This is a genomic window from Psychrobacter sp. CX97 (assembly GCF_057396285.1).
Genome location: NZ_JBXYJE010000009.1, coordinates 57,672 through 141,970, shown reverse-complemented (window position 1 = coordinate 141,970; position 84,299 = coordinate 57,672). Strand labels below are relative to the sequence as shown.

The window sequence follows — 84,299 nt, the reverse complement described above, 5'->3', positions numbered from 1 at the left end:
TGAACTGACCCCCAAAAGTTGGACGGTTTAAGTCTATCTCAAGGACTGAATTCTGTACTTCACAGGACTCAGTCCTTTAAGTTTAAGCTGAATACGCTCATGATTGTAATAATGAATGTACTCATGAATTTGCTTTTCTAGTTCATCAATAGTTTTAGGCTTTTCAATATAGATGGTCTCACACTTCAGTGTGCCAAAGAAGCTCTCCATTAACGCATTATCTATGCAGTTGCCTTTTCTACTCATGCTTTGTCTTATCTTATGCTTTTTAAGCGTCTTTCTAAAAGGCTTCATTTGATAATGCCAGCCTTGATCAGAGTGAAGCATTAACTTTTTATGACGACTTGTTTTCGTCTTATCTAGCGCAAAATCTAGCATTTTACTTACCACATCATAGGTTGGTCTTTTAGATAAGGTATAACTGACTATTTCATTATTATAGCAATCAAGAATCGGAGATAGATATAATTTATTGTCACCCACCTTAAACTCAGTAATGTCTGTTAACCAGCGTTTATTGGGTTTACCAGCATGGAAGCGACGCTTTAAATAGTTCTTTGCTATTTTTCCCTGTTGACCTTTATAGGATCGATACTTCTTTCTTCTGATCTTCGCATTAAGATTTAACTGCTTCATAAGCTTGGCAATAAGCTTATGGTTATGATGCATGCCTAACTGCTTTAATGCGGCTGTGATTCTACGATAGCCATACCGACCTTTATGTTGGTAATATAGCTCGATGATACGCTGCTTTAAATCAGCGTATTTGTCTTCAGCATCAAACTGACACCTATGGTAATAAAAGACACTTTTAGGCATATCAGCTATCTTAAGTAAAGCTGATATGCAATATTTATCCCTTAGTCCTTCGATGAGCCTTGCTTTGTCTCGGCTTGTTCCCTCTCCCTGAGCAAGGCATCGAGCTTTTTTAGGTAGGCATTCTCCGCACGAAGATATTCATTCTCACGTTTCAGCTCTGCTAATATCTTTTCATCATCTGGTTTGTCTGTGATAAATGGTTTGCTCATGGCCGCTCTACCTTTACGTTTAGATATGAGTCCAGACATACCCTGTAGTCGATAAGCTTTGTGCCACTGGCTGATTAAAGCTGGTGAGCTGATGTTATACCTTAGAGCAACTTCCAATTGACTTAGGCCTTGGGTAAGCATCGTTGTTAGTACGTTAAGTTTAAACTCACTACTGTATTTGGCTTTGCTTGTCTTTGGCTTAATAGCCTTTATACCACCGCTTTGATATTGCTTGACCCATTTACTTACAAATCTTGGATTCACTTTAAACTTCTTTGCTGTGGCATGACCGGTATGTCCTTGCTTATAGTATCCTATGACTTTGATCTTAAAATCTAGATTGTAACGCATAAAAATACCCCATAAGTTGTGTCCAACTTTTGGGGGTCAGTTCATACTTAGATAAGTAATGGGCTTCCTTTTATTTAGCCAACCTAATGTATTTGATATAGTCGGCGAACTTATAAATCGCTGCGGTATTAATAACCTTGTTTAGCCCATAATGGTAGAACTTTCACTCGGTTGCCTTGTATCGATTTTAAAGTTCTTTGACTACATATAAGTATTATTAAGTGAGTAAATAATTATTTAGCAGCAGCCTGTTGAGCAGCAGCAACTTCAGCAGCGAAGTCTTCTTGTTTTTTCTCGATACCTTCGCCTACCTCAAAACGTACAAAGCCTTTAACCGTTACGCCGTCAGCTTTAAGCACATCACCAACTTTTTTATCATTGTCCATGACGTATGCTTGACGAACCAATACAACTTCGTCTAAATACTTGCGTAAGCTACCTTCAATCATTTTTTCAACAATGTTGTCAGGCTTACCAGATTCACGCGCTTTAGCTTCAGCGATTTCTTTTTCACGCGCTAAAATATCAGCTGGAACATCGGTGTCGTTAACAGAAACTGGATTAAATGCCGCAATATGCATGGCAAGGTTTTTGCCTGCTTCTTCATCGCCACCTTCAGATGAAACAACCACACCAATACGCAAACCATGACGGTAAGTGGCTAGGTTATCGCCTTCAATAATTTTGGCGCGACGAACTTGAATGTTTTCACCAATTTTTTGGACTAAAGCAACCCGCGCTTCTTCAACAGTCATGCCATCTTCGTACTGGAGTTCAGCAATTTTTGCTGCATCTGTTTCATTGTTTTTAAGAGCGACTTCTGCCACTTTATTTGCAAAAATAGTAAAGTTGTCATCTTTAGCAACAAAGTCAGTTTGGCAGTTAACTTCTAATAAAAGTGCTTTGTTATCTTGTTGTGCAATAACAATTGCACCATCAGCAGCTATATTACCTGCTTTTTTAGCTGCTTTAGCTTGACCAGATTTACGAAGGTTATCAATGGCAGTCTCTACATTTCCCTCTGTTTCTTCTAGGGCTTTTTTACACTCCATCATGCCAAGACCAGTACGATCACGAAGCTCTTTTACTAATTTTGCTGAAATTTTAGACATTCTATTACCTCTTTGTGTGGTTATATTTTATTCTCACAATTTAAAAATAAGCTTGCATAGCCAAAATAGATAACTCTAAATAATTATCGAATCTGAACTCATACTTATTACTGTTTTACTTTTTGAGAATGCACGAAAAATGTGTGAAATAAGTCTTCAATGAATTACTTTTAATGCTGTTTTATACTTTGATTATTACGTATGATTATAGAATCTTAAAATGACAAGGGCATGACGAGGGATTCCACATCATGCCTTATTGCGTCATATATCAATCTAAAGTATCGGTAAAAACCTGCAATATTAACGCTCTAATTTATTAACTCATTAACCTGCAGGCTTATATTTAAGTTACTTAGGTCAATTATTCAGCAGATTCAGTTTGTGCTTCTTCTGCTACTTCTTGCTCAGGTGCTTCTTCAGCAGGAGCAGCGTCAGCCGTACCACCAGCTTGTGATTTAGCGTACTCTTTACCAGCAATGATTGCATCAGCCATGCGAGTCACATATAGTGTCACAGCACGGATAGCATCATCGTTAGCAGGAATAACATAATCAACATTATCTGGGTTAGAGTTAGTATCAACGATACCGATAACTGGGATACCTAGATTTTTAGCTTCTTTAATGGCGATAGCTTCATGGTCCACGTCTACAACAAAGATCGCGTCTGGCAAACCGCCCATATCTTTAATACCACCTAAAGAACGCTCCAGTTTTTCCATCGCACGGGTACGCTCTAATGCTTCACGCTTAGTAAGCTTAGCAAAAGTACCGTCTTCAGCCTGCTTCTCAAGCTCTTTTAAGCGGTTGATGGACTGGCGTAGCGTTTTCCAGTTAGTTAACATACCACCCAACCAACGATGGTCAACATATGGCATACCAGCACGTAGTGCTTGCTCACGGATGACTTCACTCGCAGCACGCTTAGTACCAACAAATAATACTTTATTGCGCTTAGCTGCTAAGCCGTTTACGAAAGTTAACGCTTCGTTAAATGCTTTAACGGTGTGCTCAAGGTTAATGATATGAATTTTGTTACGGGCACCAAAAATATACTGATTCATTTTTGGGTTCCAAAAACGAGTTTGGTGACCAAAATGAGCGCCTGCTTGTAGAAGGTCGCGCATTGGCATTTTAGTAGGACTATTTGACATATAAATTTCCTTTGTAAAGTTGGGTTATGCCTCCACATTACAAAAATTACCGATTTATCGACACGCATCTGCCCGTTTGTATTTTTATTACTTGTATTCTGGCTGAAAAATACCGTAAAAAACACAAAGTTTTGGCAAATTAGTCAAGCCGACAAACACCCAGTAATCTTTAAGCGCAATGTGTGTGTCATTGGTTGATGGGTGAATGAGTTAAAAAACAACTTATTTTTATTTAAGTTTTAATAAGCGAAGTGTAACCCTTATAAAAAACTGAAACAAAATAAGGCAGATATTTTACCATAAATGCAGAAATAGGTGAAGTATTATGCCGATAATTGTTTTGCAGACAATCCTCTTATAACTTATGACTTTATAATTACGTGTACTTAAGGTGTACTCTACAATTAGCGAGGTTTTTAGTCTGCTAAATTATTGAGAGGTAGTCATCTGCCGTATATAAATACGCTTGTGTTATAATGTAGACTTAAATACAAAGTGGTATACATATCTATAAATTTTAATCCCAAAATCTATGACTTTTTAGAATAAAATACGCTCTTAACTTATCCAACTATAAAATCAAATACTATGAGTAACAATAAAGACTTAATCCTTGCCCCTGAGGCAATCGAAAAAATGCGTATTGCTGGTAAACTAGCTAGTGATGTTTTAGTTATGCTAGATGAGCATGTGAAAGAAGGCATCACCACCGAAACGTTGAACACTATTGCACATGATTATATTGTTAATGTACAAGACGCTATTCCTGCGCCACTGAACTATGGTTCCCCCCCCTTCCCCAAATCAATCTGTACCTCAGTAAACCATGTGGTTTGTCATGGTATCCCAACGGATAAAAAGGTTTTAAAAGAGGGTGACATCATTAATATTGACGTCACGGTTATCAAAGATGGATATTACGGCGATACTTCGAAAATGTGGATTATTGGCGAAGGTTCAATCATGGCTAAGCGCATTTGTAGTGTGGCACAAAAAGCACTTTATGCCGGAATGAGTGTTGTAAAAAACGGCGCTTACCTTGGTGATATTGGTGCGGCAATCCAAGAAGTAGTTGAACCTGAGCGGTTTAGCATCGTGCGAGAGTTTTGTGGACATGGCATTAGCAATCAATTTCATCATGAACCTCAAGTTATGCACTATGGCAAAAAGGGTACCGGTATGCGGCTTAAAACTGGTATGACCTTTACCATTGAGCCAATGATTAACCAAGGGGTTTGGCAGACTAAAATTCTGCCAGATCAATGGACAGCCATTACTAAGGACCGTAAACTTTCTGCTCAGTGGGAACACACTCTGATGGTCACTGATAATGGCTGTGAAGTGTTTACCACTCGCCCAGAAGAAGACTTAAGTTTCTTAACAAGGTAATTTATATCAAAAAAAGACTGCCTAGGCAGTCTTTTTTTTGGCAGAATATAAACACAAACTATGATTATAATTCAGATGCGCCCTCTTTGTTTTATTCCTCACGGCACATAATGCACTACTGCTCTTTGATTGGAACTTGATATGTTTATTAAAGAACCCACTAACTCACTGCTGACGCCACTACCTAACTTACGCCAGAATACGAGTCGTAATCTTGGCATACCAGACTGGATAAAACAAATTGAAGCAGATATCTCTGAGGCGTTAAATCGCGGCGAAGACATCAGACAACTTGTTAAAGCCCGTTCAGATGCAGCAGACAACTTATTATCCGCACTTTTTGACCTACATGACCTGCACAATACCAGCTTAGCAATGTTTGCTGTTGGTGGATATGGCCGAGGTGAACTGTCTCCTCATTCAGATCTTGATCTTTTATTATTAGCCCCTCAGACATTAACAGTAGAAGAAGCAAGCAAAGTTGACGCTTTTGTTGCACGGCTTTGGGACGTCGGTATTAAACCCGGTCTTTCAGTTCGCACCACTGAGGAGTGCTTTGGTATAGCGTCTGATATTACTGTGGCAACTAGCTTATTGGAAGCAAGGCTGTTGGCGGGCAATGATGAGCTAACTGCTGTACCAATGAACATTGTCAATGAGACTTGGTCACAAGAGGCATTTTATGATGCAAAAATGGAAGAAGCACGCATACGCTACTTACGTCATAACAGCACGGAGTATAACCTAGAACCGGATATAAAAAATGCCCCTGGCGGTCTGCGTGACATCCATACTTTAAGCTGGGTAACCAAACGCTATTTTAGAATAAACAAACTATACGACTTAGTTCCACAAGACTTCTTAACTGAAAAAGAGTTTGATGAACTCACGTTCGCCGAAGGTTTTTTGTGGCAAATTCGTCACCACCTACACCATTTAACAGGACGGGATGAAAATAAGCTACTGTTTGATTATCAGCGTGATATAGCTCAGCGAATGGGTTATGAAGCCTTACCTGATGATGAGCCTAATGCTGCTGTTGAGAGCTTTATGCGGGATTATTATCGATGTGCCATGCAAATCTCATCATTATCTGAGATGCTAACCGCACATTATTATGAAGTCCTTATTGAGGCTCGTCTACCAGACGAGAAACGTCCTAAAAAAACAGTCTTAAATGCCCGTTTTAATAAAATCGGTAATCATATCGCCATCTCAAATCATCACGTTTTCGCTCAGCATCCTGAAGCCATTTTGGAAATGTTTTTACTAATGGGTCAGCATGATATAAAGCTTATTCGTACGCGCACTCTACGCGCTCTAAAAATTGCCGCGCGTGGTATTGACCAAAATTATCGAGAAAACCCTAAGCATCAAACTCTGTTTTTAGACAATTTAAAAGAACAAAACTATTTATATCATCGCCTACGTTTTATGCAGCGATATGGTGTACTAGCCAACTACCTGCCGCAATTTGCCAGCCTTATTGGACTGATGCAATACGACTTATTCCATCGTTATACCGTTGACGCTCATATTCTGCTTTTAGTACGCATGCTGCATCGTTTTACCGATCCAAAATATAAAGATGACTTTGCCTTAGTCGGTTCAATTTACAAACGAATTAAACGAAAAGAGATCATTATACTGGCAGCCATATTCCATGATATCGCTAAAGGCCGTGGCGGTGACCACAGTGAACTTGGCGAAATTGATGCTATTGAGTTTTGTCTTGCGCACGGCATGACCGAAGCCGATGCTAAATTGGTAGGTTGGTTAACTCGATATCACTTATTAATGTCATTAACCGCACAGAAAAAAGACATCTCAGACCCAGAGGTAGTAGCGGAGTTTGCAAATTTAGTAGGCAACGTCACTCATTTAAATCATTTATACGTTCTAACCGTAGCCGACATGAATGCGACTAACTTGCAACTATGGAATAGCTGGCGTGCCACACTTATGAAGCAGCTTTACACTCAAACACGCCGTATTTTAAGAGCAGATTTGGATGCACCGACCAATCGTCAAGATATGATTGCTTCAACCCGTCAACAAGCCGAACTATTGCTTGATAAAGTAGACAATCAGCATATGAAGAAAGAGGAGGTGTTGGTATTGTGGGATGAGCTTGGCGATGAGTATTTTTTACGGGAAATTCCTGAAGATATTATATGGCATACTGAAGCCATATTAAATCATCCGCCCATAGGCAAAGCATCCTCTCGAGATAGCGAGCCTCTTGTCGTATTACGAGAGCATCGTGAACTTGCGCTAGATGCTGTACAAGTATTTATTTATACACCAGATCAAGCCAACTTATTTGCCGTTACTATGGCAGTGTTCGATCAGATGAGCTTAGATGTGTTAGATGCTCGCATTATTACTGGCACACGAGACTTTGCATTGGACTCTTATGTGTTGTTTGACCAAAAAGGCATCCTAATTAACGACCCAGAGGCGCGTAAGGAGCTCACTGAAAGGCTTATTGATGCTTTCAAACATCCAGAAAAACCAAAGTTAGTGCAAAAGCGTATGCCTCGACAACTTCGTAATTTTCAAGTGCCCACCGAAATTAGCTTTCAATATAATGAAGCCAATAAGCAACATGTCATGAGCTTAACAACGCTAGATCAACCTGGGCTATTAGCGCGTATTAGTCAGGTATTTTTAAATGAATCTATTGAGGTGCATGCAGCACGTATTACAACGCTAGGTGAGCGGGCTGAAGACATGTTTTACCTAAGTGATAAAGGTGACGCTCAGCTTAGTAATGAAAGGCTTGCGAAACTTGAGCGCTCTCTTCAGGGGGTATTACAAGCTAATGATGAGACTCTGGCAACGACTCAGCAGACAACGTAAAACGCTGTATTTAATATTTACCAGTTAAATCATAGAACATTACAATAATGAATTCACACAAAGCTTAATAAATTCTATGGATTGAATTTTATTAAAGGTAAAACATGAACAATCAACTTAACTTACTACACCCCTACCCTTTCGCCAAAATGGCAGTATTGTTAGCCGACTCAACGCCAGCTAATCAATACGAAGCAATCAAACTGGGAATTGGTGAGCCGAAACATACCCCACCCCACTTTGTACTAGATATTATTCAGGATAATTTGGATAAAGTACAAAAATATCCAACCACTGGTGGGCTTCCTGAACTCAGTCAAACCATTGCACAATGGTTAAAAAATCGCTTTAACTTGAACCGTATTGATGCTGCCACAGAAGTAATTCCTGTTATGGGTACTCGTGAAGCAATTTTTAGTTTTGTGCAAGCGGCGGTAAATGTTGGGCCCATTAGTTCAGTAAATAGCAAAAACTGTATTGAAGACAAACCTATTGTTGTCATGCCAAATCCCTTTTATCAAATTTATGAAGGGGCAACTTTTCTAGCAGGTGCTACTCCGTATTATGTCGCTTGCACTGAAGAGAGTGATTTTAAGTGCGATTACAAGTCAGTGCCCAGTGAGGTTTGGGAACGCACACAGTTGCTGTTTGTTTGTAGTCCGAATAATCCAACTGGCTCTGTAATGAATGAATCAGATTGGCAGACATTGATTGACTTGTCTGATAAGCATAACTTTATCATTGCCAGTGATGAATGTTACAGCGAGTTGTATTTTGAACAGAAGCCACTTGGTCTACTTGAAGTATGTGCTAATTTAGATCGCCATGATTACAAAAACTGTGTGGTTTTTCACTCTTTGTCCAAACGCTCTAACCTACCTGGATTACGGTCAGGGTTTATTGCAGGTGATAGTGCCTTGCTAACACCTTATCTGCAATATCGAACGTATCAAGGTTGTGCAATGCCTATCCATCATCAGCTGGCCTCAATTGCAGCATGGCAAGATGAAAAACACGTTGAACACAATCGCAAGCTATATGCAGAAAAATTCGATTTATGGATAAGTGAGTTGGGCGAGCTGTTAGGCTTACGAAAACCTGATGCCGGATTTTATTTATGGGTTGAAGCCCCTAAGCCGTTTGTTGATGCACAAGGAATGCCTGATGATGAAGCTTTCGTCAAAGCCTTATATGAACAACTTAATATAAATGCATTAGCTGGGCGCTATTTATCACGAGAGGTGGATGGGGTTAATCCTGGAAAAGGCTTTGTTCGCTTAGCTTTAGTGGCCAGTGTGGAAGAAAGCCGTGAGGCCATTGCCCGTATTAAGACTTTATTAACTTAAATTTTAGCAATAACAACTTGGACAACAAACTTAAACCGCTAAGTCATTTTAGTCTTACAGCTTGTTAATCGATAAGCGTATTATAAATACCATAGCCTAATTATGTATAAGCCAAGGAGTGGCATATGACTCGTTTAGATTTCTCACAACCACCTTTTGACTGCCTGACCCCAGTTGAGCGAGAAAGTATTAAAAAACATAGTCAAGTTCGCTACTTAGGCAAAGGTAACTCGCTTAAAGATAACGAGCTTAATTACTTTTATGTGATACTCAAAGGTCATATACAGCAAACACTAGCAGAAGAGTATGTCGGCGACTTTCATGCATCCAGTGTGAGTAATGACTGGTTTGATGGTCGCAAAATTGCCGCAGAGCAAGACATACATTTCCTTGCTAAGACCCAACCCGCCAGCATTTCAAACAAAACATTCAATAACAACACATCCAGCAACCAATACACCTCTGAAGAAGAGCGACACAATGGTTACCAATACAAAGCGCTGCAAGATACCTTGTTATTGCAAATTGAACCAGACGCTATCGATCGTATCGCCGCTCAAAATCATCATATCAGGCGCTTATTAAGTGGCGACTTGACCGAGCGGGTGCTTGCGTTGGCTGGACGCAAACATTCTGGCCAAGCGTCTAACGCTTTATCAAACCCATCAAACACGATGCGTCCAGCAGAGGCTCAACAACTGATGTTGCAGCCTGTGACAGCAGTTCAATTACTTGACGTCCATAGTGTTGATGAGTCAGCAACCCTATTTGAAGCCGCTACTACCATGACACAGGCTGGGTTAAAACATGTATTGGTTAAACGGGCTTCTTCACAAAACCCAGACCCCTCTGAATCGCATAAAAACAATCTCGGTATTATTACCGATGCTGACATCTGCCGTGCCGTCAGTGAACGACGCGACTTTCAAGCTACCTTATGTCGTGACTACGCCAAGTTTAAACTACGCACCATTCAACACAACCGCGACATTAGCGACGCCCTATTAGCGATGATTCGATATCGTGTACACCGCCTACCTGTTTTAGACGATAGCGGCAAAGTGATAGGTGTTCTAGGTCAGAGTGATTTGCTCGCTTTTTTAAGTCATCACTCGCATCTAATTACCGTACAAATTGATCAAGCTACAAACGTCGAGATGATAGCAAAAGCTGTTGAGCAAATTGGACAATATATTCGTGCTCAGCATCAGGATGGTATCAAGGTGGGTGTTATAAGCCGTATGGTTCAAACCTTAAATGCTCACGTATTTACTAAGCTTTGGCAACTTATAGTACCTCAAGAAGTGTTTGATAACACCTGTGTCATCGTCATGGGATCTGAAGGACGTGGCGAGCAGATCATGCGTACCGACCAAGACAACGCCTTACTTATCCGCGACGATTATAGCCACCCCAATCTGGCGGAGTATGCGGATGAATTCAACCAAACCCTCGGGCAGTTAGGCTACCCGCTTTGCGACGGCCATATTATGATGAATAACCCAATCTGGCGTCAGCCGATTAGTCAATTTAAAGCTCAAGTGGCATCTTGGTTTGCTGGACGCGAAAAGGAACATGCTATCTGGCTATCTGCGGTATTAGATGCCGATTATGTTTGTGGCGATGAGCAGCTCTTTACAAGCCTTCGTGCCTATTTAAAAACTGCACACCAACATGCCGACCCTATGTTTATTCGAACCTTTGTCCGAGCTGCACTACAATTTGGCGATGTCAATCAGTGGTGGCAGAAGTTTGTCCCTCTTATTGGTAAACCTATCGATCAGGATATTGATCTTAAAAAAGCAGGTATTTTTCCTATTGTGCATGGCACAAGAGCCATGGCACTAGAAAACGACATTTATGAGGTCGCAAGTACCAAAGCCCGTTTAAAAGAGCTTGCTAGACGAGGTGTGATGACACAGAAGCGAGCAGAGACACTGAATGAAACGTTAGAATTTTTCTCATCACTCAGATTGGATGTTGCGCTATCAACCGATGATAAGTTTGCTCGTCAAGTAGACCCAACGACTCTGTCGGCACTCGAACGCGATCTATTGAAAGAGTGCTTAAATATTGTCAAAAGCTTTAAGAACCAACTAAGCTCACACTATCAACTTGAGCTGGCTTAGAGGCATAGAAATATGGAGAACTTAAAGCCTAGAAAGACGAACTTACAAATTAGAGAAAACGTTAATCACAATTTCAAACTTTGACTATACACAACTATCCCCTTGCAGGTCTAACATTGCAACCTGACTATTGAGCAACCGATTATGAGCATGCTGCATCGCCTAAAATCTATCTGGCATAAAAAATCTCTTACTCGACCTGAATTGAGCAGTATTTTTGAACCCGCTAAGCCCAATGAATGGGTATCAATTGATTGTGAAATGACCGGCCTAAATCATAAAAAGCACCATCTCTTGTCGATTGCTGCTATTCATATCAATGGCAATGTCATTGATACTGGTAATGGTTTACACCTTGTTTGTCGACCACCTATCATGCCAGCCGAGGACACCATCATTATTCATGGACTACGCCCTTTTGATGTTGAGCATGGATTAAGCTATGAGCAAATGCTAGATAACATGTTACCTTTTATCGGCAATCGACCTATTGTAGGATTCTGCCCGCAGCTGGATATGGGGTTTTTAAATACCTTAGCTAAAGACTATATGGGTGCACCTTTGCCAAACGAGGTTATTGACATTCGTAGTCTTTATACCAAACGAAACGGTAACCGTACTAACGGGATTGCTCATAAATCTCAACATTTAGACAGTATTATGAAAGAGCTAGATATCCCAGACTTAGGGGCACATGATGCCTACAACGATGCAGTAATGACCGCTATGACATTTCTGCATTTACGCTAAAGCAATTGCTCCTCATTGAAAAGTTGTGACACCCTATTGAAAAGTTGTGACACCCTTAACGTTGTGAATCATACCAATAAGCAATAAACTGTACTGACAGTAGACTATTAGACTCTGCTAACCGCTAGAATAACTTTGGTTATGAAACCTTTTTAAAGCTCATGTAAGTTACAAAGTTCACATTGTATGCTACTAAAATCGCCTATTAAAATAACCTGCATAATAGTAATGTTCAACTTACTTTTTTTGTAAATCATCTGTTGATTATCATGCGATTGTCAGTCATTAAATTACTCTCTCCACCATCTCATTTTTTAACGGTAGCACTACAACCTCTAAAGAAATCTTTTGTAGGTTTTCACATAGGGTTAGTTTGTAGTGTATCAGCCATGGCTACTTTGCCAGAGCCCGTTGAGGCAGCGCTTGCTAATGCTAATATTGCTTCAGATGATATCAGTATTGTCATAACGCCTGTAAAGCATCTCGCTTTTTCTACACACAAAAGTGATTCAAACTTAAATCAGCATAGTCTTGTGAGTGTACTTGAACCCATTCCTCTTTCTGAAGCCCCAACCCCAAATCCTCAAGTCATTCAAGATGAAGGAATGACGCAAGCTGAAACAGTGGTAGATTCTGAGCTTTCTGATAGTGAAGACTCTAATGAAAGTGCGGTTGATGACGACAGTAATCATAAAGCCAACAACTCTATAAAAAATAATGCCATTAAAACTACTCCAACCCAAACGAATGCTACCGAAAATTTTGTCAATCATCCTCAACCTTTATATTTACCCATAAGACATCTACCAGATATGCCTCGCACGCCTGCCAGCACTATGAAGCTAATCCCAACATTTATAGCGTTGGATATGCTTGGTGCAGATTTCGTATGGTTAACTGAGGTTTATCATACGGGGTTTATCTTTGGCAATACCTTGTACGGCGACCTAATTATTAAGGGCAGTGGCGACCCTAAGCTGACCCACCAGCGTTTGGCGGTGTTGCTTGCAAAAATTAATAGATCAGGTATTCGTCATATCAAAGGCGATATTGTCTTAGATACATCCATTTTTAGAGAGGTAGGTAAAGATCCAGCCGCTTTTGACAATGAGCCCCTTCGACCATATAACGCAAGCCCAGATGGCCTGTTGATTAATTTCAGTAGTATCAAAATGACCACAGTGCCGTTACTTGCCTCAGGCAATAGTCAGGATAAGGGTCAATTAGCCCGAATTTTTTATTCTCCTATGCTATCTGAATATCAGTTACCTTCCTTTGTGCCTATGCGAGAAGGAACATGTTCATCTGTTATTAATAGCTTATTGCCTAGCTGGACCACTCATTCATTAAAATTCCAAAACAGTATGCCAAAGTCTTGTGACGCTCGTACCTTGTATCTTGCCTATCCAAACGTCAAAGACTTTGCTAAAAAGGTAATTAAGTATCAATGGCTGCAAATGGGTAATACTTTATCTGGCGATATTATAAGCACAGAGCATCCGATAAAAACCAGATTTAATACCTATCTAGATATGAACGTTAACACTAAGTTCAATACGCCACCAAAAGCTGCTGTGATGTCCTCATCGCCATTTCCCATGCTTACATATCAATCTTTACCTCTCTCCAATCAAATATATGATATTAATCATTACTCTAATAACGTCATGACTGAACAGCTGATACTCTCTTTACCTATTTACCGTTCATTAGGTACCACTAATTATGTGCATGAGACAGCATCTTATCAAACAGCCATGAATAACTCACAACCCTCTAAGCAGATTGCCGTAACCCCTCAATATTCGGATTATTCAAAAGCTATAGCAACCATTGATGACTGGTGGCAATCAACACTCACAACGCCACCCCCATATATGACCAATGGATCTGGGTTGTGTCGAGACTGCACCGTTACGGCTGATAATCTAGCTGAGCTTCTAGAGTATGCTTATCATCATCCAAGCTTTGACGTTTATGTCAATTCACTCGGCATAGCAGGCATTAGTGGTACTATAAAACAACATGCGGATAGATTACCAAACTCTGCTGCCATTGGTCGTGCATGGGTCAAAACAGGTACGCTTGATAACGTGACTGCTATGGCAGGCTATGTTCACGGGCAATCAGGACAGGATTACGTCGTCGTTAGTATTATTAATAGCTCTGAAAAGCTAAATACCTATCAGGCTCGCTATGCATTGGACACCTTACTCGATTGGACAGCAAAGCATTAATACAAGTCTGTTCTATAGTCTTGTAAACGATCACAATTTTTCTCCCCTGCCACCATTACGTTACCCTTCAATTTAAAGGGTAAAATACGCTTGACCCAATGTTCATTAGTTAAAAATGAATGGTCAAAAATAGAACCTACTGTTTACGTCCTCTTTTAAATAGCTAAGGAAAACCTCATCATGGATATGATTTTATTTGACAGCTTAGACACCTTATTACGCATCGTTATTTCGGCCGTCGTGGTTTACTTTTGCATTGTCGTTTTTTTAAAGATCTCTGGAAAACGCTCTACCTCACAGCTTAATAACTTCGATTGGGTAGTAACTGTAATGATAGGCTCTATTGGCGCCAGCACTATTTTATTAAAAAGTGTACCCCTTGTTGAAGGCATTGCATCGATTGTAACCTTGCTCAGCTTGCAATACATAGTGACCAAATATGCCTCTATTTCTCCTGAGTTTGCGAGCGCGATTTTATCAGAGCCCTGTGTGCTGTTTTACGAAGGTCAGTTTTTACCCGATGTCATGCGTAAAGAGCGACTAACTCGTCAAGAGTTAGAGTGCGCAATTCGTAGTGAAGGGATTCATGATTTTAATGAAGTGGCTGCCATTATATTAGAAAGCGATGCCAAGCTTACTGTGCTTCCAAAACGTGAGGAAAGTAAACGATATGATGACGAGGGAAACATCAAACCTTCAGACACTTTAAAAACCATAGCTTAGTGGTGTGTGCTCATCTATGTTAACTATTGATAATTAACAACTTAAAGGATGTGACATGAAGCCTATTATCTTATTAGCACTTGGCTTAAGTTTAACCTTGCCATTGACCGGTTGTGTCTCAACTACCTCCCCTCATTATATTATCGACAGTCAAACCTATCACGCCCAAGGCAAGGACCAACGTATCTCCTCTATCATCCTGCATTACACAGCTGAAAATGCAGCAGAGTCACTGCGTCTTCTAACCACAGCCAATGTCAGCGCCCATTATTTAATCCCGTTAGCCGAGAACAATACCATTTATCAGCTGGTACCTGATAATGAACGTGCTTGGCATGCTGGTAAGGGCGCTTTTGCTGGTCGGAACGTTTTAAACGATACCTCTATCGGCATAGAAATCGTCAATGAAGGCATCAAAAAAGAATGTCGAAGCGCAAAAAATACAAATAACGATGGTTATCATCCGCCAGAGCATTTTGTAGAATTTACCGATACTCAGGTACAAAAAGTGGCCCAATTGATTCAAAAATTAAGTGACAAATACGAGATTCAGCCAACCCATATTATTGGTCATTCAGATATGGCACCGTCACGTAAGATTGACCCTGGCGCTAAATTTCCGTGGGCGCGTTTATATAAAGAGTATGGTATCGGAGCATGGTATGAGGAAGCGGATAAACAGCGGTTTATCAAAGATGGCTCTTTTGAAACTATGACTATTGTTGAGGTCAAACAGTTATTTAGAGCGTATGGTTATGCTATCAATAACACCGATGAATGGGACAAGCCCAGCCGCGACGTAATTTATGCGTTCCAGCTACATTTTAGACCGCATAAGCTTATTGGCAAAATGGACCTAGAAACTTATGCTATCTTAAGAGCCCTTAATGCTAAGTATGTGGATATAAGCTAGGGTGTGTCTTCAATTCATCTTACAATGGACGATAGTACACGCCAGATAAAGCATTGACTTATTGCGAGCTAACTTTTCATAGCGAGTGGCGATACTACGAAAGTGTTTGAGCCTTGCAAACATATTCTCTACCAAATGGTGCAGTTTGTATAAGTAGCTATAAAATTCTGGATTCGGCGCTTTAGCATTACTTCTTTTGGGAGTTATAGGAATCATGTCATGCATGCAAGCTTTATCCCTGATCGCTTGTGAATCATAGCCTTTATCAACGATAAAGTAATCTGCATGCCCAATCATGTCAATCAATTTACCTGCAACTTGGCTGTCTGGACGTTACCTCCATTTTAAAATGGAGCGGATATCTGTCAGCATCATAGGATAGATGTATCTTTGTAGTTGCGCTGCCACGGCTTCGTCCAATTGCTCGATCTTCACCACGCCTAGCTCCACTTGCATGCTGGTGACAGCGAACATAGCTTCCGTCTGTGAATACCCATTCCGTATCAACTTCTTTTCGTAAGCTAAAAAAAATTCGCCCATAAGCCAGTTTTCGACCAGCGGTTAAAACGACTATAGGCTGTTTTCCAAGAATATAATTCTTTAGGTATGTCACGCCAAGGCGCGCCTGTACGTAGCTTCCACAGTATGGCTTCCATGACCTCTCGGCTGTTTTGAGTTTGATAGCAACCATGCTTTGTCATTGTTAATTGTTAATTGCAATTGATCCCAAAGCGTATCTGTTAGTGCTGTTTTTGCCATGACTTGTACTTCTCGCATCGTCTCAATAGATGCAGTATTGTAACTATTATTTATGGCTTATCCAATTGAAGACACGACCAAGGAAATCAAATAATAATGTACATGTCGTACCTCAAACGATATTGAGAACATAATCCCGTAAAATTCAAACAATCCTAACGCAACCAAGCCCTAGCATTCCTAAACATGCGCATCCACGCACCGTCATCCGCCCATCCCTCAGGCTTCCAGCTATGATTAATTGCACGTAGATTACGCTCAGGATGTGGCATCATTAAGGTCACACGACCATCAGTGCTACAGATACCCGTTACCCCGCCGATTGAACCGTTCGGGTTTAGCGGATAAGTTTCGGTTGGGTTGCCACGACTGTCTACATAACGCATTGCAATTTGACCGTGGCTTGCCATGCCTTCGATATCTGTCTCATTCAACGTTGCCAGACCTTCACCATGTGCCACTGCAATTGGCAAGATGCTGTCTTGCATTCCCTTAAAGAATAAAGATTTGGTACGCTCAATTTTAACATTGACCGTACGCGCTTCAAATCGAGCTGACTTATTGTAGGTGAAGCGAGGGAAGTTCTCAGCGCCTGGAATTAAGTCTTTTAATTGCGCCATCATCTGACAGCCGTTACATACGCCCAAACTAAAGGTATCAGGACGGGCGAAGAAGCGCACAAATTGCATGCGTAACTCGTCATGGAATAAGATGGAGTTTGCCCAGCCAGAGCCTGCGCCCAATACGTCACCATAACTAAAGCCACCGCAAGCGACTAAGCCATTAAAGTCACGTAAGTCTATACGACCTGCCAGCAAGTCACTCATATGCACATCGACAGCATCGAAGCCTGCGCGTACAAAGCCTGCAGCCATTTCTAACTGACCGTTGACCCCTTGCTCGCGTAAAATCGCAACTTTTGGTTGTTTAGGACGGGTGGCGAGATACGGCTCTTCTACTTTTTGATTGAGGTCGAAGTTTGCTTGTGCGATTAAACCGTGATAATTGGCATCAGCAATTAAGTCAAATTCTTGTTGGGCACATTCTGGGTTATCACGACGTTTAGCAATTTGATAACTGACTTGCGACCACGTTTGTTGTAGCTCACTACGGTTAAAGATGAGTGCATCCTTACCCTGATGCAGTGGCGTAATAATGGTTAATGGGTCTTGGTTAGCACCGCCTACTGGCGTCTCAAAGATTTGCCCGATTAGACTCATCATATTGGCAACATTGTGCTCATCAGCCAATGTCATTACTGCTTCAAGGTGCTCTGGCAAGACTTGAATGACCGCACCCAATTCTTCGGCAAATAACTGTCCAAGTAAGTTATCATTGGTTATATTCAGGTTGATTGCTACACGGTTAGTAAATTGCATCTCTGCCACAGTCGCAAGTAAGCCCCCATCACCTATATCATGGTAGGCGCTGATAACGCCTTGCTCACTGCCTGCTTGAATAAAGTTAAAAAAGTTAATTAAATCTTGCGGACTAGCCAAGTCTGGACATTCGTTACCGAGCTGGCTTTGCGTTTGCGCTAATATTGACCCGCCCAAACGGAATTTTCCATGGGATAAATCTAATCTATATAGGGCGGAATCGGTATTGATTAGCTCTGGGGTTAACGTTTTATTCACATCGACAACAGGTGCGAAAGCGGTAATTACCAGACTCATTGGGCTCACAACAGATTTGTCCTGCCCGTCCTCTGTCCAATTGGCACGCATAGACAACGAGTCTTTACCCACTGGAATGGCAATGCCTAAAGCAGGACACAGCTCTTCACCAACCGCATAGACAGCATCATACAGTGCTGCATCCTCGACATCTTCGCCGCAAGCTGCCATCCAGTTTGCCGATAAGGTAATGTCTGAAATCTTGTTAATACGAGCGCCTGCAATGTTGGTAATCGCCTCAGCTACGGCTAAACGTGCTGACGCTGCTGGATTAATGAGTGCCACTGGAGGACGCTCGCCCATACTCATGGCTTCACCAGTATTGGCCAATAAGCCTGAGCTGGTTACTGCGCAGTCTGCCACGGGTACTTGGTAACGTCCAACATACTGATCTTGAGTGACCATGCCAGTGATAGAGCGGTCGCCAATACTAATTAAGAACGATTTGCTGGCAACCGTTGGATGACGTAATACATCGTATATCGCTTGTTTAATATCAAACGTTTTCCCTGCATCTGCTAAGTCTAATGGTGCAAGCTCTCTTGTTTTACGCGCAAATGAACGCTTCATTTGCGGAGTACCGCCAAGTAATACCTGCATTGGCATATCAACAGGTTGATCATCTAGCAGTTCATCATCAACTTGTAACTGACGTATTTTAGTCGCAGTCCCCAAGATAGCGTACGGGCAACGCTCACGTTTACAAATGGCATCAAACAACTCTCTGCTTTCTGGACGAATCGCCAATACATAGCGCTCTTGCGCTTCATTTGACCAGATGGCCATTGGCGACATACCCGCTTCAAGTGATGGAATATGGCGTAGGTTTAGATGCGCGCCCATGTCATGATCATCAACAAGCTCAGGCATCGCATTGGATAGACCACCTGCACCAACGTCATGAATTGACACGATTGGGTTACCATCTTTACCGGCATTACTGGCGTCAACATCATTGTTAGCTAACGCCCAGCAGCGATCGATAACTTCTTGGCAACGACGTTCCATCTCTGCATTGTCACGCTGTACAGAGGCAAAGTCTAGACCTTCATCAAGCTCTCCACTGTCTACCGACGACGCAGCACCACCGCCTAGGCCAATTTGCATTGCTGGGCCGCCCAGTACGATCAGGAGATCGCCCTCTTGAATGCTATTCTTCTCTACCAAATTACGTTTAATATTGCCATAACCACCAGCAATCATCATTGGCTTATGATAGCCACGCATCTGACTACCGTCTTTATCAGCGCTTAAATCCAACTGAAACGAACGGAAGTAACCGCATAGATTCGGACGACCAAACTCGTTAGAGAAGTTAGCAGAACCGAGCGGTGCTTCGGTCATAATCTCTAAGCTGGATGCCATACGATCTGGCTTGCCATAATCTTTACTGTTTACTTTTCCTGACTGCTCCCACTTCTCTGGTAGATCTGGCAAATGTAAGTGCGATACATTAAAGCCGGTTAGACCTGCTTTTGGCTTACCCCCACGCCCTGTGGCACCTTCATCACGAATTTCGCCACCCGCACCCGTTGAGGCACCTGCATAAGGAGCGATAGCAGTTGGATGGTTATGCGTTTCCACCTTCATTAAAATGTCGATGTTTTCCTCATGAAAGTCGTAACGGTGCATCTCTTTAGATACTGCGTCATCTCCTAAAGAACCGCCAAGTTGTACGATCGGTAACGGATAAAAACGCTGAGCTTTAAAACCTTCCATCACTGCTGCATTATCTTTATAAGCAGATAAAATACCCTCTGGATTCGTCTCATGCGTGTTTCTAATCATCTTAAACAACGATTTCGGCTTTACCTCATCATCAACGGTCCACTCTGAGTTAAAGATTTTATGACGGCAATGTTCAGAGTTGGCTTGGGCGAACATCATCAGTTCAACATCGGTAGGATTGCGCTTGAGCTCTCCTTCTGGATTGCCATACGCATTCATCAAATAATCGATGTCATCACTAGATAAAGCAAAACCAAACTTTTGGTTCGCTTGCTCCAAGGCACTGCGACCCTGCCCCATAATATCAACATAATTTAAGTGGGCTGGACTATGATCATCAAATAACAGTTGAAGTTTATTCATGTCATACACTAAGCTTTGGGTCATGCGATCATGCAAGATTTGCTCAGCATCTGAAGGCAGTTTAGTCGGTAGATTATCACCCGTTAAGGTAAATACAATGACCCGCTCGACCCGCTCTATGGCAAGCTCGCAGTTATTAAAAATATCCGTTGCCTTACTTGACCATGGAGATATTGTGCCAAAGCGTGGGCTAACGATAACTTGTACTTGGTTAGATCCTGCACGGATGAGACTCAGCTCTTCGCCTTGATTTAATAAATCTAACGCCTTTTTATGCTCTGTATCATTTAGCTCACGTGATAAAACATACACTTGTTGGGTATCTATTTTTCTCACTGCGCCAGTCTTATTTAGCGACGTTTGGCTATTCAACTGCTCAATCAATTGATTGGTTTTAAATTCGGTTAAAAAACGGTGTCCAGCGAGGGTCATCATAAGGCTATTTCCGCAGAGTAGAGTTTTAGACAGTTTTCAGACAATAATGAAAGGCATGATAACATCAGTCAAAAGCAATTAAAAAAATTCTAAAGTTATGTTGGCTCAATATTATAGCAAGAAGTTGGCGGTAGCGTTGCATTGTAGAGACAACTTATATGGTAATTCATATCTTTATAAACTTGCATGGGGCCAATTAGGCTTGGGTAACATATAAATATTATTCAACCTTATTCAGATCTATCCAGTCTACCTAAAGATGTCATTCAACACGCTTAATTAACTATGACATTGGTTTAAAACTTTCAGTCTCTCAATTTTAAATAAAACAAAAAAATAATTTTAATTAGATTTCTACTTAGAAGGTAGTTTAAATCATTTACTTAAACCAGCAGGTTCTTACAAAGCCTAACAGTAGCTTACGTTTTAATCATACTGGTAAATAAGTTGGCGTTTTACTATAAGTTTTAGTTTTTAATAACCTAATTTTTAATAATCCTAATTTTTAATAACCCTAACAGGAAGATAATTATGAACAAACAGGAAATTATTGACATCATCCATGACATGATAAAAGATGTTAAGTTTGCCATGATGACGACCGTGACTAATGAAGGTCATTTACATGCGTGTCCAATGACCACTAGTGAATCTAGTCTTACAGCCAAAGAAATATGGTTCATTGGCGATAAAACTACTGAAGCCATAAAAAATATCGAAAAAAATCCTCAAGTTAATCTATCTTATGTCAGTCAAAAAGATAAAGATTACGCCTCTATTAATGGTCAAGCTGAGCTAGTTGAAGACAAAGCCAAGTTAGACGAGTTATGGACACCGATTTATAATGCCTTTTATAAACAGGGTAAAGAAGATGAGAACATTCAACTTATTAAAGTGGTACCGCATGGGGCAGAATTCTGGAAGAATGGTAATAGCGTTGTTAATGCGGCTAAGTTAGCGGCTGCCGCTGTTCAAGATGGAATAATAGCCGATAACATTGGAAAAAATGCATCTATTGAGTTTTAACATTTAACGTTTCTTTTTATTTGTGCTGTGTTTATAAGTTTCTATTAAATTAAACAAGCCCAAATTAAAAAAGCCAGCTTCTCGCTGGCTTTTTTCAAATTAGATATTTTAAATACCTGTCTTGCTGCATAAAATATCTAGCCGTGCTTTAGATATGGCCAAGCGGCGCGCATATATATCATCATTGACCATAATGTCAGTATTACAGCAGCAACCATAAGACCATAACCTAACAATTCCAGCGACTGTACATTCAATAGCAATACAATAATCGCTATCATTTGAAAGGTGGTTTTAAGCTTGCCGACATAGGACACTGCAACACTGGTGCGGGCGCCAAGCTCTGCCATCCATTCACGTAATGCAGATACTGCAATTTCACGTGAAATTATCACAATTGCGGCAATCGACATAATAATATTAGGATGCCACTGCACTAATATAATCAAGGCCGCTGCGACCATCAGCTTATCGGCAACAGGATCTAAAAATCGCCCAAATGCAGACGTAATCTTCATTTTTCGAGCGAGGTAGCCATCTAACCAATCTGTAATAGCCGCCAAAATAAACAAGACAGTTAATAATAAGTGCCTAAGCATGCTATCGCTAAAGGCATCCATATTCATACCCAGGTTAGCAATAGCATTATCCGATATCATAGGGACACCAATACCTAAAGCAGGTGGCCAATAGGCAATCGCAATAAATAACGGAATCATCGCAATACGGGCAATAGTTAAATTATTGGGTAAATTAAAAATACTTGCAATGGCGTCAGGGGGTAAATTTGACTGTGAGTTTGATTCGATCATGGCAACATTCAGACAGTATGTGTTGGTAAGTAGCTTATCATTTTAACTTGTATTTAGTAAGACCAAACCAAGCTGTATATTTATAAACTGCTATTGATATAGTTTATGAGCTAGTGAAGCTAAATTTAGCGATATGAAACTCAAGCGTATATTATAGACTTACTATAGCGCAGGCAAATTAAAAATTTATGAACTATCAATTTTAGACCATATTCTCCTATTGATGTATGACGATACAAATGGGATAACGTGTTGCCAAACATGAACGATTGCGATGACAATATTAAAATTTTAGCTAGAAACGGGCCAAGGTTTGGCGGAAGTATAAATAACCATTATTTATTCATCATATGTATATTACTTTAACTGGGAACTGGGGCATCATCTAATACATCAAATAGACCACAGCTAAACCTCTTATCTATTTAACTAAAATAAACATTTAACTAAAATAGCCATCAAAACGTACCACATCATTTTGCCAGCTTTCGTGCGCAGCACGACTCGCCAATGGGGGTGCAGATACAGGTCGCTTGACCACAACTCGCCCGCCCTCTTCTAAGATGTCTAGTCCCAGTTGCAGTAGGTGTCTTTCTTCAGCAATATCTGGCAAGTTTGCAATGTGATGCAAGGCTTGCATATGTTTTCCTACTTTAGCGCCCTTACCCGTTTGGGTATTATCATAGCTGTTTTCTGGAAACATTGGATCTAAATATACAACATCAAACTTTTGGTTTAATTTGCTAGAAAGCTCGCTCATGTAGTAAATTGATTCACCAAATTTGATGGTCAACCTCGCCATTAGTTTCTGCCAGTTTTTATGCGTCGCCATTGTTGCACGCTCGTTTAATAACATTAAAGTCATTAAAGGGCTACGCTCGAGCAGGGTTACATGAGCTCCAGTACTTGCTAAGATCAAACTGTCATGACCAAATCCTGCTGTGGCATCTAACACTTGGCTTTTATTCGTTAATTTACAAGCTTGCAAAAGTAATTCAGATTTTCGCCCCGCACTAACTACTCGGCGCTGTAATGACTGCCAATCAGGCGCTACACTCATACCATCGACTAAAAGCGATACCCTTTCTTTTTCATCGATAATTAATACCGGCTGCCCATAATCATTACTAAGCTGCTGACGTACCTTTTGTGTCAGCTTATTAGGCGCTTTTATTAGGGTTAATGAAACCGGCAGATCAGCCACTTCAATTAATCGCTGTAATCTATAAAAACTATTTGGCGGAGTATTTTTAAAAGTACTATCAGCGTTAGTGTTATTGATATTATTGGCATTATTAACATAAATAAGCGGTACACTATTACTCTCAGTACGCATCAAACTAGCCTTTTATTTCATAGCCAAACAGCAGGGTGACAACCAACACTGCTACCCCTGTAGCAATACGTAACCATGCAAAAATCGTAAAGTCACGTCGGCTAACCCAATCAACAAGCCAGCGGATACATAAAAGCGCTACAATAAAGGAAACTATTACACCGACACCAAGCACCGTCCAATCCTCTGTGCTCGCTAGCGCCTCCTTGTGTTTTAACAAATCTAGCAAACCTGCCCCCATAATCACAGGAATCCCTAAAAAGAAGGAAAATTCGGCAGCAGCTTTGCGTGAAACCCCTAGCCACAATGCACCAATAATGGTCGAGCCTGATCGGGAAGTGCCTGGTATCAAAGCTAAGCACTGGAATAGACCAATGAGTAACGCTGTTTTCAAGCTGACATCTTCAGCCTCCTCCGCTACCACTGGTATCGGCTTACGCTCAACATAAAAGATGAGCAATCCCCCAACAATTAGCATCACAGAAACGGTATATGGATTAAATAAATATGTTTTTATTTGATCAGCGAAAGTAAACCCTACCAACATAACAGGCAAGGTTGCCACAATAAGACCAAGACCAAGTTGGCGAGGGTTGGCAAGCCCATCCGCCTTTCCAGTTATTAGTCCAATCAGTGCGTGCCATAAACGTCCCCAATACTCATAGATTACGGCTAATATTGCTCCCAGTTGGATGACAACAATAAACAGATCAGCTTTTTCTTTAGTCCAAAAATCCATGATATCTGCGGACAAAATTAAATAGCCTGTACTTGATATAGGTAAAAACTCAGTAATACCTTCAACGAGGCCCATAATTATGGCTTGTATGACAAGTAAGATATCCAAAATTAGCACTCACTTTTTATAGGGTAATAGTTAAAAGAATTCATCAGTTCATTTCAAAACAGTCAAACGTTTTTGCCCTGCTCTTTAAGCGTTTTCCAAGCGTTATTGCGTAAATAAATAGGCAAGGCTTGATCAGCAGGCACACCGCCAGACTTCATAAATTGAGCGACACCAAGTGTTGCAATAGATGTTGCATCTGGGCACAATTCGGCGACTATTTGTTGGTCTGCATGCACAGATAACAAAGCGGCTCCATTGCCAATAATAGGTAACGGCTTTAGAGTCCTCTCATTATAATCCAGCAGTACTTCTTTACTGCCATCAACCTGAGTCATAACCTCATAAGATTCAAAGTGACTTAGCTTATATTCGCCGAAATAGACCTGCTGCATTCTAGCATCCAATGCCGCATACACATGATTCAACCTATGTTTCTCAAACGCCATTTGCGCCAATGCGGCAAGGCTTGAAACTCCGACACAGGGTAAATCATGAGCAACTGCTAACGCTTGTACCACTGAGGTATTAATACGAATACCACTAAAAGCGCCTGGTCCTCTATTGAATATCAGTGCGGTTAACTGCTCAAGCTTAATATCAACTTGCTGCAAGGCCACATCTATCAACGGCAGTATTTGTTGCGTTTGCTCTCTTGCACCTGTGAGAGTTTGGCGACTTAAGATTCGCAAATCTTTGCTGATCACTACCACAGAGCATTGCTCAAAAACGGTATCTATTGCCAAAAACATAACGGCCTCTTTATGCGAATTTTAAATGTATTACCCAAGTAGACTAAAACTGGCATAGCCTATTTACCTATGACAGTTAACCTATGATAGTTAGCCTATAGTCGGAAGCAGGGAATTTAGGTAAAAGCGACCTACCTCAGATAGTACACCTAGGGATCTCAATACTGTAACTCTTTAGCTTGCCTTTGACTATATGACAGTATAGGAGTTAGTAGTCGATATAAATAAGTTGACTATCATAACACTCACATTGGTTTTGATAAATCAGTCGTTATTATTTATCCGATGATTCACTAAAAAAGCCAGATACAGTGAGGTATCTGGCTTCTACTTATAGCCTTTAAGGATAAGAGTCGCAATTATTTTGGCATGCTTGCAGAAATTTGCTGCAAGATTTGCTCAATTTCACTGTTCGCTTCTTGCTCCTTATCCAAGCCACCTGTTGGTGTCAGCTGATTGACGACTTCTGGTAATAACTCAGCCAATCCCTGACGGACCTCTGTCTCATCAGCGCCTACTTGTTGACTGACTTGCATAATTTCGTGCTCATCGAAAAGCTTATTGATTTGATTGGGATCTATATTTTCGTTTTGCTGCTGCGTACTCATCCACGACTGCGCTTGATTACCAAAACCCATCTCCTGAACTTTAGACAGTGCCCCTGATAAGCCACCGTTACGCTTAATCCAACTTAGCACTAGAGGCATTAACGCTGCAATGAGCATCGCTTTTCCGCCACCCCCTGAACGTCTAGCACTACCCCCGCCTAGAACACTACCGAGCACACTGCCTAATCCACCGGCACCAGCATTACCCCCACGCTGACCACCAAGCATACCGCCAATGATATCATCCATACCAAAGCCATTCGATGCTGTATTTGATTGTTGGCCCCCCAATACGCTCCCTAAAATATCACCAAGCCCCCCTGTTTGACGGGGTTGGATACGCTGATTAACTGGGTTGCGCTGCGCATCAGAAGGGTCTAATGCTTGACGGGCGACTTGGCTGATTAAATTTCCTAATAAACTCATAATAATTCCTTGAATGCTTATGGCTATGGTTAGCTATGGTAATACTGTCACTTTGTGTTCCAATAACATGGCTTTAGTGGTTATAAGCCATTATTACCATTTTTAAAGTTACTTTTAATACAGTTGATAATATGACAGATCTTAAATATATAACAAATAGATGTTTAACAAAATACAGATATTGTAAACCAGCGGATAAATAAATAGGATGAAAGCAGGCTTAAGGTTTTTTACTATAGCGCCATTACAAAATAGCTAAAAGGAGATGGAGGTTTGCCTCTCAGAGTGACAGATTGTCTGTTAAATATTCCGTCAAAAGTAAGTTAGCATAGGGTAACCTATTCAGAACCACAACATACCTTAAGACCACTTTATGAGGATTTTGAGTTGCCGCCATGTGTTTGCGTTTACCTGATCTTGCCAAATAAGCACTGTTTTCTTAGTAGCAATCGGATGAACTGTTTGAAAACTAAGCTGTAAGCAATGACCAAAACGTCTACCTTGACAGAGGTTAGCTTCCCAAAGCTCTTGACGGTTACGACCTTCATATAAAAGCTGCCAATGAGTATTGGCGTTATTAAGATCTGGCGCATTAATGAATAAGGGCTGATTCGCTAGTTTTTCACTAAGAAATACTACTGTAATCGCTATGCCAGTAACCACGATACTGACCCACCACGGTATATCAAGAAGAATCATTAAAATTGCTAACCCTAAAAAATAGCTGGCGACATATAGGATTTTCCAATAACTTAACTGGCGGATGTCCGATGTCAATCGTTCAATCATAGTAGACGCCCTTTCTATTTTAGTGGCTTTTCTATTTACTTACATTGAAAGCTTATATTTCAAAACCATATTGAACTTATCGGACTTACAGGTTACTGCTATCCATCATAGGTATGAGTTGATGACGATAGAGACGTGCTTGGCTACATGGTTGTCAATAAATAGTTGCTGGTCATGAGTTACTGGGCATGCTGATATCGCTTTAATTTCTCGACTAATTGCGCAACTTTTGCATCCTCTGGAGTCTCCTGATTCATAAAGTAGTTTAACAAATCAGGATCCTCATATGTCAGTAGCTTGTTAAAGGTCGCTTGTTCATCTTCATCAGCCAGCAAGTAGTGATTCTTAACATAGGGATCAATGTAAAAGTCGAGCTCTTTTAGGCCTCGACGTGCTTGATAAATAACTCGTCTTTGCTCATTAGTGGGTTCTGGTTTATGGCTCATAGTGCTCATTCCTGATCTAATAAAAAGGGCAATAGAAGGTTTAACATCATTTTATTGAAAACTATCTCCATAGCAGTTAGCGGATAACACTAATTAAGCAGGTGTAGCTACGCCCGCTTTGCGCTACTATTTTGGCTTGCACTCGGGGCTAAACCGCTCTAACCGTTATGGTTATCAATACACAATAAATTAAAAGGCACAATAAATTAAAAGCGCCTTGCATCAATTCTGCAGCTGCTGCCACAAAGCCAAACCTTGTGCCGTCAATGCAACGTTATGCGTTCGTATAATACTGGCGCCTTGTTGCACAGCCAATAATGCGGCAGCCATGCCTACCCCATCTCGCTGTATTGCAATATGATTATCAAATACCGGAATGTTGGACTTGTGCAATACTTCGCCTAAGAAGCGTTTACGAGATATACCAAATAGAATAGGCAGGTTCAGCTCATGCAGTTCCGATAATTGATTTAATAGCGCCGTATGATGATCATATTCTTTAGCAAATCCAAAACCGGGATCAATGATAATATTATCTCTTTTTACCCCTGCTTTAATCGCAGTGTCTATTCGCTCTGATAGCTCGTTAAGTACTTCAATAACCACATTCTTATACTGGGCTTGGCTATTCATTGTTGTGGGCTTACCGCGCATGTGCATCAACACAACAGGTATATTTAATTTTGCAGCCATAGCAGGAGCTGACTGTCTTTGCAAAGCACGCACATCATTCCAAATATCAGCACCCGCTTGCACAGACTCTTCAATGACCAAAGGCGCACTGGTATCAATAGACAACCACACATCATCACCAAAGTTCTTTCGTATTGCCTCAACAACCGGCACAACCCTATTACACTCTTCCTCTTCACTAACAGGCGCTGCATTAGGTCGTGTTGATTCGCCCCCAATGTCAATGATATGTACTCCTGCTTGAAGCATGTGCTCACAATGGGTTAAAGCGTCATCGATTTTATTAAATTGTCCACCATCTGAAAATGAATCCGGTGTCACGTTTAAAATACCCATTACATTTGGGTAAGATAAATCAAGCGTTTTTTGTCTATCTGATGACAGGTGGGCTGTGATAACTTTACTAGGTAAGGGGTGTAACTTCATAAAATAGAGTCTTTGTCAGAATGTCTTATTGTTAAAATGATATATGTATATCATTTTAACAGATATAGCTTAAACATAATAAGGGGCTTAATGCCCGATAAAAAACCTCTCCCTACTGAGTAGAAAGAGGTTTAATAGGGCAAGATTTATTAAACTTTAACCACGTTAATAAATTTGATCACATGGCAGGTAGAGGTGGCGGTGTAGGACCAGATTTAACTTTATCATCCTTTTTGGGCGTAACATCAATAGGTTGATAATTTTTTGGTTCACGCGGAGCATCACCGGCCAAAATATCTTGAAGTTGGTCTCGATCAATCGTTTCCCACTTCATCAAGGCTTCAACCATGGCATGCATTTTATCTTTATTCGCTTCAATAATTTCACGAGCTATATCATATTGCTCTTCAAGTATACGTCGTATTTCTTCATCAACTTTTTGTTGGGTCGCTTCAGAAATAGTACGTGTCATGCCACCAAAATAACCTTGAGACTGGTCATCTTCTTCATACACCATGACACCCAACGCATCGGACATACCATACTTAGTGACCATAGCTCGGGCCATTTTTGTGGCTCGCTCAAAATCGTTTGAAGCACCTGTGGTTTTTTGATTAACAAAAACCTCTTCAGCAATACGCCCACCAAATAAGATAGCAATATCGCTTAACATCTTCGACTTATCGTAGCTGGTCTTATCAAATTCAGGCAGTTGCCAAGTTACGCCCAATGCCCAACCACGAGGCATAATAGTTACCTTATGTACCGGATCTGTTCCCGGTAGCATCTCGGCTACTAAAGCATGACCTGCTTCATGATACGCGGTGGCACGGCGCTCTTCTTCACGTAGCACCATAGACTTGCGCTCAGGACCCATAAATAACTTATCTTTAGCATCTTCAAAGTCATTCATATCCACACTGCCTTTGTTGCGGCGTGCAGCAAATAACGCTGCCTCGTTAACAAGGTTAGCCAGTTGGGCTCCACTAAATCCTGGTGTGCCGCGCGCTAGCGAGAGTGGATCAACACCGACCGTTGAAGGTAGTTTTTTCAAATGCACCTTCAAAATAGCCTCACGCCCTTTAATGTCAGGTAGACCCACATGAACTTGACGATCAAAACGACCAGGGCGCAATAAAGCTTTATCTAGCACATCTGCACGGTTCGTTGCTGCAATAACTATCACACCGTCATTACCTTCAAAGCCATCCATTTCAACCAAAAGCTGATTCAGAGTCTGTTCACGCTCATCGTTACCACCGCCCATACCTGTACCACGGCTTCGACCGACCGCATCAATTTCATCAATGAAGATAATACACGGTGCATCTTTTTTGGCTTTCTCAAACATATCACGTACACGCGATGCACCAACTCCAACAAACATCTCAACGAAGTCAGAGCCAGAGATTGAATAAAACGGGACTTTAGCTTCACCTGCAATAGCTTTAGCCAATAGTGTCTTACCTGTTCCTGGAGGGCCTACCATCAAGATACCACGAGGGATTGTGGCACCAAGCTTGGTAAATTTATCCGGATCTTTTAAGAAATCAACCACTTCAGTGACTTCTTCTTTGGCTTCTTCAACCCCAGCAACATCATTAAAGTCAACTTTGATTTGATCTTCAGACAGTATTTTGGCTTTGGACTTACCAAAACTCATAGGGCCACCCGCTTTTCCACCAGCGCCACCTTGCATATTCCGCATGAAGAACAAAAACAAGCCAATGATTAATAACACAGGGAAACTTGCAATAAGTAACTGCATCATAATACTTTGACGCTCTGGCGCAGCACCTTGAACATCTACCTTATGCTCACGCAGAGTAGGCATAAGCTCATCATCCGCCACAGGTGGCAGCACTGTTTCAAACTCAGATCCATTGACCTTCTCGCCCGTTATTTGCTGACCATCGATCTTGATGCTTTTGACCTGATCTTCTGTGACCTGAGTTACAAACTCTGAGTAATTGAGCGTATCAGGCTCATTACCACTGTCAAAGTTGCTAAATACCAGCACTAATACGCCGATAACAACCAGCCATAATAAGGTATTTTTTACCATATCGCTCACAAGTTATACCATCCCTTACGTGTTAATTTAGTCTTAATTCTGCCAGACATACAATTATAGCATGTGCTTGTCAGAAAAATACGGATCATCACTTTGTTAATACAGCATCTTTAACTTCTGTTATCACTATATATTGAGTTGACTACTGAATTAACGTGACGAATTTTATGAACTATTAATCTATTAGTTATGTTAATTAGGTCATGCATCTCGTTTATCAAGCATAATTACATAGTTTTGAGTCGCTCGTTACATTATTAAATACATTTGTAAACTTACAGGCATAATAAACCGATATAAAACACATATATCCGCCTATTTTGTGGCTACCCAAAACATCTCTTTAGAACGCGCTCTTGATGCTGCTGGCTTGACACTACGCACTTTTGAAAATTGTGACTGCATTTGATCGCGCAGCGCAGGCGTACCTTCTCCTTGGAAGATTTTCATGATAAGCGAGCCACCTTCGGGCAATACTTTCAGCGCAAAATCGACTGCTAACTCACAGAGATAAATCATCCTAGGCTGGTCAACCGCCTTGTGCCCTGTTGTATTAGGAGCCATATCAGATAGGACAACATCAACTTCTCTATTACCGATTTCATTCATTAGCTGATCAAATACTTCTGCTTCTCTAAAATCGCCTTGTATAAAAGTGACATTCTCTAACGCGTCCATGGGCAGAATATCCAAAGCAATTAATGCACCCTCAGAACCTACCAAACGCCCTGCTACCTGAGACCAACTACCAGGGGCACTACCCAAATCTACAACCGTCATTCCTCTCTTTATGAGGGCTGTCTTCTCATTAATCTCTAATAATTTATATGCCGCACGTGCACGGTAGCCCTCTTTTTGAGCGAGCTGAACATAGTGATCATCCATGTGCTCTTTCATCCAAGCTTTACTACTTTTTGATAACGTTTTATTTGTGATACGAGTCGCCAAAATATCCTCACGAATTAAATCTTTCAAGTCTAAGTAATCTAAGTAAGATGAATAATGTAAAAGCTACTTCTATCAATAAAAAAGCTTAACCTTTAAAATCCTAAAATCACCTACGCCTCGTTTTACGCTCTATCTAGAAACAACAATATGCCAAGCTTTAGCTAAACTTTCAATTAAAAACCACTCATATCAATAATAAAATCTATTTAAGCATTATATAAGAATATTCATTATAATAAGCTTTATCGATAAAGGGATGCTCAACACAACGCTTATTTAGAAAACAACTTGTTTTTGAAAATAATTCAGCAAAACTTGTCATACCTAAAGCTCTCAGCGTTTTTATATTATGAGATACTTTTAATTCGATATAACCTTCCAAGGCTGGCTAGTTAGGCCTAATAACCAATACTGAGATACTATGACTACTGAACAAAAAAGCCCACAGTACCTAACCAATGACGAATTACGTCGATTAAAAGGCATTGGTCATGAGTTAAAGCCCATTGTTATGATTGGTAATAATGGGGTAAGTGACGCCGTAATTGAAGAGATTAACCGTGCATTAAATGACCACGAACTTATCAAAATCAAGACAGCACCCGGTACTAAAGAAGAGCGTGATGTTTTAAGCCGCGACATTGCTCAAAAAACCAACTCCCAGCTTATTCATCATATTGGTCGCATGGCTTTATTACTCCGCCGCAATCCAAATGCAAATCCAAAGCTGTCTAACTTAGCACGATATAGCTAGTTTCAGTGGTTTCGTGAAATGGTTTAAATATGAATACCAGTTTAACTTGGTTCATGTATTTATGCCACTTATAAGCGTATACCAGTTATAACCTAAAATTGAGATCTAGTACGTTAATCTAAGCCATCAGTTAACTGTTGGTTTTTTTTATTTGATGTATTTATGAATTATGATACATTTTCAAATTTAATATAAGCCGCATAAGTGGTCTATGTTAACTGGCAACAACCCCAAATATAGGATTAGGCTTGTCAATCTCGTCTAGCCAACGACAGCTATAGGTTGTGAATATAGGCTCTTACACCAGTCTAATTTCTAAAAATGAAGTAATTTAACAAAAGAGCAAATCAAATACATTACAGACTAAAAAGCCCAGCTTGCTAACGAGCTGGGCTTTTCAATTAAGACTTTTGACTGGCAACCTTCTCTTGTAACTAATCTTATAACTAAGAAATCAGTTTTTAACTGGTACACATATATAAGTACGCATAGATAAGTACGATTCTCTAAATGTTTGGCTTTCAGAACTTATCCAGTACCCATTAAATATAATTTGATAAAATCATTTATTCAATTATTTCTTATAACTGTTGCTAATGATTAATATTTACTCGCCCATGGCTAAATAAACACCTTGATTAGAAGCGTCATTGATATAACGGGCATCACGCCATGTAGTGTAAGAGTAGGTGTCACTGTAAGGGCTCTTATTGCGTTGTACAAAATCAGATACCCAGTTACTGCCATCAAAAATTTGAATATGGCCATGACGATGCTTAGCTGAACGATTATATACCACCACATCACCTACCTGTGGTGGGGCACTGTTGCTAATTTTAACAAAGCCAGCTTGAGCTAAGGTACCACGAGTCGCATATTGGTAAGCTGAAGGATTTGGTGTGAAATCATAACCAGCTGACTGTAAGGCTTTGCGAACATAACGTGCGCATAAGCCAATTGTTCTTGAATGGGCCGCACGTGCTGCACGTGCTGCAGCAATGGCAGGTGGAGCCGAACTATCTATAAAAGAGCGTGATGGTCTGTTTGAAGATGTTGCAAACGATGCTAAGCTTGACTGTCTATTTATAACTTCAGTTTCTAAAGCTTTTAGCTCTGGATTTAATTTTTGTTTTTGGGCAATGAGTAGCTCTAGGTTGCCAACTAAATCTTCAGAGGAGGATGGATTATAGGTATGTTGAACTGATGCATTAACCTGTGTGGCGCTGAACCCCATTAATGACAAAATAATAAGTAACTTTTTCATAACGCTCCCAGAATTAATCTTTTTTAATTGCAGCATCTAACTTACCGATAAACCGCAATTCGTTTTTCATCAAATATATAAAGTTGCTTCACTCAGATATCCAAGCTATCAAACAGGTATCATTTAACCATCTATCAAAACACTTACTTGCTATCAATGAGCGACAATTGACGTATAATAAGTAGATATATAATTATGATGTGAATCATCTACTTTACTTCTTTACTTCACTTGTTAAAAACCCATAGGCATTGATTTCAAACTTGAGGCTTATAATGCGCCAGTATTCGAAACCTAATTACTTAGCAACCGTTATTGATCATCAAAAATCTGCTGCTTTAGCATTGCCCCACCAGATATTCAAAAAATGTTCAGAGCTTAATGAACTCACTACCGAAATCAAAACTCTACTAAATAACTGTTTACCAGAAGATGTGCTTAAAACTCTTTGGGTAGGCAGTTATATTGATGGGAAATTAACGTTATCAGTACAGTCTCAAACTGCTGCTAATCATCTTCGCTATCAATCTAATAACTTAATCAAGATATTAACCGTACAATCTTTAACATTTGATCAACTCAAATATATAGATGTAATCGTTACCTACCCTGCATCAATTAACCAGTCTTATAGCATTGAAAACAATATGAATCAGCAGAGTAATATAACTTCAACTGACACTAATAAGGTTAAAAGCCATACTACACGTGGCTTGACCGAATCAACGAGAAGAACTATATCACACACAGCTAAGCATGTCATTAATGATTGCCAGTTGAAAAAAGCTCTTGAAAGGCTAGCAGAAGACTAAAAGGTAATGTTTACATTGTAATTTTATGTAAAAAAATAGGTATTTCAGAGGATATGAATGAGTTGATTTCGATACATATTGTAATTTTTTTATAATTAGAATTACAAAGATAATACTTGAAGTTATTGAAAGTTTGCTTAAAACATTTGAATTCCATACCTTAAGAGAAACTACCCACAAAAAAACGGAACTTTGTTCCGTTTTCTATATAGTTTCACGAATGTTTCTAGCTAATAAGTGATTTTTCAGTAGGATTTAGCATAATTGACTTGATTTTGGTAAATCGTAGTTTATAAAGGACGATTCTTTGTCATAAAATGTTACAATTTCAAAATTATCATTACTAGCGTACACTGCCTTTATCAACTTATTATTCAGCGCATGTCCAGATTTATAGGCACTAAACTTAGCTAATAATGAATACTTTGCTAAGTATAAATCTCCAACTGCATCCAATAATTTGTGACGGACAAATTCATTTTTGTGACGCAATCCTGTTTTATTCATAATACCACTTTCATCTATCACAATCGCATTATCAAGACTACCCCCTAACGCGAGATTACTTTTCTTTAAAAGCTCTATATCTTGTAAAAAACCAAAGGTTCTGGCATTACTGACACTTTTGAGATATTTTTTTGTTGAAAAATCAAAGCTATAATGCTGCGTGTCTCTAGGTATTGCAGGATGATCAAAGTCTATTTGAAACTCTAACCTAAACCCGTCAAATGGTTCCAGCTCAGCCCATTTATCACCTTCTGTAACACGTATTGTTTTTCGTATTTTTAAAAATCTCTTGGGCTCATAAAGCTCTTTAATGCCAGATTCAAGTAAAAGTTGTGCGTATGGCGCGGAACTACCATCGAGAATTGGCACTTCAATATCAGATACTTTTATCAATAAATTATCGATACCTAGCCCTGCTAGTGCACTTAATAAATGTTCAACCGTACCAACCCTGACATCCTCTATCCCCAAATTTGATGACATCACGGTATCTCTAACTAAAAAGGCATCAGCAGGAATCAGTGGCGCATTCTCAACATCTGTACGTAAAAAGTTAATACCTTTATTTGCAGCACTAGGCTCAAAGGTAATTGTGACATCTCTACCACTGTGTAGACCAATTCCTACAACTGTTACCGGTTTTGCGAGGGTTCTTTGTTTCATTAAAAAATTCTCTGCCATTAAGTTTGAATGGACAACCTTACAAGCTTATGTCGATAAAAAAAGTCTGCTCTCAATTGTAATATCTGTCAAAATTAAGTCTGTATGCTGACTAAATTTATAACCTATTCAAGGGTCACTTCAAATACAATAGATAAAGTCGATGTTCAATGAAAATATTCACTTTTAATATTGGCTTTTAATAGTTCGTACTTTAACCTCAGCTGCCATATTTAAGTCGTAAAATATTTATATTACTTATTGTAGTGATATTAGTGATTAAAAAAATTCAGTATTCTTAATAGTTGACTTTAATAAACATGAGCAAAACTGAAAAAGCTAAATGTAAGAAATTATTTCCATTGTAACATATTCTTATTTAGATCACTGAGTTTCGCTATACAAAATAAACTATAATATTGACATCTGTTGACCCTATCTATTTTTCAGACTAGAGATGGTCAACTAATTTGCTAAATAACGCTACTGGAGTAGAAAGGTATTTAATTAGAAAGGTATTTAATTAGAAAGCTACTAAATTAGAAAGCTATAGTCATAGGCAAACTAAAGAGCTACAGCGTTAACCTCACTAAGCCTACTAGAGTAGTACTTGCGCTCGGTTACCTTGTATCTTATTTAGTTGCCTATGACTATACTTGGTAGGTATAGGCTATAGGTAAATAAAAAAAGACCGAGCAAAGCTCAGTCTTTTTTTATTTTTGCTAGTGCTGCTCTTGTTACGTCATAAACGCACTGAACTAAAATACTTAACGATTCTGTTGCCGTTTTAGATAATCCTGAATGCTATTAGTCTTAGTATTTGGTTCAGATTTGCTGGAACCCACACTTGAATCATGTTTTTGATGAGTACTTAATTGTGCTTTTTTCTGACTCGTTATAGCGCTTGTGTGAGTAGCAGGGTCTACAGCTTGATTACTACGAGCAGAAGGCATTGGACGAGGATCGTCTTTCTCATCATCTAGGGTTAATCCTGTCGCTATAACTGTAACGTGCAGATCTTCACCCATGCGCTCATCAATGACTGAGCCGTAGAAGATATGGGCGTCATCAATATCTGTTATTCCTTCAACAATTTCAGTGATTTGACTTAGCTCATCAAGTGATAATGAATCTGATGAGACAACATTAACAATAAGACCTTTAGCATTTTCTAAGCGTAAATCATCTAGTAATGGAGATCGTATTGCTTTCTCAGTTGCTTGACGGGCACGTTCATCACCACTGGCACGGCCAATACCCATCATGGCATGGCCTTTTGCAGTCATTGCCGTACGAATATCATTAAAGTCAATATTAACCATACCATCAAGATCAATTGTTTCAGCGATACCTTGCACAGCATGCATCAATACATCATCAGCTTTTTTGAAAGCATCTTTCATCGAGATGTTGCCATAAACCTTAAGCAGTTTATCGTTTGGAATAGTAATAATCGAGTCTACAAAGTTTGATAACTGCTCAATACCAGCCTTAGCCGCTTTGAGACGTCTACCACCTTCAAACCTAAAAGGTGTGGTAACAACGGCAACAGTCAGGATTTCCATCTCCTTAGCGATACGAGCAACTACAGGTGCTGCCCCTGTACCTGTGCCCCCACCCATACCAGCAGTAATGAAAACCATATCCGAGTTTTCAAGAAGCTTTCTAATGGCTTCTTCATCCTGTTCAGCAGCTTCACGACCCACTTCGGGGTTCGCTCCAGCACCTAAGCCACGGTTTGTATCTGCGCCGAGTTGCAATTTATGCTCAGCCGTCAAACCTTGTAGTGCTTGGCAATCAGTGTTAGCCACTACAAAGGTAACCCCTTTGATGCCCTGTTGAACCATATGCTCTACAGCGTTACCACCGCCACCGCCAACACCAAAAACAGTAAAACGGGCTTGACCGTTATTTAGATCGCGGCTGCTATCTGCCATTGTATACTTGGACATTATCACTCCTTTTCGTAACCTTCTGAACTTATTATTTATAGTAAGTAAGTTCGATTATAAAGATTACTTGAAATATTAAAATGGTTTATATAATTCGATTAAAAAAATTGTTTAGTTTATTCTTCAAATTGCTTACTTTACTCGTTTCAAGGGCTTCAGGTGAGCTTTTCTCGCTATGTTTAAACTGTTCACTCTGGCTGTATAGCAACGCGCCAAAAGCAGTCTGAAATACACGATCTTTCACTCTTGCATTCAACAGCTTAAATGAATCTTCACTATCAAAATGATTATATGCGGTAATGGCTTCATGGGGTGTGGTCATAACGACTGGCATTTGTAACAAGCGTTTTGCAAAGGGTATCATGCCTTTAATATTACTACCACCCCCTGATAATACAACGCCACGCTGCATATAATCCATCAAACCTGCATCAGACAGCTCTTGAAAGGCAACTCTAAACAACTCAATGTAGCGTGCTTTGATAATCTCAGCAAGTTGTAATAAGTTAATAGTGACTTCATCAGCCACACCCACTCTCTTAATTGTCACAAACTGACCAGGATCGATACTTTGTATATCAACTGTACCATAACGCTTTTTCAACGATTCGGCTTCAGCCATTGAAATACCGAGTTCTGCTGATATATCCATTGTTACTTTATTGCCACCATCAGCGATACAGTGGGTAAATATAAGTTTATTTTCACGGTATAAGCAAAGGCTTGTGGTACTTGCACCAATATCAATTAAACAAACCCCCTGCTCTCGCTCTTCAGCCATTAGGCTATACTCTGCACTAGATACCGCGTCAAATAACATGTGGTCAATACTAATATCACAGGCTTGAATCAACTTTTGAATATTTTGACGGCTGGCTACTGGCATCATCATTAAATGATACATAACCGTTAATTCATTAGCATACATATTAATCGCATCATCAACCATATCTTCTTGATTATCTATAATAATGCCTTGTTGACAATGATGCATTAGATAATGAGTGGTCGGCATGATTTTTTCTTTTGCTAAACTAAGCGCCTTGACAATATGGCGTGTTTCAACCGTACCTTGATCAACATTGACCGTGCCAAAACTATTAGCACTAAAGAGCTCAGGAGTAGATAGGGTTAACCACACACTATGTACACGGCAATTAGCCATTTCTTCTGCTTCGATAATCGCTTGTCTGATAGCGCTTTTTAAACGCTCCCAGTGCTTAATTCGACCTTGCTGAAAATCTTCATTCTTAACCTCACCCACTCCCATAATCTGAATGTCTTCCATAGACTTAACGTGCCCAATAACTGCATAAACAGCAGTGGCACTGATGTGAACAACGACGAGATTTTCAGGTTTACTCATAAGGTGCAAAACGTTTTTTTATACTGCTTTTCAATCAATGTCATTACCTATCACTTTAGATATTATGCACATGGATTAAACAGCAAGGTTGATTGAAAGTATTATTAAAATATCATTTTAGTGTGCATTCAAGCGATTTATTTAAAACTGTACCCTATTGATGCGCAATATCCCTCTCCTCATTAGACTCTCTAATTTCAGATAAAGATATCAATTCAATAGGTGCTACTTGCTCATCTTTCCATGCAATAACAAAACCATTCTTATAACGCAAATCAACAGATGCTATCTCATCGCGCTTCATCTTAAGCTGGTTTTGTAATAATTGACTCAAATTCATAAGCTTTTGTGAGGTATGTTCATTATCAACAATAACTCGCATTCCATCATCAAATTTAACGACCCATGTCATTCTGGGCGTTAAAACCATATCCTCAACTTTCATATTGAGCGTTGCAAACCATTTATTAATAAGCTGCATCTGCTGCATGATCAAAGTAGACTGATCTTCGTCACCTTGCAACATGATGAGATCACTTTGAGTTAAGTCTGTCTCATCAGCGGGTTTAAAGACAACCCCTTCAGCATCGATCAAATGCTCACTACCAAAGCGGGCTATCGGGATTCGAGGTAGTGCCGATATGACGATCCCCCTACCCCACTGACGCTCAATATTAACTTGGCTTACCCAGCTCTGCGTCATGACAGTATCTTGTAACCGAGGTAAGGTTGCCATAAAGAAGTTTCCCACATGATCTTGGGAAACGGCCTTACTTAGTTTCTGGTACTCAGTTGCATTCAGCCCGTTTGGGTCAATAATAATCTCAGCAGGTTGTGCTTGATAAACTCGATGAGACACAGTAACAAAGGCTATTATAAATAGAAAAACCCCGATCAGTATCCACATTTTTGAAGATATAATCTTGCTAGAGGTAAGCGTGGGGTCATTCACTGAGTCAACCATCATATCCATTTTCTATTAACCTACAATTGTAACGCATTTAGCACAGTTACGATAGCAATATGCCCAATCAAGCCATTGCTAAAGACTAACCCACTAATAGCGTGGATTTAACGCCAATGTGAATCTAATCCGCTTTTATATTAACCAAGGAAATAGAACAAAAAAAATTCCTCAATAAAACTTTCAGATAACCGCGTTATTACTCTACATTCTTCATTCACTATATTATGGTCGTTAAAGTGTTTGTGCCAGTATATGCCAGCATAATTCGTCAAAGCGCATTCCTCTAGCTTTGGCAGCCATAGGCACCAAACTATGACTGGTCATACCGGGCACAGTATTAATCTCTAATAACCAAAAATTACCCTTCTCATCTTGCATAGCATCGACACGCCCCCAGCCTGAGGCATCAACGGCTTTAAAGGCAGCGATGCTCATCGCCTGAAGGTGTGCTTCCTCACTTTTCGATAGCCCGCAAGGAATATGATAAGCGGTATCGTTGCGATTATATTTGGCTTCAAAATCATAAAAATTTGAGATATTTGCGGGTTCTAGACGGATTACTGGATAAGCTTCATCATCAATAATGACGATGGTAAACTCTCGTCCCGTTATCCACTTTTCAGCCATGACATCATCCCCACACCCAGCTGCCATTGCATAAGCTTCAGGTAGTTCATCTAGACTTTCAACCTTGCTCATACCAATACTTGACCCTTCATGCACAGGCTTAATCATGAGAGGTAAACCTAATGTATTCACTATTTGCTGCCAATCGGTATCTTCTGTAAGGATAGAAAAAGGGGCGGTCGCTAACCCACATCCTTGCCATAATTGCTTAGTGCGCACTTTATCCATACCAATTGCAGAGGCCAGCACCCCTGACCCCGTTTGCGGAATACCAAGCCAGTCAAGCAATCCTTGTAACTGACCATCCTCACCACCGCGACCATGCAAGACATTAAATACCCGATCAAAGTGTTTAATGTCTAGAATATTACGATCTTTAGGATCAAAATGAGTCGCATCAATCCCCTGATCTTTTAGAGCTTTCAGCACAGCATTGCCACTATCGAGTGACACCTCTCGCTCATTACTATTACCGCCGAAAACCACAGCGACTTTGCCAAAGATGCTGGGATTCTTTACTTTAGTAGAGGTTTGATCTGAGATATCTGATTTGGTTGAAGTTTGCGTCATAATTTTATTCTTAACAAGTAATGATTAAATATATAGATTGTTTTTAGCGAGCTCTTGGCTAATTTGTCCAACATTACCCGCGCCTTGAGTAATCAAAATATCGCCTGACTTGAGTGTCCGTTTCATTACAGGCTCAAGGGCATCCTTATCTACTACAACTGGCTCAACTTCGCCTCTTAAACGGATGCTACGCGCTAAAGACTTAGTATCTGCCCCCATAATTGGTGCTTCACCTGCACTATAGACATCTAGAAGTAACAACGAATCAACTTGAGACAATACGGATACGAAATCATCATAGCAGTCGCGAGTTCGGCTGTAACGATGAGGCTGGAATAACATAACGATACGGCGTTCAGGATAACTCTGGCGAGCCGCTTTAATGGTGGCAAGAACTTCAACGGGATGATGACCATAATCGTCAATCAGTAACACGTTACCATCGTCTTTATCAACACACGCTTGTTGTTCAAAGCGACGGCCGACGCCAGCGAATTTTTCGAGCGCTCTTACAATGGCTTGATCATCAACACCTTCATCGGTTGCCATCGTAATAGCCGCCAATGCGTTTAGTACATTATGACTACCAGGAATATTCAAGGTTAGCTTTAATGGCTCACGGTCTTTTCTTAAAACAGTAAAGTGAGTTCTTGTACCGTCGACAATAACATCAACAGCTTGAACATCATTATAAGGATTGAAGCCAAAAGTCTGCACAGGGCGACCAATGTCATCAATCATGGCGTATAACTCTTTATCATCACCGCAGACGACAGCAAGGCCGTAAAATGGCATGTTTTGCAAAAACTGAATATAAGCTGCTTTAAGTTTGTCAAAGCTGTTTTCATAAGTTTCCATATGATCTTGATCGATGTTAGTGACAATTGCTGCCATAGGATGCAAGGACAAAAATGATGCATCAGATTCATCTGCTTCAGCCACTAAATAACGACTTTGACCTAATGAGGCATTTTTACCAGAAGCATTTAACTTACCACCAATAACATAAGTTGGATCAAGCCCAGCTTCAGTCAACATCATGGTTAATAAGCTTGTTGTTGTCGTTTTACCATGCGCACCAGCAACCGCGATACCATGACGATATCTCATAAGCTCGCCCAACATATCCGCTCGACGTACAACGGGTAAGTGCGCTTTTAAGGCTGCTTGTATTTCAGGGTTTTGTCTATCAATTGCCGATGAGACAACGATGACATCTGCATTTGCAATATTTTGTGAATCATGTCCAATAAAGACGTCAATACCCAAACTTTTTAGTCGATCCGTAACCGCACTTTGTTTTATATCAGAACCACTCACACCATAGCCTTGGTTTTTCATGACCTCAGCGATGCCACACATGCCAGCTCCACCAATCCCGATAAAATGAATGCACTTGATTCGGCGCATTTCGGGAATTTCAATTAAACGTTTTGGCAGGGCAGCTTGTGTCATAAATTTCTCTTTTTCAATCTAATGTAGAATGCAATCAAAAATGTCTAATAAAGATACTATAAATTTTTAATACTATAAAGTTCTAAGGCTTTAAAAACAAATGGCTGAGCGCGAATTATAAAAAGTACTTTATCCCTTTGTTGAATAGTAAAACTATTATCTCAATAAAGACCAAATATAATCAGTGGCCATAATGGTAGAGCTAGGATTTGCGAGTGACTTACCTTTTTTTGCCATGTCTAGGCATTTCTCACGATTGAGATCAGATAGTATCTGCGCCAAAACATCCGCTGTTAGTTGGCTTTGAGGGATTAAATAAGCCGCGCCCTCATCTGCAAGTGAGCGAGCATTGGCGGTTTGATGGTCATCTACCGCATGCGGCAGTGGCACAAATATTGCGGCCAAGCCAACGTTTTGAATCTCTGTTACCGTTAACGCACCAGCACGACAAACAATAACATCTGCCCAAGCATATGCTTCTGCCATATTATCAATGAAAGGCATGATGGTTACGTGATGACGGGTTTCATCAACTTGCTCGTAGTTGTGTGTCGTACTGTCAAAGTTGTTACGGCCACATTGGTGATGAACCACAAGGGATTTTTCTATTTTGGCAAGTGCAGCAGGTACTATTTGATTTAAAATCTGAGCGCCAAGTGACCCCCCAACAATCAATAGTTTTAAAGGGCTATCATCTTTAATATCATAACGTGACTCTGGCGGGGCAATTTCACAAATGGCCTCTCTAACAGGATTACCAACCGTTTCGAGCTTGGGGTTATCGGCACTATCGCTATCACCAAATGTATTAGGGAAAGCTTGCAATACTTTGGTTGCTACCTTCGCTAAATAGCGGTTACTCATCCCTGCGATGGCATTTTGTTCATGAATGACCAAAGGTTTGCCTGTAGCACGTGCTGCTAGGCCACCTGGGGCAGTCACATACCCACCAAAGCCAACGACAATATTAATATTGTTTGCTTTAATAATCTTTATGCTAGCCAACACAGCCTTTGACAGCATCATAGGCATTTTTAAGACTCGTCCCACACCTTTACCACGTATACCGTGCATTTGAATAGTGTGAAATGTATAACCTGTTGGACGCACTAGGTCATTTTCCATACCCTGCGGCGTGCCCAACCAATGCACAATTGCCCCACGGCGGGTTAATTCATCTGCCACGGCTAATGCTGGGAAAACATGACCGCCTGTGCCTGCTGCCATCATCAAAACCCTCGGCTTTTTAGCTGATTCGGCACTCATAGCGCCGTGGCTACTATTGATGCCGTGGCTGATATTAAAGGAATCGCGCACAGAGGGGTTCTCCAACTACAGAATACAATAAAGGTTACAAGGTTAAAAAATTACCATTGTTAAAAATGACAATGGTAAAGAGAATGTTAAAAAGTCTAAAAGCTGAAAATATAGGGATTAAAATGTGACAAAATAATAGCACAAAAATTTAAACGAAACGATTACAGTAAAGTTGCCAGTCCGTAACTTTTTATGCAAATGACTTTAATCCTCAAATGACTTAGTTTTTAAATGCCTTATATTTCAAATGAGTTTAAGCCTAAAGTAGTCATATTCTTCAACTGCCTGTATACTTCAGGTGGTGTTAAAACTCAGCAAGATTCAAATTCAAGTGCCAATCCAATATTTAGAGCCCATAGTTTAGAGCCCATAATATTTAGAGCCCATAGTTTAACGGATAGTCTTAACTGACAACGCCAGTCTTTTTTCAATGGCTAGTATCAAGTCCGTGGCAATATCTGTACCACACTGGTCATCTATTTCGCGCACACAGGTCGGACTTGTTACATTAATTTCAGTAATTTTTCCGCCTATCACATCTAAGCCCACAAACAGTAATCCTTTTTGTTTAACGACTGGTGCTACAATATTTGCAACGGCAAACTCTTGCTCTGTTAGGGGCATTGCCACACCTCGTCCACCGGCTGCAAGATTACCCCGTGTTTCACCTTGGCCTGGGATACGAGCTAAGCAAAACGATATTGGATTTCCATCGACAATCAATATTCTCTTGTCGCCCTTGATGATTTCAGGTAAATAGCGCTGTGCCATAATAGGTAAAGTCTCAAGCTCAGTTAACATTTCAAGGGTAGCACCTATATTTGGACTATCGTTGGTTAACCTAAAGATACCCGTTCCACCCATACCATCGAGAGGTTTTACAATCACATCTTTATGTTCATTAATAAACTGACGTATGTGTGATTGCTTACTGGTTACAATAGTTGGGCTCATCAGCTCGCTAAACCAAGTAGCGAATAGTTTTTCGTTACAATCGCGAACCGCTTGAGGGTCATTGACGACTAATACCCCAGCGGCTTTTGCATGATCTAGCAAGTAAAGAGAATACAAAAAACGCATATCAAACGGTGGGTCTTTGCGCATCAAAATAACATCATACTCGGTAATCAGCTGTGTTGTTTTTGCTGCTAATTCATAAAAGTTATCAGGGTCTCGATATACGGTAACAGCCTGAGCATCTACCTTAAGCGTCCCTTTATCTAACCATAAATCATGTATCTGACAATAGCCGATAGTGTGACCACGCTCAGTGGCTGACCACATCATGGCAAGTGTGGTATCTTTTTTGAAGTTAATGGTCTCAATGGGATCCATTACCACTAAAATATTAAGTGATTTAGCACCGTTAGCTTTGCTCATGGGTAACATACTCCATTGTTCAATTTAATAGCAGATAGCAGAATGTCTTAGTTTGACCTCATATGAATGTAATCAATATATATAAAGCCTGTGAGGTCAAAAATAAGATATAAAGGTGACACTACACACCGTACTGCTGACGATAGTGCTTCATTTTTGCTAATTGAGCCGCGTCTGCGTGCTTGGCAACATAATCAATAATATCGTCAATACTAACCAGCGCACGTACAGGCACTTGAAGATTTGTAGCCAACTCATCAATAGCAGAGGTTTCATTTTGCCCTTTTTCTTTGCGGTCGAGAGCTACAATAATACCCGCCACGGTTGCACCAGCTGAGCCTAGAATATCAACGACTTCACGCATTGCCGTACCCGCAGTAATGACATCATCCAATATCCAAACCGCCTTACCACTAACATTTGCCCCCACTAAACTCCCCCCTTCTCCATGGTCTTTGGGTTCTTTACGGTTATAACCCCAGTGTGCATTAATACCATGATTATTCCAAAGTGCTTGAGCCGTCGCCGCAACAAATGGAATGCCTTTATATGCCGCGCCAAAAATGACCAGCTCATCCTGCCCCACCACTTTAACTTGCTCAGCCAATGCATCAGCATAACCGTTTGCCAGTAGTGACAACATCTCGCCTGTCGCAAGCAGCCCAGCATTGAAGAAATAGGGGCTAATGCGACCTGATTTAAGTACGTACTCTCCAAACTTTAAAACTTCATTAGAAAGGGCAAGCTCAATGAAGGCATCTGACGTAAAAGACTGTGGGGTCATACGGGTTCCTATTAGCGAGAATTAATGTAATAAAGGATATTATGGTGTTATTAGGCTATGTGCATCACTGATGCAAAGGGAGATAAATCATTATAAGCCTCTTACTAGGGCACAGTTGAAACTTTGCAAGCATCAATAGCTAAGTCATCATGACCAACCATTAATATAATAATTACTGATATTAGGATAACGGGTAAGTAGTGCACTGCGAGAGGATAAGTTGATATAGATAGATTGACCAGTATTCTGGGTTTTATCATTAGTGGCATGTAATTGGCTATTGCTATTTAATCCCCTACTGGCATTTAATCCATTAGCCATCTCATTTGTTGCCACTAGACTCTTGCTCTCGTTATACTTTATATCAAATCCAAGATATTTAGCTGCCACCACCACATGTCCTACAAACAAACGAATTTGGCGATACTGCGTTTCAAACTGTGGATGGATATTGCATTGACTCAATACATAACTGCGCATGTGCTGGCAGATTTGATGGGCGGTAATGCTTTTATTAATACTTTTACGAGTATGACACTGCTTTAAAATATGCACAGCAACACTGCACGCTAATATGTCTGTACTTAGGCTATCAATACCGTTATCAAACCGCTCAGGATATAAAATAAGCTCCCAACTGGGTGCAAACACATCATTAATCATCTCAGGCATTTGGGGCCAAGACGATGTGCAAGACCTACCATCTTCTCTACTATTAACCTCAGAACGATTATCTTTGAATCCATAACGAGTCAATGCAGGATATGCCATGCAAACGTTATGAATATCTGATAAATCAAGCAAACGCATTTGAGTTAAAGGCGCTAATAAATGATTTCTATGTTTATCATCATTTTCGAACGTATGACAAACCTCTTTATCTCTATATTTATCCGATTCGGCATCAATCTTATTATTTTTACTCGAGGGGGGCGCTATACCACTAACCTCAGCCGTCTTAAAAAACTGTTTTGGTAAATCAATCAACCCACCTACTTGAAGCAACTCGAGATGTGAAGCAAGTTCAGGCGAGGCGATAAGCTCCCACATAGACGCTTGTGAGAAGTCTGGCGTAACCACCTCTAGTTTGCCTAAGCTCTCATCTATGCTTTTTTGCGAAAGGTTTAGCGCATCCATATCTTTAGGCTCTAGATCCAGTAGATGGCGCAGTGCATCTTGTAAACGTGGGGCTGGGGCTGGCATATCTGTCAATGGTCGGTCAGGATTTAATGGGGTTTGATTGGGGTCAAAATTAGGATGCACCACCCCAGCATAATTAGTTTGCAACTGCTGAGTGGTTTGCGCCAAACTGTCTTCTGAACATGGGCGATGAAGGGGATGTGCTTGAGTATTAATATGAACACCTTTTTGCATAGAGATCGCTGGTAAAGTAGCGTACTGATCAATAAAATTTTGGATGGCTTGGTGGGCTTGATTGACGGACACAATCCGATTCTTTCGCCTAATTCTGGGTTTGTTATTTATGGGCTCAATAAGTTTAAAGGTATGAGAGTAGTAAGAGTCATTACTTTTAGAGGGACGCTGGGTAATGTTAGGGTTAGGATCAGACCTTTTACAGACTTTTTTGTTAACAGGGTAATGTGAATCATTCCTTTGAGTATCATCTTGCGAGTTTCCAGTTGATGACATACCTCCCCCTAATGACCCCAAGGTAACAATGTTTGAAGTTTTATAAAATTAATAGGTTATTATACGTATATTTCGCTAACTTATATTGTATAAGCAGAATCTGCTTATGTAGCCAGTTGTCTTGTGGCTTATATTAATGCTTGTCTTGTGGCTTGTATTATAGTTAAGTAGTTTAGCCTATTTTAATTAGCAACAAAAGATCTATAACCACTTAAGAGTCATCTAAGCCATGTTAAACCTTCACTAGTAGGTACTGCTGACATTGTTAAATGAAAGAAGTCATCAAAGATACTTTAAAATCTCTGAATACCCTGACTGCCAATCGGGGTAAGCCAACCAGTTCCTTGGAATATTACTATGCAAGCGCTTACCCATTATTTGAGAGGTCTCACTCATTTCTGGCAACTCCGAGTTTAGCTGCTCAGACAGCCAATACGTCAGCTCATAAGAAGTCACTGGCGCATAATCAGTAGCCAAATAAACTGGTTTTAGAATTGCCTCATCTTTGAGGGTTAAAACTTGAACTATGATATTTATTAAATCACTATCCATAATTCGGTTTGTCCAAGCATACCGAGGTAATGGCTTTTTACCCGTCTCTCTCGCTTTGCGAATGCGCATCAATCGTTCTTTTCCATAAATACCACTAGGACGGATAACCACCGTTTTTTTGCCAAAAGCCTGTTGTAATACCAGTTCTGCTTTTAAAATAAAAGTTGATGCTTCTCGACTAGGGTCATGAGGCTGTACAGTCTCATCAATCCACTCACCACTATCTTGACCATAAACCCCGGTTGAAGATATAAAGACCACACGATCTAAGACAGGGAGCGTATCTGCAAACTCAGCGATGTGCTGTGCAATACCATAATAAACGTTTTTATAATCCTGCATATTATAGGTATCAGGTGTCACTATAATAGCGATATGGGTAAAGTGTTTTATTTGCTCTACAGATAAGCTAAGGGCATCGGCTTGTAAAAAGCTTGCGCACTCCTCTAAGTTATATGCAGCGCGTTCCTTTCGGGCTAAACCTGTTACCTTAAAGCCCAATTTAGCCAATTGATTGGTAACCGGCAACCCTATATCCCCTTGCCCAATAATGAGGTAGTGTGGTTTAGTCATATTCAGCCTTAATGCTCAGTGTATCGGTTATCGTCTTATCTATTATCAGTGTAGCAGTTATCTGCATTTCATGTGAACTGCGCCGCATGATTAGAGGACATCATGTGGATAAATTACTTATAGATTTTGAAGCTGCACTGTGATTATTACCGACTTATTTTAAAGGAAACTTTAACCTACGTGCATATTTAGAGTGTCAATTTGTTAACCATAAACCCCTATGAAATAAATGAGCGATATAATGTCTTTAAAAATAAATACCTACTATAAGTATGGATTTTATTTGCATGTAACTAATGCTCAAAGTTACTGATGCTCAAAGTTACTAATATTTAAAGTTACTAATGTTTAAATTCATCTTATAGCACTGTAGTTCATTTTATAAGTAACATTGGAATTTATAGTTTGCTAACAATAAAACCGTGAAATAACCATACTTTCAAAAGGTTGAAATAATATGACCGACTCATCAGAAAAACTACCATTCAAACCAATACCCGCAGCGCTTTCTATCGCTATCGGTCTCCTTATCTGGTTTGTCATTCCTACTCCCGAAGGGGTAAGTCCTAGCGCATGGCATTTATTAGCGCTCTTTGTCGCAACCATTGTTGCCATTATCGGCAAGGTACTGCCTATTGGAGCAATTGCTATTATCGCTATCTCACTAGTCGCCTTAACCGGTGTTACTGCTGAAACACCAAAAGACGCCATAAAAGATGCCTTATCCAGTTTCTCAAGCCCGCTTATCTGGTTAATTGGTATAGCGGTAATGATATCGCGCGGTTTAATTAAAACGGGCTTGGGCTCCCGTATTGCCTATTACTTTATTTCGCTTTTTGGTAAGAAAACCATAGGTATTGCTTACTCCTTAGCCGCAGCAGAGTTGATGATAGCACCAATAACGCCCTCAAATACCGCACGTGGCGGCGGTATTATCCATCCAATTATGCGCTCCATTGCTAAAAGCTTCCACTCTACACCCGAAGAAGGAACGCAAAATAAAATTGGCCGATATCTAGCAATGGTAAACTTCCATGCCAACCCCATTACCTCTGGTATGTTTATCACTGCCACAGCGCCGAATCCTTTAGTGGTAGATTTAGTTAACAAAGCTACAGGAAGCGACATACAGTTATCTTGGACGACTTGGGCACTCGCGATGTTTGTGCCTGGCATGATATGTATATTAATCATGCCTATAGTGATTTATCTCGTCTATCCACCAGAGGTTAAAGAGACACCTAACGCTAAGCAATATGCAAATGAAAACTTAGCTAAACTAGGTCACGTTACTTTTCATGAAAAAATCATGCTTGGCGTATTTGCCCTGATGTTACTTTTGTGGGCAAATATTCCCGCTATGCTGTTTGGTTCACAGTTTAGCTTAGATGCCACCACTACTGCCTTTATAGGGCTATCACTATTAATTGTGACGGGTGTACTTAGTTGGGAGGATATTTTAAAAGAGAAATCTGCTTGGGATACTATCATTTGGTTTGGTGCCCTAGTCATGATGGCAAACTATCTGAACAAAATGGGGTTAATCACTTGGTTTTCATCGCAAATAGAAACAGCAATAGGTATGACAGGTGTTGGCTGGATAGGTGCCGTGGTCATATTGACGTTAGTTTACTTATACATGCATTATATGTTTGCCAGTACTACAGCGCACATTACTGCCATGTTTGCCGCATTCTATGCTGTTGGTCTAGCGCTAGGCGCTCCGCCAATGCTATATGCATTAATATTGGCCGCTACGGGTAATATCATGATGGGCCTTACCCATTACGCCACAGGTACTGCACCAGTTATTTTTAACTCAGGGTACACCACACTTGGAGAGTGGTGGATCATTGGTGCTATTATGAGTGGGGTAAACCTAGTCATTTGGATTGGTGCTGGCCTTATTTGGTGGAAATTATTAGGATTTTATTAATACCTCTTACCGTCTTATTAATATCCAGGGTTAATTGACGATGAAAGCTACCAACTCAAATTTTATTTAGTTCACAAATAAAGCCAATTGACAAAAGTTTTTATTGACAATTTGTAAATAAAAACTTATAAATGAAACCGTATCATTTCTGTTTGTAACTGTATCTAAACAATAAAAGAGGAATTTATGAAAAAGAGTCTATTGGCTATTGGTTTGTTCGCATTATTGGCACAAGGTTGTGCAACACCACATGTTGTTCAAACTAACAAAGTGAGTGATGCAAACTTAACTTGCCCGCAAATTCTTAATGAGATTGAAGAAGCTGAAAGATTTGAGAAAGAAGCGCGTGCTGAGCGTAAGGTAACTGGTAAGAACGTTGCTGCTGCAGTCCTGTTCTGGCCTGCATTAATTGGCACTTACTCAAATACTGAAGAAGCTATTGATGCGGCTAAAGAACGTCGTGAAAATATGTCGAAGCTTTATAATCAAAAGAACTGTAAATAGTTTTAGGCCAAAATTAGCTCTAAAACGCTACTTACTAAAAAGATGACAAGACTTCTTGTCATCTTTTTTATTTATCTATTTGCTAAGTACTAATGACACGGGCGATAGTCTAAGAACGTTAAAATCGATATAAAGCAAGCGAGTGAAAGCTCTACCATGGTAGGTTAAACCACATTAACACCGGATTAATTTATAAGTTCGTCCACTAAATTATTACAATGCCTTATTATTGCAATGCCTTGAAGAAACAACAGTTTAGGTTTTAAAGTGCCTAGATAACGTACCTCTCGATACAGCCTATAAATTTAAGTCATTAACCATAAAAGGTTCAATACGTGTCATTTACTATAAGACACTTAGAACCTTTATTCATAAGCTAAAGTTAGGATATTTTACAAAAAATGAGTCAATATAAGGCACTATTAAGTTAAAAAATCAGGTTGAATAGTCATTCTATTTAATCCTAATGTTAACGAAGTAGTAGCTTGTTTTAGGCAAAAATAGCCAATTATAGGTTGTAAATATAGGTTCTTAATATAATACTTCATAGAATGAATTAAATAACTGTACTTGATTGATTTTAGTGGTTTTACAAAGGTTGCTCAGGGCTTAGGCTCATTTAATTACGAGGGTAAAAGTGAAGTAAATTATCGTAAAAAACGACTGATTTTGAAGAATGATGGCATATTAGCTAGGAATCAGACACCGTTTGGCGGAAATTTAGCCGTTTTTGACACATAAAATATAAGTTACTGCAAATAAGGACACACGCTAGAGATTGGTTAACGCCTTTCTACGATGATATAAAATAGAACCCCAACAAATGATACCACCAAAAAATAGAGACATAGCAGAGGTTATCAGTATATTCTGAGCCACAAGATTATCGGCGATATTCATATAGCTTGCCATATATTTAATAGTGGCATAGTTTATTATGCCAATAATAACTGTCGATAATAGTATTGCGCCAATGAAAGCACTACTCTTCGAAGAATGTTTAACAAGCAATCTTCCAAACCACCAGTTTATAACAATTATCAACATCCAAATTAACATACTTCTCCTTATATCTATTTTTTCTCATACTTTTTATAAATAATCTAGCTGGGCTAAACTGCTAAAACCAGCTAGATGTCTGCTTTACATTCGCCTTTTCTGCTACTTTCCCTGCTGCCTTAATGTTGAACAGAGGGCAGGTAGTTATTCAAGGGTAAAACAGGATATATTATCGTTAAACACGACTGACTTAGAAGAGAATATTGGAATATTCACTAAAAAACAGACGGTGGTTGGTGTAAATCAAACCATTTTTAACCATAAAATGTAAATCCAACCATTTTTAACTGTAAAAGACGACATGCCCTAAAATTTGATTGGATAAATCAGCAAAATAAACATTCATAGCCCCAAATTTAAAGACACCTAAAACCCTTTGCTCTCTAAAAATACTTCACATAAGAAATCTGCACACTGTTTTTATCTTCAACTCTCTCTTGAAACTGGTAGCGGCCTTGCACTCTGACCGCCTGATTCTTATCAATATCGTACTGCGCACCTAAACTAAATATGGGCTGCCAATAATGACCTACTGAACCACCTGACTCAGTATTATGGATATCACCATGATACCAATAAGGCAGCTGAATCTCGCCAACAAAACGAGATTTGTTACCGAACTGATAACGACATCCAAGGTTTGCACCAGCCCCTACCCGATAGCCGTTATTGAGACCTTTACCAGCTTGGGCAATGCCTGTTGCAAGGGCATAACATAGCTGAGGGGGTAATTGACCCGAGCCTGATTTTGGCACACCAAACGCGAACGACACGCCTTTTTCATAAGCAGCACTGGCCACTAAATGACTGCCGCTGTGCATCTCTGATCCATCTTTTACTTGGGTTGCCTCAAGATTCAATCCCCAAGTCGCTAATGCGGAATTGCCGCTTTGAGCAGTATTAATAGGGTTGAAGGAGCGACCACGTATTAAGGTAACGTTTTCAAGCTCTACTTGGTCATGTTTTGCATGGTATTGAGAGGTATTTTTATCAGAATTTCCATATACTCTTAGCTCAAGTGACACCCCTTCAAGATCAAAGTTTTGAGGATAACCACTAGGACGATCAAGTAAGTCATTAAACCCACCACGGTATGCTAGGCTAACATACCCTACGTCATCCTGTTGCCCAGCACCAATCATGGCCCTTTGAATGGAATGGGCATTGAGTGGGTTGTTATCAACTGGTGTTAGCTCAGTAGATATCAGTTTGCCATTCTTTCCGATTGAGCTTTCAGGTAAATCAGATAAATTTTGATTATTACGTTTGGCTTGCGCTAAGGTATCGTCAGCTGGTGTATATCTTGGATCAGCAATCAAACCCTCATTCTTGAGCAGACGAATAATATCAGAGGGCACCACCGCAAGCGACAACTGATTTACCAGATTGCTATTAGGACGAACAATGTCTATATAACGGAGTATTTCTGACGCACAATTATCTTTGGTAAAGTAATAGGGAATCTCAATATCTTTTGTTTCCCATACATGGCGCATGATTTGTTGTACTTCACTATCAGTTAGCACCAGTGGGTATGTCCATACATCTCGGTTGTCACCTTGCAAATAATAAGCCAGCTTTTCAGGAAAAGGCTCAATCGTAATATCATTAGGATAGCTCCCTACCATAGACTTGGCTGCATATTTAACAAAGCTATCATTGGGGTCGCCTCCAACAGTCGCATTCAGCGCGTGCGCTTTGTCAATATCAGCACGATTGGCAAGGCTAGCGCTGGAATCAATGAGCAAGAGCGTGTGACCGAAAGCCGATAAAGGATTGTCGAGATACTCTTCAGCAAAAATGACAGATAAACGTTTGGGGTCTAATTGTTGTTGCCACGCCTCAAGTTCAGGGCAGTATGATGGCTCTATATTTAAGCCAAGTTGCGTTTTTAGCCAATGTGTTCGGGCAGGAAATTGACACGCTATATTGCGACTTTCCTGATTAGGGTTTTGTTGACTGGCAGTATTTTGATTAAGAGTGTTTTGATTAAGAGTGTTATTAACTTGAACACCTGAGGTATTAGATAGCATAGCCTCAAGCGTTGCAATCAGCTCCGCTTGGGGGTCTGTTCTGCCCTTATCGCTAATAAAGAAATCACGATTCTTGACCTTGCTATCGTATGCAGCTTCACTGGCTCGACCCTTGCGCTGATAATCCTTACGCTGATAATAATGCAGACGTAGCCAAGAGGGATGATTAGCCAGATCTTTTTCAATCGCTGCTGCAATCGCTTTTTTGATCTCTTGCTGATCTTCTTGCTGATCTTCTTGCTGATCCTCTTGGTAGGCCTCTTGTGAAATATGGCGGTGTTCCAAGTTATTAGTTTGACCTGATTTAACGACTACCTGATCAGCTTGTAAGCTGGTTACAACAGGGGCTAAGGCATTAGCATAACCTGTACCCAAACTAGCGCCCATTGTGAGCACAACCAGTTGGCTTATTGTTTTTATGCGATTAAAAGTCATGGCATGGTCTGATTTAGTTAAAACGACAAAGTAAGACATTCTCAACCTTATTTATTAGCTGTGTCAACGTATTCTAAAATGCTCAAATTAAAAGACATACGAGGTTAATGCAGTAACCTTTTCAATTACTTTGATTCTGATCTAATTTATCTACTCATTATCTCTAGTTTGCTATGCTTAGATGATGATAACATGACAATGAACTGGCTTGGTTTTTATAAGCATGAATAATCAATAGGCATTTATAATTAGTAGGCAGTTATAATCAATTCGTGATACTAATATGAAGGTAATATGAAAAATAAAAAACCTATCTATAACTTAATGACAGTGTTAGAGGGGCAGCTTGAACAAGCCGATTGGCTCCCTTCTCCCAACTTTAATAAGCGACCTGAAAATACTGATATCAGCGCTATTGTGATTCATAATATCAGTTTACCTCCTAATGAGTTTGAGCAAGCTGACGCAAGCGGTACTCACTATGTTAAAGCCTTATTTACCAATGAGCTAGATTGGGAGGCACATCCCTATTTTAAAACCATAGAAGGGATGCAAGTGTCGGCACATCTTTTTATAGAGCGGAATGGCAACATTACTCAATTTGTCAAATTTGACGATAGAGCGTGGCATGCTGGACGATCTAGCTATTTAGCCAAGCCTGAGTGCAACGATTATAGTATTGGCATTGAACTTGAAGGATCTGACTTTAAACCATTTACTGACGCCCAATATGAGACGCTAGCTAAGGTGGTGGTAGCAATACATCACGCCTATCCTAAAACTCGACGCCATATTACTGGGCACAGTGATATTGCCCCAGGTCGTAAAACCGATCCAGGAGCATTTTTTGCTTGGGCAAGATTTCGCAAAATGGTCAGTGAGTTAATGGCTGTATAGTATGCAGACCTAATGAACCATTTTAGTGGCTAAGAATTCTCCTACATTGCAAGATAACAGGTAGATCCACCATTACACTATTAATGGCGAAAACACTCTCTCCCGTTTTTTGATAATGTGCAACCACTTTCTCAGCAAATCTTAGCTGTTCATCATTGATGCTAAATGATTGATTAACCGTACTCACTTGGCTAGGATGAATACATAACATGCCAGCAAAGCCTAAATCACTAGCGTATTGGGCTAAAGCGCTTAATCCCGCTGTGTCATTAAAATCTGCATAGATACTTTCTATCGGAGCTAGTAAGCCGTTTGCCTTACTTAATACGACTACTTGCACTCTTAATTGCTTAAAAAAGTCTTGCTCTGCAACAGACCCCGCTCTCAAGTTCAAATCATTACAAATATCTAGGCGCCCAAAACTAATTGCACGTAAACCTTCAGCTTTAGCTATATCTACTAAGTTACTCACACCAAGAGCAGTTTCTATTTGTATCACAACAGGGGCTTCTACAATGCCATAGACTTGAGTAATAACATCAGCAGTAGCCACTTTTGGTAACAGCACGCCAGCTAATTTATCAATGTTTGGTAACTGACCACACATGACTAAATCATCTTCTAAATACTCATCATTATTAAGACGAATCCAGATTTGCGGTAACGTAGAAGATGTGGTTTGATTTTTAGCAATGTGCTGGGTTAACTCAATACCATCTAGCTCATTAGCAAAAAACTCTACAATATTTGCACGGGCCTCTTCTTTTTCTGTAGGGTCTACGGCATCTTCAAGGTCAATAATAACGGCATCTGCCTCTGTTGCTAAGGCTTTGCCAAAGCGATCTGGGCGACTGGCCGGCACAAACAACCAACTGCGTGGTGCCAGTACCGAAACCCTGCTTAGACCTTGATGTTGTTTTTGATTCTGCTGGTTTGGTTTTTTTAAAACTGTCATAGCGCTACCTTATAAGAGTTATCTAATAAACTATGCTCTTATTATATTAGAGCATTTAACCCTTTATTGAATATTTTGTAGGTTTTGTGGGCGATACGTAGCTACAATTCCTATTATAGACGCATTTATTTTTTATCGGCTAACTCATCCCCTTTTATCGTCAGACTTTTATCAGTCGCCTTTCTATCATTTACATTGACATCCCATCTACTTCCTATCAATCATTCATATAGATAGTGTTATAATTTACGACTTCAAAACCCATAATAAATAATGATAACTGATGGCTACTCACTAACATGGCAAAAAGTAAACTGTTTCGTTCAACAATGATAGTCAGTTCAATGACCATGGTCTCACGTATATTAGGGCTTGTACGAGATATGGTTCTCATGGGGGTATTTGGCGCTAGTGGGTTAATGGATGCTTTTTTAGTGGCATTCAAAATACCTAACTTTTTGCGCCGTCTTTTTGCTGAAGGTGCCTTTAGTCAAGCCTTTGTTCCTGTATTATCTGAATACAAAGAACGCTTTACTCTAAAAGAAGTGCAGATTCTCATTAGCCGCACCTCGGGTGCATTATTGATGATTTTATCCCTATTAACCGTAGTAGTTATCCTCGCTGCGCCTTGGGTCATAGCGCTCTTTGCACCAGGCTTTGCCGATGAACCTGAAAAATTTGCCACGGCAAGTGAATTATTGCGCTTGACCTTCCCCTATTTGCTATTTATTTCGATGACTGCCTTTGCTGGTAGCATCTTGCAAAGTTATGGACGTTTTGCCGCCCCTGCAATAGCTCCTGTCCTACTCAACTTATGTATGATTAGTGGCGCGCTCTTTTTTGCGCCTATGTTTGATAAACCCATTATGGCGCTTGGTTATGCCGTTGCCATCGCAGGTCTGCTGCAATTTTTTATACAATTGCCACAGCTCTATCTGCAAAAGCTTCTTGTTGCCCCTAAAATCAACTTCCAACACGAAGGGGTGCGTCAAATATTAAAGCTGATGCTACCCGCAATTTTTGGCGTGTCAGTAACCCAAATTAATTTACTGCTCAATACCATATTGGCCTCTTTAATGATAAGCGGTTCCGTCTCTTGGTTATATGCCGCAGAACGTTTGAGCGAACTTCCCCTTGGTTTGATTGGCGTTGCCATTGGTACCGTTATACTACCCAGCTTATCTGCCTCAGAAGCCAAAAAAGATGACATTACCTTTCGTAAAACGTTAGATTGGGCGGCAAAACTCATTATAGTCGTTGGCTTGCCAGCAGCATGTGCCCTGTTTGTACTGTCTGACGTGCTGATGCAGTCGTTATTTATGCGAGGAGAATTTGTGCTGCGTGATGCCAACATGAGCGGCTTAGCACTACGCAGTATGTCTGGCGGAATTCTGGGCTTTATGTTAATCAAGATATTTGCCCCCGCATTTTTTGCCCGTCAAGACACAAAAACACCCGTTCAAATTGGTATCATTGCCGTTATTGCCAACATGGTTTTCAGTGTTATATTTGTTGGCATTTTTTACTATTTCGAATTGCCCCTGCATGGGGGGTTAGCATTAGCCACAACGGGAGCCTCATTTGTCAACGCCGGCCTGCTGTACTATTTACTGCATAAACGCGACTTATACCGCTTTGGTAGCCATTGGAAAAAACTGTCGATTCAATTTGCCCTCTCTAGCGTGGCGATGGTTGGGGCATTGTATGCTGTTCTCCCATATTTCCCCACAAATGGAGCACAGTGGGAACGCATTGTGGGACTACTGATTATCTGTGCCATCGGAGCCGCCGTCTATGCCGTTGTCCTATTAGCAACAGGCTTCCGCCCCCATCAGCTAAAACATGGATAAAACTTTGAAGCGGGTAGAATAGGCTAAGCCCATTTTAGGCAGCCAATCGTGATATTGATTTGTAACTATCCCCTAAAATAACACAGCTCAAACGTAGAATTTCTTATAAAATACCCATAAGGAGTTTTGATATGAGCAAACGAATGACTGAGACCCAAATCGTATCGATATTAAAAGAAGCAGAAGCTGGAATACCTGCTAAAGAGCTGTGCCGTAAATACGGGATTGCTAGCTCGACTTTCTATAAATGGCGTTCCAAGTACGGTGGTATGGAAGCCTCTGATGTTAAGCGATTAAAAGAGCTTGAAGAAGAAAACCGTAGGCTTAAACAGATGTTTGCTGATTTAAGCCTCAAAGCGCAGATGCAGGAAGAGATCATAAAAAAGCTATAGCGCCTGCCCACGAGCGCAAAGTCTGGGCGCAAGAGTTACAGGCGCAGTATGGTGTCAGTATTGCATTGAGTTGTCAGGTCGTCTGCATCAGTCGAACTGCTTACTACTATAAGCCTAAACTATCTGATGATAGTGAGATTATTGAGGTTTTAAATGAGCTAACAGATAAGCACAATCGTTGGGGTTTCCCAAAGTGTTTTAAGCGTATACGCAAGCTTGGCTATTCATGGAATCATAAGCGCGTACATCGTGTTTATACAGCGTTAAACTTAAACCTACGTCGTAAGTCTAAAAGACGTCTACCAATACGCAATCCTCAGCCGTTAAGTGTACCAAATGCATTGGGACATACTTGGTCAATGGATTTCATGAGCGACAGACTACACAACAATATTCGCTTTCGAACCTTTAATGTGATTGATGATTATAACCGCGAAGTACTCGGCATTGATATTGGTACCAGTATTCCCTCACTCCGAGTGATTCGCTACCTTGATCAGTTAGCCGAGTGGCATGGCTATCCTAAGCAAATTCGTGTGGATAACGGCAGTGAGTTTACCTCTAAAGTGTTTACTGACTGGGCATCGGCTCATGGTATTTATATTGACTATATCGAACCTGGATGTCCTTATCAGAATGCTTTTATTGAACGGTTTAATCGCAGTTACCGCAATGAGGTTTTAGATTGTTACTTATTTAATAACTTAAATGAGGTCAGTCAACTGACTGAAGATTGGATCAAGGTTTATAACACCCAAAGACCTCATGATTCACTTAATGATATGACACCTGCTGAGTATAGACAGGTTGCTTAATTATTCTACGATGTTGTTGTGTTAAGAATGGGGTATTTCCACTACCAGCATGTCATAAAGGTTTTTGATTTTGGCGTGGCGGTAAACGCATAATAGCTTAAGTTATCACTGCCGCGGCGGGCGCTAAAGGTCGCATCAAGCATATCTTCGGCGGAGAGTTCTCTATCGATTTGTGATTGTAATTCACTACCAGTGTCGCTATTAGCCGTCGGGCTAGCTATCAGCACTTCTTTTAGCTGATGTGAGGTCGTACCCGATTGTGATGAGTGCGCTTCATTGGCAATGATGGCGTAGCGTCTTTCTTTTAGTACGCTAGAGTCTTCAATCACTTTAAGCACATGCGGAAAGGTTTGAATAGTCACGATAATAATCGGCTGAGAGTTTAGCAATGCCTCTGCCAGTTGTTCAGACTTAGATCCCTCGCCCTCTTTACAGTTAATACGCCCCACTACCCCATGCGCATGTTCAAACTGATAAATGGTGTCATGCAATTGATCATCCAGCACTGTTCTGTCCGTCGCCACAATCACTGAGTCAAACAGTTTCGTGCCTGCCTCGTTATAAAGCGTTGACAATTGGTGCGCTGTCCACGCAATCGAGTTAGATTTACCCGAGCCTGCACTGTGCTGAATCAGGTAACGGTTTTGAACCTTTTTATTTAAGTTAGGATTCTCTTGTTTGGCTTGTCTGACTTTGTCCTGCTTAACTGCATCTTTAATCAACTTAGTCACTACATACCACTGATGATAACGTGGGAAAATCATGGTTTCTTTTTTGGTTTTGCGACCTAGCCCATCCTCAACCTCTTTTATACTGTAGGTGCATAAAGCGGATCAAATTGTTGCAGAATCATAGCAATAATATCCTTGTTATGGCTTTTTTGAATAAATTTTTTAGACAAATACTTATACTTAGAAAAAATCAGACCAATGTTGTCAGTTGGTCTGATTACTTTTACCTATTTTCTACGACAAAACGGCTGATTAAGGCTGTAGGCGAGGTCTATTTACCACTTGGTTATCCACGCCATCGACTAACGGGCTTAAATGGATATCAAACACCATTTCGGCAAACGGGACTCCCATATCAAAGGCTTCTAAATCCTCAGGGCTATTATGTTCAATCGCTTCTACGACCAAGCCTTCACGGGTGGCATACGCAAAGTCATCATAGGTGTAAGGGTCACCGGCGACGTTGATTTGGGTGGTGAGTTTGCGATGGTCAGGAGCGGTAACAAAGTAGTGAATATGGGCAGGGCGGTTACCATGACGACCGAGTTGGTTTAATAACTGTTGGGTAGGACCTTCAGGGGGACAGCCGTAACCTGCTGGGACGATGGTACGGACTTTATATTGACCTTTAGCATCGGTTATCACAGTACGACGCATATTGAAGGGTTGTTGTTCACCCGTTGGGTCGAAGTGCGAATAAAAGCCTTTGGTATTGGCGTGCCAGATTTCGACTTTGGCATTGGGAACAGGTTTGTTTTCTGCACTGTATACCGTACCATGTAAGATAAGTGGTGTGCCATTGACATCACTACCATCATCCATGCGGGCATAGCCGACTGATTCAGGAGCACCTGCAACATATAGAGGTCCCTCGATGGTACGTGGTGTTGGGTTATCAATCCCCAATGCTGCATCTTGGGCATCCATACGCATATCTAAGAAATGGTCAAAGCCCAAGCCAGGTGAAAGGAGTCCCGCTTCATTGCTTTGTCCCAGCGTATTAATATATGCAATGGCTTGCCAGTATTCATCAGGGGTGATGTCTAAATCATCAATAGTTTTGAATAAGTCAGAGACAATGCGATGTAAAATTTGCTTAACACGCGGGTTACCACCGTCTTGCTCTAGACCACTCACTAAGGCTAGAAAATTTTGTACATCCTTGCTATCAAATATTTTTACGTTTTTCGCTGTCATGGTTATCTCCCTATGATCGACAGATTAGTGTATATGCCAGTATAAACAAGCTATATACAATTCATAGAAACTGCTTGGTTATATTCCTTTCATCCTAATATCATACTTTAAAAGTAATTTAAGCCATATTTTGGCGTTTGGCTAACACATTATAAGCATCTAACTATATCTTAAAGGTATATTTATATTAAATCTTTTTGAACCAAAATAAAGTTCGCCTAAATTTCTTGCCCCTTGGAATAGATAAATCTGACGCTTATTACCTTGTTCAAGTAAGTCTAAAATCATTGGTTCGGGGCTAAACAAGCCAGAGCCACCGGCGATAAAAATTACGTCTTTGTCATCGGATTTATGTACATGTAATTTTACAGTACCGGCTATTGATAGTGGGTTAGCGATTGAAAACGCTCGTGAGCCTTCGAAATCCTGCACTTGCAGATTGATATACTGCCCTGCCTGAAACGGTAACGGATGGTAAAGGGCAAAGCTAATGCCTTTAGTAGCCACCAATGGCTCGCTTGAAACGGCAGTAAAAATGGGGAAATTTGGTCAAGTTTTGTATTATCGGCTTAATACCTTTCCCTTTGCCCTTCCGCCACTGCGTGAACGAAAAGAAGATATTTTACTGTTGGCAGAGTATTTTCTAAAAAAAGTTCGTACTATATATAACAAATCTATTTTGGGCTTTACTGACCAAGCCCAACGCGTGATGCCAAAACACGCTTATATTAGCAATATGCGAGAACGATAAAACGTGGTTGAACGAGGTTTGATTTTGACACTAACCGAAGGTTATATTTAGGCGGGTAGCCTATTACCTGAGCAATTATTTGAACCAACTATCGAGATGGCTTCAAAACTGCTAGCATCTAGTGGTTTACAGCGATTAACTACCCTCAATCAAGTCAATAAGGGTAGCGCTGCTACTCCTATTTTGGGTATCGATAGTTTATTAACAGAAGGTTTTGATTTAGAGGTATTTAATTAACAAGTCATTAAAATCGTATTGTTAAAAAGCAATGATAATATAAGTAGAACCACCAGACTGTTCAATATTAGTCGAGCAAAACTGGATTATCGGCTGAAGAATTTATAATTATACTAACAATTAGATTACCTTTGTTTCTGTATAAATAGCCTTAATGGTATCTAGTAATGACGCAATATATGGACTATCCTCAAGATGTCGCACCGCAATAAAAATCGGACTGGTGGCTTCTTCATCTAACAGCGGTACATACACCAGATTGTAAAGTTGTACACTTACCAAATTAAGTGGAACAATTGTGATACCTTCCCCTGATGCTGCCAACCCTATTGCCAATTTGACCTCCCTCACTTCCTGATAATGGGTCGGTGATAAGCCATGTTCCGAGAACAACGCCAACACATGCGAAGCAAAACTTGGCTTGGCGGTATTGGGGTACAAGAGTATAGACTCATCAGCAATGTCGGATAAATACACACCGGTTTCATGCATAGCGGCTAAAGGATGATGAGCGTGCACAGCCACCATTAAACGTTCTTGGCGTAGCAAAGTACGCTGTACCATCGAATCACTGATTTTAAGCCGACCAAAACCGACATCAATTTTGCCTTGTTTTAACGCCTCAACCTGCTGTTGCGTGCCAAGCTCTAGCAACTCGATTTTTAGTTCAGGGTGTAACTGGCGAAGCTGATAAATGATTCTTGACAAGAGCCCAAATAATAGTGACCCAACAAAGCCAACACGCAATACCTGCTGCGACGTCGTTAAACGTTGAGTCATGGACACCATTTGCTCAAGATTGGTCAACAGTTTTTTGGCATACTGATAAAAAAATTGCCCCGCTTCGGTCGTCTTGACAGGGCGTGAGCCTCGCTCAAGTAACACAATGCCCAATTCTTCTTCAAGGTCTTGAATTTGTCGGCTTAAGGGCGGCTGAGTGATAAATAATTTATTAGCCGCTTTGGTAAAGCTTTGCTCTTCAACTACCGCAACAAAATAACGTAAATGGCGAATTTCCATATAAACTTCCTTATCGCAAAGCGACCCTAATATTATCCAAAATATTATATCTAAAAGGTATTTTACTATAGTTATAATGTCTTGGTAATCTCGATTATATTCTAATAAAGTATAAATCAAAGGAAAGAACTGTTTAATATAGAGGGATTTATGTACCGCTCCGTTGAAAGCCTTATTATAGACATTCCCACTATTCGCCCGCACAAAATGTCGGTCGCCACCATGCAGAAGCAAACCTTGGTATTGGTTAAAATTACCGACCAAGATGGTATTGTCGGTTGGGGGGAAGCCACCACCATCGGTGGGTTAAGCTATGGCGAAGAAAGCCCCGAGAGCATCAAAACCAACCTTGATAGCTATTTTGCCCCTTTGCTAACCAATTTACCTAAAGAACACAGCCACAATATCGCCCAAACCATCCGTTTTATCAGTCGCAATATCATGGGCAATCGCTTTGCTAAATGTGCCGTTCAAACAGCCTTACTTGACATCCAAGGTAAGCGTTTGGGTGTTTCTGTAAGCGAATTGCTAGGCGGACGCTTGCGTGACCGTTTACCCGTGCTTTGGGTATTGGCGTCGGGCAATACCGAAAAGGACATCGCCGAAGCCCAAAACATGATTGCAGCTAAACGGCACAACACTTTCAAACTTAAAATCGGCTCACGCTCAGTGCAAGAAGACGTTGACCATGTCGTTGCCATTAAGCAAGCCTTGGGTAAAGACGTCAGTATCCGGGTTGATGTCAATCGAGCATGGACACGGAAGCAGTGTATCGATGGTATTAGCCAACTGCAAACAGGCGGGATTGACTTGATTGAACAACCGTGTGCCATTGATGATATTGATACCCTAAAATTTTTAACCGAACGTTTTGATGTGGCGATCATGGCAGATGAAGCGGTGCAATACCCTATTCATGCCTATCAACTTGCCAAACAACACGCCGCCGATGTGTTCGCTGTCAAAATCGAACAAGCTGGCGGGCTTATCGAAGCCTGTGATATTGGCAAAATCGCCCAATATGAAGGCATAGACCTATACGGCGGTACTATGCTTGAAGGATCAGTCGGAACCATTGCTTCAGCTCATGCCTTTAGTACCTTTAGCAACCTTGCCTATGGTACAGAGCTATTTGCGCCATTGCTTTTGACTGAAGAAATCTTAAAAACCCCACTAACTTACGAGAACTTTCAACTGGTCGTCCCGACTAGGGCAGGCCTGGGCATTGAGCTTGATGAAGCTAAAATAGATAATTTGCGCCGTCAATAAACACTGAATAAATTAGGAGTTACTATGCTGTATCACGTAAAAATGGATGCCAATATTCCTATTGATTTTAATGAAAAACTCGCAGCAGATATCAAAGCTACCGAATAAGCCTACTCGCAAGAGCTACACCGTCAAGGCAAATGGCGTCATCTGTGGCAGATTTCGGGGTAGTATTCCGATATCAGTATCTTTGATGTCGAAAGCAACGATGAGCTTAACACCATCTAGCAAGCGTTACCGATATATAAGTTTATGACAATTGAAGTCACTCCACTTAATCGCCATGCATCATCGATCCGTCACGATGACAGCTAATTGTTAACTCAACAATAAAAAAGATTTTATTGTTATTAAAAACTACTTTTATTAGAGAAGGACTTAGTATGAGCCATAATGTTGCTTTACAATTTGAAGATGGGGTCACCAAGTTTATCAACGTCAATGACGGTGAGTTACTTTCGGATGCGGCGTATCGTCAACAAATCAACATTCCCCTTGACTGCCGTGATGGGGCATGCGGTACTTGTCGAGCCTACTGTGAATCGGGGCAGTATGAAATGGACGAAGATATGTACATTGAAGACGCATTGACTGCCGATGACGCCGCCAAAGGCTATATTTTGGCGTGTCAATGCAACCCAACATCCGATATGGTTGTACAGGTTTTAGCGTCATCAGAATCCTGTCAAACCCAAACACATACCTTTGAAGGCACATTAACCGCTTTGCATAAAATCTCTGATTCAACGATTAGCTTTGAGATAACGCTGGATGAAGGGCAACCTGAGATTAGTTTCTTATCAGGTCAATATGTGAAAGTCGCCATACCAAATACCGATGAACATCGATCTTATTCATTTAGTTCAAAACCCTTACATCGCAAAACCAGCTTTATTGTTCGCAATGTACCAAATGGCAAAATGAGCAGTTTTCTGACCGATACCGCCAAAGTCGGGGATAAAATGCAATTTAATGGACCTTATGGCAGTTTTTATTTGCGTCCAATTGTCCGACCGACCTTGATGTTGGCAGGGGGTACAGGGATTGCCCCGTTTGTATCGATGTTAAAAACGCTAGATGAAAAAGGCTCAGAACATCCGGTTCGTTTGGTCTTTGGTGTGACCAATGATGATGATTTTGTGGATATTGAACGCCTTGACGCCTTTAAAGCCGCCCACTCTTGGTTTGATTACCGAACCGTTGTTGCCAGTGAAGAATCTCAGCATGAACGTAAAGGCTATGTGACCGCCCACATTGAAGATGGGTGGCTCAATAATGGCGATGTCGATGTCTATCTGTGCGGACCCGTAGCGATGGTAGATGCAGTCAAAGGTTGGATGGATGGCAAAGGTATACAACCTGCCAATTTCTTTTTTGAAAAATTCTCTGCCAACTAATTTTATCGTTTTTAAAAACGTATTAAGTCAATAATTGAGTCAAGCCAAGCATGGCAACCAAAAAACATTTAAATAAGCGTTTTGAAGACAAAGTCGTTATCGTCACGGGGGCTGCCCAAGGCATTGGTCGGGGTATCGCTTTACAAATCGCTCGTGAGGGCGGTCAAGTCGTGTTGGTTGACCGTTCTGATTATGTTGATGATGTATTAGACGAAATTAAAACCCATAAAGGCAAAGCCATCAGCCTAAAAGCCGACTTAGAAACCTTTAGAGGGGCAAGTGACGTAGTTAAACAGGCAGTCAAAAAATACGCTCGGGTCGATGTGCTTATTAATAATGTTGGTGGGGCAATTTGGATGAAGCCGTTTGATGAGTTTAATGAAGACGAAATTATTAAAGAAGTTCATCGTTCGCTATTTCCCACTCTGTGGTGTTGCCGTGCCGTACTACCGCAAATGATAGAACAACAGCAAGGCGTGATTGTCAATGTGTCATCAATCGCGACACGGGGGATTAACCGTGTACCCTATTCGGCCTCCAAAGGTGGGGTTAATGGCTTGACCGCTGCCCTTGCTTTTGAACATGCTAAAGACGGGATTCGAGTCAATGCAGTCGCTACAGGTGGTACGAATGCCCCACCTCGCAAGGTGCCACGCAATACCAATCCACAGACAGACGATGAAAAAGTCTGGATGCAGCAAGTGGTTGAGCAAACCGTTGAGCGTACCTTTATGAAACGTTATGGCACAATTAATGAGCAAGTGGCAGCGATTCTGTTTTTGGCGTCAGATGATGCGTCATATATTACGGGTACGGTATTACCTGTGGGTGGCGGTGACCAAGGCTAAATTATTGATAGGCGTATTGAATACGATCAATGGGTAAATGAACGTTAGCACATTGCCAATGGATATAAGATGTAATCCTTGTCCAATATGATAGCGAACATTGTCACCATGGACTAAAAAAACGTTACATCAGTGGGATGGTAAAAAGCTCTGCACCTAATCATCCCTACCGCATTGAAGAATTGGGGCAAGACGTGGTTGAATTGCTTGTCCACTTAGAAGTGAAAAAAGCCAATTTCTGCGGGATTTCGATGGGGGGCTTAACTGGTCAATGGCTTGCTATCAATCGACATGAATATTTTGATAAAGTCATTGTTAGTAACACCGCTGCCAAAATTGGGCAACAAGGTGCTTGGCAACAACGTGCCGATAGTGTGCGACAAAACGGCTTAAAACCTATTGCTGATACCGCAGCCAGTCGTTGGTTTACTCAAGATTTTATTGAAAATAATCCAGATATCGTTATAAAAATGAGCGACGATTTGGCAAAGGGTAATGCGGATGGCTATGCCAACTGCTGTGAAGCATTGGCGAAAGCGGACTTGCGGGGAGATTTAGCCAATGCCAAAGTTCCAATGCTAGTGATTGGTGGTGAACAAGACCCTGTAACCACGGTTGCAGATGCAAAGGCTATCGTTGATAAAGTACCGAATGCCCAACTTGCGACAATCGAGGCATCGCATATTGCCAATATTGAACAACGTCACGCATTTAATAAACTTATTAAGGAGTTTATCTGACACAATTGTCTGATAAGCAGTATCTCACCTGAATCAATAAAACAAGACTATGCGTTAAATTGGATAAAACTTTGGAATAATCGGATAGTAATACATCAAAAAAAAGCCTTTAATGATAGAAACGACTTTAAAGGTCCATATCAATAGTTAAGCAAGGAGTCTAAAACATGGAACAAGTTAACCAAACCCAGTGGCGTAAAGTTATCGAAAATAGCGTTGATTTTCGGCCTAATGATGGGGTATTTCGCATCTCACGTGATATGTTTACCCAAGAAGAACTTTTTGAATTAGAAATGGAACATATATTCGAGAAGGTATGGATTTATGCCTGTCACGAAAGTGAAATTCCCAATAATAATGATTTTGTCACGGTACAAATTGGGCGTCAGCCAATTATTGTGAACCGCGATCATCAAGGTAACCTAAATGCCATGGCCAATGCCTGTGAACATCGCGGTGCAACCTTAACACGTAGCTCTTGTGGCAATAAATCTACTTTTACCTGTCCATTTCATGCCTGGTGCTATAAATCAGATGGTCGTTTATTGAAAGTAAAATCCCCTAAAGAATACCATGCAGAATTTGATAAAACCAATCACAACCTGAAAAAAGCTCGCGTTGCAAGTTACCGTGGCTTTGTGTTTGTCAGCTTAGATATCAACGCTCAAGACACGTTAGAAGACTTTTTAGGTGACGCCAAGATTTTCTTAGATATGGTGGTCAATCAATCACCGACAGGTGAGCTAGAAGTATTGCCTGGTAAATCTGCTTATACGTTTGCAGGCAATTGGAAATTGCAAAATGAAAACGGTTTAGATGGTTACCATGTTAGCACAGTGCATTATAACTACGTGGCCACCGTACAACACCGTAAACAATTTAAGCAAAAAGAAGATGATGCTGATACCTTAGATTACAGTAAATTAGGCGCAGGGGATGACCAAACCGATGACGGTTGGTTTACTTTCAAAAATGGACATAGCGTATTATTTAGCGATATGCCCAATCCTACAGTACGCCCTGGGTATAAGGATGTCATGCCAAGATTGCAGGAAGAGTATGGCGATGAGTATGCTACGTGGGCTATGCACCGACTTCGTAACCTCAATTTATACCCAAGTTTATTCTTAATGGATCAAATCAGTTCACAATTGCGTATTATTCGCCCAGTTGCGTGGAATAAAACCGAGGTTGTGAGTCAATGTATTGGTGTGAAAGGCGAAAGTGCAGAGGCGCGGCGTAATCGTATTCGTCAATTTGAGGATTTCTTTAATGTTTCTGGTATGGGAACGCCGGATGATTTAGTTGAATTTAGAGAGCAACAACGTGGCTTCCAGGCACGCCTAGAAAAGTGGAGTGATATCTCTCGTGGCCATCAAAACTGGCTATACACACAAGGAAAACATGCTAAAAACTTGGGTATCAGCCCTGTTATTACAGGGACTGAGATTACTCAAGAAGGTCTATATGTGAACCAACATGGTGAATGGCAACGTTTGCTTTTAAAAGGGATTGATCAGAAAGCAGATCAATGAGACGGTCAATAAATCATGCAAATTAAGGCGAACTAATACACCTTTTAAGCTAAATATTATCGTTAAGCATAAACAAGGAGGAAACCATGTTGCAAAATTTAACAATACAAGATTTAACGTTCAAGGTTACCCAGTTTTTAAACGAAAAATCAGAATTTTGTGATAACTATGATTGGGATAACTACTTAGCGTTATATGATGAAGATAGTAGCTATCATGTACCCCAGTGGATTGATGAGCATCGCTATGTGGAAGACCCAAATCAAGGGCTATCGTATATCTATTATGCCGACAGGACAGGACTTGAAGATCGGGTTTTTCGCATTCGTACAGGCAAGGCCGCATCCGCCACGCCACTCCCACGAACGTTACATATGATTAGTAATATCAGAGTAAAAACACTACCCGACAACCTTGTTGAAGCAAAAGTAAATTGGCAAACACTTTACAATCGTCAAGGGTTAGAAGGCACCTTCTATGGCAGGGCGACCTATATCCTACGACCAGAGCAGGATAGCTTCCGCATTCTTTCTCAGCACACTGTGTTACTTAATGACAAGATTGACTCGGTTCTCGATTTTTACCATTTGTAATCGTATTGTATAAAATCGATGGTGGCAAAGTGCAACTATCGATTTTCTAAAAATTTTACAGCAGCCTAGGATGGCTAAAATTAAAGAAACACAACAAGATTATATTAAGCAGGATGTCATGGAAAGATTAGATGTGCAACAATATATCGATGAAAACAAAATGTCGGCATTACAATGGTTTGTTTTTATCGCTGGTGTTTTGATTATTTTTGCTGATGGTTTGGATGCGGGCGTCATTGGTTTCGTGGCTCCATCTTTGCTCCAAGAGTGGGGTGTCAGTAAAGCTCAATTAGCGCCTGCATTGAGTGCAGCCCTAGTGGGTATGTCAATTGGCGCATTGGTTTCAGGGGTTTTGGCGGACAAATTCGGTCGTCGTTGGGTAATTAATATCAGTACAGCTTGGTTTGGTATATTTACCCTTTTAAGCGCATTTAGCACAGGGCTAAATGATTTAACTGTCTATCGCTTCTTGACTGGATTAGGGCTAGGTGCTGCGATGCCAAATATAGCCACACTAGTTGCAGAATATATGCCGAAAAGAAATCGCGCCAAAATGGTAAATTTTGTGATTTGTGCCTTTCCGCTTGGCATTACGGTGGGCGGCTTATTAGCATCAAAAGTTATCCCAGTTTCGGGTTGGTCACCTATGTTTATTTACTGTGGCATTTTCCCGATTGTACTAACAGTTGTTTTGATCGCCATGCTACCAGAATCAATTCCGTATTTGCTAAATCGTGCTAAGCAAGATGCTGCTAAAAAACTTATGTTGAAAATTACTGGCAATCCTGCAATCAATCAGTCTGAGTTATTTATTGATTCCACGGTTCAGCAAGAAAATTCAGCAGTTCAGCAAGAAAAGTCAGGATTAAGTTTAATTCTATCACCAAGTTATCGCTTAGGCACAATGATGCTTTGGCTTTGTTGTTTTATGAGTTTGTTGGTGTTTTATCTCCTAACAAGTTGGTTGCCAATAATGCTCAATCAAGCGGGTTTTAACACACAACAGTACAGTACCCTTGCTGCTATCTTCCCATTTGGCGGTGTATTTGGTGCCATTATAATCGGCTATCTGATGGATAGTTTTCGTCCGGTCAGCACCATAAAGATTACTTATTTTATTGCCGTTATATTGTTTGTGTTAACGAGTTTTTTTACCAATAATATTTATTTATTAGGGTTTTTTATCTTCTTATGTGGCAGTACAATTGCAGGTGCACAGTCATCATTACCAACATTAACTGCTCTCAATTACCCTGTCCAAGGGCGCGCTTCAGGGGTATCATGGATGCATGGTATCGGGCGTATCGGAGCTATCTGTGGTGCGTTATTCGGCTCACAACTACTAGCGTTTAACTGGGGTTTAGGCAAATTGATTTTAATTCTTGCTCTACCCGTCTCGATTGCCGCTATTGCACTAGTCATTAAATCACGTACTACTCACTCAAAGTTAACTGTAAATGATGCGACGCTATCAAAACATTAATTAAGCAAGATATCACTAATGCTTGATAGTAGTGATGAATTTAAACAGTATTAAAACTTCAAAAAGCACCAAAAGTATACTTTTGGTGCTTTTTTTATATAAAAAAATGAGTGTTGGATTAACAGCTTGACACAAAATTTGCACATACAAATATGGTATTTATTAAGCTATAATACAAATATATTAAAGTAATATGATGATTTTGCATTAATGAAAAAAAGTTCGAAGGGAATTCGTTATTTCTATAGCTATCGAAAAGGGGGGTTTAGTTATACTTCTCATTAAGCTCATGATTTTATTTTCATGACCTGTGGCTATTATCTACTAAGTACCTAAGTAGTGTATATTTTTAACGTATAGCCAGCGAACTACTAAATGGGTACGGCGTTAACCACATTAAGCCTACTCCAGTAATACTTGTACTCAGTCGCCTTGTAACCATTTTAGACTTCTTTGACTATAATAATTGTAAGAGATACGAGGATGTTGCATTAATTAACAAATAGGCCGAAGGGAATCCGCTATGTCAGTAGCTATCGACAAAGGAGTGTTAAATTTTACTTCTCAATATGCCCATGACGCCCATGATGTTATGTCCAAGATCTGTGGCTATCACTCGCTAAGTACCCAAGCAAAGCATTCATTAGACTTTCGTTATCAAGGGGTTATTCTACCCTATAATCGTATTGGCATAGGCACCATCCAATATGGGGCAGATGTGTGTATCGATATTTCAACACTTAGATCGTACAGTATCAGTTTACCTTTCTATGGCAAACAATATTTGACATATGATGGAATTACTTATCAATCTGATAAAAATAATGCGATTATTGTTTCTAATTCAAGTGAGCAAAGTTTAATTATCGAAGAAAACTGTCAGAAGCTTCAGTTTGTCATACCTGAGCATAGACTCTCTAAGGTTTTATCCTCACTAATCTCAGCACCTCTTAGCGAGCCTGTTACTTTTTCGCCAATTATGCGGATTGATAATCATAGTTTGAATAAGCTATGGTGGCAAAATGTTGAGTTATTTGTAAAATCGCAAATTATCACTGGTAATCCGAACCTACATTTTTGGACTGAAGACTATGAAGACTTTATGATCAAAGGCTTACTATTGTCGCAAGATCACAATTATTTTGATATGATTCAGCAACAGTTATTGACTGAAGAGCCGGCGTATTTAGTTAAGGTTAAGCGGTTAATATTACAATATTCAAAAGATAAGATTAGCATTGAAGATATTTGTCGCCAAGTGGGTGTCTCTAAATCCAAATTATATCAAGAATTTAATTGTTATTATGGTGTCAGCCCCATGGTTTTTTTGAAAAATCATCGACTTGACCAGATCAACAAGGTGTTAACAGCGCATCAGCATAGAAACTTATCTATATCAAAATTGGCTCACGAATGGGGATTTAACCACTTAGGGCGCTTTTCTCAGGAATATAAAAAAAGATTTGATGAAACTCCCCGTGATACACTTAAAAACAAAGCAGTTCTATAATTTATAATAATCTAACTTTAACTCCTGCGGTTAATCTAGTGGTGAACTGTCGCAAAATTTGCGACAATTGCTTCTTTCTTGAGTTCGCCTTCTTTAAACACATTATTAATGTGCTTACCGACTGTTTTAACATCTCTATCAAACAGCTCTGCCATTTGTTGGCGATTAAGCCAGACACTATCGTCTTCAAACTGCACTTTGATATGAGCTTGCCCATTATCCAAGTCATATATCTCTATGCTTGAGCTGACATCGTTTTTCACATTATTATGTTTCATTATTGCTACCCTTCGGGTTGTTGTCCTTTTATTTACCATGCTTTATTTACCATGCTTTATTGACTATGATCTTTAGAGTCCAACTAATGCAGTCCATCTACCACAGCAAGTATAGCAACCCTTGACGCTTCGCCCGTATTCATTATATTCAGCACGTACTGCTAAACAATATCCCCTGACAGACGAAAGTTAAACTACTGAAAAAACTGGCCTTAAAAGTCGGGACGAATCACCAATTGATTGAATGTCTTGTTGGTTGTCTAAACTTAATACTTCGATATTGCCTGCATCAAAATTAGCCGTGATATGCATCATTGTTCCTTATTATTTTAGTTGCGATTCAAACTATTTTGAAAAAACGTGTGCCAGTATGTGAGTGCAACACTCCGCTTAGCTATGGCTCAATATTATTAAAAATGCTATAGTAACCTTCTTATTATATGGCTTATTATATGGCTTATTATTTAGCTTATAACGTGGCTTATTATTCAGCTTGTGTTTAGCTAATTACTCACTTTTATCAGACACAACCCCCACTACCTTTGCAAACTTATATGGCTTCTAAATTTAGAGGTTCTTTATTTAAATGCTTTCTAAAATTTAGCGGGCTGCTAATTGGCTCGAGTTATATTAAAATATTTAATCTACATTATTCATTATTCTATTCCAACGAAGAATCGTTAAGCCCTTCAATTTCATTTCTATATCCGTTTATTAGGTCGTTTATGGCATTTGTTCACCTTGGTCTTCACAGTGAATTTTCAATCACTGATTCAATCATTCGCATTAAACCGCTAGTAAAAGCAGCTTCAGCAGATGGACAGATGGCGCTTGCTTTAACTGACTTATCAAACCTGTATGCCACTGTCAAATTTTATCGTGCCTGCTTAGGCGCAGGTATCAAGCCTATTATTGGTGCAGAGATTATTTTGGACAATGAATCCACTCGATTAACCCTGCTGGCGATGAATAATGAGGGTTATAAAAGCATTACCCGTATTGTATCAGTTGGCTTTACTGAAGGACGTATGAACTCAGAAAACAGAGGGGTTCCTATCGTTAACAAACAGTATCTTATAGATAATAGTGACGGCGTCATTATTTTATTAACTGAAAAGTCTGACGTTGGTCAAGCACTCTTAGGAGCCAACCCCGAGCGGGCAAATGCGCTTATTGCAGACTATCAAAGTGTATTTTTAGATCGATTATACTTTGCTATCAAACGCACAAACAGAAAAGATGAAGATACATTTATTGAACAAGCAATTTCCTCAGGGTATCAACATGGCATTCCGATAATAGCTCATAACGATGTTCGATTTTTAAATCAAGAGGATTATGATGCTCATGAAGCCCGTGTTTGCATCGCCTCCTCCTATGTACTTGCTGATCCTACGCGACCACGCGACTACTCAAATGAGCAATACCTTAAAACTCAGCAGCAAATGACTGAGCTGTTCAACGATATTCCTCAAGTTATCGATAATACCGTGTCATTGGCTAGACGTTGTAACGTTACTTTAACGCTGGGTATTAACGTCTTACCTGAGTTTCCCGTACCTGAAGGCGAAACCATTGAGTCATTTTTTCGTTCAGAATCTCAACGTGGTCTAAATGCGCGTCTCGACAAACTGTATCCCAATGATGAGCGTGATGACACTTGGCCAGAGATCCGCAAACCCTATGATGAACGCCTAGAGCACGAACTAGGCATTATCATATCCATGGGCTTTCCTGGATATTTCCTTATCGTGATGGACTTTATCCGTTGGGCAAAAGCCAATGGCGTACCTGTAGGTCCTGGTCGTGGGTCTGGTGCAGGCTCGTTAGTCGCCTATTCCCTTAATATTACAGATTTGGACCCTCTGCATTATGACCTGCTATTTGAACGTTTTTTAAACCCAGAACGTGTGTCAATGCCAGATTTTGATATCGACTTTTGTATTGAAGGTCGTGACCGAGTCATTGATTATGTCGCCAGTCAATATGGCCGTGAAGCAGTTTCCCAAATTATCACTTTTGGTACGATGGCGGCAAAAGCAGTCGTACGTGACGTAGCGCGCGTACAAAGTAAATCATATGGCTTGGCCGATAAAATCTCAAAACTTATTCCAAAAACACCAGGGATTACTCTATCAGATGCCTTAGCAGAAGAGCCGCAACTTAAAGACTTGTTGTCTAATCCAGACAATATGGATTACGAGGATGCTAATGAAATTTGGGAGATGGCGTTAAAGCTTGAGGGTATAACCCGTAATGTGGGTAAACATGCCGGTGGCGTTCTTATTGCTCCCAATAAGATTACCGATTTTAGTGCTATTTACTGTGATGAAGAAGGCCACCGAGTTAGCCAATTTGATAAAGATGATGTTGAGGCCGTTGGGCTAGTCAAATTCGACTTTTTGGGTCTACGTAACTTAACCGTGATCAATGCTGCGGTCAAAAATATTAATCTCCGCCGACAACGTGAAGGAAAACCTCCGCTTGAGCTGGATGATTTACCACTGGATGATGCGGGTGCTTATAAGCTATTACAAGATGCAAAAACCACTGCGGTATTCCAGTTAGAAAGCTCTGGGATGAAAAAGTATCTGGCCAAGCTTAAACCAACCAATATAGAAGATGTTATCGCCATGTGTGCGCTTTATCGTCCTGGTCCGCTAGATGCAGGTATGGTAGAGATGTACATTGACCGTAAGCACGGCCGCGAAAAAGTAGTGTATGACCACCCTAATCTTGAGCCTATTTTAGCCAATACCAACGGCGTTATAGTATATCAAGAACAGGTCATGCAAATCTCTCAAGTCATGGCAGGGTACAGCCTAGGCGGTGCGGATATGCTACGCCGTGCAATGGGTAAGAAGAAACCAGAAGAGATGGCCAAGCAGCGTGATATTTTTGTAACAGGTGCAACCGAACAAGGTATTGATCCTGTCATATCAGGTGGTGTATTTGATTTGATGGAAAAATTTGCAGGCTATGGTTTTAATAAATCTCATTCTGCTGCATATGGTGTACTTGCCTATCAAACCGCTTATTTAAAGCACTACTATCCTGCGGAATTTATGGCAGCGGTTTTGACATCAGATATGAACAATACGGATAACGTGGTGTTCTTTATTAATGATTGCCGTGAAAACTTTAAACTAACCGTTGACAACCCTTCGGTAAACCGTAGTGAGTGGCATTTTGTATCAGATACTCCCACAAATATTATTTATGGACTTGGTGCCATTAAAGGGGTTGGTGAGGGTGCGGTTGAGTCTATTGTAGACGCTCGCAAGTCAGGTGGTAAGTTTACCGATTTATATGACTTTTGCCGTAGAGTGGACACCAAAAAAGTCAATAAGCGAACCCTTGAAGCATTAATAAAATCTGGCTGCTTCGATGATTTTGCTACCACTTTACGACCCGACCTTGATAGTGACCACCACTACGAAATACGCGGCGCATTAATGTCACAACTGCCGAGTGCTGTGCAAGCTGCTGAGCAAGATCGGCAGAACTCCGAGCTTGGCATCATTGATCTATTCAGTGAATTAGATAGCGCAACCACTGCCCCACCATTACCGACAGGTAGTGACCTTATCTGGGGGGACAAACACCGTTTAAAAGCTGAAAAGGACACCTTAGGTCTTTACTTAACAGGCCACCCTATAGACCAGTATCGCAAAGAGGTATCCGTCTATACCTCTAACAATCGCTTAGATAGCCTTGAAGACACAGGATATAACGGTACTACCCTGTTCGCTGGGCTTATTATGGATATTGCAAACTTTGGTAATCGTATTGTTATTACCTTAGATGATGGTACTGCACGTATGGAAGTCAGTTGTTATGCTGAGCGTTTCAGCCGAATTAAAGAAAAGCTTAAAATAGATGACGTTATTGTCATTAAAGGTAGTATCCGAGACAAAGATGGCAGGATTTTTGCAAGGTTAGAACATGCATATACTTTAATAGAATGTCGACAACGTTGGGTTAAAAAAATAAGTATTAAAATAGACAGTGAGGACGCTACTTTACTTGATTCTTTAAAACCTCTACTAAAACCAGCACAAAAGCATTTAATACCTGCTCAAATTCTCGATGGAGGTATAGAAGATTTAAATAGTCAAGAAGCCTCTAACACTTATTACGACATAGATGATCAAAATACTAAAGTAATTGATAAAAATTCATCTATGAACCCTAACGATGGTTGTATCCCGATTGGGCTCAATGTGTTTACTGAATACGCCATAGCAAATGTTGCCCTAAATGATGATTGGCGCTTGTACCCAACAGATGACAACCTCATGGAATTGCACAAATTAGTTCCAGTCGATAATTTATATTTTCATTATGCATAAAATCAAGCCTCTAACTAAAATTAATAATTTAAGCCAGGTTTTTTATGGATGCTACCTATCAAGATACGACAACACATATCGATGATGATTTATTTGAAGAGATGCGCGAGCTATTAGATGAGGAGTTCGATGATTTAATTAAAGATTATATACAGTCTAGCTATAAGTGTATTGAGCGATTAGCCGATGCATTTGCTGACAATAACAATCGAGAAGGTTTTGAGGTAGCTCATAAAATCAAAGGCGCTAGCGCCAGCCTAGGTTTCTCTAAGCTAACGATTTTATGTAGCATCATGCAAGATACTTGTCGTAGAAATGAGATTCATGAAGCAGCAGAACTTGTCTCTCTTATTCAACAAGAAATTATTACAACAAATATAGAGATTGAAAATAGGTTAAACTAACCTTAGACTAACGCTGAACCTATTATTTATAGCTGTTAATTTATGACTGCGCCTTCAAAAAAACCACACCCTAAATTTTCCTTAAAAAACCAGACTAAAATTGACACTTTAAATAGAATAAAAATTGTATTAGTCAATACCACCTTACCTGCTAATATTGGTTCTGCAGCTAGAGCCATGTATACGATGGGTTTAACGGATCTAACCGTGGTTGACCCGAAACGCCCTATTGACGACTCCAGCATCTCACATGCTGCGGGCGCACAAAAAGTTTTGGAAAACTGTCAGGTTGTAAACACAATTGATGAAGCCATCAGCAACTCTCATATTGTATTTGCTTCCAGTAGCCGACAACGTCACATCCCTAAACCGGTTATAAACCCATCTCAAGCCGCTCAAATAATACTAAATCATTCTATAGCGGATGCAAGCTTTGCAATTTTATTTGGTAGAGAAGATAGAGGCCTGACTAATGATGAGCTAGCATTAGCGGATTATCATATTCAAATTGATGCCAATCCTGATTATCCTGTCCTAAATGTTGCTTCAGCCGTTCAGGTTATATCCAGCTTTATATATAGCGCTTTTATGACTGACTTGCATCCAACTCACAATGAATTTAGCGATGATATCACTCATCTTTTACCCCTACCCCTCAATCAAATAGATCAATTCAATCAAGCCGACCATGATAATTCCGAATATGATGCCATTAACAGCGCAAAATTACCCACTATTGATGTCATTATTCGTCAAAATTGGGATGTACCCGCTATTAACCACGACCAAAAAATGAGCTTGCAGTCTAGAATTATCAATCTCATGCATCAGTTAGATCTTGTGGATAGCACTCACCATGATAAGTTAAATGACCTGCCCTATCGATTATCACGGCTTGTTTCACGTTTACAACTAGATCAAAAAGAGTATGAGCTTTTAAATGCTATCATCGCTAAGATAAACTTAAAGCTCTAACTTTCGAGCGAATATTGGTTGAATCCAGCCCACTCTCATTCTAAGATAAACATCTGAACCTTTTATCAATCTCAGGAACGAGTCTCAAAAATCAAGCGCAATAGCCAACTAATCATGTAAGATATACCTTTCAAACCTCAAATTTTATTAAGATACGACCATGAAACTAATTCAAGCCTTACGTCAAGCAAAAGCTGCTTTAAAAGAAGACATTGACTCAGTATTTGATCGAGACCCTGCAGCCCGAAACAGCATTGAAGTCTTATGCACTTATCCTGGTATTCATGCCATCATTATGCATCGAGGCTCGCACCATCTTTGGAATCGCAACAAACGTTTGTCCGCATTAGCCTTATCTTATTGCACCCGAATGGTAACCGGTATTGAGATTCATCCCGCTGCGAAAATTGGTCGACGCTTTTTCATTGATCACGGCATGGGGGTTGTTATCGGTGAAACCGCTGAAATTGGCGATGATGTTACCCTGTATCATGGCGTAACGCTTGGGGGCGTATCGTGGAATAAAGGTAAGCGCCACCCTACTCTTGAAGACGGTGTCGTGGTTGGTGCTGGTGCAAAAGTGCTTGGGCCTTTTACCGTCGGTAAAAATGCAAAAATTGGGTCTAACGCAGTTGTGGTAAAGTCTGTACCCGAAGGAGCAACAATGGTTGGCGATGTGGCGCGTATGATTAACAAAAAATCTGATTCTTCTGATACTGTTAAGTTCAAGGAAACAGATAATAAAGATACGCATATTGAACAGACAAATAATGTCCAAACCACTGTCAAATCTCAACCAAAAAACAGCACCAATGAAAAAAATACGGCACTAAGTTTGGATGATTGTGACAAAAAACGTCTAAATGTTGATGACTTGGATTTTAGTGCTTACGGATTAAACCAAAATTCTGAAGATCCAGTGGCTGAAGCGTTGAATAAAATTCTAGAGCATTTACAGCAGTCCGAATGCCGAATTGAAGAGCTACAAAAAGCTATCAGAAAACTAGATCCTACTTTTATACCCAAAAAATCTAAGCAGCTTTCTGTAGATGACATTGAAGCAATCAATAAGTAAGAACCTGTATTCACAATACCTATCATTGGCTATTCTTGCTTAAAGTAAATCACTACTTCGTTGCAATTAGGATTAAATAAAATGACTCTTCAACCAATTTTGCCTCGTATTGACTTATTTTATTCAAAAAACGTCCTAACTTTAGTGTATAAATACAGGTTCTAAAACACTTTAGTGGTGAGTAGTATTTAGCACACAGACTGTTTGATTAGATAATTATTTTGTTTATAAGAGAGTTATTTCAACGCTCCTTTTTGTAGCAACTCCTCAATACCTATCCATTCATGTTTTTTAAATGGATAGCGTTTCTTTATAGCAATCAAACCCAGACTTGTCTTAACGGCTAAAACATCGATATCAATTGGAATTATTTTATATTGAGGCTTATCCAAACCATCTGTGTGTATGGATGTCGCTTTGTTTCCAGCTTCAGTTTTGACTATGGATTCTATCAACTTACACTGCTGTGTGACATCAGTAATAAACTTTGTGGAATTATTCTCTGAAAATACCAAATAACCACACTGATTGGTATAGTCAGGTCTAGGATTATCAATAGTGGCGGTATAATCAGGGTTCATAAATTCAGATGACCAGACTGCTTGCTGGTAAACATTCTCTAGTTCTTCTCTGGCAACTCTCAAACTCAGTGACGCATTTTTACTATTACTACCCAATGCCACTATCATGCCCTCGATAGGTATAGAATCAATTTCAATGAGTGATTTAATACCTACAAATATATGACAGATATCATCAGGGACAGTGTTTATCAAATCACTAGCATTACTTACCAGTTCATCTCTGTTACTTATTAGGATGCTTTTACCTTGGCTATTTTGAAAGTTGGGTATTGTATTTAAGCTCATCAAAATATCTTCCAAATAATACAGATAGAGACTGACAAATTATAGTGGATGACTATTATTTATAATCATTTTTATCATATTTATGTTTTTTGGCGGGTAATGCTCACGGAAACACAGTCTGCTCCAGGGATTGCCGTTGGTTTAGCAACAGTTACTTCAACCAACGAAGTATCATAGTGCGTAAGTAACCTACTGGCTATAATATCAGCCAAACGTTCGATAAGCTTAGCTTCGGCATCAATACACCATCTTGTTATGTCGTCACAGACACTTTTGTAATTAATGGCATGATCAATGTCATCTGATTGAGCAGCCTTTTCAGTATTTGTATGTATTGCAACATCTATCAATAAAGGTTGGGTTATGGTTCGCTCCCACTCAAACACGCCAATGATAGCCTCTACTTTAAGACCGCTTATTTTAATTGTATCTGTATTATTCATACTGACTACTTCTTATTCAAATCTAGAAAATTATTGAAAGTTATTGAAAGTATTTTGGCTTAACTTCTTCTAATTAGTCACTGTTTATTAGTCACTTTTTAAAAAAACATGTTTTAATGGCTATTTTAAGGTCAATGATAGTTTAATCTGGCTTATTTAATGGTTTAGGCTAGTTTGATCATTTGCTAACTTTTCTGCTGCCAATTTCTTTAATACTTTGCTGGGACGATTCTGCCATAAATCAATACTAAATATAACCAAACCTACCCAAATCAGGCCAAATACCATAAGACGTTTACTATCAAAGGGCTCATTATAATAAAATACAGCCAATAAAAAGATTAGCGTCGGCGTTATGTAGTTCATGAAACTTAAAATACTAAACGCTACCATTTTTGTCGATTTATTAAAAAGCAATAAAGGGATTAAGGTTATAGGGCCTGCAAGCATTAAAAACCAAATTTTATCGCTTAACCAAAATGATAGTGATGAGCTTGCGACCTCAGCAGTCATAAACCACCAGATACAAATGGGCACCAGTAATGCTGTCTCTATAAATAGGGCATCCACAGCTTGCAATGGGGTACGTCGCTGCATTAAACCGTATACGCTGAATGACGCTGCTAAAACAAGAGAGATCCAAGGTAGATTACCGAGCATAATGACTTGAATAATAACTGAGGACACTGCTAGAGCAACAGCCACCAATTGCAATGGACGCAAGCGCTCTTTAAGAAAAACTAAGGATAGCAATATCCCCAGTAAAGGGCTAATAAAGTAGCCTAAACTTGCCTCCAAAATTTGGTTTGCATTTACTGCCCAAACATATACCAACCAGTTAGCTGTGATAATGAATCCAGAAATAAAAGTAATACCTATTAGACGTGGATTGGCTTTGAGCACACTTACCCAGCTCCATCGTTTATTAACAATGAGGACAATGAGTAAACAACAAAATGTCCAAACTATGCGGTGTCCGATAATCTCTATGGCATTATAATTACCCAACTGCTTAAAATAAAAAGGAAAACATCCCCAAATTAAAAACGCGGCAAGTGCAGTCACGATGCCTTTACTGGTTGTTTGAATGATGGGCGTCTTTGGTAAATTTGCTGTTTGATTAGTAGGTTTTGTTAGTGACATAGTGATATTCCTAGCCATATAATGTTAGTGCTTCAAAAACCTATATATTAGAGTTAACTCAAAACAGTAAAGCCACCCAAGCAAGGGGTGGCTATCAAGGTCAGTATCCTGTATAAGCAATAAAGAAACTAATCTTAACTATACAAACGACCTTATAAACTTCTTATAGCGATATTCATGCCTATTTTATTTGATAATTCTGCAAATTGTGGAAAGCTAGTATTGACAGTTTCAGTCCCCTGTATGGTAATAGTATCACTCGCTCTTATACTAGCTACAGCAAAGCTCATAGCAATGCGGTGATCATGATAGGAGTAAATTTCGCCACCACCAAATATTGCATCATGCTCGCCAGCTGTGCCTTTTCCTTCAATGATAATGCCATCTTCAGTTACCGTACAATCAACACCTAATTTAACAAGCCCTTCTGCCATTACCATAATACGATCTGACTCTTTTACTCTAAGTTCTTTGGCACCTGTAAGGATGGTTTGACCAGACGCACAGCTGGCGGCAATAAATAACACAGGAAATTCATCGATAGCCAGTGGTACAAGCGCTTCGGGAATATGAATGCCTCTTAGCTGAGCCGATTTAACGGTTATATCTGCCACAGGCTCGCCGCCAACAAAACTTTCATTAGTTAAGGTAATATTAGCCCCCATTAGTTTTAAAATATCAATAATCCCAGTACGGGTTGGGTTCATGCCAACTTGAGTAATAGTTAATTCACTGTCCTTAGCAATACTGCCAGCCACCATAAAAAATGCGGCTGATGAAATATCTGCTGGTACTGCAATATCGCAAGCGGTTAGTTTACCCCCACCATTAAGGCTAATGGTATTGCCATCAACTTCTACCGCATAACCAAATGCGCTTAACATACGCTCGGTATGATCTCGGGTAATTTCGGGTTGCTTAATCGTCGTTTTACCCTCCGCCCATAGACCCGCTAACAAAAGACAAGATTTGACCTGAGCAGATGCCACAGGCATATCATAAGTAACACCGTGGAGCTTTGACCCTCGCTTATCACTGCCAGTAATACTTATTGGTGCTGTACCCTTCTCGCCTGTTGTCTGCAACATAGCTCCCATTTGGCGTAAAGGTTTAGCGACACGCTCCATAGGACGCTTAGATAGGCTAGCATCACCTGTCATAACGCTATCAAAGGTTTGGGCCGCTAAAATGCCAGATAACAACCGCATACTGGTGCCTGAGTTACCCATATATAGCGGTGTACGGC

At 40.2% G+C, this 84,299-nt stretch carries 65 protein-coding genes and 4 pseudogenes (1 of these 69 only partly in view); 30 read left to right on the top strand and 39 right to left on the bottom strand.

Annotation, left to right across the window (positions count from 1 at the left end; translation table 11 throughout):
• Window positions 1-33 precede the first annotated feature (33 nt).
• The 4 genes from AC2SLL_RS08960 to rpsB all read right to left on the bottom strand — a co-directional run bounded on the left by AC2SLL_RS08960 (window position 34) and on the right by rpsB (window position 3,647).
• The gene (locus tag AC2SLL_RS08960; RefSeq protein ID WP_486530951.1) at window positions 34-873 is read right to left on the bottom strand and encodes an IS3 family transposase; all 840 of its coding nucleotides are present in this window, start codon (window positions 871-873) and stop codon (window positions 34-36) included.
• Entirely contained in the window at window positions 861-1,379 is a 519-nt protein-coding gene (locus tag AC2SLL_RS08955; RefSeq protein WP_486530417.1) for a helix-turn-helix domain-containing protein, read from the bottom strand. Before AC2SLL_RS08955 ends, AC2SLL_RS08960 begins: the two co-directional genes overlap by 13 nt.
• 233 nt (window positions 1,380-1,612) lie before the next feature.
• Entirely contained in the window at window positions 1,613-2,491 is an 879-nt protein-coding gene (gene tsf / locus AC2SLL_RS08950; RefSeq protein WP_486531343.1) for a translation elongation factor Ts, read from the bottom strand.
• Window positions 2,492-2,855: 364 nt separating this feature from the next.
• On the bottom strand, window positions 2,856-3,647 hold the full coding sequence (gene rpsB, locus AC2SLL_RS08945) for a 30S ribosomal protein S2 (RefSeq protein WP_486531342.1): 792 nt from the start codon (window positions 3,645-3,647) through the stop codon (window positions 2,856-2,858).
• A gap of 573 nt (window positions 3,648-4,220) precedes the next feature.
• Here rpsB and map point away from each other — a divergent pair.
• The 8 genes from map to AC2SLL_RS08905 all read left to right on the top strand — a co-directional run bounded on the left by map (window position 4,221) and on the right by AC2SLL_RS08905 (window position 15,996).
• On the top strand, window positions 4,221-5,036 hold the full coding sequence (gene map / locus AC2SLL_RS08940) for a type I methionyl aminopeptidase (protein ID WP_486531349.1): 816 nt from the start codon (window positions 4,221-4,223) through the stop codon (window positions 5,034-5,036).
• Between the two features lie 141 nt (window positions 5,037-5,177).
• Window positions 5,178-7,898, top strand: a complete 2,721-nt coding sequence (gene glnD, locus AC2SLL_RS08935; protein WP_486531341.1) for a [protein-PII] uridylyltransferase — start codon at window positions 5,178-5,180, stop codon at window positions 7,896-7,898.
• 104 nt (window positions 7,899-8,002) lie between these two features.
• A complete protein-coding gene (gene dapC / locus AC2SLL_RS08930) occupies window positions 8,003-9,244 on the top strand; it encodes a succinyldiaminopimelate transaminase (protein WP_486531340.1) in 1,242 nt (413 codons plus the stop codon).
• Window positions 9,245-9,369: 125 nt separating this feature from the next.
• The gene (locus AC2SLL_RS08925; protein WP_486531339.1) at window positions 9,370-11,373 is read left to right on the top strand and encodes a DUF294 nucleotidyltransferase-like domain-containing protein; all 2,004 of its coding nucleotides are present in this window, start codon (window positions 9,370-9,372) and stop codon (window positions 11,371-11,373) included.
• A gap of 144 nt (window positions 11,374-11,517) precedes the next feature.
• Window positions 11,518-12,123, top strand: a complete 606-nt coding sequence (locus AC2SLL_RS08920; protein ID WP_486531338.1) for a 3'-5' exonuclease — start codon at window positions 11,518-11,520, stop codon at window positions 12,121-12,123.
• Window positions 12,124-12,512: 389 nt separating this feature from the next.
• Complete coding sequence (locus AC2SLL_RS08915; protein WP_486531337.1) at window positions 12,513-14,360, top strand: D-alanyl-D-alanine carboxypeptidase/D-alanyl-D-alanine-endopeptidase; 1,848 nt, start codon at window positions 12,513-12,515, stop codon at window positions 14,358-14,360.
• Window positions 14,361-14,540: 180 nt separating this feature from the next.
• Window positions 14,541-15,083 carry a DUF421 domain-containing protein gene (locus tag AC2SLL_RS08910; RefSeq protein ID WP_486531336.1) on the top strand — a complete coding sequence of 181 codons (543 nt, stop codon included), beginning with the start codon at window positions 14,541-14,543 and terminating at the stop codon, window positions 15,081-15,083.
• 55 nt (window positions 15,084-15,138) lie between these two features.
• Window positions 15,139-15,996: an N-acetylmuramoyl-L-alanine amidase gene (locus AC2SLL_RS08905; protein WP_486531335.1), complete on the top strand. Its 858-nt coding sequence runs from the start codon at window positions 15,139-15,141 to the stop codon at window positions 15,994-15,996.
• Window positions 15,997-16,005: 9 nt separating this feature from the next.
• Here the strand turns inward: AC2SLL_RS08905 and AC2SLL_RS08900 are convergent.
• Both AC2SLL_RS08900 and purL read right to left on the bottom strand, forming a co-directional pair.
• A pseudogene (locus AC2SLL_RS08900) lies at window positions 16,006-16,755 on the bottom strand (IS5 family transposase).
• A 155-nt stretch (window positions 16,756-16,910) separates the two neighbouring features.
• Entirely contained in the window at window positions 16,911-20,957 is a 4,047-nt protein-coding gene (purL, locus tag AC2SLL_RS08895) for a phosphoribosylformylglycinamidine synthase (RefSeq protein ID WP_486531334.1), read from the bottom strand.
• Window positions 20,958-21,488: 531 nt separating this feature from the next.
• Between purL and AC2SLL_RS08890 the strand changes: the two genes are divergently transcribed.
• On the top strand, window positions 21,489-21,983 hold the full coding sequence (locus AC2SLL_RS08890) for a pyridoxamine 5'-phosphate oxidase family protein (RefSeq protein ID WP_486531333.1): 495 nt from the start codon (window positions 21,489-21,491) through the stop codon (window positions 21,981-21,983).
• A gap of 137 nt (window positions 21,984-22,120) precedes the next feature.
• On the opposite strand, the gene pgsA is transcribed toward AC2SLL_RS08890, so the two are convergent.
• From pgsA to AC2SLL_RS08840, 10 genes are all read right to left on the bottom strand, one after another.
• On the bottom strand, window positions 22,121-22,795 hold the full coding sequence (gene pgsA, locus AC2SLL_RS08885; protein WP_486531332.1) for a CDP-diacylglycerol--glycerol-3-phosphate 3-phosphatidyltransferase: 675 nt from the start codon (window positions 22,793-22,795) through the stop codon (window positions 22,121-22,123).
• Window positions 22,796-23,237: 442 nt separating this feature from the next.
• Entirely contained in the window at window positions 23,238-24,131 is an 894-nt protein-coding gene (locus tag AC2SLL_RS08880) for a class I SAM-dependent methyltransferase (protein WP_486531331.1), read from the bottom strand.
• A gap of 4 nt (window positions 24,132-24,135) precedes the next feature.
• Window positions 24,136-24,978, bottom strand: coding sequence for an undecaprenyl-diphosphate phosphatase (locus AC2SLL_RS08875; RefSeq protein WP_486531330.1), 843 nt, complete (start codon window positions 24,976-24,978; stop codon window positions 24,136-24,138).
• 62 nt (window positions 24,979-25,040) lie between these two features.
• Complete coding sequence (tsaB, locus tag AC2SLL_RS08870; protein WP_486531329.1) at window positions 25,041-25,727, bottom strand: tRNA (adenosine(37)-N6)-threonylcarbamoyltransferase complex dimerization subunit type 1 TsaB; 687 nt, start codon at window positions 25,725-25,727, stop codon at window positions 25,041-25,043.
• 359 nt (window positions 25,728-26,086) lie between these two features.
• Window positions 26,087-26,761: a YidB family protein gene (locus tag AC2SLL_RS08865; RefSeq protein WP_486531328.1), complete on the bottom strand. Its 675-nt coding sequence runs from the start codon at window positions 26,759-26,761 to the stop codon at window positions 26,087-26,089.
• 360 nt (window positions 26,762-27,121) lie between these two features.
• Window positions 27,122-27,550, bottom strand: coding sequence for a hypothetical protein (locus AC2SLL_RS08860; protein ID WP_486531327.1), 429 nt, complete (start codon window positions 27,548-27,550; stop codon window positions 27,122-27,124).
• A 179-nt stretch (window positions 27,551-27,729) separates the two neighbouring features.
• The gene (locus tag AC2SLL_RS08855; RefSeq protein WP_486531326.1) at window positions 27,730-27,996 is read right to left on the bottom strand and encodes an FAD assembly factor SdhE; all 267 of its coding nucleotides are present in this window, start codon (window positions 27,994-27,996) and stop codon (window positions 27,730-27,732) included.
• A 222-nt stretch (window positions 27,997-28,218) separates the two neighbouring features.
• On the bottom strand, window positions 28,219-29,115 hold the full coding sequence (gene folP, locus AC2SLL_RS08850) for a dihydropteroate synthase (RefSeq protein ID WP_486531325.1): 897 nt from the start codon (window positions 29,113-29,115) through the stop codon (window positions 28,219-28,221).
• A gap of 178 nt (window positions 29,116-29,293) precedes the next feature.
• Window positions 29,294-31,180, bottom strand: a complete 1,887-nt coding sequence (gene ftsH / locus AC2SLL_RS08845) for an ATP-dependent zinc metalloprotease FtsH (RefSeq protein WP_486531348.1) — start codon at window positions 31,178-31,180, stop codon at window positions 29,294-29,296.
• 324 nt (window positions 31,181-31,504) lie between these two features.
• Complete coding sequence (locus AC2SLL_RS08840) at window positions 31,505-32,137, bottom strand: RlmE family RNA methyltransferase (protein WP_486531347.1); 633 nt, start codon at window positions 32,135-32,137, stop codon at window positions 31,505-31,507.
• A gap of 421 nt (window positions 32,138-32,558) precedes the next feature.
• On the opposite strand from AC2SLL_RS08840, the gene AC2SLL_RS08835 reads away from it, so the two are divergent.
• Window positions 32,559-32,891, top strand: coding sequence for a YhbY family RNA-binding protein (locus AC2SLL_RS08835; protein WP_486531324.1), 333 nt, complete (start codon window positions 32,559-32,561; stop codon window positions 32,889-32,891).
• A gap of 607 nt (window positions 32,892-33,498) precedes the next feature.
• Here the strand turns inward: AC2SLL_RS08835 and AC2SLL_RS08830 are convergent.
• Window positions 33,499-34,155, bottom strand: a complete 657-nt coding sequence (locus tag AC2SLL_RS08830; protein WP_486531323.1) for a CHAP domain-containing protein — start codon at window positions 34,153-34,155, stop codon at window positions 33,499-33,501.
• Window positions 34,156-34,430: 275 nt separating this feature from the next.
• Between AC2SLL_RS08830 and AC2SLL_RS08825 the strand changes: the two genes are divergently transcribed.
• Window positions 34,431-34,967 (top strand): hypothetical protein, encoded by a 537-nt coding sequence (locus tag AC2SLL_RS08825; protein ID WP_486531322.1) that lies wholly within the window; start codon window positions 34,431-34,433, stop codon window positions 34,965-34,967.
• A 255-nt stretch (window positions 34,968-35,222) separates the two neighbouring features.
• On the opposite strand, the gene lpxC is transcribed toward AC2SLL_RS08825, so the two are convergent.
• From lpxC to AC2SLL_RS08770, 11 genes are all read right to left on the bottom strand, one after another.
• Window positions 35,223-36,137, bottom strand: coding sequence for a UDP-3-O-acyl-N-acetylglucosamine deacetylase (gene lpxC, locus AC2SLL_RS08820; protein WP_486531321.1), 915 nt, complete (start codon window positions 36,135-36,137; stop codon window positions 35,223-35,225).
• 764 nt (window positions 36,138-36,901) lie between these two features.
• Window positions 36,902-38,086 carry a cell division protein FtsZ gene (gene ftsZ / locus AC2SLL_RS08815; protein WP_486531320.1) on the bottom strand — a complete coding sequence of 395 codons (1,185 nt, stop codon included), beginning with the start codon at window positions 38,084-38,086 and terminating at the stop codon, window positions 36,902-36,904.
• A gap of 85 nt (window positions 38,087-38,171) precedes the next feature.
• Window positions 38,172-39,452 (bottom strand): cell division protein FtsA, encoded by a 1,281-nt coding sequence (gene ftsA / locus AC2SLL_RS08810; RefSeq protein WP_486531319.1) that lies wholly within the window; start codon window positions 39,450-39,452, stop codon window positions 38,172-38,174.
• A 154-nt stretch (window positions 39,453-39,606) separates the two neighbouring features.
• The gene (locus AC2SLL_RS08805; protein ID WP_486531318.1) at window positions 39,607-40,425 is read right to left on the bottom strand and encodes a cell division protein FtsQ/DivIB; all 819 of its coding nucleotides are present in this window, start codon (window positions 40,423-40,425) and stop codon (window positions 39,607-39,609) included.
• 225 nt (window positions 40,426-40,650) lie between these two features.
• Window positions 40,651-41,616, bottom strand: a complete 966-nt coding sequence (locus AC2SLL_RS08800; protein WP_486531317.1) for a D-alanine--D-alanine ligase — start codon at window positions 41,614-41,616, stop codon at window positions 40,651-40,653.
• A gap of 24 nt (window positions 41,617-41,640) precedes the next feature.
• The gene (gene murC / locus AC2SLL_RS08795) at window positions 41,641-43,071 is read right to left on the bottom strand and encodes a UDP-N-acetylmuramate--L-alanine ligase (protein WP_486531316.1); all 1,431 of its coding nucleotides are present in this window, start codon (window positions 43,069-43,071) and stop codon (window positions 41,641-41,643) included.
• A gap of 156 nt (window positions 43,072-43,227) precedes the next feature.
• Window positions 43,228-44,337 (bottom strand): undecaprenyldiphospho-muramoylpentapeptide beta-N-acetylglucosaminyltransferase, encoded by a 1,110-nt coding sequence (gene murG, locus AC2SLL_RS08790; RefSeq protein ID WP_486531346.1) that lies wholly within the window; start codon window positions 44,335-44,337, stop codon window positions 43,228-43,230.
• A gap of 441 nt (window positions 44,338-44,778) precedes the next feature.
• Window positions 44,779-45,768, bottom strand: coding sequence for a glutathione synthase (gene gshB / locus AC2SLL_RS08785; RefSeq protein WP_486531315.1), 990 nt, complete (start codon window positions 45,766-45,768; stop codon window positions 44,779-44,781).
• 121 nt (window positions 45,769-45,889) lie between these two features.
• Window positions 45,890-46,552 carry an orotate phosphoribosyltransferase gene (gene pyrE, locus AC2SLL_RS08780; RefSeq protein ID WP_486531314.1) on the bottom strand — a complete coding sequence of 221 codons (663 nt, stop codon included), beginning with the start codon at window positions 46,550-46,552 and terminating at the stop codon, window positions 45,890-45,892.
• Between the two features lie 147 nt (window positions 46,553-46,699).
• Window positions 46,700-48,202: a hypothetical protein gene (locus AC2SLL_RS08775; RefSeq protein ID WP_486531313.1), complete on the bottom strand. Its 1,503-nt coding sequence runs from the start codon at window positions 48,200-48,202 to the stop codon at window positions 46,700-46,702.
• A gap of 282 nt (window positions 48,203-48,484) precedes the next feature.
• The gene (locus AC2SLL_RS08770) at window positions 48,485-49,327 is read right to left on the bottom strand and encodes an NAD-dependent epimerase/dehydratase family protein (RefSeq protein ID WP_486531312.1); all 843 of its coding nucleotides are present in this window, start codon (window positions 49,325-49,327) and stop codon (window positions 48,485-48,487) included.
• A 457-nt stretch (window positions 49,328-49,784) separates the two neighbouring features.
• Here AC2SLL_RS08770 and AC2SLL_RS08765 point away from each other — a divergent pair, with 457 nt between their 5' ends.
• On the top strand, window positions 49,785-51,263 hold the full coding sequence (locus tag AC2SLL_RS08765; RefSeq protein ID WP_486531311.1) for a DASS family sodium-coupled anion symporter: 1,479 nt from the start codon (window positions 49,785-49,787) through the stop codon (window positions 51,261-51,263).
• A 186-nt stretch (window positions 51,264-51,449) separates the two neighbouring features.
• Window positions 51,450-51,767, top strand: coding sequence for a hypothetical protein (locus AC2SLL_RS08760; RefSeq protein ID WP_486531310.1), 318 nt, complete (start codon window positions 51,450-51,452; stop codon window positions 51,765-51,767).
• A gap of 1,442 nt (window positions 51,768-53,209) precedes the next feature.
• Here the strand turns inward: AC2SLL_RS08760 and AC2SLL_RS08755 are convergent.
• Window positions 53,210-55,333 carry an Lnb N-terminal periplasmic domain-containing protein gene (locus AC2SLL_RS08755; protein ID WP_486531309.1) on the bottom strand — a complete coding sequence of 708 codons (2,124 nt, stop codon included), beginning with the start codon at window positions 55,331-55,333 and terminating at the stop codon, window positions 53,210-53,212.
• 255 nt (window positions 55,334-55,588) lie between these two features.
• Here AC2SLL_RS08755 and ampD point away from each other — a divergent pair, with 255 nt between their 5' ends.
• On the top strand, window positions 55,589-56,191 hold the full coding sequence (gene ampD / locus AC2SLL_RS08750) for a 1,6-anhydro-N-acetylmuramyl-L-alanine amidase AmpD (protein ID WP_486531308.1): 603 nt from the start codon (window positions 55,589-55,591) through the stop codon (window positions 56,189-56,191).
• A gap of 22 nt (window positions 56,192-56,213) precedes the next feature.
• Here the strand turns inward: ampD and AC2SLL_RS08745 are convergent, their stop codons facing one another.
• Window positions 56,214-57,146 (bottom strand): HpcH/HpaI aldolase/citrate lyase family protein, encoded by a 933-nt coding sequence (locus tag AC2SLL_RS08745; RefSeq protein ID WP_486531307.1) that lies wholly within the window; start codon window positions 57,144-57,146, stop codon window positions 56,214-56,216.
• 299 nt (window positions 57,147-57,445) lie between these two features.
• On the opposite strand from AC2SLL_RS08745, the gene murJ reads away from it, so the two are divergent.
• Both murJ and AC2SLL_RS08735 read left to right on the top strand, forming a co-directional pair.
• Window positions 57,446-58,996 carry a murein biosynthesis integral membrane protein MurJ gene (murJ, locus tag AC2SLL_RS08740; protein WP_486531306.1) on the top strand — a complete coding sequence of 517 codons (1,551 nt, stop codon included), beginning with the start codon at window positions 57,446-57,448 and terminating at the stop codon, window positions 58,994-58,996.
• 131 nt (window positions 58,997-59,127) lie between these two features.
• A protein-coding gene (locus tag AC2SLL_RS08735; protein ID WP_486531305.1) for an IS3 family transposase occupies window positions 59,128-60,203 on the top strand; the annotation gives its coding sequence in 2 pieces (ribosomal slippage) (window positions 59,128-59,346 and window positions 59,349-60,203; 1,074 coding nt in all).
• Between the two features lie 59 nt (window positions 60,204-60,262).
• Here the strand turns inward: AC2SLL_RS08735 and AC2SLL_RS08730 are convergent.
• From AC2SLL_RS08730 to AC2SLL_RS08720, 3 genes and pseudogenes are all read right to left on the bottom strand, one after another.
• Window positions 60,263-61,046, bottom strand: a pseudogene (locus AC2SLL_RS08730) (DEAD/DEAH box helicase family protein); the annotation flags it as partial.
• 140 nt (window positions 61,047-61,186) lie between these two features.
• Complete coding sequence (gene catA / locus AC2SLL_RS08725; protein ID WP_486531304.1) at window positions 61,187-62,131, bottom strand: catechol 1,2-dioxygenase; 945 nt, start codon at window positions 62,129-62,131, stop codon at window positions 61,187-61,189.
• A 207-nt stretch (window positions 62,132-62,338) separates the two neighbouring features.
• A pseudogene (locus AC2SLL_RS08720) lies at window positions 62,339-62,629 on the bottom strand (ferredoxin reductase domain-containing protein); the annotation flags it as partial.
• Between AC2SLL_RS08720 and AC2SLL_RS08715 the strand changes: the two are divergent.
• The gene (locus tag AC2SLL_RS08715; protein WP_486531303.1) at window positions 62,622-62,882 is read left to right on the top strand and encodes an AAA-type ATPase lid domain-containing protein; all 261 of its coding nucleotides are present in this window, start codon (window positions 62,622-62,624) and stop codon (window positions 62,880-62,882) included. The pseudogene AC2SLL_RS08720 and the gene AC2SLL_RS08715 overlap by 8 nt on opposite strands.
• Window positions 62,883-63,239: 357 nt before the next feature.
• Here the strand turns inward: AC2SLL_RS08715 and AC2SLL_RS08710 are convergent, their stop codons facing one another.
• A complete protein-coding gene (locus AC2SLL_RS08710; protein WP_486531302.1) occupies window positions 63,240-64,139 on the bottom strand; it encodes a LysR substrate-binding domain-containing protein in 900 nt (299 codons plus the stop codon).
• Between the two features lie 150 nt (window positions 64,140-64,289).
• Between AC2SLL_RS08710 and AC2SLL_RS08705 the strand changes: the two genes are divergently transcribed.
• From AC2SLL_RS08705 to AC2SLL_RS08665, 9 genes and pseudogenes are all read left to right on the top strand, one after another.
• Complete coding sequence (locus tag AC2SLL_RS08705) at window positions 64,290-65,408, top strand: muconate/chloromuconate family cycloisomerase (protein ID WP_486531301.1); 1,119 nt, start codon at window positions 64,290-64,292, stop codon at window positions 65,406-65,408.
• Between the two features lie 24 nt (window positions 65,409-65,432).
• A pseudogene (locus AC2SLL_RS08700) lies at window positions 65,433-65,723 on the top strand (muconolactone Delta-isomerase family protein).
• Window positions 65,724-65,791: 68 nt separating this feature from the next.
• A complete protein-coding gene (gene benC, locus AC2SLL_RS08695) occupies window positions 65,792-66,805 on the top strand; it encodes a benzoate 1,2-dioxygenase electron transfer component BenC (protein ID WP_486531300.1) in 1,014 nt (337 codons plus the stop codon).
• A 50-nt stretch (window positions 66,806-66,855) separates the two neighbouring features.
• Window positions 66,856-67,653 carry a 1,6-dihydroxycyclohexa-2,4-diene-1-carboxylate dehydrogenase gene (locus tag AC2SLL_RS08690; RefSeq protein WP_486531299.1) on the top strand — a complete coding sequence of 266 codons (798 nt, stop codon included), beginning with the start codon at window positions 66,856-66,858 and terminating at the stop codon, window positions 67,651-67,653.
• A gap of 137 nt (window positions 67,654-67,790) precedes the next feature.
• Window positions 67,791-68,393: an alpha/beta fold hydrolase gene (locus tag AC2SLL_RS08685; RefSeq protein WP_486531298.1), complete on the top strand. Its 603-nt coding sequence runs from the start codon at window positions 67,791-67,793 to the stop codon at window positions 68,391-68,393.
• Between the two features lie 167 nt (window positions 68,394-68,560).
• Entirely contained in the window at window positions 68,561-69,928 is a 1,368-nt protein-coding gene (gene antA, locus AC2SLL_RS08680; RefSeq protein ID WP_486531297.1) for an anthranilate 1,2-dioxygenase large subunit, read from the top strand.
• Between the two features lie 86 nt (window positions 69,929-70,014).
• Window positions 70,015-70,521: an anthranilate 1,2-dioxygenase small subunit gene (gene antB / locus AC2SLL_RS08675; RefSeq protein ID WP_486531296.1), complete on the top strand. Its 507-nt coding sequence runs from the start codon at window positions 70,015-70,017 to the stop codon at window positions 70,519-70,521.
• A 118-nt stretch (window positions 70,522-70,639) separates the two neighbouring features.
• Entirely contained in the window at window positions 70,640-72,004 is a 1,365-nt protein-coding gene (locus tag AC2SLL_RS08670; RefSeq protein WP_486531345.1) for an MFS transporter, read from the top strand.
• A 523-nt stretch (window positions 72,005-72,527) separates the two neighbouring features.
• On the top strand, window positions 72,528-73,514 hold the full coding sequence (locus tag AC2SLL_RS08665; protein ID WP_486531295.1) for an AraC family transcriptional regulator: 987 nt from the start codon (window positions 72,528-72,530) through the stop codon (window positions 73,512-73,514).
• Between the two features lie 35 nt (window positions 73,515-73,549).
• Here AC2SLL_RS08665 and AC2SLL_RS08660 read toward each other — a convergent pair whose 3' ends face one another.
• Entirely contained in the window at window positions 73,550-73,792 is a 243-nt protein-coding gene (locus AC2SLL_RS08660; protein ID WP_486531294.1) for a virulence RhuM family protein, read from the bottom strand.
• Between the two features lie 725 nt (window positions 73,793-74,517).
• Between AC2SLL_RS08660 and dnaE the strand changes: the two genes are divergently transcribed.
• The 4 genes from dnaE (at window position 74,518) to cysE (ending at window position 80,598) form a co-directional block, all read left to right on the top strand.
• Window positions 74,518-78,144, top strand: coding sequence for a DNA polymerase III subunit alpha (gene dnaE / locus AC2SLL_RS08655; RefSeq protein ID WP_486531293.1), 3,627 nt, complete (start codon window positions 74,518-74,520; stop codon window positions 78,142-78,144).
• A gap of 44 nt (window positions 78,145-78,188) precedes the next feature.
• On the top strand, window positions 78,189-78,548 hold the full coding sequence (locus AC2SLL_RS08650; RefSeq protein WP_486531292.1) for an Hpt domain-containing protein: 360 nt from the start codon (window positions 78,189-78,191) through the stop codon (window positions 78,546-78,548).
• Window positions 78,549-78,590: 42 nt separating this feature from the next.
• The gene (locus AC2SLL_RS08645; protein ID WP_486531291.1) at window positions 78,591-79,523 is read left to right on the top strand and encodes an RNA methyltransferase; all 933 of its coding nucleotides are present in this window, start codon (window positions 78,591-78,593) and stop codon (window positions 79,521-79,523) included.
• 160 nt (window positions 79,524-79,683) lie between these two features.
• Window positions 79,684-80,598: a serine O-acetyltransferase gene (gene cysE, locus AC2SLL_RS08640; RefSeq protein ID WP_486531290.1), complete on the top strand. Its 915-nt coding sequence runs from the start codon at window positions 79,684-79,686 to the stop codon at window positions 80,596-80,598.
• Between the two features lie 236 nt (window positions 80,599-80,834).
• Here cysE and AC2SLL_RS08635 read toward each other — a convergent pair whose 3' ends face one another.
• The 4 genes from AC2SLL_RS08635 to AC2SLL_RS08620 all read right to left on the bottom strand — a co-directional run.
• On the bottom strand, window positions 80,835-81,467 hold the full coding sequence (locus AC2SLL_RS08635; protein ID WP_486531289.1) for a hypothetical protein: 633 nt from the start codon (window positions 81,465-81,467) through the stop codon (window positions 80,835-80,837).
• 80 nt (window positions 81,468-81,547) lie between these two features.
• Window positions 81,548-81,910, bottom strand: a complete 363-nt coding sequence (gene folB / locus AC2SLL_RS08630) for a dihydroneopterin aldolase (protein ID WP_486531288.1) — start codon at window positions 81,908-81,910, stop codon at window positions 81,548-81,550.
• A gap of 156 nt (window positions 81,911-82,066) precedes the next feature.
• Window positions 82,067-83,053, bottom strand: a complete 987-nt coding sequence (gene rarD, locus AC2SLL_RS08625) for an EamA family transporter RarD (RefSeq protein WP_486531287.1) — start codon at window positions 83,051-83,053, stop codon at window positions 82,067-82,069.
• A 152-nt stretch (window positions 83,054-83,205) separates the two neighbouring features.
• Window positions 83,206-84,299, bottom strand: partial view of a bifunctional prephenate dehydrogenase/3-phosphoshikimate 1-carboxyvinyltransferase gene (locus tag AC2SLL_RS08620; protein ID WP_486531286.1) — the final stretch only. Its footprint extends 1,207 nt past the window's final position; only the last 1,094 of its 2,301 coding nucleotides appear in the window; its start codon lies off the right edge, out of view — the gene reads right to left on this strand; it ends in the stop codon at window positions 83,206-83,208.

Coding starts and splice junctions, on each gene's coding strand:
- AC2SLL_RS08915 (WP_486531337.1), top strand. CDS start 12,513: ATGGCTACTTTGCCAGAGCCCGTTGAGGCAGCGCTTGCTAATGCTAAT.
- folB (WP_486531288.1), bottom strand. CDS start 81,910: ATGAATAATACAGATACAATTAAAATAAGCGGTCTTAAAGTAGAGGCT.
- rpsB (WP_486531342.1), bottom strand. CDS start 3,647: ATGTCAAATAGTCCTACTAAAATGCCAATGCGCGACCTTCTACAAGCA.
- AC2SLL_RS08690 (WP_486531299.1), top strand. CDS start 66,856: ATGGCAACCAAAAAACATTTAAATAAGCGTTTTGAAGACAAAGTCGTT.
- folP (WP_486531325.1), bottom strand. CDS start 29,115: ATGAAGTTACACCCCTTACCTAGTAAAGTTATCACAGCCCACCTGTCA.
- murJ (WP_486531306.1), top strand. CDS start 57,446: ATGGCAAAAAGTAAACTGTTTCGTTCAACAATGATAGTCAGTTCAATG.
- AC2SLL_RS08775 (WP_486531313.1), bottom strand. CDS start 48,202: ATGTCATCAACTGGAAACTCGCAAGATGATACTCAAAGGAATGATTCA.
- pgsA (WP_486531332.1), bottom strand. CDS start 22,795: ATGATCGAATCAAACTCACAGTCAAATTTACCCCCTGACGCCATTGCA.
- AC2SLL_RS08865 (WP_486531328.1), bottom strand. CDS start 26,761: ATGAGTTTATTAGGAAATTTAATCAGCCAAGTCGCCCGTCAAGCATTA.
- AC2SLL_RS08805 (WP_486531318.1), bottom strand. CDS start 40,425: ATGGATATGATGGTTGACTCAGTGAATGACCCCACGCTTACCTCTAGC.
- AC2SLL_RS08890 (WP_486531333.1), top strand. CDS start 21,489: ATGAACAAACAGGAAATTATTGACATCATCCATGACATGATAAAAGAT.
- murC (WP_486531316.1), bottom strand. CDS start 43,071: ATGACACAAGCTGCCCTGCCAAAACGTTTAATTGAAATTCCCGAAATG.
- cysE (WP_486531290.1), top strand. CDS start 79,684: ATGAAACTAATTCAAGCCTTACGTCAAGCAAAAGCTGCTTTAAAAGAA.
- AC2SLL_RS08665 (WP_486531295.1), top strand. CDS start 72,528: ATGTCAGTAGCTATCGACAAAGGAGTGTTAAATTTTACTTCTCAATAT.
- AC2SLL_RS08635 (WP_486531289.1), bottom strand. CDS start 81,467: ATGAGCTTAAATACAATACCCAACTTTCAAAATAGCCAAGGTAAAAGC.
- AC2SLL_RS08830 (WP_486531323.1), bottom strand. CDS start 34,155: ATGAAAAAGTTACTTATTATTTTGTCATTAATGGGGTTCAGCGCCACA.
- AC2SLL_RS08705 (WP_486531301.1), top strand. CDS start 64,290: ATGTACCGCTCCGTTGAAAGCCTTATTATAGACATTCCCACTATTCGC.
- AC2SLL_RS08860 (WP_486531327.1), bottom strand. CDS start 27,550: ATGATTGAACGATTGACATCGGACATCCGCCAGTTAAGTTATTGGAAA.
- ftsZ (WP_486531320.1), bottom strand. CDS start 38,086: ATGTCCAAGTATACAATGGCAGATAGCAGCCGCGATCTAAATAACGGT.
- ampD (WP_486531308.1), top strand. CDS start 55,589: ATGAAAAATAAAAAACCTATCTATAACTTAATGACAGTGTTAGAGGGG.
- tsaB (WP_486531329.1), bottom strand. CDS start 25,727: ATGTTTTTGGCAATAGATACCGTTTTTGAGCAATGCTCTGTGGTAGTG.
- AC2SLL_RS08715 (WP_486531303.1), top strand. CDS start 62,622: ATGCCTTTAGTAGCCACCAATGGCTCGCTTGAAACGGCAGTAAAAATG.
- AC2SLL_RS08920 (WP_486531338.1), top strand. CDS start 11,518: ATGAGCATGCTGCATCGCCTAAAATCTATCTGGCATAAAAAATCTCTT.
- AC2SLL_RS08800 (WP_486531317.1), bottom strand. CDS start 41,616: ATGACGCAAACTTCAACCAAATCAGATATCTCAGATCAAACCTCTACT.
- AC2SLL_RS08745 (WP_486531307.1), bottom strand. CDS start 57,146: ATGACAGTTTTAAAAAAACCAAACCAGCAGAATCAAAAACAACATCAA.
- AC2SLL_RS08765 (WP_486531311.1), top strand. CDS start 49,785: ATGACCGACTCATCAGAAAAACTACCATTCAAACCAATACCCGCAGCG.
- gshB (WP_486531315.1), bottom strand. CDS start 45,768: ATGAGCAAAGCTAACGGTGCTAAATCACTTAATATTTTAGTGGTAATG.
- antA (WP_486531297.1), top strand. CDS start 68,561: ATGGAACAAGTTAACCAAACCCAGTGGCGTAAAGTTATCGAAAATAGC.
- catA (WP_486531304.1), bottom strand. CDS start 62,131: ATGACAGCGAAAAACGTAAAAATATTTGATAGCAAGGATGTACAAAAT.
- purL (WP_486531334.1), bottom strand. CDS start 20,957: ATGATGACCCTCGCTGGACACCGTTTTTTAACCGAATTTAAAACCAAT.
- AC2SLL_RS08910 (WP_486531336.1), top strand. CDS start 14,541: ATGGATATGATTTTATTTGACAGCTTAGACACCTTATTACGCATCGTT.
- pyrE (WP_486531314.1), bottom strand. CDS start 46,552: ATGACCCCACAGTCTTTTACGTCAGATGCCTTCATTGAGCTTGCCCTT.
- AC2SLL_RS08855 (WP_486531326.1), bottom strand. CDS start 27,996: ATGAGCCATAAACCAGAACCCACTAATGAGCAAAGACGAGTTATTTAT.
- AC2SLL_RS08880 (WP_486531331.1), bottom strand. CDS start 24,131: ATGCGTACTGAGAGTAATAGTGTACCGCTTATTTATGTTAATAATGCC.
- AC2SLL_RS08825 (WP_486531322.1), top strand. CDS start 34,431: ATGCGCCAGTATTCGAAACCTAATTACTTAGCAACCGTTATTGATCAT.
- AC2SLL_RS08835 (WP_486531324.1), top strand. CDS start 32,559: ATGACTACTGAACAAAAAAGCCCACAGTACCTAACCAATGACGAATTA.
- AC2SLL_RS08650 (WP_486531292.1), top strand. CDS start 78,189: ATGGATGCTACCTATCAAGATACGACAACACATATCGATGATGATTTA.
- AC2SLL_RS08955 (WP_486530417.1), bottom strand. CDS start 1,379: ATGCGTTACAATCTAGATTTTAAGATCAAAGTCATAGGATACTATAAG.
- antB (WP_486531296.1), top strand. CDS start 70,015: ATGTTGCAAAATTTAACAATACAAGATTTAACGTTCAAGGTTACCCAG.
- murG (WP_486531346.1), bottom strand. CDS start 44,337: ATGAGTGCCGAATCAGCTAAAAAGCCGAGGGTTTTGATGATGGCAGCA.
- AC2SLL_RS08770 (WP_486531312.1), bottom strand. CDS start 49,327: ATGACTAAACCACACTACCTCATTATTGGGCAAGGGGATATAGGGTTG.
- AC2SLL_RS08645 (WP_486531291.1), top strand. CDS start 78,591: ATGACTGCGCCTTCAAAAAAACCACACCCTAAATTTTCCTTAAAAAAC.
- AC2SLL_RS08670 (WP_486531345.1), top strand. CDS start 70,640: ATGGAAAGATTAGATGTGCAACAATATATCGATGAAAACAAAATGTCG.
- ftsA (WP_486531319.1), bottom strand. CDS start 39,452: ATGAGTAAACCTGAAAATCTCGTCGTTGTTCACATCAGTGCCACTGCT.
- AC2SLL_RS08755 (WP_486531309.1), bottom strand. CDS start 55,333: ATGTCTTACTTTGTCGTTTTAACTAAATCAGACCATGCCATGACTTTT.
- benC (WP_486531300.1), top strand. CDS start 65,792: ATGAGCCATAATGTTGCTTTACAATTTGAAGATGGGGTCACCAAGTTT.
- tsf (WP_486531343.1), bottom strand. CDS start 2,491: ATGTCTAAAATTTCAGCAAAATTAGTAAAAGAGCTTCGTGATCGTACT.
- AC2SLL_RS08685 (WP_486531298.1), top strand. CDS start 67,791: ATGGTAAAAAGCTCTGCACCTAATCATCCCTACCGCATTGAAGAATTG.
- AC2SLL_RS08660 (WP_486531294.1), bottom strand. CDS start 73,792: ATGAAACATAATAATGTGAAAAACGATGTCAGCTCAAGCATAGAGATA.
- dapC (WP_486531340.1), top strand. CDS start 8,003: ATGAACAATCAACTTAACTTACTACACCCCTACCCTTTCGCCAAAATG.
- ftsH (WP_486531348.1), bottom strand. CDS start 31,180: ATGGTAAAAAATACCTTATTATGGCTGGTTGTTATCGGCGTATTAGTG.
- dnaE (WP_486531293.1), top strand. CDS start 74,518: ATGGCATTTGTTCACCTTGGTCTTCACAGTGAATTTTCAATCACTGAT.
- AC2SLL_RS08905 (WP_486531335.1), top strand. CDS start 15,139: ATGAAGCCTATTATCTTATTAGCACTTGGCTTAAGTTTAACCTTGCCA.
- rarD (WP_486531287.1), bottom strand. CDS start 83,053: ATGTCACTAACAAAACCTACTAATCAAACAGCAAATTTACCAAAGACG.
- AC2SLL_RS08710 (WP_486531302.1), bottom strand. CDS start 64,139: ATGGAAATTCGCCATTTACGTTATTTTGTTGCGGTAGTTGAAGAGCAA.
- lpxC (WP_486531321.1), bottom strand. CDS start 36,137: ATGAAACAAAGAACCCTCGCAAAACCGGTAACAGTTGTAGGAATTGGT.
- glnD (WP_486531341.1), top strand. CDS start 5,178: ATGTTTATTAAAGAACCCACTAACTCACTGCTGACGCCACTACCTAAC.
- AC2SLL_RS08925 (WP_486531339.1), top strand. CDS start 9,370: ATGACTCGTTTAGATTTCTCACAACCACCTTTTGACTGCCTGACCCCA.
- AC2SLL_RS08760 (WP_486531310.1), top strand. CDS start 51,450: ATGAAAAAGAGTCTATTGGCTATTGGTTTGTTCGCATTATTGGCACAA.